At 65.7% G+C, this 111,644-nt stretch carries 111 protein-coding genes and 2 tRNA genes (1 of these 113 running past the window's edge); 47 read left to right on the forward strand and 66 right to left on the reverse strand.

The window, feature by feature from the left end:
* The 3 genes from FHS75_RS13070 to FHS75_RS13080 all read right to left on the reverse strand — a co-directional run.
* A partial coding sequence (locus FHS75_RS13070; protein ID WP_179408149.1) for a DUF3604 domain-containing protein occupies nucleotides 1–713 on the reverse strand: 713 nt, incomplete at its 3' end.
* 133 nt (nucleotides 714–846) lie between these two features.
* Nucleotides 847–2,736 carry a DUF3604 domain-containing protein gene (locus FHS75_RS13075; protein ID WP_179408150.1) on the reverse strand — a complete coding sequence of 630 codons (1,890 nt, stop codon included), beginning with the start codon at nucleotides 2,734–2,736 and terminating at the stop codon, nucleotides 847–849.
* 90 nt (nucleotides 2,737–2,826) lie between these two features.
* A complete protein-coding gene (locus FHS75_RS13080) occupies nucleotides 2,827–5,229 on the reverse strand; it encodes a TonB-dependent receptor (RefSeq protein ID WP_179408151.1) in 2,403 nt (800 codons plus the stop codon).
* A gap of 222 nt (nucleotides 5,230–5,451) precedes the next feature.
* On the opposite strand from FHS75_RS13080, the gene FHS75_RS13085 reads away from it, so the two are divergent.
* A complete protein-coding gene (locus FHS75_RS13085) occupies nucleotides 5,452–6,270 on the forward strand; it encodes a TetR/AcrR family transcriptional regulator (protein WP_179408152.1) in 819 nt (272 codons plus the stop codon).
* A 119-nt stretch (nucleotides 6,271–6,389) separates the two neighbouring features.
* On the opposite strand, the gene FHS75_RS13090 is transcribed toward FHS75_RS13085, so the two are convergent.
* The 3 genes from FHS75_RS13090 to FHS75_RS13100 form a co-directional block, all read right to left on the reverse strand.
* A complete protein-coding gene (locus FHS75_RS13090) occupies nucleotides 6,390–7,688 on the reverse strand; it encodes a cytochrome P450 (protein WP_179408153.1) in 1,299 nt (432 codons plus the stop codon).
* Nucleotides 7,688–8,062, reverse strand: a complete 375-nt coding sequence (locus FHS75_RS13095; protein ID WP_179408154.1) for an EthD domain-containing protein — start codon at nucleotides 8,060–8,062, stop codon at nucleotides 7,688–7,690. The genes FHS75_RS13090 and FHS75_RS13095 overlap by 1 nt, the downstream gene beginning before the upstream one ends.
* Nucleotides 8,063–8,140: 78 nt before the next feature.
* Nucleotides 8,141–10,237: a PQQ-dependent dehydrogenase, methanol/ethanol family gene (locus FHS75_RS13100; RefSeq protein WP_179408155.1), complete on the reverse strand. Its 2,097-nt coding sequence runs from the start codon at nucleotides 10,235–10,237 to the stop codon at nucleotides 8,141–8,143.
* Nucleotides 10,238–10,498: 261 nt separating this feature from the next.
* Here FHS75_RS13100 and FHS75_RS13105 point away from each other — a divergent pair, with 261 nt between their 5' ends.
* A complete protein-coding gene (locus FHS75_RS13105) occupies nucleotides 10,499–10,966 on the forward strand; it encodes a nuclear transport factor 2 family protein (RefSeq protein WP_179408156.1) in 468 nt (155 codons plus the stop codon).
* A 51-nt stretch (nucleotides 10,967–11,017) separates the two neighbouring features.
* Here FHS75_RS13105 and FHS75_RS13110 read toward each other — a convergent pair whose 3' ends face one another.
* Complete coding sequence (locus FHS75_RS13110; protein WP_179408157.1) at nucleotides 11,018–12,235, reverse strand: cytochrome P450; 1,218 nt, start codon at nucleotides 12,233–12,235, stop codon at nucleotides 11,018–11,020.
* Between the two features lie 191 nt (nucleotides 12,236–12,426).
* Here FHS75_RS13110 and FHS75_RS13115 point away from each other — a divergent pair, with 191 nt between their 5' ends.
* Nucleotides 12,427–12,942: a VOC family protein gene (locus tag FHS75_RS13115; protein WP_179408158.1), complete on the forward strand. Its 516-nt coding sequence runs from the start codon at nucleotides 12,427–12,429 to the stop codon at nucleotides 12,940–12,942.
* 59 nt (nucleotides 12,943–13,001) lie between these two features.
* On the opposite strand, the gene FHS75_RS13120 is transcribed toward FHS75_RS13115, so the two are convergent.
* From FHS75_RS13120 to FHS75_RS13165, 10 genes are all read right to left on the reverse strand, one after another.
* Complete coding sequence (locus FHS75_RS13120) at nucleotides 13,002–13,385, reverse strand: hypothetical protein (RefSeq protein WP_179408159.1); 384 nt, start codon at nucleotides 13,383–13,385, stop codon at nucleotides 13,002–13,004.
* A 12-nt stretch (nucleotides 13,386–13,397) separates the two neighbouring features.
* Nucleotides 13,398–14,000 (reverse strand): JAB domain-containing protein, encoded by a 603-nt coding sequence (locus FHS75_RS13125; RefSeq protein ID WP_179408160.1) that lies wholly within the window; start codon nucleotides 13,998–14,000, stop codon nucleotides 13,398–13,400.
* Nucleotides 13,958–14,449 carry a hypothetical protein gene (locus FHS75_RS13130; protein ID WP_179408161.1) on the reverse strand — a complete coding sequence of 164 codons (492 nt, stop codon included), beginning with the start codon at nucleotides 14,447–14,449 and terminating at the stop codon, nucleotides 13,958–13,960. The genes FHS75_RS13125 and FHS75_RS13130 overlap by 43 nt, the downstream gene beginning before the upstream one ends.
* 36 nt (nucleotides 14,450–14,485) lie before the next feature.
* Nucleotides 14,486–14,818: a hypothetical protein gene (locus tag FHS75_RS13135; protein ID WP_179408162.1), complete on the reverse strand. Its 333-nt coding sequence runs from the start codon at nucleotides 14,816–14,818 to the stop codon at nucleotides 14,486–14,488.
* 42 nt (nucleotides 14,819–14,860) lie between these two features.
* Nucleotides 14,861–15,400: a helix-turn-helix domain-containing protein gene (locus FHS75_RS13140; protein ID WP_179408163.1), complete on the reverse strand. Its 540-nt coding sequence runs from the start codon at nucleotides 15,398–15,400 to the stop codon at nucleotides 14,861–14,863.
* Nucleotides 15,401–15,501: 101 nt separating this feature from the next.
* The gene (locus FHS75_RS13145) at nucleotides 15,502–16,074 is read right to left on the reverse strand and encodes a nuclear transport factor 2 family protein (protein WP_179408164.1); all 573 of its coding nucleotides are present in this window, start codon (nucleotides 16,072–16,074) and stop codon (nucleotides 15,502–15,504) included.
* A gap of 16 nt (nucleotides 16,075–16,090) precedes the next feature.
* Nucleotides 16,091–17,236, reverse strand: coding sequence for an alkene reductase (locus FHS75_RS13150; RefSeq protein WP_179408165.1), 1,146 nt, complete (start codon nucleotides 17,234–17,236; stop codon nucleotides 16,091–16,093).
* Nucleotides 17,237–17,241: 5 nt separating this feature from the next.
* The gene (locus tag FHS75_RS13155; protein WP_179408166.1) at nucleotides 17,242–17,793 is read right to left on the reverse strand and encodes a nuclear transport factor 2 family protein; all 552 of its coding nucleotides are present in this window, start codon (nucleotides 17,791–17,793) and stop codon (nucleotides 17,242–17,244) included.
* A 75-nt stretch (nucleotides 17,794–17,868) separates the two neighbouring features.
* Nucleotides 17,869–18,474, reverse strand: a complete 606-nt coding sequence (locus tag FHS75_RS13160; RefSeq protein WP_179408167.1) for an SAM-dependent methyltransferase — start codon at nucleotides 18,472–18,474, stop codon at nucleotides 17,869–17,871.
* Nucleotides 18,455–19,777, reverse strand: a complete 1,323-nt coding sequence (locus FHS75_RS13165) for an APC family permease (RefSeq protein ID WP_373285033.1) — start codon at nucleotides 19,775–19,777, stop codon at nucleotides 18,455–18,457. Before FHS75_RS13165 ends, FHS75_RS13160 begins: the two co-directional genes overlap by 20 nt.
* A gap of 84 nt (nucleotides 19,778–19,861) precedes the next feature.
* Between FHS75_RS13165 and FHS75_RS13170 the strand changes: the two genes are divergently transcribed.
* Nucleotides 19,862–20,422 (forward strand): SAM-dependent methyltransferase, encoded by a 561-nt coding sequence (locus FHS75_RS13170; RefSeq protein ID WP_218845260.1) that lies wholly within the window; start codon nucleotides 19,862–19,864, stop codon nucleotides 20,420–20,422.
* Between the two features lie 10 nt (nucleotides 20,423–20,432).
* On the opposite strand, the gene FHS75_RS13175 is transcribed toward FHS75_RS13170, so the two are convergent.
* Both FHS75_RS13175 and FHS75_RS13180 read right to left on the reverse strand, forming a co-directional pair.
* Complete coding sequence (locus FHS75_RS13175; protein ID WP_179408170.1) at nucleotides 20,433–22,403, reverse strand: tetratricopeptide repeat-containing sulfotransferase family protein; 1,971 nt, start codon at nucleotides 22,401–22,403, stop codon at nucleotides 20,433–20,435.
* 82 nt (nucleotides 22,404–22,485) lie between these two features.
* Nucleotides 22,486–25,119, reverse strand: coding sequence for a TonB-dependent receptor (locus FHS75_RS13180; RefSeq protein WP_179408171.1), 2,634 nt, complete (start codon nucleotides 25,117–25,119; stop codon nucleotides 22,486–22,488).
* 422 nt (nucleotides 25,120–25,541) lie between these two features.
* On the opposite strand from FHS75_RS13180, the gene FHS75_RS13185 reads away from it, so the two are divergent.
* From FHS75_RS13185 to FHS75_RS13225, 9 genes are all read left to right on the forward strand, one after another.
* Nucleotides 25,542–27,077, forward strand: a complete 1,536-nt coding sequence (locus FHS75_RS13185) for a BCCT family transporter (RefSeq protein ID WP_218845261.1) — start codon at nucleotides 25,542–25,544, stop codon at nucleotides 27,075–27,077.
* A 52-nt stretch (nucleotides 27,078–27,129) separates the two neighbouring features.
* Complete coding sequence (locus tag FHS75_RS13190; protein WP_179408173.1) at nucleotides 27,130–28,482, forward strand: MBL fold metallo-hydrolase; 1,353 nt, start codon at nucleotides 27,130–27,132, stop codon at nucleotides 28,480–28,482.
* 226 nt (nucleotides 28,483–28,708) lie between these two features.
* Nucleotides 28,709–29,446, forward strand: a complete 738-nt coding sequence (locus tag FHS75_RS18195; protein ID WP_179408174.1) for a helix-turn-helix domain-containing protein — start codon at nucleotides 28,709–28,711, stop codon at nucleotides 29,444–29,446.
* A 538-nt stretch (nucleotides 29,447–29,984) separates the two neighbouring features.
* Nucleotides 29,985–30,953 carry an HlyD family secretion protein gene (locus tag FHS75_RS13200; RefSeq protein WP_229735608.1) on the forward strand — a complete coding sequence of 323 codons (969 nt, stop codon included), beginning with the start codon at nucleotides 29,985–29,987 and terminating at the stop codon, nucleotides 30,951–30,953.
* Entirely contained in the window at nucleotides 30,953–32,668 is a 1,716-nt protein-coding gene (locus FHS75_RS13205; RefSeq protein ID WP_179408176.1) for an ATP-binding cassette domain-containing protein, read from the forward strand. The genes FHS75_RS13200 and FHS75_RS13205 overlap by 1 nt, the downstream gene beginning before the upstream one ends.
* The gene (locus FHS75_RS13210) at nucleotides 32,665–33,789 is read left to right on the forward strand and encodes an ABC transporter permease (protein ID WP_229735609.1); all 1,125 of its coding nucleotides are present in this window, start codon (nucleotides 32,665–32,667) and stop codon (nucleotides 33,787–33,789) included. Before FHS75_RS13205 ends, FHS75_RS13210 begins: the two co-directional genes overlap by 4 nt.
* Nucleotides 33,786–34,892 carry an ABC transporter permease gene (locus FHS75_RS13215; RefSeq protein ID WP_179408177.1) on the forward strand — a complete coding sequence of 369 codons (1,107 nt, stop codon included), beginning with the start codon at nucleotides 33,786–33,788 and terminating at the stop codon, nucleotides 34,890–34,892. Before FHS75_RS13210 ends, FHS75_RS13215 begins: the two co-directional genes overlap by 4 nt.
* A 2-nt stretch (nucleotides 34,893–34,894) precedes the next feature.
* Nucleotides 34,895–36,328, forward strand: a complete 1,434-nt coding sequence (locus FHS75_RS13220) for an efflux transporter outer membrane subunit (RefSeq protein ID WP_179408178.1) — start codon at nucleotides 34,895–34,897, stop codon at nucleotides 36,326–36,328.
* Entirely contained in the window at nucleotides 36,325–36,933 is a 609-nt protein-coding gene (locus FHS75_RS13225; protein ID WP_179408179.1) for a DUF938 domain-containing protein, read from the forward strand. The genes FHS75_RS13220 and FHS75_RS13225 overlap by 4 nt, the downstream gene beginning before the upstream one ends.
* A 3-nt stretch (nucleotides 36,934–36,936) precedes the next feature.
* On the opposite strand, the gene FHS75_RS13230 is transcribed toward FHS75_RS13225, so the two are convergent.
* Nucleotides 36,937–38,262 (reverse strand): MATE family efflux transporter, encoded by a 1,326-nt coding sequence (locus FHS75_RS13230; RefSeq protein ID WP_229735610.1) that lies wholly within the window; start codon nucleotides 38,260–38,262, stop codon nucleotides 36,937–36,939.
* Here FHS75_RS13230 and FHS75_RS13235 point away from each other — a divergent pair.
* A complete protein-coding gene (locus tag FHS75_RS13235) occupies nucleotides 38,216–39,169 on the forward strand; it encodes a fructosamine kinase family protein (RefSeq protein ID WP_229735611.1) in 954 nt (317 codons plus the stop codon). The genes FHS75_RS13230 and FHS75_RS13235 overlap by 47 nt on opposite strands.
* Nucleotides 39,170–39,181: 12 nt before the next feature.
* Here FHS75_RS13235 and FHS75_RS13240 read toward each other — a convergent pair whose 3' ends face one another.
* Nucleotides 39,182–39,589, reverse strand: a complete 408-nt coding sequence (locus tag FHS75_RS13240; protein WP_179408180.1) for a baeRF12 domain-containing protein — start codon at nucleotides 39,587–39,589, stop codon at nucleotides 39,182–39,184.
* Nucleotides 39,590–39,701: 112 nt separating this feature from the next.
* Between FHS75_RS13240 and FHS75_RS13245 the strand changes: the two genes are divergently transcribed.
* Complete coding sequence (locus FHS75_RS13245; protein WP_179408181.1) at nucleotides 39,702–40,427, forward strand: EthD domain-containing protein; 726 nt, start codon at nucleotides 39,702–39,704, stop codon at nucleotides 40,425–40,427.
* A gap of 7 nt (nucleotides 40,428–40,434) precedes the next feature.
* On the opposite strand, the gene FHS75_RS13250 is transcribed toward FHS75_RS13245, so the two are convergent.
* From FHS75_RS13250 to FHS75_RS13260, 3 genes are all read right to left on the reverse strand, one after another.
* On the reverse strand, nucleotides 40,435–41,364 hold the full coding sequence (locus tag FHS75_RS13250; protein ID WP_179408182.1) for a 1-phosphofructokinase family hexose kinase: 930 nt from the start codon (nucleotides 41,362–41,364) through the stop codon (nucleotides 40,435–40,437).
* A 184-nt stretch (nucleotides 41,365–41,548) separates the two neighbouring features.
* Complete coding sequence (locus tag FHS75_RS13255) at nucleotides 41,549–41,725, reverse strand: hypothetical protein (protein WP_179408183.1); 177 nt, start codon at nucleotides 41,723–41,725, stop codon at nucleotides 41,549–41,551.
* A gap of 33 nt (nucleotides 41,726–41,758) precedes the next feature.
* Entirely contained in the window at nucleotides 41,759–43,354 is a 1,596-nt protein-coding gene (locus FHS75_RS13260; protein ID WP_179408184.1) for an isocitrate lyase, read from the reverse strand.
* A 146-nt stretch (nucleotides 43,355–43,500) separates the two neighbouring features.
* Here FHS75_RS13260 and FHS75_RS13265 point away from each other — a divergent pair, with 146 nt between their 5' ends.
* From FHS75_RS13265 to FHS75_RS13285, 5 genes are all read left to right on the forward strand, one after another.
* Nucleotides 43,501–44,895: a helix-turn-helix domain-containing protein gene (locus FHS75_RS13265; RefSeq protein ID WP_179408185.1), complete on the forward strand. Its 1,395-nt coding sequence runs from the start codon at nucleotides 43,501–43,503 to the stop codon at nucleotides 44,893–44,895.
* Between the two features lie 51 nt (nucleotides 44,896–44,946).
* On the forward strand, nucleotides 44,947–45,702 hold the full coding sequence (locus FHS75_RS13270) for a TonB family protein (protein ID WP_179408186.1): 756 nt from the start codon (nucleotides 44,947–44,949) through the stop codon (nucleotides 45,700–45,702).
* 75 nt (nucleotides 45,703–45,777) lie between these two features.
* Entirely contained in the window at nucleotides 45,778–46,818 is a 1,041-nt protein-coding gene (locus FHS75_RS13275) for a mannose-1-phosphate guanylyltransferase (RefSeq protein WP_179408422.1), read from the forward strand.
* A gap of 10 nt (nucleotides 46,819–46,828) precedes the next feature.
* On the forward strand, nucleotides 46,829–47,641 hold the full coding sequence (locus tag FHS75_RS13280) for a class I mannose-6-phosphate isomerase (protein ID WP_179408187.1): 813 nt from the start codon (nucleotides 46,829–46,831) through the stop codon (nucleotides 47,639–47,641).
* Nucleotides 47,638–48,078 (forward strand): DUF2721 domain-containing protein, encoded by a 441-nt coding sequence (locus tag FHS75_RS13285; RefSeq protein ID WP_179408188.1) that lies wholly within the window; start codon nucleotides 47,638–47,640, stop codon nucleotides 48,076–48,078. Before FHS75_RS13280 ends, FHS75_RS13285 begins: the two co-directional genes overlap by 4 nt.
* A gap of 18 nt (nucleotides 48,079–48,096) precedes the next feature.
* Here FHS75_RS13285 and FHS75_RS13290 read toward each other — a convergent pair whose 3' ends face one another.
* Entirely contained in the window at nucleotides 48,097–49,860 is a 1,764-nt protein-coding gene (locus tag FHS75_RS13290) for a fatty acyl-AMP ligase (RefSeq protein WP_179408189.1), read from the reverse strand.
* Between the two features lie 139 nt (nucleotides 49,861–49,999).
* On the opposite strand from FHS75_RS13290, the gene FHS75_RS13295 reads away from it, so the two are divergent.
* The 4 genes from FHS75_RS13295 (at nucleotide 50,000) to FHS75_RS13310 (ending at nucleotide 52,081) form a co-directional block, all read left to right on the forward strand.
* On the forward strand, nucleotides 50,000–50,545 hold the full coding sequence (locus FHS75_RS13295; RefSeq protein ID WP_179408190.1) for a regulatory protein RecX: 546 nt from the start codon (nucleotides 50,000–50,002) through the stop codon (nucleotides 50,543–50,545).
* Nucleotides 50,545–51,045, forward strand: a complete 501-nt coding sequence (locus tag FHS75_RS13300; RefSeq protein WP_179408191.1) for a DUF192 domain-containing protein — start codon at nucleotides 50,545–50,547, stop codon at nucleotides 51,043–51,045. The genes FHS75_RS13295 and FHS75_RS13300 overlap by 1 nt, the downstream gene beginning before the upstream one ends.
* 74 nt (nucleotides 51,046–51,119) lie before the next feature.
* On the forward strand, nucleotides 51,120–51,518 hold the full coding sequence (locus FHS75_RS13305) for an NADH:ubiquinone oxidoreductase subunit NDUFA12 (RefSeq protein ID WP_179408192.1): 399 nt from the start codon (nucleotides 51,120–51,122) through the stop codon (nucleotides 51,516–51,518).
* An 11-nt stretch (nucleotides 51,519–51,529) separates the two neighbouring features.
* Entirely contained in the window at nucleotides 51,530–52,081 is a 552-nt protein-coding gene (locus tag FHS75_RS13310) for a DUF2155 domain-containing protein (RefSeq protein WP_179408193.1), read from the forward strand.
* Here FHS75_RS13310 and aat read toward each other — a convergent pair.
* Nucleotides 51,970–52,692 (reverse strand): leucyl/phenylalanyl-tRNA--protein transferase, encoded by a 723-nt coding sequence (gene aat / locus FHS75_RS13315; protein WP_179408423.1) that lies wholly within the window; start codon nucleotides 52,690–52,692, stop codon nucleotides 51,970–51,972. The genes FHS75_RS13310 and aat overlap by 112 nt on opposite strands.
* A 149-nt stretch (nucleotides 52,693–52,841) precedes the next feature.
* Between aat and FHS75_RS13320 the strand changes: the two genes are divergently transcribed.
* The 4 genes from FHS75_RS13320 to nusG all read left to right on the forward strand — a co-directional run bounded on the left by FHS75_RS13320 (nucleotide 52,842) and on the right by nusG (nucleotide 55,286).
* Nucleotides 52,842–52,917 (forward strand) — tRNA-Trp (locus FHS75_RS13320).
* Nucleotides 52,918–52,942: 25 nt separating this feature from the next.
* The gene (locus FHS75_RS13325; protein WP_179408194.1) at nucleotides 52,943–54,406 is read left to right on the forward strand and encodes a hypothetical protein; all 1,464 of its coding nucleotides are present in this window, start codon (nucleotides 52,943–52,945) and stop codon (nucleotides 54,404–54,406) included.
* A gap of 117 nt (nucleotides 54,407–54,523) precedes the next feature.
* Nucleotides 54,524–54,718, forward strand: coding sequence for a preprotein translocase subunit SecE (secE, locus tag FHS75_RS13330; RefSeq protein ID WP_179408195.1), 195 nt, complete (start codon nucleotides 54,524–54,526; stop codon nucleotides 54,716–54,718).
* Between the two features lie 31 nt (nucleotides 54,719–54,749).
* A complete protein-coding gene (nusG, locus tag FHS75_RS13335; protein ID WP_179408196.1) occupies nucleotides 54,750–55,286 on the forward strand; it encodes a transcription termination/antitermination protein NusG in 537 nt (178 codons plus the stop codon).
* A gap of 19 nt (nucleotides 55,287–55,305) precedes the next feature.
* Here nusG and FHS75_RS13340 read toward each other — a convergent pair whose 3' ends face one another.
* Complete coding sequence (locus FHS75_RS13340; protein WP_179408197.1) at nucleotides 55,306–56,544, reverse strand: cation:proton antiporter; 1,239 nt, start codon at nucleotides 56,542–56,544, stop codon at nucleotides 55,306–55,308.
* A 482-nt stretch (nucleotides 56,545–57,026) separates the two neighbouring features.
* On the opposite strand from FHS75_RS13340, the gene rplK reads away from it, so the two are divergent.
* From rplK to FHS75_RS13355, 3 genes are all read left to right on the forward strand, one after another.
* A complete protein-coding gene (rplK, locus tag FHS75_RS13345) occupies nucleotides 57,027–57,458 on the forward strand; it encodes a 50S ribosomal protein L11 (RefSeq protein ID WP_179408198.1) in 432 nt (143 codons plus the stop codon).
* 4 nt (nucleotides 57,459–57,462) lie between these two features.
* Nucleotides 57,463–58,164, forward strand: a complete 702-nt coding sequence (rplA, locus tag FHS75_RS13350) for a 50S ribosomal protein L1 (RefSeq protein ID WP_179408199.1) — start codon at nucleotides 57,463–57,465, stop codon at nucleotides 58,162–58,164.
* A gap of 305 nt (nucleotides 58,165–58,469) precedes the next feature.
* Nucleotides 58,470–58,649: a hypothetical protein gene (locus FHS75_RS13355; RefSeq protein WP_179408200.1), complete on the forward strand. Its 180-nt coding sequence runs from the start codon at nucleotides 58,470–58,472 to the stop codon at nucleotides 58,647–58,649.
* A 10-nt stretch (nucleotides 58,650–58,659) separates the two neighbouring features.
* Here the strand turns inward: FHS75_RS13355 and FHS75_RS13360 are convergent, their stop codons facing one another.
* Together FHS75_RS13360 and rimO are read right to left on the reverse strand one after the other, a co-directional pair.
* Nucleotides 58,660–59,421 (reverse strand): competence/damage-inducible protein A, encoded by a 762-nt coding sequence (locus FHS75_RS13360; RefSeq protein WP_179408201.1) that lies wholly within the window; start codon nucleotides 59,419–59,421, stop codon nucleotides 58,660–58,662.
* Nucleotides 59,422–59,637: 216 nt separating this feature from the next.
* Complete coding sequence (rimO, locus tag FHS75_RS13365; protein ID WP_179408202.1) at nucleotides 59,638–61,008, reverse strand: 30S ribosomal protein S12 methylthiotransferase RimO; 1,371 nt, start codon at nucleotides 61,006–61,008, stop codon at nucleotides 59,638–59,640.
* Nucleotides 61,009–61,080: 72 nt separating this feature from the next.
* Between rimO and FHS75_RS13370 the strand changes: the two genes are divergently transcribed.
* Nucleotides 61,081–61,479 carry a DUF1761 domain-containing protein gene (locus FHS75_RS13370; protein WP_179408203.1) on the forward strand — a complete coding sequence of 133 codons (399 nt, stop codon included), beginning with the start codon at nucleotides 61,081–61,083 and terminating at the stop codon, nucleotides 61,477–61,479.
* Nucleotides 61,480–61,498: 19 nt separating this feature from the next.
* On the opposite strand, the gene FHS75_RS13375 is transcribed toward FHS75_RS13370, so the two are convergent.
* The 5 genes from FHS75_RS13375 to FHS75_RS13395 all read right to left on the reverse strand — a co-directional run bounded on the left by FHS75_RS13375 (nucleotide 61,499) and on the right by FHS75_RS13395 (nucleotide 65,674).
* A complete protein-coding gene (locus FHS75_RS13375) occupies nucleotides 61,499–62,572 on the reverse strand; it encodes a potassium channel family protein (protein WP_179408204.1) in 1,074 nt (357 codons plus the stop codon).
* Entirely contained in the window at nucleotides 62,569–63,369 is an 801-nt protein-coding gene (locus FHS75_RS13380) for a M23 family metallopeptidase (protein ID WP_229735612.1), read from the reverse strand. The genes FHS75_RS13375 and FHS75_RS13380 overlap by 4 nt, the downstream gene beginning before the upstream one ends.
* Nucleotides 63,366–64,130, reverse strand: coding sequence for a 5'/3'-nucleotidase SurE (gene surE, locus FHS75_RS13385; RefSeq protein ID WP_179408205.1), 765 nt, complete (start codon nucleotides 64,128–64,130; stop codon nucleotides 63,366–63,368). The genes FHS75_RS13380 and surE overlap by 4 nt, the downstream gene beginning before the upstream one ends.
* A complete protein-coding gene (gene serS, locus FHS75_RS13390) occupies nucleotides 64,130–65,497 on the reverse strand; it encodes a serine--tRNA ligase (RefSeq protein WP_179408206.1) in 1,368 nt (455 codons plus the stop codon). The genes surE and serS overlap by 1 nt, the downstream gene beginning before the upstream one ends.
* A 102-nt stretch (nucleotides 65,498–65,599) precedes the next feature.
* Nucleotides 65,600–65,674: transfer RNA gene (locus tag FHS75_RS13395), tRNA-Val, on the reverse strand.
* A gap of 80 nt (nucleotides 65,675–65,754) precedes the next feature.
* Here FHS75_RS13395 and FHS75_RS13400 point away from each other — a divergent pair.
* Together FHS75_RS13400 and der are read left to right on the forward strand one after the other, a co-directional pair.
* Nucleotides 65,755–66,045 carry a DUF3297 family protein gene (locus FHS75_RS13400; protein WP_179408207.1) on the forward strand — a complete coding sequence of 97 codons (291 nt, stop codon included), beginning with the start codon at nucleotides 65,755–65,757 and terminating at the stop codon, nucleotides 66,043–66,045.
* A gap of 52 nt (nucleotides 66,046–66,097) precedes the next feature.
* A complete protein-coding gene (der, locus tag FHS75_RS13405; protein ID WP_179408208.1) occupies nucleotides 66,098–67,474 on the forward strand; it encodes a ribosome biogenesis GTPase Der in 1,377 nt (458 codons plus the stop codon).
* 14 nt (nucleotides 67,475–67,488) lie between these two features.
* On the opposite strand, the gene bfr is transcribed toward der, so the two are convergent.
* The 4 genes from bfr to FHS75_RS13425 all read right to left on the reverse strand — a co-directional run bounded on the left by bfr (nucleotide 67,489) and on the right by FHS75_RS13425 (nucleotide 70,634).
* Complete coding sequence (bfr, locus tag FHS75_RS13410) at nucleotides 67,489–67,977, reverse strand: bacterioferritin (protein WP_179408209.1); 489 nt, start codon at nucleotides 67,975–67,977, stop codon at nucleotides 67,489–67,491.
* A gap of 61 nt (nucleotides 67,978–68,038) precedes the next feature.
* Nucleotides 68,039–68,233, reverse strand: coding sequence for a (2Fe-2S)-binding protein (locus tag FHS75_RS13415; RefSeq protein WP_179408210.1), 195 nt, complete (start codon nucleotides 68,231–68,233; stop codon nucleotides 68,039–68,041).
* A gap of 54 nt (nucleotides 68,234–68,287) precedes the next feature.
* Nucleotides 68,288–69,514: a DUF418 domain-containing protein gene (locus FHS75_RS13420; RefSeq protein WP_179408211.1), complete on the reverse strand. Its 1,227-nt coding sequence runs from the start codon at nucleotides 69,512–69,514 to the stop codon at nucleotides 68,288–68,290.
* A gap of 4 nt (nucleotides 69,515–69,518) precedes the next feature.
* On the reverse strand, nucleotides 69,519–70,634 hold the full coding sequence (locus tag FHS75_RS13425; protein ID WP_179408212.1) for an SPOR domain-containing protein: 1,116 nt from the start codon (nucleotides 70,632–70,634) through the stop codon (nucleotides 69,519–69,521).
* A gap of 214 nt (nucleotides 70,635–70,848) precedes the next feature.
* Here FHS75_RS13425 and FHS75_RS13430 point away from each other — a divergent pair, with 214 nt between their 5' ends.
* The 4 genes from FHS75_RS13430 (at nucleotide 70,849) to FHS75_RS13445 (ending at nucleotide 74,277) form a co-directional block, all read left to right on the forward strand.
* The gene (locus tag FHS75_RS13430; protein WP_179408213.1) at nucleotides 70,849–71,571 is read left to right on the forward strand and encodes a ParA family protein; all 723 of its coding nucleotides are present in this window, start codon (nucleotides 70,849–70,851) and stop codon (nucleotides 71,569–71,571) included.
* 13 nt (nucleotides 71,572–71,584) lie between these two features.
* Nucleotides 71,585–72,121: a hypothetical protein gene (locus FHS75_RS13435; protein ID WP_179408214.1), complete on the forward strand. Its 537-nt coding sequence runs from the start codon at nucleotides 71,585–71,587 to the stop codon at nucleotides 72,119–72,121.
* A gap of 22 nt (nucleotides 72,122–72,143) precedes the next feature.
* On the forward strand, nucleotides 72,144–73,532 hold the full coding sequence (locus tag FHS75_RS13440; protein WP_229735613.1) for an SPOR domain-containing protein: 1,389 nt from the start codon (nucleotides 72,144–72,146) through the stop codon (nucleotides 73,530–73,532).
* 226 nt (nucleotides 73,533–73,758) lie between these two features.
* Complete coding sequence (locus tag FHS75_RS13445; protein ID WP_179408215.1) at nucleotides 73,759–74,277, forward strand: c-type cytochrome; 519 nt, start codon at nucleotides 73,759–73,761, stop codon at nucleotides 74,275–74,277.
* Between the two features lie 68 nt (nucleotides 74,278–74,345).
* Here the strand turns inward: FHS75_RS13445 and hemA are convergent, their stop codons facing one another.
* From hemA to bchF, 14 genes are read right to left on the reverse strand one after another with little or no spacing between them, the layout of a single operon-like run.
* A complete protein-coding gene (hemA, locus tag FHS75_RS13450; protein ID WP_179408216.1) occupies nucleotides 74,346–75,566 on the reverse strand; it encodes a 5-aminolevulinate synthase in 1,221 nt (406 codons plus the stop codon).
* A 16-nt stretch (nucleotides 75,567–75,582) separates the two neighbouring features.
* The gene (puhE, locus tag FHS75_RS13455) at nucleotides 75,583–76,374 is read right to left on the reverse strand and encodes a putative photosynthetic complex assembly protein PuhE (protein ID WP_179408217.1); all 792 of its coding nucleotides are present in this window, start codon (nucleotides 76,372–76,374) and stop codon (nucleotides 75,583–75,585) included.
* Entirely contained in the window at nucleotides 76,368–77,432 is a 1,065-nt protein-coding gene (gene acsF / locus FHS75_RS13460) for a magnesium-protoporphyrin IX monomethyl ester (oxidative) cyclase (protein WP_179408218.1), read from the reverse strand. Before acsF ends, puhE begins: the two co-directional genes overlap by 7 nt.
* Nucleotides 77,429–77,716, reverse strand: coding sequence for a hypothetical protein (locus tag FHS75_RS13465; protein WP_179408219.1), 288 nt, complete (start codon nucleotides 77,714–77,716; stop codon nucleotides 77,429–77,431). Before FHS75_RS13465 ends, acsF begins: the two co-directional genes overlap by 4 nt.
* On the reverse strand, nucleotides 77,716–78,198 hold the full coding sequence (puhC, locus tag FHS75_RS13470) for a photosynthetic complex assembly protein PuhC (protein WP_179408220.1): 483 nt from the start codon (nucleotides 78,196–78,198) through the stop codon (nucleotides 77,716–77,718). Before puhC ends, FHS75_RS13465 begins: the two co-directional genes overlap by 1 nt.
* Entirely contained in the window at nucleotides 78,195–78,869 is a 675-nt protein-coding gene (gene puhB / locus FHS75_RS18115) for a photosynthetic complex putative assembly protein PuhB (protein ID WP_179408221.1), read from the reverse strand. The genes puhC and puhB overlap by 4 nt, the downstream gene beginning before the upstream one ends.
* Entirely contained in the window at nucleotides 78,860–79,624 is a 765-nt protein-coding gene (gene puhA, locus FHS75_RS13480) for a photosynthetic reaction center subunit H (RefSeq protein ID WP_179408222.1), read from the reverse strand. Before puhA ends, puhB begins: the two co-directional genes overlap by 10 nt.
* Nucleotides 79,625–79,646: 22 nt before the next feature.
* Complete coding sequence (locus FHS75_RS13485; protein WP_179408223.1) at nucleotides 79,647–81,068, reverse strand: BCD family MFS transporter; 1,422 nt, start codon at nucleotides 81,066–81,068, stop codon at nucleotides 79,647–79,649.
* On the reverse strand, nucleotides 81,065–81,772 hold the full coding sequence (bchM, locus tag FHS75_RS13490; RefSeq protein ID WP_179408426.1) for a magnesium protoporphyrin IX methyltransferase: 708 nt from the start codon (nucleotides 81,770–81,772) through the stop codon (nucleotides 81,065–81,067). Before bchM ends, FHS75_RS13485 begins: the two co-directional genes overlap by 4 nt.
* The gene (gene bchL / locus FHS75_RS13495; protein WP_179408224.1) at nucleotides 81,772–82,668 is read right to left on the reverse strand and encodes a ferredoxin:protochlorophyllide reductase (ATP-dependent) iron-sulfur ATP-binding protein; all 897 of its coding nucleotides are present in this window, start codon (nucleotides 82,666–82,668) and stop codon (nucleotides 81,772–81,774) included. Before bchL ends, bchM begins: the two co-directional genes overlap by 1 nt.
* A gap of 10 nt (nucleotides 82,669–82,678) precedes the next feature.
* Nucleotides 82,679–86,218, reverse strand: a complete 3,540-nt coding sequence (locus FHS75_RS13500) for a magnesium chelatase subunit H (protein WP_179408225.1) — start codon at nucleotides 86,216–86,218, stop codon at nucleotides 82,679–82,681.
* Nucleotides 86,208–87,752, reverse strand: a complete 1,545-nt coding sequence (bchB, locus tag FHS75_RS13505) for a ferredoxin:protochlorophyllide reductase (ATP-dependent) subunit B (protein WP_179408226.1) — start codon at nucleotides 87,750–87,752, stop codon at nucleotides 86,208–86,210. Before bchB ends, FHS75_RS13500 begins: the two co-directional genes overlap by 11 nt.
* 4 nt (nucleotides 87,753–87,756) lie before the next feature.
* A complete protein-coding gene (locus FHS75_RS13510) occupies nucleotides 87,757–89,037 on the reverse strand; it encodes a ferredoxin:protochlorophyllide reductase (ATP-dependent) subunit N (protein WP_179408227.1) in 1,281 nt (426 codons plus the stop codon).
* Nucleotides 89,034–89,552: a 2-vinyl bacteriochlorophyllide hydratase gene (bchF, locus tag FHS75_RS13515; RefSeq protein ID WP_179408228.1), complete on the reverse strand. Its 519-nt coding sequence runs from the start codon at nucleotides 89,550–89,552 to the stop codon at nucleotides 89,034–89,036. Before bchF ends, FHS75_RS13510 begins: the two co-directional genes overlap by 4 nt.
* Before the next feature lie 171 nt (nucleotides 89,553–89,723).
* Here bchF and FHS75_RS13520 point away from each other — a divergent pair, with 171 nt between their 5' ends.
* The 7 genes from FHS75_RS13520 to FHS75_RS13550 all read left to right on the forward strand — a co-directional run bounded on the left by FHS75_RS13520 (nucleotide 89,724) and on the right by FHS75_RS13550 (nucleotide 96,367).
* Entirely contained in the window at nucleotides 89,724–90,695 is a 972-nt protein-coding gene (locus FHS75_RS13520) for a cobalamin B12-binding domain-containing protein (protein ID WP_179408229.1), read from the forward strand.
* A gap of 14 nt (nucleotides 90,696–90,709) precedes the next feature.
* Complete coding sequence (ppsR, locus tag FHS75_RS13525) at nucleotides 90,710–92,131, forward strand: transcriptional regulator PpsR (RefSeq protein ID WP_179408230.1); 1,422 nt, start codon at nucleotides 90,710–90,712, stop codon at nucleotides 92,129–92,131.
* 67 nt (nucleotides 92,132–92,198) lie between these two features.
* Entirely contained in the window at nucleotides 92,199–93,101 is a 903-nt protein-coding gene (gene chlG, locus FHS75_RS13530) for a chlorophyll synthase ChlG (RefSeq protein WP_179408231.1), read from the forward strand.
* Nucleotides 93,101–94,426, forward strand: coding sequence for a BCD family MFS transporter (locus FHS75_RS13535; protein WP_179408232.1), 1,326 nt, complete (start codon nucleotides 93,101–93,103; stop codon nucleotides 94,424–94,426). Before chlG ends, FHS75_RS13535 begins: the two co-directional genes overlap by 1 nt.
* On the forward strand, nucleotides 94,423–95,619 hold the full coding sequence (locus FHS75_RS13540) for a geranylgeranyl diphosphate reductase (protein ID WP_179408233.1): 1,197 nt from the start codon (nucleotides 94,423–94,425) through the stop codon (nucleotides 95,617–95,619). The genes FHS75_RS13535 and FHS75_RS13540 overlap by 4 nt, the downstream gene beginning before the upstream one ends.
* The gene (locus FHS75_RS13545; RefSeq protein WP_179408234.1) at nucleotides 95,616–96,098 is read left to right on the forward strand and encodes a TspO/MBR family protein; all 483 of its coding nucleotides are present in this window, start codon (nucleotides 95,616–95,618) and stop codon (nucleotides 96,096–96,098) included. The genes FHS75_RS13540 and FHS75_RS13545 overlap by 4 nt, the downstream gene beginning before the upstream one ends.
* Before the next feature lie 50 nt (nucleotides 96,099–96,148).
* Nucleotides 96,149–96,367 (forward strand): hypothetical protein, encoded by a 219-nt coding sequence (locus FHS75_RS13550; RefSeq protein WP_179408235.1) that lies wholly within the window; start codon nucleotides 96,149–96,151, stop codon nucleotides 96,365–96,367.
* A gap of 31 nt (nucleotides 96,368–96,398) precedes the next feature.
* Here FHS75_RS13550 and pufC read toward each other — a convergent pair whose 3' ends face one another.
* From pufC to FHS75_RS13600, 10 genes are all read right to left on the reverse strand, one after another.
* Nucleotides 96,399–97,475 carry a photosynthetic reaction center cytochrome PufC gene (pufC, locus tag FHS75_RS13555; protein ID WP_179408236.1) on the reverse strand — a complete coding sequence of 359 codons (1,077 nt, stop codon included), beginning with the start codon at nucleotides 97,473–97,475 and terminating at the stop codon, nucleotides 96,399–96,401.
* On the reverse strand, nucleotides 97,472–98,446 hold the full coding sequence (pufM, locus tag FHS75_RS13560) for a photosynthetic reaction center subunit M (RefSeq protein WP_179408237.1): 975 nt from the start codon (nucleotides 98,444–98,446) through the stop codon (nucleotides 97,472–97,474). The genes pufC and pufM overlap by 4 nt, the downstream gene beginning before the upstream one ends.
* Before the next feature lie 14 nt (nucleotides 98,447–98,460).
* Nucleotides 98,461–99,285, reverse strand: a complete 825-nt coding sequence (pufL, locus tag FHS75_RS13565) for a photosynthetic reaction center subunit L (RefSeq protein ID WP_179408238.1) — start codon at nucleotides 99,283–99,285, stop codon at nucleotides 98,461–98,463.
* Between the two features lie 100 nt (nucleotides 99,286–99,385).
* Entirely contained in the window at nucleotides 99,386–99,568 is a 183-nt protein-coding gene (pufA, locus tag FHS75_RS13570) for a light-harvesting antenna LH1, alpha subunit (protein ID WP_179408239.1), read from the reverse strand.
* A 69-nt stretch (nucleotides 99,569–99,637) separates the two neighbouring features.
* Nucleotides 99,638–99,793 (reverse strand): light-harvesting antenna LH1, beta subunit, encoded by a 156-nt coding sequence (gene pufB / locus FHS75_RS13575; protein ID WP_179408240.1) that lies wholly within the window; start codon nucleotides 99,791–99,793, stop codon nucleotides 99,638–99,640.
* A 121-nt stretch (nucleotides 99,794–99,914) separates the two neighbouring features.
* The gene (gene bchZ / locus FHS75_RS13580) at nucleotides 99,915–101,360 is read right to left on the reverse strand and encodes a chlorophyllide a reductase subunit Z (protein ID WP_179408241.1); all 1,446 of its coding nucleotides are present in this window, start codon (nucleotides 101,358–101,360) and stop codon (nucleotides 99,915–99,917) included.
* Nucleotides 101,357–102,889 carry a chlorophyllide a reductase subunit Y gene (gene bchY / locus FHS75_RS13585; RefSeq protein WP_179408242.1) on the reverse strand — a complete coding sequence of 511 codons (1,533 nt, stop codon included), beginning with the start codon at nucleotides 102,887–102,889 and terminating at the stop codon, nucleotides 101,357–101,359. Before bchY ends, bchZ begins: the two co-directional genes overlap by 4 nt.
* Before the next feature lie 6 nt (nucleotides 102,890–102,895).
* Nucleotides 102,896–103,882 (reverse strand): chlorophyllide a reductase iron protein subunit X, encoded by a 987-nt coding sequence (locus FHS75_RS13590; protein ID WP_179408243.1) that lies wholly within the window; start codon nucleotides 103,880–103,882, stop codon nucleotides 102,896–102,898.
* Nucleotides 103,879–104,814, reverse strand: a complete 936-nt coding sequence (bchC, locus tag FHS75_RS13595; RefSeq protein ID WP_179408244.1) for a chlorophyll synthesis pathway protein BchC — start codon at nucleotides 104,812–104,814, stop codon at nucleotides 103,879–103,881. Before bchC ends, FHS75_RS13590 begins: the two co-directional genes overlap by 4 nt.
* Before the next feature lie 116 nt (nucleotides 104,815–104,930).
* A complete protein-coding gene (locus FHS75_RS13600) occupies nucleotides 104,931–106,049 on the reverse strand; it encodes a methyltransferase (RefSeq protein WP_179408245.1) in 1,119 nt (372 codons plus the stop codon).
* Nucleotides 106,050–106,122: 73 nt separating this feature from the next.
* On the opposite strand from FHS75_RS13600, the gene crtD reads away from it, so the two are divergent.
* Both crtD and FHS75_RS13610 read left to right on the forward strand, forming a co-directional pair.
* Nucleotides 106,123–107,679: a 1-hydroxycarotenoid 3,4-desaturase CrtD gene (gene crtD / locus FHS75_RS13605; RefSeq protein WP_179408246.1), complete on the forward strand. Its 1,557-nt coding sequence runs from the start codon at nucleotides 106,123–106,125 to the stop codon at nucleotides 107,677–107,679.
* 119 nt (nucleotides 107,680–107,798) lie between these two features.
* A complete protein-coding gene (locus FHS75_RS13610) occupies nucleotides 107,799–108,518 on the forward strand; it encodes a hydroxyneurosporene dehydrogenase (RefSeq protein ID WP_179408247.1) in 720 nt (239 codons plus the stop codon).
* Here FHS75_RS13610 and FHS75_RS13615 read toward each other — a convergent pair.
* The 4 genes in view from FHS75_RS13615 to bchI are tightly spaced (each overlapping or abutting the next) and all read right to left on the reverse strand, a layout consistent with a single transcriptional unit that may run on beyond the window.
* Complete coding sequence (locus tag FHS75_RS13615; protein WP_179408248.1) at nucleotides 108,465–108,653, reverse strand: hypothetical protein; 189 nt, start codon at nucleotides 108,651–108,653, stop codon at nucleotides 108,465–108,467. The genes FHS75_RS13610 and FHS75_RS13615 overlap by 54 nt on opposite strands.
* Nucleotides 108,650–109,552: an alpha/beta fold hydrolase BchO gene (gene bchO / locus FHS75_RS13620; protein ID WP_179408249.1), complete on the reverse strand. Its 903-nt coding sequence runs from the start codon at nucleotides 109,550–109,552 to the stop codon at nucleotides 108,650–108,652. The genes FHS75_RS13615 and bchO overlap by 4 nt, the downstream gene beginning before the upstream one ends.
* On the reverse strand, nucleotides 109,549–111,234 hold the full coding sequence (locus FHS75_RS13625) for a magnesium chelatase subunit D (protein ID WP_179408250.1): 1,686 nt from the start codon (nucleotides 111,232–111,234) through the stop codon (nucleotides 109,549–109,551). Before FHS75_RS13625 ends, bchO begins: the two co-directional genes overlap by 4 nt.
* Nucleotides 111,231–111,644, reverse strand: partial view of a magnesium chelatase ATPase subunit I gene (bchI, locus tag FHS75_RS13630; RefSeq protein ID WP_179408251.1) — the final stretch only. The gene runs 588 nt beyond the window's last position; the window shows 414 of its 1,002 coding nt (coding positions 589–1,002); its start codon lies off the right edge, out of view; its stop codon occupies nucleotides 111,231–111,233. Before bchI ends, FHS75_RS13625 begins: the two co-directional genes overlap by 4 nt.

The raw sequence follows: 111,644 nt of genomic DNA on the forward strand, positions 1-111,644 counted from the left end.
CTGTCCTGCGCGGTGAACGGCACGACCTTCGTCGTATCCTCGGCATCGCCGCGGAAGAGGACGACCCGGTGAAGGTTGTCGCCGTTGATCATCGAGGTCCATTCGTACCCGATCAGCGCGGTGAACCGGCCCGGCCGGTTGAACCGGTCCGCGCGCTCGGCAACACCCTGCCAGATGCTTCCGACTAATTCTGCCGGCACATCATAGGTCTTGTCATCAGACTGGATGGCCTTGGCAAAGTCGAGAATCAGATCACGGCGATTATCGTCGCGCAGCATTTGCGCCCACCGCTTGCCAATATCCCACCTGGAAAGGCGCGGGTCGCCCTCCAGCAGCAGCGGGTAGACGCCGAGATATTCCGAGTGATCGGTGATCGCGATGAAGTCGAGCGGCTTGCGCAGCCGGGCCGGCGAGCCGTTGTCGGCCTCGATCGTCTCGCCCATCGCGAAGCGATACGCATCCTCCGGCGAGACCGAGCGGGTGCCGTTGAGGAACGCGTCGGGCGACAGGTTCGTGTGCAGGTGCAGGTCGCCGAAGTAGAGGTTGTTCTCCAGCGGCTCCTGCAGAACGGGGGAATAGGTGGCACCGACCGCCGAGCGCGCATTGCCGGCCACGCTGGCCTGCGCCTGCCCGACCGGCTCGTGAACCCACAGCGCAATAACGATGCCGCAACTCGCCAGCATCGCAGCAGATGTCTGTCCTAGCCGGATCATTCCGCGATCTCCTCCTCGTTTCGGGCTGCCATCGTAGTGGAGCCGCCGCCGGGAGGGTGTGGCGACGGCTCCGCCAACCTGCCGGAAAATCCGGCAACAGGTGATCGATTTCGCCTGCGCCCCGTCGAAACATTCACGGGCGGTACCAGATAGGCGAGCTGTAGGCGCGGTCCTGGACCTTCATCCTGACATTCCCGGGGATTGTCAGACCGAAGAACGCCGCATCGTAGGCGGTCCATCGGGGGCGCGGTATCTCGAGTACGCGAACGTAATAGAACGCAGGCTGTGCGGGGTCGAAATCCGGATCGGACCAGAACGCCGCCAGTTCCGGATCACCGATCGAGTTTTCGTAGGTCGCATTGGCGAGGTCGACGGTATCGCCGACCGGCGGCGCCTTGCCGTCCGGGCCGACGTGTCGACCGTCGGACAGCGCGACATCGTAGATTTTCTCGTGGGTCTGGCCGTTTGCGTCGAGCCAGCCCTTGATGATCTGCACCCGGTCCAGGTTCGCAGAGTCCGGATCCCTTACCGCATGAACCAGGAAGGCTGGTGCATTACCGGATCGTCCGAGGTCGCTGCCCATGGGAACGCCCCTGGAATAGGCGTATCGAGCATAATCGGGCCGGTCGATGTCACGCTTCTCGAAATCGTAGCCGCCAAAGAACCTCAGCCGAATTCTCGAACCGGTCGTGCCGTAAACTTCACGGCGGCGCAGGGCATCGAAGATTGCTTCCCGCGTGTTCTCGGGCGCCCATACCGCCGTGAGGCCGGAAGCGCCGAGTTCCCAGCTTTGCTGCAGGATACCGTACATCGCCTCCTTCCAGCGGTCCGGTGAAGGCTCGGATTCGACGAACTTGCCGAAGAAGTTGTCCTCGGCCGTGGTCGCCAGCCCGGTGTGGCTGTCAGTGCTGCCGATCATGCCGAACTTGAAGGGGTTGGCTCCAGTAGCGCGCTCGTGCCGCAGGCCTTCGCGCAGGGCCGAGCGTGCGTATTCGTACTTCAGCATCCACGGAGCTTTCTTCCGGGTAAGCGCGATGTTCCCGGTATCCCAGGTTTCGAAATCGGCGAACTCGTCGGTCGGCGAAAGCGCGGGATGCGCCTCGCCGTCGCCCTTTACCTGCGTGACTTCGTAGACCGGCTCCCACCGGCTGCGCATCTCGGCATAGCGCGCATTCAGCGGCTGGCCGTTGAGCCGTGTCGGAGCGAACATGCGCCCGTTCGAGACGTTGCCGTTATGCGCAATCGCAAGAGCGGATATGCCCTGCTTTCCATACCCTGCAAGCGCGTTCCACAAGTCTTCCGGATCCTGGCTGTCCTGCGCCGTGAAAGGGCGGATTGCGCTTGTCTTGTCGGCCCCGTCCCTGAAGATCACGACGCGGTGGAGGTTGTCGCCGCTGATCGTCGTGGTCCACTCGTATCCGACCAGCGCGGTGAACCTGCCAGGCTGGTTGAATCGATCCGCACGCTCTGAGACTTCCGCCCAGATCGAGCGCGCCGATTCGTCCGGCGGCCGGAGAGAGGCGTCGCCCGATGTGATCGCGCGGTCGAAGGCCTGCGCCACGCCCTGCTTGTCTCCCCGCTCGAGGAATTCGGCCATCTGCCTGCCAAGGGGCCATGAGAGCAATGCCTGGTTTCCGGCGACCAGTTTCGGGAATACGCCGAGATATTCCGAGTGATCGGTGATCGCGATGAAGTCGAGCGGCCGGCGCAGTTTCGCGCTTCTCCCGCCATCGGCCTTCACGACCTCTCCAAGAGCGAACCTGTACGCGTCCTCGGGCGAAACGCTTCTGGTGCCATTGAGGAAGGCATCCGGAGACTGGTTGGTATGGAGGTGCAGGTCACCCCACAGCAGCATGTTCTCGCTTGGCTCGCGCAGGGGGGGCGAATAGGAGCGAGCCATGTCCGAGGTGCCCGTTTCGCCCCTGTCATCGTCCGTCTGCGCGGGCGCCGAGGGGGCGCCGCCGACCGACACCGAAGCTAGCAGGATCGCGCTGCCTGCTAGGAACCAATTCCTGTAATTCATCGACAACCCCCGGAGCCTGTGTCGCATGCTGGTTCACCGTCGAAAAAAGTGCGCGCCTCCGCAAGGGAAGGAGGCGCGCAGTCAGGAGGTTCAGTACTTCAGTCCGACTTCCACCCCGAAATACCTCGGTTCGCCGTACGTCTCGCGCCGGAACAGGGCGCCAACGGTCTGGCCGCCCGTGAAGTAGAGCTCGTCGGTCAGGTTCTTGCCGATGAGCCTCACGGTGTAGCGGTCGTCGATGTCGGTGAACGCGATCGAGGCGTTAAGCAGGGTCTTGGAGTCGAGATAGAAGTCGTTGTCCGGGTTGTTGAGATCGAGATTGAAGAGCGTGCGATCCGTATAGGTGAGCGAGCCGAACAGGGTCAGGTTGCCGATATCTCCTACCGGAAGTTCGTAGCTGATGCTCGCCGAACCTTGCCATTCGGGCGTGCGGGCAAGCGGTGCTTCGGCAAGGTTTCGCGCCGTCGGGGTCGGCGAATTGAACGACTTGTACTTGCCGTCCTGATATCCCAGCGTTCCGCGCAGCGTCAGACCGCGGGTGGGAGCTATCGTCAACTCGGCTTCGATGCCTTTGACGTCGACCTTGGCGGCGTTGATGAAGCGGATTTCCGTGAAGTCCGAACCATCAGGCCGGGTAAAGGGGAAGAGCAGCTGGCGCTGCGCATCGTCGTACGTCACCCAGAACCCGGCCAGATTCAACCGCACCATGCGATCGAACAGGTCTGACTTGAGACCGACTTCGAAAGAGTCTGCAGTCTCGGGGTCGTACGGGGTGAGCTGGTCCTGGATGAGCGGTACGCCGGACTGGCCGACTTCGTTGAAGCCGCCCGCCTTGTAGCCACGGGCATAAGTCACGTACGGGAAGATGTCGGGGGTCGCTTCGTAGCTCAGGCTGATCCGCCATGTCGGATCACTCCAGCTCTGTTCGTTACGGACCACGCCCTGCGGGAAGCGATCGAAGTCTCCGAAATCGAGCGAGCGGTCCAGCATCTCCCAGGTCAGGTCGGGATCGAGCGCCTGGGCGAATACGGCGGCGCGCGCCGCGAATTTTTTCTTGTCCCAGCTGTACCGACCGCCGAGGGTCAGGTTCAGTCGATCGGTGATGTCGAAGTTGCCTTCGGCAAAAACCGCAATCGACCGCGAATCCTGATTGTTGCAATTTGCCTGCGGCGTCTGCGAATTGGGACCGAACGGCCCCGGTCCGCTCACCAGGTCGAGGAACCCGAGCAGAGTGGGCGCGCAGTAGTCGATATCGTCCTTCTGGAAAAAGAAGCCCGCCACGAGGTCGAACCGGTCCGAAAAGGATGCCGCGTAGCGAAGTTCCTGCTGGAAGGTCCTCCGATTATCGTCGCGCGAAGCGCTGTAGAGCGCGATCGGAGAATATTCGCCGGCGAAATTGCCCGGCAGTCGCGATCGTTGCGACCTGTAGCCCGTGACCGAACTGATGGTTCCCGGGCCGGCATCGATGTCGATGTTCGCATAGACGCCGTCCACGTTGACGCGCATCCCCTTGTCGAGGTCTACAAGGCCAACGTTGCCGCCGAAAAGGCCTCCGCGTTCGAGCGGGTCACCGGATCCGCCGGGAAAACCGAGATTACTGTAGAGAAAACCGGGTGGCGTTGCGTTGACGACACCGGCCACCTCGCCGGAATCGCGGACGATCTCGTACTGGAGGAGCGCGCTGATCGACGGGGTCGGTTCCCAGAGCAGCTTTGCGCGTCCGTTGAAGACGTCGTCGCCGCCAAGCCCGCTTCCGTCGCCGCAACCGGTCCGGCCGGCAAGCGCCTGCGCGAAGTCGGAGGTCGAGAACGGCGTGATCGGGCCGAAGCAGGCTCCGTTCTTCACGTATCCGTCGGTCTTGCGATAGCTCCCCACCAGCCGCAGGGCGAGGTTGTCGCCGAGCGGCAGATTGGCTGCCGCCTGGAAGACCCTGGTCTTGAAGGAACCGATCTCGCCGCGCACCTGGAAGCCCAGTTCGCCGAGTTCGGGCCGCTTGCTTCGCGCGACCACGACGCCGCCGGTCGTGTTCTTGCCGAACAGGGTGCCCTGCGGACCGCGCAGTACCTCGATCTGCTCGAGGTCGAACGTGTCGAGCAACTGGGTCTGGATCGACGGCATCACGAAATCGTCGAACACGACGCCGACCGGCGCTTCATTGAAGGGAATGATCGTCGATACGCCGACGCCGCGCATGGCGAAGGCCGCAGCCTTGAAACTGGGTATCGTGGCGGACGAGAAGTTCGGCACGTAGGCGGCGAGGTCCCCGACATCGCGCGGCGCAATCTGGTCCATCGTCTGGCTCGAAATGGCCGAGACGGCAATCGGCGTCGTCTGGAGCCGCGTATCGCGACGCGTGGCGGTAACGACGATGTCCTCGATACCTGTCGATCGCACTTCGGGCTGGACCGATGCTGCCTCCTGCGCATGCAGGTTGCCCACCGGTACGGCAAGCGCGTAAACGAACGACGCCGACAGCAGATATTTCGATTTCATATGATCAACCCCTCCCTTCCCATGCACTTCCGCCAGAAACGGCGAGAGTGCCCGTGCGACCGGCGGCGGCCTGGCTCGCACGCGATATTTTCCTGGTTTCGGAGGATGTCGGAACAGACATCCCCTCCCGGCTTCGTGACCGTTTTGCGGCCCATGTAATTGCCTCGAAGCTAATTGCGTTTCATATTGAAGTCAATTGACTTGCATTGTTCGGAGATTCCGATGATCACCCAGCAGGCTCAGATCGACACCGGCTCCCCGCCGGACGGGCTCAACAGGAACCAGCTTGCGCTGATCCTTGCCGCCGAACGGGAGTTCGCGAAGGAAGGGATCGATCAGGCCTCGCTACGCCGGATCGCGACGCTGGCGGGAAACGGCAACAATAATGCCGTCCAGTATCATTTCGAGAGCCGCGAAGGTCTTGTTCTCGCCTTGCTGCGATACCGTGTCGGCCAGATGGAAGCGCGACGGCGCGAGATGCTGCATAACGCCAGGCTCAATGGAAAACTTGGCCACATTCCGACACTTGCGAGAAGTTTCTGCCTTCCGCAACTCGACCTGCAAACCGACGATGGCGACTTTCCCTACGCCAGGTTCCTCCTGCAGTTCTACGCGCTATACAAGGACAAGGAGTACCGGAAGGGCGTCGACATCATCACGTCGGAATTTCCGGCAATCGGGGAAACCCGCAGGCTTTTGATCGATGCCATGGGGTACGATCAGGAGTGGGCCCACAGGAGGATCACGGCGGGATTCACGATGTTCCTGGGCGTTCTCGTCCGCCACGCGGGCGCAATCCGTTCGGGTCTGCCGACGGAACCTGTGACCGAGATCGTGGAGGACGCCATGGAAATAGTTATCGCGGGCCTGTGCGCTCCTTCCCCGCTTCATGGGACGCAGGCGGTTGCACCAAGCGAAGACGACGGGGCATCGACGGTTGAGCGCATGACCCTTGCGGAGCTCGAGGAAGAAAACCAGGCACTCAAAGACCTTATCGGCGAACTCAGCGTCGAGCGCTCACGCCGGAAGGTCGCGCGATAGGCCCCTGTGTCTCCGATCGCGAGGCTGACGCATATGACTTAATTCTAGGGCCGGCAGCGCTCGCAATGTCCGGGAAGCGTCGCGTGAAGTTCGTCGGGAATAGTCGCGGAACGTCCGGTTCAGGCCGGGTCGAACTCGATCAGGAGCCGCTTCAGCGCCCGGTGCGAAACCGAATGCATGTGGGCGAAATCGTTCCCTTCGGCCAGGCGGATGTCGCGCATGCGATCCAGCATTGCCGAGAATCCGAACTGGAGCTCTCGCCGTGCCAGCGTCGCGCCGACGCAGTGGTGCGGCCCAGATCCGAATGCGACATGCGTGGCGGCGTTGCGCCGGGCAAGATCAAGCTCGGCGGGGCACCCGAACTGTCGCTCGTCACGGTTGGCCGCGCCGTAACGCAAGTGGATCATCGCGCCTTCGGGAATGGTCACGCCGTGCAGGTCGAACGTCCTGCCGGCGACGCGAAAAAGACCCTGGACCGGGCTTTCCAGCCGCAGGACTTCCTCAACGAAGGTCCGAAGGTGCGCGTCCCGATCCTCGCGCAGCGCAGCCTGGACCTCGGGATTGCGGCACATCAGCATGATACCGGACGACAGGGCGTTCGTCGTCGTCTCGCTTCCGCCGACGAGAAGATCGGACAGGATGTGCGTAAGCATTTCCCCGTCCTCGATCATCCCGCCATCGGGCATCGGCGAGTTGACCAGGTCGCTCAGGATCGTGTCGTCGGGATTGCTGCGCAGCCGCCTGACGATGTCCATCATGTAGTGCTGGAATTCGATCTCGAGACCGACGGCCCGGGCATCCTGCTCGTCGTCGAGCATCAGGCCGATGCGGTTGATCCACGCCTCGGTCCATTCCTTGATCCGCCACATGTCCTTCTTCGGCGCGCCGACCTGCGTGATGATGACGATGAGCGGGAAGGGCATGGCGAATTGCGCGACGAAGTCGGCCTGCCCGTCTGCGGCGAATTCATCGACGAGCTGGTAGGCCGTTTCGCGCACGAACGGCTCCATCTCCCTGACTTTCCCCGCCCTTAGCGCGCCGTCGAACACGGCGCGGAGCGGCTTGTGCCGCTCGGGCCCCAGTTGCAGGATGCTCGGCCCCGGAAGCCAGCCCTCTGTCCGGAAACGCTCTTCGGCCTGCCTTGCGCGTTCCGCCTGCGAATGGCTGCGCAACTTGTCGAAGTAGTTCTGGCAGGAATAGGTCTCGACATCGAGAAGGGCCGCGCGGATGTCCTCGTACCGCGTCAGCACGTAGAAACCGCCGACGGGATCGTAATAGACGGGCGCCTCGTCGCGCGCTGCCTGATAGGCCTCGTACGGACATTCGGAGATTTCCGGGTCCATGAAGCTCACCGGCTCGCCGTCCGGCTTCGATAGAGCAGGAGAGCCGCCCGCGGTCCGTTCGTCAGATGCGGACATCACCCCGCTCCGGGCGAACCGAGGTCGCTTTCGGTTTCGTCGACCGTGAAGAAGCGGTTGGCGCTCCGGTCGAAGAGAAATTCCTCGTCTGCGATGATCTCGGCGCTGGCTTCCGGCGTGGTGATGTGCCGCAGCGTGTCGTGGTAGATTTCCTCGTTCTCGAACCACAGTTCCATGATGATGTCGAAACCGTGATCGCCTTCGACCCCATATGTCTCGTCGACGAGCGGCGTCAGGTAGCGCCTCAGATACTTGGTTGCGCGCCCTTTCAGATACTTTTCACCGATCTTCGCATGCACGCGTTCGTAGTGGTCCCGGAATTCGGCGTGAGTCAGCTTCGGGTTCCGCTTCAGCAAGCCTACGTGCTTGATCATTTCATCGTTCTCCCATGGGCGTGACTTCAGTCGGTCGCCTTTATTGCAGCCGCGACCGCGTTTGAGACTTCACCCGGCTCACATCCGGCTTTCGGCATACTCCCTGGCTTTCATCCGGATGTAGTGCCGTGCCGCATCTAGATCTTCCTTAGAAACGTCGGGATAGGCGGGCATGCCCCGCGATACCAGCGCACCCTGCCTGACCACCGCATCGAAGGCACCCGCGTTCGCCGGGACAGGCGAAACCCTCAGGTCGGGAGCGATCCCGGCGGCCTTCAGGTCCACGCCATGGCACACGATGCACCTTCGGCCCACCACCGTCGCGCCCCTTTCGGCAAGGTCCGGATCGAGCTCGAACGTCGGATCGCTGACCGGCGCGAGTTCCTGCCGCGCAGGTGCGGGGGGCAGCTTTGCCGCGCCGTCGAGCGAAAATGTCAGAATACGACGCGGCTGCGACCGGTACTGCCAGCCGAACCGGGCGACGATGTCGCCGAACAGCGCCCCGCTCACGCCGAAGCCGGACAGGACCGTGACGTACTGCTTTCCGTCGACCGTGTAGGTAATCGGCGGGGCGAGGACGCCGGTCTGGGCATCGAAGCTCCACAGCTTCTTCCCGTTCCTGCTCGAAAACGCGTTGAAGGTGCCATCGGCGTTGCCCTGGAACAGGAGGTTGCCGGCAGTCGCCATCGTGCCGCCGTTCCAGAACCCGGGGTTCGGAATGGTCCATAGCTTCTTGCGGTTCACCACGTCGTAGGCGACGACTTCGCTGGTCCCGGCGCCCGGCTCGTTCGAGGTGAGGTCGATATTGACCGCCGGGTCGTTGGCTCCGGGCGTGAATTTCCATGCTTTCGGATCGATGCCCCGGTCATTGTAGGTTCCGGGCTGCTGCAACTCGGGCACGTAAGCGATGTTCGTGCGCGGATCGAACGACATCGGCAGCCAGTTGTGCCCGCCGTTGGGGCCGGGCCACATGACGACCGTCTTGCCGTCCTCGTAGCGGATGCCCTCGCGCTCCACCGGGCGACCGGTTTCAAGGTCGATGCGTTCCGCCCAAGTCACCTTGGTCAGCGGTTCGGCCGAGATCAGCTTTCCGTTGGTCCGGTCGATCACGTAGAAGAAGCCGTTCTTCGGCGCGGTCATCACGACCTTGCGCGGCTTGCCGTCGATCTCGAGATCGGCGAGCTGCATGTCCATCGCGCTGTTGTAGTCCCAGCTCTCGCCGGGATTGGTCTGGTAGTGCCACTTGTACTCGCCGGTATCGGCATCAAGCGCGATGATCGAGCAAAGGAAGAGGTTGTCGCCCTTTCCTTCGCTGCGCACCCGCCGGTTCCACGGCGCGCCGTTGCCCGTGCCGAGGATTATGGAGTGGGTGTCGGGGTCGTAGGTCATGGCGTTCCAGACCGTGCCGCCGCCTCCGTACTTCCACCATTCGCCCGACCATGTCTGGGCAGCCATTTCCATGGCTTCGTTCTCGAAGCCGTCCGCCGGGTTTCCGGGGACCGTGTGGAACCGCCAGAGCTGCTTGCCTGTCTTTGCGTCGAATGTCGTGACGTACCCGCGGATCGGGCCGACGTCCGCTCCGCCGTGACCGATGATGACCTTTCCGTCGAAGACACGCGGCGGGCCGGAGATGAAACGCACATCATCCTTGCCGACGGTCATCTGGCTCCAGACCTCGCTGCCGTCCCTGGTATCGAGCGCGACGAGGCGACCGTCGTGCGTGCCGACGAAGACCATCCCGTCCCAGTAGGCCAGGCCGCGAATGCCCCAGCCCTGATGCATCTTGTTGCCGGCGAGCCCGGTCGCCCCGGTGTCGTGCTCCCAGAGCATCTTGCCTGTATCGGCCTCGAACGCCCGCACCACGCTGTAACCGGTGGCGGTGTAGAGAACCCCGTCGACCGCGAGCGGGCCGCTTACCGAATTGCCCGTGGGCAGGTCATGGAACCAGGCGAGTTTCAGGTTGGCGACGTTGGCCTCGCCGATTTGCGAGAGGGGGCTGAAATGTCGCTCGTCATACGTGCGGCCGAAAGCGGCCCAGTCGTCCCCGTCCTCGGCATCGGTCAGGATCTGCGCGGGGTTCTGGCCCGGAACCGGATCGCCGGCATACGCTGCGGCCGCAGCAAGCGAGGCCAGAGCGGAGACCAGTCCGAGATATCGTATCGACTTGAACCGCAACGGCTTTCCCTCCCGTTAGATGAGCGATCAGGCAACTTGCTCGCTGGTCGCGAGGGCCTCTGTCCGGGCCCTTCCTTTCCGACAACGTTACAAGATAGCCGAGCGGTGAAAGCTGACTTTTTGGGCAGGCCTTTCAGATTCCAATTGCCGGCCTGCGGTCCGCGTGACGCATCGTATCCGATCCTGTTGAACCCCTGCCGCCTGCCGGTATTGTCCAGGCGGCAGGCGAGTCGTCTGGCGATAGAAAAACGGGAGAGATAGATGTCGAACGGCGATAGCAGGCCGACCAGGGCCGAAGACATTCAGGAGATAGTCGATCTCAGGAGCCGGTATGCCTACGGCGCGAATATTCTCGACGGGAAGTCGGGCGACCTGAAGGAATTCGCATCGCTTTTCACCGAGGATGGTACATTCGACGTGGGCATGGGGCTTGCGACCGGGCCTGCGGAGATCGAGGCGATGATGACGCAGCTGACCACGCAGTGGGAATGCGCGATGCATTACATGCTCAATCCGCTGATCGAGGTGAACGGCGACACGGCGACAGGTACGTTCACGGGCCTGTTCGCTTTCACCACCAAGGAAAATCCCAAGCCGATCTTCCTCTCGAACATCTATTCGGACGAATACGAGAGGGTCGACGGGCGGTGGCTGTTCAAGTCTGTCAGGATAAGGACAGCCTTCGCCGATCCGGTATTCCTCGAGGGATACGCAGACCACCTGGAGTGAGGGACCTCAAGTCCGCAGCCGGGTGACATTCACTGTCCGGTGGAACCCGGCTCAGTCCCACCGCAAGGGCAGCCTGTTGACGGTTGCCACGATGCCGCCTTCCATTTCCACCCGGTCGGTTTCGTCCACCCTGAAATCGGGGATGCGCGGCAGCCACTCCTCAAGAGTGATGCGAACTTCGCTTCGGGCCAGCATGGCTCCGGGGCAGCGGTGCGCGCCGTTGCCGAAGGTCGAATGCGCGCCGATCTTGCGGCGGAAATCGACATCGAGGGAGCGCTCGTACTCCCGGTCGTCGAGGCCGTGGAGGGCGTTCGGCATGATGACGAGGTCGCCGCCGCGCATGTGCACGCCATGGAAATCGAGGTCGGCCAGCACCTCGCGCCCGTTCTGAACGATGCCGAACCGGCGGAAGAACTCCTCGACCGCCGTGTGCTTTATCGACGGGTCGTCGATCAGCTGGCGGCGGTGCCCCGGATTTCGCGCAAGGAACAGCATGATGAAGCCGAGCGAGGATATGACCGTGTCGAGGCCGCCCATCAGGACCTGCGTGCCCAGCTCGATCGCCTGATGTTCCGGCAGCGGGGCGCCGTTGACCTCGCTGGTGACGAACTGGCTTATCAGGTCGTTGCCGGGGTTGCGTGTCCGCTCGCGAATGACGGGTTTCAGGTAGTCGGAGAATTTCTGCATCGTCGCTTCGGCGGAATCGGCCGATTCGGGGCGCAGCACATCGTCGACCCAGCCCTTCATCATCAGGGCGTCGTCGAGGGGCAGGTCGACCATCATCATGAAGATGTTGATCGGGAGGACTTCGGCGAATTCGCTGACGAACTCGCACTTTCCCCGTGGCGCGAGCTGTTCCACGGTCCGCACGACAAGATCGCGGATGTCCGGCTCAAGTTCGCGCACCATGCGCGGCGAGAGCCCCGCGTTGAGCAGCGCGCGGTAGGGACGGTGCTCCGGAGGGTCGAGCGTCGTCGGCAGGACCTTGATGCCATCGCCGCGCTCGCGCGGCACGATGATCGTCTTCGAGGAGAAATGCTCGAAGTCGGCGAAGATCTCGTGGATCAGCTTCCCGCGCAGCGCAATCCAGTGCCCGCCGTTGCGCGGGGTCCAGATCATGTCCGGAGCTTCGTCCTGCAGCCTTTTCCATGCGCCGTGAAAGTCCTCCCCGGCGCCCGGCGGATCGTAGAGATCGAAATCGACGACGAGATGCTCCGGGACATGGTGCGGAACCGGTGCAAGCGAAGTCGACTGGGTTACGGTTGCCATCGGAACGTCCTCTCGCTCGTTATTGCGTCGATGATAACCGAGCGGGTCAGTTTGCGACAGGGTACTTGTAGGGGTGTCGACTTCGGCTCTTCCTGCGACAGACGCATCGGCGTGGACGCGCGCCACAGTTCCCGGCAAGGTGTCGCAGCGTCCGCCAAGGCGGAGAGGCGCCTTTGGAGAGGAGCGACACGATGATTGCACCGAAGAATTTCTTTCAGTCGGCCTGGGTGGTGAGGGACCTGGACGAGGCGGTGGACCGCTGGCTCAGGACCATGCGGGTCGGACCCTTCTTCATGATGCGCGATGTCGAGGTCGAAGGGTTCCGCTATCGCGGCACTCCCGGGACCATCCGCTTCAGCGCCGCGCTGGCGCAGGCCGGATCGATGCAGATCGAGCTTATCCAGCAGGACGGAAGCGATCCGTCGGCATACCGGGACAGCATCGCCGAGGGCGAGGAAGGCTTCCACCATTTCGGCACGATCGTGCCTGACTACGAAGCCGAATTGTCGTTCTACACGTCGCAGGGAATCGCCGTTGCTGCCGACGGAATGTTCGGCGACATGCACTACGCCTACGTCGATACGCGCGACCAGATCGGGTACATGACCGAACTCGTCGAGGCCAAGGAATCCATCCTCGAACTGTTCAGGACGGTCGCCGACGCGGCGGTAGACTGGGACGGTCGCGATCCGATCAGAACGCCGTGAGGCGATAGCGCACGCGCGGGACGCGCAGGGTACCGGCAGGCGTCATTGCCGGCCGCGAGTCACCGGTCGCCCAGTATCAGGGCGTTTTCGGGAGGGGTGCGCGAACCCCGGGAAGCGGCGGGGTCGGCGGTCGTCTTCGAAATGCGGGTCGCGAGTTCCTTGCCCAATCGCGAGAACCTGTCCTGGATGCTTTCCGACGCGCCACCGTCCCAGTCGATCGATTCGAGTGAACCGACGACTATCTCGACCAGGTGGCGGGCACCGATCTTCGACTGCTTTTCGATAGCTCCGTAGAACCGGTCGGTCGGCATGACCGTCCACTGGCGGCCATCGGACAGCGGCGGTGTCGTGCCGGCAGCGAACTCGTGCTGCCCCGACCGGATGAGGCTCTCGATCTCGGCGACGAGCTCGTCCTTGTAGGTATCGTTGGCGGAATGTTTCATGACTGGCTCCGGTTACCGGGCGGATTCGTTGTCGAGGAGACCGGCTCGCCGCATGCTGCAGCATGACGCTCCGGCGACGATGATGTGATCCCTGATCTCGATGCCGAGAGCGGCAGCGAGCGCGGACAACTTTCGCGTTTCGGCGATGTCCTGCGCGCTCGGACGGCATGAGCCCGACGGATGGTTGTGCGCGAGAATTATCGCGGGGGATGCAAGCTCGATGGCGCGATGGAACAGCGTCCTGATCTTGCTCGCCACCCGACTGGCTTCGCCGGTTCCAAGGCATTCATCGGTGATGTAGGCCCCGTCGCGATCGAGGTAGAAGACAAACAGGCATTCGCGGTCGCACGCGACGAACCGGGCGCGGAGGTAGTCGAGGAACGAGGGATCGGAGATGTCGACCGGCGCCCCACGGACTTGTTCGCGCATGCCAATCTCGACGAGGGCGCGCGCTCCGGTCAGCATGTCCGCAAGTTCGTTGCCGATACCCTCCACCGACGCAATCTGCCTGGCGGAGGCGGCCATCACCTGCCGGATCGAACCGAACCGCTCGATCAGCCGCTCGGCGCACTCTAGCGCACGGCGACCTGCAAATGGGGCGAGCAGCTGCGCCAAGACCGGTACGACCCCCACGCCCGCTTTCGCTGCATGTGGCTGTGGATTCCCAGCGCCAGTATCAGCAGCTCGAAGTAGGAGGGCGTGATTATCATTATGGAATAGGCCTGGCCGGCCATGCCATGGCTCAGTTCCCGGGACAGGTGGGACGTCGCGCTTATCAGTTGAAAGGCTGCCAGCCATAGGGGGTACATCCGGTTCGCGTAGAGGCCGCAATAGACGAGGAGGCCGGCTGTCAGGACGTCGATCACCGCGTGACCCCAGTCCACCGACACCCACGTCGCGTCTCCGAAGAGAAGGTGGTTCGGGATATCGAGCAGGAACATCGCCGCGATGGCGCTTGCCGCGAGGCGTTCGGATCCCGCCCCGATCCACCACGCCAGTGCGCAGAGGAACAGGGCGAGACCGAACTGGACCTCGTCTTTCACGGCAAGAAAGAGTTCGAGCATCCGATACCCGTTCGAGTTTGCGATCCGGGCGCAGGGTCAGGCCACGCGCGCGAGGTCGCTTTCTTCCAGACCGGCCGCCGGAGTGGAACCGTCCTCGTCACCGATACCGACGACTTCGCGGACCTTGACCAGTTCGTCGTGTACGCGGAACAGGTCGCTGGCGGAATCGATTTCGGTCTGGATCGAGCGACCGAGGCGGATCATTGCCTTCTGGCCCACGTGCGGCACGTCCACTTCGTCCGACTGGCGGGCGAGGATCAGCGATTCCATGAGCTTGATCTTGGCGAGCAGGGCCTCGTCGGCCTTGGCTTCGGCTCCGCGGATATCGCGGCGAATGCGTACGTCGGCGGCGTGAATGGAAATCGACATTGTCATAGCGTCCCCGGCGGACCGGGCTCGACCGGTCGGCTCTCAAGTTTGGTTTCGAGGGGCCGGTCCGTCGCTTTCCAAAGCTTCCGTCACACCCTGGGCGACACCGAGACCGACCATGACCAGGGCAAGCATACCGAACGCCAGCCCAAGGATCGCCGCGATGCGCCAGACCGTTCCGTGCGGACCGTCGAGCACCCTCGGGACTACGGACCGGGAGGCAGACCGCTCCCACGGCGCGTAACGATCGAACGTTACCGCGTCGTGGAAGACAGCCATGTCGACCCGGGCGTCCCGGACCTTCTCTTCGCCTGTCCCGTCGCGTTCCGGCAGATCATTTTTTGTATATGCAGGTTTCCTGCACCCCTCCTCGGCGGCAGGGTTTTCGAGGGTTTCGGACCATTCCGCGATTTCGCGCAATGAATTCACGCCAAGGCGCAGCTTGATGCGCGCCACGTGCTGGTTGACCGCCGATTCGGAAATATCGAGTGCCCCGGCAATCTCCTTGATCGTCAGGCGATCCTCCAGAAGGCGGGCAATCTCCCGTTGGCGGGGGGTCAGTTGTTCCAGGTCCGGGTCCATTGTCGTCGGCACGATTTTAGCACGATTCACCTAAGACTGTTAACGGATCAATCCGGTGGCAGGTTCCTTGGCCGGTCGGCCTCTCCTTCTCGCGCGGGGTTCTAGCCGGGAAAGCGCAGGTCATGGCGTCCCAAAGCCGCGTAGGAAGGATCGGCCTTCGTGCGCGTGGCGGGATAGAGCGGCGCGTCGGGCGCCGTCGGCTCGAGCAGCGGAACGCCTGCAAAGTCCGCCATCGTCCCCTGCAGGGGTTCGACGCGGTCCCAGTCGTGCACCGAGCGGCGGTGGACGAAGCCCCACTTGCCGTCGATCGCGCGGTGATGGTCGAGGTATCGGCCGCCGCCCGTGATGTCGACGATCCCGCCGTCGCGCTCGACGCGCAATAGGACGGTCCAGTAGCTTTCGCTCCACGCCTCGTCGCCGTCCACCTCGATCAGGATGTTGGTCAGGACGTGCCGGGTCAGCACCATGGGTTCGTGCAGCCTGAACACCCAGTCGACGAAGTCCGCGCCCGTGCCCGAGAACAGCGGCGTGTGCTCGTCCGTTCCGCCCGGATGCCAGCATGACAGCGCCAGGTCCCGGTCCATGCGGTCGAGTGCGCGGCAATAGTTGTTGAGGTTCTCGGTGATCGCCTGCTTGGCGGCGAGCGTCGCTGCGTCGGAGACGGGAACGGGCATCGAAGCCTCCCTTGCCTTACCCGGTCGTCTCTACGCCGACAGGGGTAGGAGCGGCATCGACGTCCTGGCTGGGCGTGTCCTCGGTCATCTCCGCGACAGTCGGGTAGTCGGTGTACCCTTCCTTCCCCTGGGTGTAGTAGGTCGCAAGGTCGGGCCGGTTGAGCTTTGAGCCGTCGCGGTAGCGCTCGGCGAGGTCGGGATTGGCGATGAAGGCCTGTCCGAATGCGATCCCGTCGGCGCCGCCGCTCTCGATCGCTTCCGCGCCCGTCTGGCGGGTAAAGCCGGCAGTGTAGAGCACCGGCCCGTCGAACTGCGGCCTCAGGATGCCGTAGACGTCCCAGTCGACGAAGTAGTTCCCGAGCTGGAGATAGGCGATGTCGCGCTTCGAAAGCTCGCGCAGCAGGTGGCCGTAGGTCGCGGGCGCATCGTCGTCGAACACGTCGTGGAAGGTCCAGCCCGGGGCCACCTTGACTGCGACGAACTTCGGCCCGGCGACCTCGGCCATGGCATCGACGCAGGCGAGAACGAAGGCGCAGCGCTTCTCCAGCGTCCCGCCCCACTCGTCGGTGCGCAGGTTGGTGTTCTGCGAGAGAAACTGCATCGGCAGGTACCCGCTCGCGGCATGGAGCTCGACACCGTCGAGACCCGCGGCCAGCGCCCGTTCGGTGCAGGCCTTGAATTCGTCGATGGTGGAAAGGACCTCGGCGTGCGTCATCTCGCGCGGTTCGGGGTAGGGGCGCTTGGGGCGCGGGCACGATACGGTGTAGTGGCGCGCGGTCGGATCTGGCTGCACGGCGGAAGGAGCGATGGGTTGCGCACCGTCGAGCATGAGCGGATCGGAAAGCCTGCCGACATGCATCACCTGCATGAAGATCGCGCCGCCGCGTTCGTGCACTGCGTCCGCCACGCGCGCCCAGCCGGCCTGCTGCTCGTCGGTGTAGTTGCCCGGCGCGAAGAGATAGCCGTTGCCCATCGGCGAGGGCGAGGTGCCCTCGGTGATGATCAGGCCCGCACTGGCGCGCTGGCGATAGTGCTCGACGTTGAGGTCGGTCGGCACACCCCGCAGCGTCGAGCGCTGCCGGGTCATCGGGGCCATCGCGATGCGATTGCGCATCCGGATCCTGCCGAGGTCAAGCGGCTGAAAAAGGGAATCGATGGACATGGCCGTTATTGCTCCTGTGTCGGGCGGGAAGGAATTTCGGGAGGCAGGACCATACCCTGCTCGCCGATGGAAGCGCGCGGGCGCGGGCCGAGTGCGGCGGCCCTTTCGAAAAGGCCGACATCGCCCTGTTCCCAGGTAATCGTCAGGCAAAGCCGCCTGATCTTCCAGCCCGTGCCGGTACGGACGACGTCGTGCACGTAGTGCCCGCCGATCATGTGATGATGCTCGGCTCCGTCGAGGACGAGAACGTGGCGTGCCGACATCTGGCAGCGCAAGGTGGCTTCGTCGCCGTTCAGGTCGATATCGATGTTGGTCATTGAGTGCTGGGTGGCGTCGAACGGCGCAAGCGTGGAACACACGAGCGCGACCCATTCGTCGGCATCGAAGCTCTGGTTCACGCCCGACCATGCGAAGTCGGCGGCGATGCTGTCGGCGAAGATCGAACGGTAAAGCGACCAGTCGCGCAGGTCGATGCCGTAGGAATAGCCGTTGAGCAGAGCGGCGATCGCCTGCCGGTCTTCAAGGCTGCGCAGCTGCGCTTCGATCTCGCCGTTCATCCAATCCCCCCGCTCACTGCCGTTCAATGGCCGGAACGGTGACGGTTTTCAACCGTTCGATGGGGCTCGCCCGCCTTATTCGAAGCCGGGCACGAATTGTTCCGGCACGGTCCAGCGATAGACCTTGCGGCTGCCCACCTGCCGCTCTTCCTCGGGCCGCCAGTCGCTCATGCCGAAAGCATGGCTGACCACGCGCGAGCCTGTGTCCAGTTCCTCGAGCAGCTTGGGGCGCAGCCGCAGGTTGAGCGTCGGCAGCAGGTATAGCGTGACGACGCTGGCTTCGCTGAGGTCGGTCTCGAACAGGTCGGCCTGGCGGAACGTGACGAGATGGTCGACGCCCGCCTTGCGCGCGTTTCGGCGTGCCCGCTCGACGAGCTTTTCGTCGATCTCGATGCCGACTGCACGAATGCCGTGGGCCTTCGCCGCCTCGATCGGGATGCGCCCGTCGCCCGAGCCGAGATCGTAGAGCACGTCGCCTTCGCGGATTTCCGCCATGTCGAGCATCGCGTCCACCACCGGTCGCGGTGTCGCGACATAGTGGATGTCCTGATGCCCGGGGTCCTCGGGTGAGGGCAGCAATTGCCCGCAGCCCGGAAGCGCGGCGGCGGCAAGCAGGATCGGCCAGAATCTGGAAATGGGGCACCTGTATCGAGGAGGATCTTCAGCGGGCGTCCCTATCATCGGCGCGCAGGAACGGGAACAGCAGGACGCCCGACAGCATCAGGCCCGCGCTGAACAGCGCGCCGATGCCGGTGTAGGCGAGGCTGGAGTAGAGCAGGTACGTGCAACTCGCGCAGAAGATCGCGGGAACGAGCGGATAGAGCGGTACGGTGAACGGGCGCACCATGTGCGGCTGGCGCGCGCGGAACACGAACAGCGAAACGCCGACGGCCAGGAAGAAGAACCAGAAGGCGGGTGCGGTGTATTCGACCGCAAGCTGGAACCCGTCTCGCGCCATCGCCCCTGCGGCGACGAGGAGGAGTGCGATCCCCCCTTGCAGCAGGAGGGCGTTCGACGGCGAGTGGCGTTCGGCGTCCCACCGCGCCAGCCAGCCCATGCCCCTGACATCCTGCCCCAGGGCGTGGGCGGAACGCGCGCCCGTCAGGATGGTGCCGTGCGCCGATGCCAGCGCCGCTGCCGCGACCATCAGGCTGATGAGAAGCGCACCGCCGGGTCCCCATGCCGCCTGCAGGACATCCGCCGCCGGCGCATCGGAAGCGGCGAGGCCGTTTGTACCGAGGGCACGGATCAGCGCGTAGTTGACCAGGAGGTAGGCGCCCGCGATCACCGCTATGCTGCTGACGAGCACTCGCGCAATCCGCGCCGGCGGACCCTCCAGTTCGGCCGAAAGGTACGCCGCCTCGTTCCACCCTCCGTAGGTCAGCAGCACGAAGACGAGCGCGAGGCCGATCGATGAACTCTCGAGCGGTCCCGCAGCGGGAGCGGTTGCGGCAGGCTCCGCCCACAGCGCCGCCAGCACCAGCAGGCCGAGGCCGGCGATTTCGAGCGCGGTCAGCCAGCGCTGCGCCCTCGCGCCCATGCGCAGGCCGGTCCAGTGGATCGCGGTGATCGCGCTTATCGCGATCGCGGCATGAAGCGCGGCGGAGTTCGGTCCGAGCGCCAGCAGCCGCGTCGCATAGTCGCCGTATACGTAGGCAAGCAGTGCAAGCGATCCGGTCTGGATCACGAGCAGTCGCGACCACCCGTAGAGGACGGCGATGCGCTTTCCATAGGCGCGGCGCAGCAGGCTGTACTCCCCGCCTGTCGCGGGAAACGTACTCGCTAGCTCGGCATAGCATAGCGCCCCTGCGAGCGAGAGCAGCGCGCCCGCTATCCACACGCCCAGGATCGCCGGTTCGCCGGGCAGGTTCGCCGCGACGAGCGGCGGCGTGCGGAATATGCCCGCGCCCACGACGATCCCGACGACGATGGCGACGGCATCGATCCCTGCCAGCGGCTTTGCCGATGCGTTCAAGCGTATCACCATTTTCGGAACCGGTTCGATGCGCCGTCGTGGCGGCCGGGCGGCATGCTGTCAAACCGTCGATGCATGCTATACTCGTCTGCGATGCCTCAGTTCGCCCCACTGCTTCTCGGTGCGCTCGCCTTTTCGCTAGCCGCGACGCAGTCCACGCCCGTCGACAGCGGACAGTCGGCTCCACCCGACAAGCAGCCCGATGTCGTTTACGTGCCGACGCCGGAGCCGGTAGTCAGCGTGATGCTGCGCATGGCGAACCCGAAGCGCGGCGAAGTGCTCTACGATCTCGGCTCGGGCGACGGACGCATTCCGATCAAGGCTGCCAGGCGCTACGGCATTCACGCGGTGGGCATCGAGATAGATCCGGAGCTTGTCGAACAGGCGCGCGCCAATGCCGTCGAAGCGGGCGTCGACGATCGCGTGGCGTTTCGCCAGCAGGACCTGTTCGCAGTCGACCTCTCGGAAGCGGACATCGTCACGCTCTACCTGTTGCCGGAACTCAACCTCAAATTGCGCTCGAAGCTGATCGAGCAACTGAAGCCCGGGGCGCGCATCGTCAGCCATGCCTTCGACATGGGCCAGTGGGAGCCGCACGACGCCAAGCGGGTGCGCGGCAGGGTGGTCTATCTCTGGACAATTCCCGAACCCTGAGGAAAACGCGTCAAGCGAGGTCGCCCAGCGCCTCGCGCAAGTCGCCCAGCCACGGCTCGAAGGGCTTCCACGCATCCATCCCGGAGCGGTTGAGCGGCTGGCGGACCTGTTCCGAACTCGCCGTGCGCACCGCGCGCTCGGTCCGGTGGAATTCGAGGCACCGCTCCTCGAAGGGCAGGTCAAGGTAGTCGAGCATCCGGCGCACCTGCCCTTCGAGGTCGTCGAGCACGTCCTCGTGCCGGACGCGCAGCACCCGGCCCGGCAGCACGCGGTCCCAATGGCCCATCAGCTGCACGTAATCGCGATAGTACCGACCGATCTCGGTCAGGCCGTACGTGAACTCCTGCCCCTCGGCGAACAGCTGCTTGAAGCCGGAAAAGCAGCAGTCCATCGGTGCACGCCGGGCATCGATGATCCTCGCGTTGGGCAGGATCAGGTGGATGAGCCCGATGTGCCGGAAATTGTTGGGCATCTTGTCGATGAAGAACGGCGCGCCCTGCCTGTGGATGCGCGTGTTCTCGATATACTGGCGGCCCATTTCCGCCAGCTTCCCGGGCGGGAGGTCGCGCAGGATGTCCGGGTACTGCGACGCGCCCGCCTTGCGACCGCGCAGCCGGTGCGCAAGCGCGAGAATGTCGGGAAGCTCCAGCGTTCCGTCGACCTGGCTGTGCGAAGCGAGGATTTGTTCGAGCAGGGTGGAACCCGCGCGCGGCAGGCCGAGGATGAAGATCGGGTCGGGCGAGGGTTCGCCCGCGCCGGACTTCTCCTCGAACAGGTCGCGCGTGCAGACCTGGGCCTGGCGGGCCAGTTCGGCGCTCATCCGGTCGGCATCGTATCCGCTCTGCCTTCGTTTCAGGCGGTTGCCGTCCTCGTAGAAGCGAAAGCTCTGCGCGAAGTCCTTCCGGTCCTCGTAAGCCTTGGCGAGCGCGAACGAGATGTGGACCCGGTCCATGAATCCGAGGTCGCCGCGTTCGACCTGCCCGCGCATCAGTTCGAGTTCGGCATCCTCGAAGCGGTAGGTCTTGAGATTGGCGAGCGCGTACCAGGTGTCGCCGTGCGCCGGAGCGACGTCGAGCGCGGACCGGTAGGACGCTACCGCCTCGTCGCGCCGTCCCGCCGTCTTCAGCGCATGGCCGCGCGAAGTCAGCGTCGCCGGGTCGCGCGGCAGTTTTTCGAGAACCGCGTCGAACAGCTCGAACGCGCGGTCGTAGTCGCCCGTCTGCATTGCCTCGATCGCGAGGTGCGACTGGAACAGCGGATTGCCGGGGTCGCTTTCGCAGAGCCGTTCGGCTTCCTCGAGCGCGCGGGCGAATTTTTGCCGGGCGCGAAGGACCTGGATGTAATCGAGCCGCAACTGCGCATTGTCCGGTTCGAAGGACACCGCGCTTTCCAGCAGGAATTCGGCATCGTCGAGGACGCCGAGGCGCTTGCCGATCTCGGCGAGCAGGCGCATGGCCTCGGTATCGCGCGGATTGCGGCGCAAATAGTGGCGGCAGATCTCCTCGGCGCGCAGCGGGCGACCCTCGTGGAGGTGGTTCGTCACCGCGAGCAGTTCGCGTGGCATCGTGCGCAGGCGCTCTGCCTGCGCGGTCGCGGCGCGGGCTTCGCTATCCCGGCCCGTGCCGGAAAGCAGTTCTGCCTGCGCGCGCCAGCTTGCCTCGAGCGCGGGATTGTAGCGGCAGGCCGCGCCATAGGCTGCAAGCGCCTCGTCGCGCCGGCCTCGCGCACGGGCGAGGTGGCCGTGCTCCTGCCATGCGCGTCCGTATTCGGGAGAAGCCGACTTGAGCCGCGCGAGGAACCCCGCAGCCGCGTCGAAGTCCCTCAGGTAGCGGGCAGCGACGGCGGCGAGGTAGAGCGCCTCGGCATCATCGGGGGAGGAGCCGAGCAGGGCGACGGCCAGCGCTAGCGCATCGTCGAAGCGGCCTTCCTTCAGCGCGACCTGCGCGTCGCGAACCGCCGAATTGTCGCCTTGCGTCGCCATGGCCCGCCTCATGCCCGGAAATGCGAACGGCGGGCAAGGCCGATCCGCCTTGCCCGCCGCTCCCGTTCGGGTCGCGCCTCGCTCAGTACTCGAACGAGACCCGCACGCCGCCTGTCAGCGGACGGTTGGTCGTGATCCGGGCCCGGTCGTAATAGAAGCTGCCCGCGATCTGCGCGCGCTCGTCGGTCAGGTTCTCGCCGAAGACTTCGACCGACCACATGTCGCCGCGCAGCCCTGCGGTCAGCGAGAACGTCGTGTAGCCGTCGAGCTTCAGCTTGTTGATCTCGATGATGTCGGTGAACTTCGAGGACGAATGGGTCACCTGCGGCATGATGTGCGCCGTCATGTCGCCCACTTCCCACTCGTACCGCACGCGCAGGTTGCCCTGGAACTTGGGCGCGTAGGCAAGCGGCGCCCCCCTCACGACATCGTCGGTCGGGGTCAGGACGTCGGTGATCTTGGTGTCGAGCAGCGAGAACGCGCCCGCCACAGTGAGGCCGGGCATCGTGTAGGGCGCGAAGGTGAAATCGCTCTCCAGCCCGTAGATGCGCGCATCCGCCGCATTGTCCGAGAAGAACAGGTTGGTGATGCTGGGATCGAAGATCGTGGTCTGCAAACGGCTGATGTCGACGTAGAACGCACTGCCGTTGAAGCGCAGCTGGCGGTCGAACAGCTCGGTTTTCCAGCCGATTTCGTAATTCTTCACCTCGTCGGTTTCGAGTTCGAAGGGGACCGTGAAGCCGTTCGGGCCGAGCGCGCCGCCGGGACGGTTGAGCAGGCCGGGGCGGAAGCCTTCCGAGTAGGTCAGGTAGAACAGCGTGTCCTCGGTCGGAGTGACGGTAATCGTGCCCTTGAGGATCGTGCCCTTGGTGCCCGCCGAATCCGGCGCGGCGAGCGCGTTGAACACCTGCGTCGCCTGCGCTTCGGACAGGCCGGCGGCCATGATGTCCGCAACCGTGTCGCCCGCCGAGAAGGTCTGGCGAAGATCGGCGCTGCACGATCCGATGAAGGTGTACTGTCCGTCGCCGTCGTAGAGGTCGGAGATGTTCGTGCCGAACGCATCCGCATCCTGCGCCGCGCCCGAGTTGCAGAACGAGGAGTTCGCCGTACCCTCGAAATCGACGTCGATGTCGTAGTAGCGCGCGCCTACGGTCAGGGTCAGCAGGTCGGGAACGACGTCGAAGCTGGCCTCTCCGAAGATGCCGAACTGCTCGTCCGTGCGCTTTACGTCGTTGCGGAAGATCGTGCCGGTCGGGAACGGTCCCGCATCCGACCGGTAGGCGCCGGCGAACGGGAAGTTGGGTGCGAATGCGCCGAACGGATCGGCGATCGCGCTGCCCGGATAGACGTAGTCGTTGCGCTCCTTCAGGGTCAGGTCCTGGTAGAAGACGCCCGCGGTCAGGCGGATCCGTTCGGTTTGCGGCGTGTTGACGCGGAATTCCTGCGTGAACACTTCGGTGCCGCCATCGGACGTGACGTAGAGGTTCGGCGCCTGGCAGGTGCCCGACGGTGCCGCGTCGCCCGGATAGGTCACCGACCCGTCGCAGATGTAGTACGGCAGGTACTGACCGGCGAAGAGATAGTCGGTGTAGTCGACGCGCTGGTGCGTCTCGCGGTCGGTGTAGGCGCCGGTGTAGACGATATCGAGCATCGCCAGACGACCTTCGACCGTCCACGAAGTGTTCGAGAAGTCGTCCTCGAGCCGGTCGTCCTCGAAACGCTGGATTTCGAGATCGTCGAGCCCCAGTTCGGGGTCGGCGAAGAACACGCCGTCCGATTCCACGCTCTGGCGCATGTGCTGCACGGTGATCTTCCAGTCGGGCGAGACTTCATACAGCGCGCTGACGCGGAAGCCCGCGTACTGCGTGTCGTTGAAATTGTCCTGGACCAGGCCGGCATTGTCGGCGGCAAGGAAGTTGACGCCCGAAAGATCGGAGGTGCCCTGGAAACCGGCGCGCTGCGGACTGACCGGCACGCCGTTCGCGCGCACCGTCCCGGCGGCGCGGAAGCGGGCGCTTCCCGCTGCCGTGCGGGTACCAGCGACATTGTCGATGTAGCCGCCCTGGTCGTCGAGGAAGGCGACGCCGCGCAGCGCGAAGCTGTCGGTCACCGGGACGTTCAGCATGACCTCGCCCTTGTAGCTGGTCTCGCCGCCCTTGGTGAACGAGGTTTCCGCCTTTGCCTTGGCCGCGAACCCGGCAAGGCTGGGCTTGTTGGTGATGAGCCGCACGACGCCCGCCTGCGAGGACGCTCCGAACAGCGTTCCCTGCGGACCGCCGAGCACTTCGATCCGCTCGAGGTCCGCAGCATAGACGTCGAGGTTGCGTCCAGGCTGCGCGAGCGGCTGGTCGTCGAGGTACATCGCGACATTGGGGGCAAGGCCCGCGACGCCTGCGGTGGTCAGGTTCGGCGTGGTCGAGGCCAGGCCGCGGATATAGATCGTCGACTGACCGGGGCCGCTGCCGCCCGCGGTCACGCTCGGAAGCTGCTCGAGATAGTCGTTGAAGGTGTTGACGCCGAGATTGTCGAGTTCCTCCTCGCCGATGGCGTTCAGCGAGACAGGCACGTCCTGCAGGTCTTCGCTGCGCTTCGTCGCGGTGACGATGATTTCCTGAAGGCCGCCGGTGCGCGCGGGAGTCGCTTCCTGCGCCGCTGCCGGTGCGGCGATCGCCATGGCCAGCGCGCCGATGGATGCGCCGCTGCTCAGCTTCGACATGATTCTCTTTCCTCTTGTTTTTTCGAACCCAGGATTTCGAGCGCGCAGGACGGATCGCCCCGCGCGAAAACGCGGCACTGCCGGATCGCGCGACGCGCGTCCGAAACGCAAAAGTATGCCCAGTGATGAACGGATTCCCGTCCCCGCGGACGGCCCGTTAGGGGAAATGGAAAATAAAATCCATAACTTCTTATGCAAAAATGCACGAAGTATCATCGGGGCGTTGCATGAACACAACACCGGGCCTATTCGGTTTTCACGCTGTGGACTGTCGCCGGATGGCCTGCACGGGACGATACCGTTCGTTTGCAGGGTCGCTTCGGGTCTCTGACATTCGTTCCAATTTCGGAAGTAATATATAATTCAGTCCGAATTTTTATTTTAAGGAGTACTTCGTGGCTGCAAGTCAAGGCGGAGCTGGATTGAGCTCGGACACGTTCAAGCCGACCGTCTTCTTCGGGGCGATCTCGCTGATCGGGGCGCTGATCCTCTTCGCGGTTCTCGACGCGGGCGCCGCCGGACGAAGCTTCGACGCGGTGCAGGGCTATGCCACCCACAACTTCGGCTGGCTCCTCGTGCTGACCGCCAACATCCTGCTGGTACTGTGCGGGTGGCTGGCCTTTTCGCGCTGCGGAGATGTGCGCCTGGGCGGTCCCGACGCCGAACCGGACTACAGCCGGGCAACGTGGTTCGCGATGCTGTTCAGTGCAGGCATGGGCATCGGCCTGCTGTTCTACGGCGTCGCGGAACCGGTCATGCACTTTTCCAACCCGCCCACGACCGCATTCTCGACGCCGGGTGCGTTGCAGCCGCAGGGCCTTGCCGGGAACGCGCAGCACGCGATGGGACTGACCTTCCTGCACTGGGGCCTTCACGCGTGGGCGATCTACGCGATGATCGGGCTCGGCCTTGCCTACGTCGCCTACAATCGCGGGATGACGCTTTCGATCGGCAGCTTCCTGACCGCCGCGTTCCCGCGAATGCCGGCGCTTCTGGTCGATGCGATCGACGTGCTGGCGATCACCGCCACTGTCTGCGGGGTGGCCGCCTCGCTCGGTTTCGGGGCGTCGCAGATCAACGCCGGGCTCGACCTGCTGGCCGGTATCGAACAGAGCGGCGTGTCGCAGGGCATCATCATCGTGGTAATCACCGCGCTGGCCACGCTGTCTGTCGCGCTCGGGCTCGACAAGGGCATCCGTCGCCTTTCGGAAATGAACATGGGGCTGGCGGTCGCGCTGGCGCTGTTCGTGTTCATCGCGGGGCCGACGGTCTTCCTGCTCGACGCGTTCGTGCAGAACATCGGCTATTACATGCAGCGCTTCCTCTACCTTTCCACGTGGACCGAGACCTACGTGACCGAGGACTGGCAGAGCGCCTGGACGATCTTCTACTACGCCTGGTGGATCAGCTGGTCGCCGTTCGTCGGCATCTTCATCGCGCGCGTTTCCTACGGACGGACGGTGCGCGAATTCCTGGCGGGCGTTCTCCTCGTCCCGACGCTTTTCACGTTCCTGTGGATGACGGTGTTCGGCGACAGTGCGCTCTACATCGAACTGTTCGGCGACGGCGGACTTTCGGAGGCGGTAAACGCCAGCATGCCCGATGCGCTCTTCGCGTTCCTCGGGCACTACCCGTTCAGCCAGATCGCTTCAGGGCTCGCCATCGTGATCGTCGCCACGTTCTTCGTGACTTCGGCGGATTCGGGCGCGCTCGTCACCGCAATGATCGCGTCGGGCGGGCACCATCATGCCGGGTTCCTGCCGCGCGTGACCTGGGCGATCGCCATCGGGCTGCTCGCCGGGGTGCTGCTCTGGTCGGGAGGGATCGGTGCATTGCAGACCGCGGCCATCGTCACCGGCCTGCCGTTCGCGCTCGTGCTGCTTGCGCTTGCCTTCGGGTTGCTAAGGATGCTCGGCGATGCCGAGCCGGGCCTCAAGCGCACGCGGCGCGGGACCTGAGGCAAGGAACCGGGGCCGGCCCTCCGCGCTTTCCATCGAAAGGAGGCGTTCGATGTTGCTCGAGAAGATCAAGACACCCGGACTTTCGCACTTGTCATATCTCATAGGTTCCGGAGGCGAGGCGGCGGTCGTCGATCCCCGGCGCGACTGCGAAATCTACGTCGAAAAGGCGCGGTCGCAGGGGCTGCGCATCACCTACGTGTTCGAAACGCACCGCAACGAGGACCTTGTGTCGGGCGCGCCGGTGCTCGCCGCGATGACCGGCGCGAAAGTGCTGCACGGGCCCAATCCGGCAGGCGCGGTCGCCTATGCCGATACCGCGCGCGACGGCGACCGGTTCGGGATCGGGCAACTGCGGATCGAGGCGATCGAGACCCCCGGTCACACGGACGACCACCTGGCCTTCGCGATTCACGACACGGCGTACCCGCAAGGGGCGGTGGGCGTCTTCACCGGCGACGCGCTGTTCGTCGGAGACGTCGGGCGCACCGATTTCTATCCCGATCGCAAGCGCGAGGTGGCCGGAATGCTGTGGGATTCGCTGCACAGGATTCTTGCGCTAGGCGATCAGGCCATTGTCTATCCGGCGCACGGGGCAGGGTCTGTCTGCGGATCGGGCATGGCCGAGCGCGAGTTCTCGACCGTGGGCCACGAACGGCGCAACAACCCGCGCCTGCAATTCGAAAGCCGCGAGGCCTTCGTCGACTTCAAGGTAGCCGAAAACCATTACCAGCCGCCCTATTTCCGGCTGATGGAGCGCCTCAACCTCGAAGGCGGGGAAGCCGTCCCGCGCGTGATGGCGCCAGAACCGATGACGCTGGCCGCGCTGAAGGCATGCGGTGCCGATCACGTGATCGACGTGCGCGAGCCGATGGCCTACGCCTCGGGCCATCTTCCGGGCAGCATGTGCCTCCCCGTGGGCATGATCCCGGCGTTCGCTGGCTGGTTCATCGGCGAAGGGGATTCGATCGCGCTGGTCGGGTCGGACACCGGGCAGTTGCACGGCGCGGCCGAGCACCTCTCGCGGATCGCGCTCGACAACATCGTCGGCGGATACACCGGCATGGTGCCCGCAGCGGCGGCGGGAACCGCGATGTCGGCGACGCCCATGATCGGCACCGAGGAGGTCTCGCGCCGGCTGGAAGGAAACGCCGACAACTGGACGCTGCTCGACGTGCGCTCGATCGACGAACGCAAGGAAGCCGCGATCGACGGGTCGCTGCACATCTACGCGGGCGAACTCGCCCCGCGCTGGCGCGAACTCGATCCTGCTCGCCATTACACGCTGATGTGCGCAAGCGGCATGCGCGCGACGGTCGCCGCGGGATGGCTGCAGAGCCGCGGATTCACGAATATCGATGTCTATCTGGGATCGATGGGCGCGTGGTCGGCTTCGAAGAATTAGGAAATTGAACCGTCGGGGCGCTGATATCTGTCCAGCGTCAATTTATAACCCAGGTTATAATATTTGAGAAATCGGCATATTATTTTTTCATAACATTGATATTATCCATCTTTTAAGAAAATAAATGGAACCGCGAGAGCGCTCGTATATTAATGTAGATGTGGAAGACTTTTTCGGAGATATTTCAATCGACATGGATCGCGGCCTTCAAAGCTCTGCTAGCCTGGTGCCGGATCGACGCCACAATTCGGGCAACGTGCTCGATGCATTTTGCACCCGTCTGGAGGAGTTGTCGCGTGAGCGGTACGACGAGGTGCTGGAAGACTGCGTCCTGGAGAAAAAGTCGACGGACTCGGACAAGCCGATCTGGGCAGAGGCAGACGCGGCGAGCAAGATATACATCCTGTGTTCCGGCGCGGCCTACAGCTTCACCATCCTGCCGAACGGTCGACGCTATATCAGCGATGTCTTCGGACCCGGCGCGATCTGCAACTGGAGCCGGCTCGGCGTGGGCGAGTTGCCTTGCGACATCCTGCTGAAAGCCGCGACCGGATACGTCGCCATCCGGCCCGACAGACTGGCCGAAGCCTTCCGGACAAATCCGCGCCTGCACAATGCGGTGCTGCGTTTCCAGCACGCGCGCGCCCTGCGCTGCTCGCAGCGGACGCGAACGCTGGTGGTCGGTCAGTCTACCGATCGCTTCATGCACTTCCTTCTGGATCTGCGGGACGAGTTCGGCCGGCGCCATCTGGAACCCGAAGGCTCTACCATGGTCGAGACCCCGCTATCGCAGCGCGAGATCGCGGACCTGCTCGGCATAACGCCGGTCCACCTCAGCCGCACGATCCAGGCGCTGGCGTCGCAGGAGCGCCTTTCGCGAGACGGACGGTTCTTTCAGATCCGCGACACGCCAGCCGAGGTCGAGCGCCTCGAATACAAGCGCTTCTTTTCTCGCAGGGGTTGATCCACCTTCTTTTCGGGACCGTCCACCAGCCAGTAACTGCACGATCCGCTGCCCTGGCGACGCAGTTTGCATACCGTCTCGCCGCGTGAAATCAGCGAAGCCTCGTTCACGTGGGGCTGCTGTTCCAGTATCGGAATCACGAAACCCGGATCGGGCGCCGTAACGACGCGCCGTTCGATATCGCGGCTGCCTTCTCGGCGCATCAGCAATTCAAATCTTTCCATGGCGACCCACCATTGTTGAAGGAGCCGCTCCCGTGCGACTCGGCTGAATGCTTCGGCAATACTGATACGCGCCCCGGAACTTCGGCAACATCAAATGTGAACCAGTCACACGAATCGTATCGTCGATACACTCTTCCAAGTATTTCCGTTACAATGTGATCAATCCACACACTTCCGGTTCAGGTGGTGGCGGTACGAAAGCCGAAGCTCGCTGCTTGACCTGTCGAGCCCTGCGCGGGCATGGCGTGCCATCGGCAAGGGGAGTTGCGGGCGCGACGATGGATCGACGCAGGCTTTTGATCGGCTTGGCCATTGTGGCCCTTATCGTGGCGGCGCTGTTCACCAACGGCTTCGGGCTCCTGGGCGGGCGTGACGGTCCGCTGAAGCTTTATGGGAATGTCGACGTCCGGCAAGTCGATCTCGCCTTCCGGGTTCCGGGCCGGATCGAGGCCATCGGGCCCGAAGAAGGTGAGAAGGTCAGGCAGGGCGAAGTCCTTGCCGAGCTCGATGCGCGGCCCTTCGCCGATGCCGTCGCCGCTTCGAGTGGGCAACTCGATGTCGCGCAGGCAGAGCTTGCAAAGGCTCGGTCGGGCAGCCGGCCACAGGAGATCGGGCAGGCCGAGGCGCGGCTTGCCGAAGCGCGCGCTGCGCTCAACCGGGCGCGGGACGATTACAACCGGCGCTCCGACCTCGTCGAGACAGGCGCGATCAGCCGCCAGCTCTTCGACGCGACGCAGGCCCAGTACAGGGCGGCGCGCGCGCAGGTCGAACAGGCCGAGGAAGCGCTGTCGTTGGCGCGCGAAGGCGCGCGGGCAGAAGACCGGCAGGCCGCCGCCGCTCAGGTCAAGTCCGCCGCGGCGCAGCGCGAAAGCGCGCTTACCAATCTCGAGGACACCCGGCTTGTCGCGCCCAATGCGGGAACGCTTCTCACGCGCGCGCGCGAGCCGGGAGCCATCGTCCAGCCGGGCGAGACGGTGCTGACGCTCACGATCGACCGGCCGGTGCGCATCCGTGCCTACGTCGGCGCGGACGACCTGTCGCGTATTTCGCCGGGGATGAACGTGGAGGTGACGGCGGATGGCAATACCCGTACCTACAAGGGACGGATCAGCCAGATATCGCCGACGGCCGAATTCACGCCGAAGACCGTGCAGACCGAGGACCTGCGCACCGACCTCGTCTACCGGGTGAGGGTGCTCATCGGAAATCCCGACGATGCGCTGCGGCAGGGACAGCCGGTGACCATCGCCGTGCCCGGCGCGCGCCCGCCAGCCGACGATTGATGGCACGGCCCGTCGCCAGCGCGCGGGGCGTCGTCAAGCGTTTCGGCGAGGGCGCGCCGCCCGCGCTCGACGGCGTGGACCTCGTGGTCGAGACGGGGAGGATGACCGGCCTCGTCGGCCCGGACGGCGCGGGCAAGACGACATTGATGCGGATGCTGGCCGGCCTCGTCGATCCGGATGCCGGGGAAATCCGGATCGAGGGGTGCACGCCCGACGAGATGGACCGCAGCCGCATCGGCTACATGCCCCAGCGTTTCGGCCTCTACGAGGACCTTTCGGTCTCCGAGAACCTCAATCTCTATGCAGACCTGCGCGGCCTTGCCGAGAACGAGCGCGAGGAGCGTTTCGCGATGCTGCTGCGCTTCACCGACCTCGCTCGTTTCCAGCAGCGGCTGGCCGGCAACCTGTCGGGCGGGATGAAGCAGAAGCTGGGCCTTGCCTGCGCGCTGGTTCGCGAACCGGCGCTCCTGCTGCTGGACGAGCCGAGCGTCGGCGTCGATCCCGTGTCCCGCCGCGAACTGTGGGCGATGGTGCGCGAACTCGTCGGCGAAGGAATGGGCGTGCTGTGGTCGACCGCCTACCTCGACGAGGCGGAAAAGTGCGACAGCGTCTACCTGCTCAACGAGGGCGGCCTCCTGTACGACGGCCCGCCCGGCGACCTGACCGGACCGCTCGAGGGCCGGGTCTTCCGCATCGCGCTGCCCGAGAAGTCGCGACGCTCGACCCTGCGACGCGCGCTCGACGACGAGGCAGTGGCGGACGGGACCGTCCATGGCGATGCGGTCCGCCTGCTCATGCGAAAAGGCGGCGACGTGGCGACCGTCGCCAAGCCATCCGGCGCGGACGACGCGAAGCCGGTACCGGCCCGGCCCCGCTTCGAGGATGCCTTCGTCGACCTGCTCGGCGGCGGTCCGGGCGGATCGTCCGACCTTGCCGACGCCTATCGCGACATTCCGCCCGACGATACACCCGCGATCGCCGCCGACGGGCTGACCAAGCGTTTCGGCGATTTCACCGCCGCGCACGACATCCGCTTCACCGTCGGGCAGGGGCAGGTCTTCGGCCTTCTCGGACCCAACGGCGCGGGCAAGTCGACGACCTTCAAGATGCTGTGCGGCCTGCTGACTCCCACGGAAGGGTCGGGCGCTGTCGCCGGCTACGACCTGCGCCATGCACGGGCGGAAGTGCGCCAGTCGCTGGGCTACATGGCACAGAAGTTCTCGCTCTACGGCGATCTTTCGGTGCGCCAGAACCTCGACTTTTTCGCAGGGGCCTACGGGCTGGGAGGACGCCGCGCGCGCGAGGCGATCGGCCAGGCGATCGAGACCTTTCACCTCCAGCGCTACCTCGGCCAGAACGCCGGCGGGCTGCCGCTCGGCTTCAAGCAGCGCCTCGCGCTCGCCTGCGCGGTGCTGCACCAGCCGCCGGTGATCTTTCTCGACGAGCCGACCTCAGGCGTCGATCCCATCGTGCGGCGCGAATTCTGGACGCACATCAACGGCCTGGTCGAACGCGGCGTGAGCGTGCTCGTCACCACGCACTTCATGGAAGAGGCCGAGTACTGCGACCGGATCGCACTGATCTATCGCTCCGAACAGATCGCGACCGGAACCCCGGACGAGCTGAAGGCGATGGCCGGGGACGGGGACGCGACGATGGAAGACGCGTTCATCGCCCTGATCGAGGCGAGCGACGCCAGGCGAGAAGCCGCGTGAAGGCTGCGTCCTCCCTGCGCCGCCTGCGGGCGATGATGGTCAAGGAAACGCGCCAGATCCTGCGCGATCCGTCAGCGTTCCTGATTGCTTTCGTGCTGCCGATGACGCTGCTGTTCCTGATGGGTTTCGGCGTCAACCTCGATGCCAGCAAGACCCGCACCGGCCTTTCGCTGCAGGACGACGGCGCGGCCGCGCAATCGCTGGCGGGCGCCTACGCCGGATCGCGATACTTCGATATTCGCGCCGTCGGCAGCGTCCGGCAGCTTCGCGAGCGGATGGTGGCGGGCGACATCCGCGCGATCATCGTGATCCCGCCCGATTTCAGCCGCGACACGGCACGCGGCGGCGGCACGATCCAGGTCATCACCGATGGCTCGGTCCCCAACATGGCAGCCTTCATCGCCGCCTATTCCGAAGGCGTGCGCGCTACCTGGGAGGCAAGCCGTGCCGCCGATGCGGGACGCCAGCCGACGCCGCCGATCGCGCTTTCCGCCCGCTTCTGGTTCAATCCGGAACTGGCCAGCCGCAATTTCCTCGTGCCCGGTTCGATCGCCGTCGTCATGACGATGATCGGATCGCTCCTCACCGCGCTCGTCGTCGCGCGCGAGTGGGAGCGCGGGACGATGGAGGCGATCATGGCGACGCCGGTGCGGATGGGAGAGCTGCTGGTCAGCAAGGTGCTGCCCTACCTTGCCCTCGGCCTCGGCTCGATGGCTCTGTGCGCGGTCGTGGCGGTGACGGTCTTCGGCGTGCCCTTTCGCGGTTCGGTCGGGGCGCTGATCGTCATCTCGACCATCTACCTCTACCCGGCGCTGTGCCTCGGGCTATTCATTTCCGCCGCGTTCAAGAACCAGTTCGTTGCCAGCCAGGTCGCGCTGCTCACCGCATTCCTGCCGACGATGCTGCTTTCGGGCTGGATCTTCGAAATTTCCTCGATGCCCGCCTGGCTCCAGGGCCTGACCTACGCGGTGCCGGCGCGCTACCTGATCCCGCAGCTCCTCACCGTGTTCCTTGCAGGCGACGACTGGCTGCTGTTCCTGCCGAACATGGCGGTCCTGTTCGGCTTCGGATCGTTGCTCCTGTTCCTGTGCATCCGCGCGACACGGCGGAGGATCGCATGATCAACTCGCGGCTGAGGGCGATCATCGTCAAGGAGATCTGGGCGATCATCCGCGACCCGCGCGCGCGCATCCTGCTGATCGCGCCACCGGTGGTGCAGCTTTTCCTGTTCGGCTTCGCATCGACGATGGAAGTCGACAACATCCGCATCGGCGTGCTCGATCTCGACGGCGGGCGCTGGAGCCGCGAGGTGATCGAGCGGATCGGCGGCAGCCCGAACGTCGCCGAAGTGCGCCTGCTCCGCTCCGATGCCGAGATGCGCGATGCGATCGACCGGCAGGAGGTGATTGCCGCGCTGCGCTTCCCGCCGCAGTTCTCCGCCGATGTCGCGGCGGGACGCGGCGGCGTGATCGGCGGGGTGTTCGACGGCAGACGATCGAACGCGGCGCAGATCGTGTCGTCCTACGTCCAGACCATCGCGGGCGAAGTGGGAGCGACCGCGGTCCCCATGCGCGCGCCGCCGGGCGGGCAATCGATCGTGCGCAACTTCTTCAACCCCACGCTGGAGGACCAGTGGTTCGTGCTCCCGGCGCTCGTCGCCATCCTTGCATCGGTTTCGGTGCTGCCCACCGTTTCGCAGTCGGTGGCGCGCGAGCGCGAACTGGGGACGTTCGACCAGCTCATGGTCTCGCCGCTGCGCACGTACGAGATGCTGACGGGCAAGATGATCCCGCCGATGATCATCGGCTTCGTCAACGTCACCGCGTTCATGATCATCCTGCCGCTCGTATTCGGCGTTCCGCTGACCGGATCGCTGGTGCCGTTCTACCTCGCGCTCATCGTCTACCTCGCGGCGCTGAGCGGGCTGGGGATGTTGGTATCGGTGCTCAGTTCCACGCAGCAGCAGGCGTTCCTGGGCATATTCGTGGTCATCAATCCGCTGATCATCCTTTCGGGATACGCCAGCCCGGTCGACAACATGCCCGGCTGGATGCAGGGAGTGGCCGCGACGAATCCCGTCATGTGGTTCCTGAAGATTTCGGAAGGCACCTTCCTGATGGCCATGCCGGCGAGCGAGGTGCTTGCGAACACCTGGCCGATCGCGATCATCGCGGCGGTGACGATCACGCTGTCGGCGGTCCTGTTCCGGCAGCGCATGGAGTGACGATGAAGACGCGGACTGCCCTTCTTGCCCTGACACTTCTTGCCGGCTGCACGGTCGGCCCGGAGTACGAGCGTCCGGAAGTCGCCGGAGCGGTGGGCGATGACTGGCTGAGCGATGCGAACGCCGGAGCCTTCGATGCCGAACCCTGGCGGCGATTGGGCGATCCGCTGCTTGCCGAACTCGTCGAGAGGGCGGTGTCACGCAATCTCGAGATCGGGCAGGCGCGGGCGCGGCTTCGCGAGGCGAGGGCGCTGCGCGATGCCGTCGCCGGCGGTCGCTTGCCGCAGGCGGCGGCGATCGCCTCGGCAACGGGGCAGCAGCTTTCGGAGAACGGCCAGCTCCCCGTGGGTAACCTTCCGGGTTTCGACCGCGATTTCTCGCTGTTCGACGCAGGGTTCGACGCTTCGTGGGAGATCGACCTGTGGGGCGGCACGCGCCGCGCGGTCGAAGCCGCGAGCGCGCGCGTCGCCGCAGCGCAGGCGCAGGAGCGCGAAGTGCGGCTGCAGGTGATCGCCGAGGTCGTGCGTTCCTATGCCGGGATGCGCGGCGCGCAGGCCGAGGCGCAGGTGCTGCAAGAAGATGCCGAGGCGCAGGCGCGTATCGCCGACCTGGTCCGGCAACTCCATCGGTCGGGCGAAGTCGCGCGCTCTGACGGCGAAGAGGCGGCGGCGCGGGCGCGGGCGGCAGCGGCGCAGGTCCCTTCGGCCAGGGCGCGCGCGTCGGGTTCCGCCTACGCGCTTGCAGTGCTGGCCGGAGAGCCGCCCGAAGCACTGGCCGAAAGGCTGCTCGCCCCGGCGCCGATCCCGCGCCCGCCAGGCGACGTCGCGGCCGGGATACGTTCGGACATGCTGCGACGTCGGCCCGACGTGCTGGCAGCCGAGGCGGGACTGGAGGCGGCGACAGCCGACATCGGAGTGCAGACCGCGCAGCTTTTCCCGCAGTTCTCGCTGATCGGCCAGATCGGGCAACAGGCGCGCTCGCTCGACGATCTCGCCTCGACCGGCTCGACGCGCTTCACCGTGGGGCCGAGCCTGCGCTGGCCGATCTTCTCGGGCGGACGCATCCGTGCACAGATCCGCGCCGCCGACGCGCGCGCCGAGGGAGCCGCCGCGGCGTACGAACAGGCGGTGCTCCGCGCGCTTGCCGACAGCGAAGCCGCGATCGTTCGCTACGACGCTGCGGTGCGCGCGGCAGACGACCTGATCGCTGCCGAGGACCGCAGCGCCGAATCGCTCGAACTCGCGAGACAGCGCTATCGGGCGGGCGAGGATAGCCTGATCGACTACCTCGAAGTGCAGTCGCGCTACAATGCGGTCCGGCGCGCGGCGGCGCAGGCAAAGGCGGCGCAGCTCGAAGCTCATGCCGCGCTGGTCAAGGCGCTGGGCGGCGGCTGGGCCGGAGGTGCCGCCGACGACCCGCCGGAGGAACTTCCGTGACCGCCCCCGACGCACGCCGTTTCGCTCCCGCAACCCAGCGCAACCGCGACCCGATCGCGGCAATCCTGCGCGATATCCTGCCCGATACCGGCCTCGTCCTCGAAGTAGCGAGCGGGACGGGCGAGCATTGCGTCCACTTCGCGCGCGCCTTTCCTGGCCTCGATTGGCAGCCGTCCGACCCGTCGCCCGACGCGCTTCGCTCCATCGCGGCGTGGATTGCGGTCGAGGGCACGGCGAACGTGCGCCCGCCGCTGGAACTCGATGCGGCGCGGGAGCCGTGGCCGCTCGATCATGCCGACGCGATCCTTTGCATCAACATGGTCCACATCAGCCCGTGGGAGGCCACCATCGGCCTGATGCGCGGGGCTGCGGCGCTGTTGCCACCCGGCGCGCCGCTCTTTCTCTACGGCCCCTACCGGCGCGGCGACCGCCCGTTCGAGCCGAGCAATGCCGCGTTCGATGCCGACCTGAAACTGCGCGATCCTACCTGGGGCCTGCGCGAACTCGATGCGGTGACCGGGCTTGCCTCGGAGCACGGGCTGGAGCGAGAAAGCGTGATCGAAATGCCCGCCAACAACCTCTCGGTCGTCTTCAGGCGCGGCTGAGCCTCAACCGAATTCGCGACGGACAAGGCGCGGGAGCACGGCGAATTGCGCGGCGGCCCGGACAACGAAGAACGTCACGAACGCGATCCACAGGCCGGTATTGGTCAGCGGCGACCCGGCCCACAGGATGCCGACATAGACCGCGATGGCCGCCAGCATGGTCAGCAGCATCGCGCGCGTCCAGGCGGCGCCCACGAACACGCCGTCGAGCACGAACGAAAACGAGCCGACCAGCGGCAGCAGGACGACCCAGCCGACGTACTCGGCAGCGAGATTCGAGACGGCCTCGTCGGTGCTGAAGCTGCGCGCGATCGCCTCCCCCGCGACGAGGTAGGCGAGCGCCAGCACCACGCCCAGCCCGAAGCCCCAAGCCAGCGTCGACTTCAGGATCGCGGCGAACCGCTCCCGGCTGCGCGCGCCCTGCGCTTCTCCGACGAGGACCTGCGCGGCGTTCTCGAACCCGTCGAGCGCGAGCGTCGCGAGCATGAAGAGCTGGAACAGGATGCCGTTCGCCGCCAGTACGACCGCGCCCTGCTGCGCGCCGCTCCGCGCGAAGATCAGCATCGCACCCGACAGCAGCAGCGTGCGGAAGAACAGGTCGCGGTTGAGCGAGAACAGTTCGCGCATGCGCGACGCCTGCCACGTTGCGCGCTCCACCGCAGCCTCGCGCAGACCGCGCGCGGCAGGAAGGCGCAGGACGAGGAGCGCGAGCACCGCGAACTTCAGCCCCTCGGACACGAGCGTCGCCGCCGCGACACCGGCGACGCCCCAGCCGAACGACAGGACGAACAGCACGTCGAGCCCGATGTGCACGACGTTGGCCGCTACTTCTACCGCGAGGACCGTGCGCACCCGCCGCTGGCCGATCAGCCAGCCGACGAGCACCGCGTTGACCAGCCAGGCGACTCCTGCCCAGTAACGGATGCCGATGTACGTCCGCGCCTCGTCCGCCACTGCATCGCCGGCTTCGAGCAGGTCGAGACCGAAGGCGATGGCGAAGGGCTTGGCCAGCAGCAGTAGCGCGGCGATCAGGAACGAGGCGCCGAGCGCGCGGACCAGCGTCTGCGCCCGGTCCGCCTCGCTCCCCCGTCCGGCGGCCTGCGCGGTCAGCGCGATCGTGCCGGTGCGCAGGAAGTTGAACGTGTTGAGCAGCGCCAGCATGAACTTCGCGCCAAGCTCTACCGCGCCCTGCGCAGAGGCATCGCCCAGCCGCCCTATCACCCACATGTCGGCCAGTCCGAACAGCGCGGTCGCGACGTTGGTCAGCATCGCGGGAAGGGCGATGCTCCACACGAGGCGGCTGTTGCTGGTGGCGGGCGGCGGCGGCATTTCGGGCGCGTTGCAGCAATTGCTGGACCGGTCAATCGCGATGGTCGATAATACGACTCTCGGTCCGCCGGCCGAGCGCGGCAAAGACGGGGGCACCGACCGGATGCGCAAGATCGCCGAACGCGTCGGGCGGTTGCTCGGCACCGAGGGATGCCACGCCAGGCGCCTGGGCGGCGGCGATATTTCCACCGTTTACGAGGTCGAGGTACCCGGCGGCGATACCGCGGTCGCCAAGGCTTCGGAGCGCGCGCGGGCCGAAGCGGAGATGCTGCGCGCGCTGGCGGGCGCGGGCGTACCCGCGCCGGCAATCCTGGCTGTCGAGGACGATCTTCTGGTGATCGAGCGCGTTCCCGGACACACCGGCCCCGGTTCGGCGTGGGATTCGCTCGCCCAGGTCCTCGCCCGGCTGCGCGATGCGGGGGAGGGCGAGTACGGCTGGAGCGAGGACTACGCCTTCGGCCCGGTAGCGCTGCCCAACGCGGCGAATGCCGACTGGGCGCGTTTCTGGGCGGAAAACCGGCTCGCGTGCCATCTGCCGTACCTGCCCGCATCGCTGGGCAAGCGGATCGAGGCAGTCTGCGACGGGATCGGCGACCTGCTTCCCGCAAGCCCGCGGACCGCGCTGCTTCACGGCGACTTGTGGGGAGGCAACGTCATGTCGCTTGACGGCGAGATCACCGGCCTCATCGATCCGGCCAGCTATCGCGGCGATACCGAGGTCGACGTCGCGATGCTGACCATGTTCGACCGGCCGTCGACACGCTTTTTCGAGATGCTGGAAATGGAAACGGGCTGGCAGGAACGCCAGCCCGTCTACCGGCTCTTTCCCCTGATCGTCCATTTCAGGCTTTTCGGGGAGAGCTATCGAGCCCGGCTGGAGGCGGACCTCGACCGGATCGGTGTCTGAACCGCAACGGCCTCAGGCCGCCTCGATCGCCTTCAGGATGTCGTTCGCCGGCGAATTGACGAGGTCCTTGGCCATCTCCGCGACGATGACCTTTTCCGTCTCCTTGTGCCAGTGATGGCGCAGTTCGCCCAGGCTGCCCGGATCGGCGATGACCACGAGCTTCGAGATCTCGTGCTTGAGCACCTTCTGGTTGATCCATTCCGCGACCCCCGCCGCGTGGGCCAGCTCCTCGAGGTCGTCGAGCCGCGAATCGGGGGGCGAACCGTCCTGGTGACGTATCCCCGCGCTGTAGTTGGTTTCGCGAATATCCGGCTTGCCTTCCATCTGCAGCTTTGGCTCGGTCGCGGTGCCGGCGTTGCGCATCAACAGGAACTTCTCCCCGTCGAGCACGGCTACGTGGGTCTTGGCTGGCAAGATCATGCGTATCTCCTTCTCTATTGCCTGTCATAAACGAGCGAAACGCGGCATGGTGCCCGAAAAGCCGGGACACGCGGGCGAACCGCGGCGCGGCCATGGAGAGGAGACGGAACGCTTGCTCAAGCTCATCTATTGCATCCGGCGCCAGCCACACCTCAGCCTCGAGGAGTTCCAGGCGCACTGGCTGGAAACGCATGCCCGCTACGGCCGCGACAACCCCGTTATCCGGCGCTATATCCAGTATCACCGGCTGATCGACGATCCGGTCATGCAGGCGATGGAGCAGGCAGAGGGAACCGTCGTCGAGCCCTTCGACGGCGTGGCCGTATCCTGGTGGGACGACGCGGAATCGCTGAAGGCGGAAATGGCGGGGCCGCGCGTGGCCGAGGCGCTGGAGGACGAGAAGCACTTCATCGACCATTCGCGCTCGACCGCCTGCCTGGCCGAGGAACGGGTTATCTTCGAGCCGCAGGGCAACACCCCGCTCGTCCTGTTCGAATGCCTCAAGCGCCGGACGGACATCGACCATGCCGAATTCTCGAAACGCTGGCACGAGCACGGCAAGATCGGACGGCGCGCGCGCGACGCGGGCTTCTTGAAAGGCTACATCCAGAACGTGACGCTGGAAGGCAGGCAGGAGGGGCTTGAGGCGATCTCCGGCGACGACACGTTCGACGGAGTGACCACCGGCTATTTCGAGAGCGTCGCCAAGCTAAGGAAGCTGCTCGGATCGCCGCTCGTCACCAAGGACGCGTACGAGGACGAGTGCCTGTTCATGGACCACAAGCGTTGCGGGTACCTCGTCACGCGCCGTCACGTGATCCGCGACCTCATCCGCTGACCCGCACTCAGTCCCCGGCGATCTGCCGGTAGAGCCGCTCCATGTCGGCGGGCCGCGCGAGGTCGGTGCCGGGGGTAAGCACCGCCGCGGTACCGCCCGCCATGCCGAAGCGAAACGCTTCTTCGGCGTTCGACCCCGACGCGAGGCGATGGACCATCGCGGCCAGGAAACTGTCGCCTGCGCCGACTGCGCTTTTCGCCTCCACCGGGATCGCGGGCAGGTAGAGCGTGCCGTCGGGACCGGCCAGCACCGCGCCTTCGTGCCCCATCGTCACCGCGACAAGGCGCGCGCCGCCCGCGTCGACGATCGCCATTGCGGCAGCGCCCACGTCCGCGACCGTGGCGAGGGGCCTGCCGACCAGCTTTTCGAGTTCGCCCTGGCTCGGTTTGACGAGCGCGAACCCGCCGCCCGCGAGCGCCGCGCCAAGCGCCGGCCCGGAGGTGTCGAGCACGACCTCTATTCCGCGCGGGCGAAGGCGGCTTGCCAGTTGCGCGTAGAAACCGGCGGGCACGCCCGGCGGAAGCGAGCCGCTGGCGACGAGGTAATCGCATTGCACCGTCTCGAGCAGGTCGAGGCATTGCGCGCATTCGGCCTCGGTCACGACGGGGCCGGGGGGCACGAAGCGGTATTCCTTGCCGCTCGCGCGCTCGAAGACATTGGTCGCGATGCGCGTTTCGCCGGTGATCGCGATGCGGTTGCGTACCAGCTGGTGCAGGTCGAGCAGGCCGTCTAGCGCGACGCCGGTCGCGCCGCCCGAAAGGTAGAAGCAGCGCGCATGGCCCCCGAGCCGCACGAAGACGCGCGCGACGTTGATGCCGCCACCGCCCGGCGCGTGCCGCTCGGCATGGCCGCGCATCTTGTGCGTGTGGCGGACCTCGTCGACCTCGTACGACAGGTCGATCGTCGGGTTCATGGTGAGCGTCGCGATGGTCTTCATGCGCCCGGTCTAGCGAGTGACGGTGCGAAACGAAATCCGGGTGGGGGAGCGGGTCGGTGCCGCAAAATCAATCGAGAACGCGAGCAGCCCCGAACCGCATGTCGGCCAGGACGCACAAAGGCCCGCCGCGCTTCAGGGAACGCGGCGGGCCCCAGGCTTTCCTCCCCAGGAAAACTGTTGCCGGTCAGCGCCGGACGGCGCTTCCCAGGCGGTGATAGAGGTTCGAGTACTTCGACGAGATCGGATCGTCCTCGTGGGCCTTCAGGTAGAACAGCACGGCTTCCTGAAGGAGTTTGAAATCCTCGTTGGAAAGGACCGCGCGGGACCGCTGCGGCTCGCGGGGCGGTGTCGTTTCGTCCATCTAGGGTCTCCTTGGTTCCCCCGGTACCGCCGCTCAGGCGGCGGCGAACTGGTTCATCGTATTGGCGGTGCCACCGGCCTTCAGGGCTGCCTCGCCCGCGAAGTATTCCTTGTGGTCATCGCCCATGTCGGACCCTGCCATGTTCTGGTGCTTCACGCACGCGATGCTTTCGCGAATTTCCTTGCGCTGCACGTTCGCGACATAGCCGAGCATGCCCTGGTCGCCAAAGTACTCGCGGGCCAGGTTGTCGGTGGAAAGCGCCGCGGTGTGATAGGTCGGCAGTGTGATGAGGTGGTGGAAGATGCCCGCCCGCGCCGCGCCGTCGCGCTGGAAGGTGCGGATCTTCTCGTCGGCCTCGGCGGCGAGGTCGGTGCCGTCGTAGTCGACGCTCATCAGCTTCGCGCGGTCATAGGCCGAAACGTCGCGGCCGGCTTCCTGCCATGCGTCAAAGACTTGCTGTCGGAAGTTCAGCGTCCAGTTGAAGCTGGGCGAGTTGTTGTAGACCAGCTTGGCGTTGGGCACGACTTCGCGGATGCGGTCGACCATGCCGGCGATCTGCTCGACGTGCGGCTTCTCGGTCTCGATCCACAGCAGGTCCGCGCCGTTCTGGAGCGAGGTGATGCAGTCGAGCACGACGCGGTCGGCACCCGTACCGGGGCGGAACTGGTAGAGGTTGGAGGGCAGGCGCCGGGGACGCATCAGCTTGCCTTCGCGGTTGATCAGGACGTCGCCGGGGTTGCCCGCGCCCTCGATCTCCTCGCAGTCGAGGAAGGCGTTGTACTGGTCGCCAAGGTCGCCGGCCTCGCGGACATAGGCGATCTGCTTGGTGAGGCCCGCGCCCAGCGAATCGGTTCGGGCGACGATGATGCCGTCCTCGACACCGAGTTCCATGAACGCGTAACGGATGGCGCGGATCTTGGCGAGGAAGTCCTCGTGCGGGACGGTGACCTTGCCGTCCTGGTGGCCGCACTGCTTTTCGTCGGAGACCTGGTTCTCGATCTGCAGCGCGCAGGCGCCGGCCTCGATCATCTTTTTGGCAAGGAGGTAGGTCGCCTCGGCGTTGCCGAAGCCCGCGTCGATGTCGGCGATGATCGGGACGACGTGCGTCTCGTAGTTGTCGATGGCGTTCTCGAGGCGCCTTGCCTCGACTTCGTCACCGGCTTCGCGGGCCTTGTCGAGATCGCGGAACATCATCCCAAGCTCGCGCGCGTCGGCCTGCTTGAGGAAGGTGTAGAGCTCCTCGATCAGCGCCGGAACGCTGGTCTTCTCGTGCATCGACTGGTCGGGAAGCGGGCCGAACTCGGAACGCAGCGCGGCGACCATCCAGCCCGAAAGGTAAAGGTAGCGGCGCTTGGTCGAGCCGAAGTGTTTCTTGATCGAAATCATCTTCTGCTGGCCGATGAAACCGTGCCAGCAGCCCAGCGACTGGGTGTAGTTGGCCGGATCGGCATCGTAGGCGGCCATGTCCTCGCGCATGGTCTTGGCGGTGTACTTCGCGATGTCGAGGCCGGTGCGGAAGCGGTTCTGGAGGCGCATGCGCGCGACCGATTCGGGTTCGATGGCGGACCACGTTTGCTGGTTTTCGCCGATCGTGCGACCGGCATCGATGATCGTCTGCTGGTAAGTCATCACGTATTCCTTCGACTCGGGTAATTTCGTTTCACCCGGCCCACGTAGGGATCGAGTTTGTTGCGCGAAACTGCCAGCAATGTGCAGCTGTCAAAGATTACAAAAAGGCTTTGTCATGATGTAAGAATATGACATACATTGTTTGTATGGCTCAGCCGCGCGCTCTCTACGTCGGACCCCGGATCAAGCGGCTGCGCCGCGAACTCGGCCTCACGCAGGCGAGCATGGCCGACGACCTCGACATCTCCGCGTCCTACATCGCGCTGATAGAGCGTAACCAGCGCCCGCTGACCGCCGACCTGCTCGTCCGGCTGGCGCGCACCTACGACCTCGACATCGCCGATCTGGCCGACGACGACAGCGAGGAATACCGCCGCCGCATCGCCGAAGTGCTGCGCGACCCGATCTTCGGCGACATCGAGATGCCCGCGATGGAAGTCGCCGACCTCGCCGCCAGCTTTCCCGGAATTTCCGAAGCCCTGCTGCGCCTCCACGGCGCCTACGTGCGCGAACAGCACGCGCTTGCCGGGCAGGGCGAGCGCGGCGGCGACGACGGCGAGGTCGACCCCATCGCCGAGGCGCGCCGTTTCATCGCCGGTCGCAAGAACCATTTCCCCGTTCTCGATACCGATGCCGAGGAACTCGCAGCGGAGATCGCGAAGGCCGGCAGCGCGGCGGAGTGGCTGCGGCTGAAGGGCGTTCGCGTGCGTTTCCTGCCGGACGAAGTGCTGGCCGGATCGCTGCGGCGCTTCGACAGGCACAACCAGCAACTTCTCATCGCCGACAGCCTCGACGGGGCGAGCCGGTCTTTCCAGACCGCGCTCCACGTCGCCTATACCGCGATGCGCGGCCAGATCGCGGCGATCCTGAAGGAGGGCGAGTTTTCCGGCCCGACCGCCGAAAACCTCGTTCGGCGGGCGCTCGGCGGCTATGCCGCAGCCGCGATCCTGATGCCCTATGCGAAGTTCGCCGCGGCAGTGGAGCAGCGCCGCTACGACGTCGAGGCACTGGGCCGCCAGTTCGGCACGAGTTTCGAGCAGATCGGGCACCGGCTAACGACCCTGCAGCGGCCCGGCAGCGCGCGGGTGCCGTTTTTCTTCATCCGCGTGGACGAGGCGGGCAACGTCTCGAAACGGCTCGACGGCGCCGGCTTTCCGTTCGCGGCCTTTGGCGGAAGCTGCCCGCTATGGAACGTGCATGCCACTTTCCGGCGTCCCGGCGAAGTCGTGACCCAGTGGCTGGAACTGCCCGGCGGCGAGCGATTCTTCTCGATCGCGCGCACCGTTGTCGCGGGCGGCGGTCGCCACGGCAATCCCCGGCTCTATCGCTCGGTGGCGCTCGCCTGTTCGGCAGAGCACGCGCCGAGGCTGGTCTATGCGCAGGGTATCGATCCGGCGCAGGCGGATGCCACGCCCATCGGCATCGCCTGCCGCATATGCCATCGCTCGGCCTGCACCGCCCGCGCGGTGCCGCCGATCGGGCGCGAAGTCCTGCCCGAGGACTATCGCCGGGCGGCAGAGCCGTTCGCGTTCGATGAATGATCGCCCGCACGATTGCCGGGGCCTGTGCCCGTGTGCATTATCGCACGCGCAATGAGCAGGGCCGACTTCACTCCGCTGCGACGCACGAAGATTGGCGTCTTCGCGCTCGTCGTTCTCGTGCATGTCGCGATCTTCGTCGGCCTCGTCCGGGCGCTTGCCCCGGACTTCTCCAACCAGGTCGTGCGCAACGTGACCGAGGCGTTCACGGTAACGGTCACCACGCGCGAGGAACCCACGCCGACGCCCGAGCCGACACCCGAACAGGCGGTTGCGCCCGATCCCGAGCCCGAGGGAGCCGCCGCGCCGCCGGGCAAGAAGGCGGTGCCCAGGGAAGTCGTCGCGCCCGAACCGAAGATCACCCTGACCGAAAAGGCTGCGCCCAAGGTCGCCTCGACCGGGAACGCCGACAGCTCGGGCGCGCGCGACGAGGGCGACGGGACGGGAGCCGGCGGCGAGGGTGTGGGCACCGGCTCGGGCCGTTCGGGCAGCGGGCAGGGCGGCGGGGGCGGCGTGGCGCAAAAGGCGGTGAAGATGGCAGGCGACATCAATTCAGCGCGCGACTATCCCCGGGCGACGCGCGACTTGCGGGTCGGCAACTCGGTGGTCATCGCGCTGACCGTGGGGACCGACGGGCGCGTCAAGAACTGCCGTATCGTGCGGGGCAGCCCCGATCCGGAAGCCGACCGCATCACCTGCCGGCTCGCGACGCAGAGGTTCCGCTTCCGCCCGGCCGAGGATCGCGCTGGCAACCCGGTTGAATCGGTCTATGGCTGGCAGCAGCGCTGGTTCTATGGCGGCGAAAGATAGCTGAAACGAATAGGGACTAAGGCGGGCATCATGACAGGGACGACGGATACGGGCTGGATCAGCTTCGAGAGCGAGATGCCGACAACGGTGCCCGTGATCCTGTGCGGCGGCAGCGGGACGCGCCTCTGGCCGCGCAGCCGGGTGGACAAGCCCAAGCCCTTCCTGCCGCTGCTGGGCGAACGCACGCTGTTCCAGGAAACGCTGCTGCGCTGCCCGGAGGACCAGGGGTTCGGCGCTCCGCTGATCGTGACGGGCAACCAGCATCTCGAGCATGTCGAGGCGCAGATGGACGTCGCGCCCGGTGCTAAGGTGATCGTCGAGCCCGAAGGCAAGAACACCGCCGCCGCGATCGCGCTTGCCGCGCTGCGGCTTCCCGCCGATGCGGTCATGCTCGTTTGCCCGAGCGACCACCACATCGGAGACCCCGAAGCATTCGTCGAGGCCGCGCGCACCGCTTCGGAAATCGCCAGTTCGGGCTGGCTCGTCGCGTTCGGGATCGAGGCGCGCTCGCCCGAAACCGGCTTCGGCTACCTGAAACCCGCCGCGCCGATAGCCTTCGGCAAGGGTTTCCGCGTCTACGACTTCATCGAGAAGCCGAACCTCGAGAAGGCGAAGTCCTTCATCGAGGCAGGCGACTATTTCTGGAACGGGGGCATCTTCGCGTTCACGGCGGGCCTGTTCCTCGAAGAACTGGGCGAATATCGCCCCGACATGCTCGCCGCCGCGCGCAAGGCGGTCGAAGGCGGGCACGAGGACGGCCATCGCTTCCATCCCGACGCCGCCGAGTTCGCCAGGATCAGGGGAGAGTCGGTCGACTACGCGGTGATGGAAAATTCGCGCCGCGCGGCGATGGTCAAGGCGTTCATGGCATGGTCGGACATCGGCAACTGGAACGCACTCAAGGAAGCGCGGCAGGCCGAGGACAGGGCCAACGTGGTCAAGGGAGAGGCCGACCTGATCGATTGTTCGAACGTCTTCGTCGAAACCGACGGTCCGCGAGTCTCCGTGGTCGGGCTGTCCGACGTGATCGTGGTTGTCGACGGGGACGAGGTGCTCGTGACCTCTGCCGAAGGCGCGCAGAAGGTCGGCAAGCTCAAGGGCGCGGCAAACCAGTGAGCGTGCTGCGATGAGCTTCGGACTGCGCACCCGGCAGGTGGAGAAGCCCTGGGGCCGGGACGTGCTGCCCACGCCCTTCATGGCGCCCGTCGGCACCCGCATCGGCGAGATCTGGTTCGAGCCGCCGCCCGAATTGCCCGGGCTTCTCGTCAAGTACATCTTCACCAGCGACAAGCTGTCGGTGCAGGTCCACCCCTCCGACGCCGAGACGCTCGCGGCCGGAATGGGGCGGCAGGGCAAGGAGGAGTGCTGGCTGATCCTCGCCGCCGAGCAGGGCGCGGAGATCGGCATCGGCTTTCGCGAGGAACTGGACCCTGACGCCATGCGCCGCGCCGCGATCGACGGCAGCATCGAGAGCCTGATGGCCTGGCACAGCGTGACGCCGGGCGACTTCTTCTACATCCCGGCGGGCACCGTCCACGCGATCGGCGCGGGAGTGAGCCTGATCGAGGTCCAGCAGAACAGCGACATCACCTACCGGCTCTACGATTACGGCAGGCCGCGCGAACTGCATCTCGACCAGGCGGTCGCGGTGGCGAAGGGCGAGCCATACGAGTGCGGACTGCACAAGCGCGTGCCGCTGCGCGAGGAGACGACGCTGGTCGATGGGCCGCTGTTCCGGCTCGAGCAGGTGGTACGCACGCCCGGTGGGGACGTCGCCGCGCGTTTCGGCGAACGCCCGCTGCTTGCGATACCGCGCGAAGGGCCGGTGCACGTCGCGGGGCAGGAGATCGGGCCGGGCGGCTGCGCGCTTGCGGACGCCTTCTCCGACATCGAATTTTCCTCCGGCGTCTGCCTGCTCGCCCAGCCTTGCGCCGCATGATCGCGCATACGATCCAGCTTGCGCTTGCGCCGGTGTTCCTGCTCGTCGCCATCGGCAACATCCTGAACATCCTGTCGACCCGGCTGGGCCGCGTCGTCGACCGGGCAAGGACGCTGCAGGAGCTTCACAAGACGACCGAAGGCGCCGAGCACGACGTCGTCGTCGCGCAGATCAGGGCGGTGGACAGGCGCATCAAGCTTGTCACATCGGCGATCCGCCTGCTGGTGATCAGCGGCATCGCCATCGGCCTGACCGTCGCGATCCTGTTCTTCGAGCAGATGACCGAGACATCGCTCGAGGGGGTGGCGGCGGCGATCTTCCTGATCGCCATCGCGCTGCTGATGTGGGCGCTGACGCTGTTCCTGAGAGAGACCCGGATCGCCGCCGAAACGCTGCGCATCCCGCGCGCGCTGCTGGAACTCGACCGCAAGCTTTGAGTAGCAGGGATCCCCGCGTCAGGCTGCGAGTTTCAGCGGCGCGATTTCGCCTTCGAGGTAGAGCTTCTTCGCCTTCGCGCGGCTGAGCTTGCCCGAGCTGGTGCGCGGCAGCGTGCGCGGCGGGACCAGTTCGACGACGCAGTTCATGCCGGTGATCGAACGGACCTTCTCGCGGATTTCCTCGTGCAGCTTGCGGCGTTCCTCGGGATCGGAGACGCGGCAGTGGACGAGCACCGCGGGCACCTCCTCGCCGTTGTCGGTCTCAACGGCGAACGCGGCGATATCGCCCTGGTGGAAGCCGGGAAGCTGCTCCACCGCCCATTCGATGTCCTGCGGCCAGTGGTTCTTGCCGTTGATGATGATCATGTCCTTCGCGCGGCCCACGATGAACAGGTAGCCGTCGGCCATATAGCCCATGTCGCCGGTGTCGAGCCAGCCGGCGACAAGGCAGTCCGCCGTCGCTTCGGGGTCGCGGTAGTAGGAGTGCATGATGCTGTCGCCCTTGCACCAGACCTTGCCGATGCGATGGTCGCCCAGCGCGTGGCCGTCCTCGCCCCGGATTTCCACGGCCATGCCGCGAACCGGCCTGCCGCAATTGACGATGGCGCGATAGCGGGCGGGCCGCGAAAGATCGCGTGGAGTACCCGACAGGCGCTCTTCCTCGACAAGTTCGACCCGTATGCCTTCGCCCGGCGGCATGATCGTGACCGCCAGCGTCGCTTCGGCAAGGCCGTAGCTGGGCAGGAAGGCGGACGCCTTGAAACCGGCGTCGGCAAAGGCGTCGACGAAGTTCTGCATCACGTCGGGCCGGATCATGTCCGCGCCGTTGCCCGCCACCCGCCAGCGCGACAGGTCGAAGCGTTCGGAAACGCTCGACTGGCTGGAAATGCGGCGCGAGCAGATGTCGTAGCCGAAGGTCGGCGAGTAGGAGAGCGTCGTGCCGGTATTGCGGCTGATCAGGTCGAGCCAGGCGAGCGGACGGCGCGCGAAATGCTCGGTCTTCAGGTAGTCTGCCGAGACCTGGTTGGCGATCGGCGAGAGCAGGCAGCCGACAAGGCCCATGTCGTGGTACCACGGCAGCCAGGAAATGCAGCGGTCGGTCTCGACGACGCGCATGCCGTGCGAATGGCCGGCAAGGTTGTCGAGAAGAGCGCGGTGCGTCACCGCGACGCCATGCGGGAATCGGGTCGATCCGCTCGAGTACTGGAGGAAGCAGATCGCCTCGGGGTCGAGCGCGGGCAGGTCCGCCTCGGGCGCGTCGGCAGCGGCGAAATCCTGCCAGGCGAGCCCCTCGCAGCCGGGCTGGCGCTCGGCGGCGGCGATCGCCATGCCGGCGATTTCCTCGGGATAGAACAGCAGCTTCGGTTCGGCGCTCGCCATCTGGACGGCGATCTGGTCGATATAGCTTTCCTTGCCGCCGAAGCTGGTCGGCAGCGGCAGCGGCACCGGCCAGGCGCCCGCGTAGATCGCGCCGCAGAACAGCGCGGCGAATTCGGGTCCGGTCTCGGCGATCATCGCCACCCGGTCGCCCGGCGCAATTCCGCGCGCGATCAGGCGGCGGGCGCTGGCCAGCGCATCCTCGCGCAGCTCGGCGTATGTGTAGGCGCGCACGAGGTTGCCGCGGGCGTCGTGGAAATTGAGGCCGCGCCTGCCGGTGGCGGCATAGTCCAGCGCATCGGCAAATGTGGCAAAGTCAGCCAGTCGCCGGGGCAAATCGTCCGCATTGGGCGTGGGAGCGATCTGTGTACTGGCCGTCGGCACCAGCTCGGTGGTGTCGTTCATCTGTACTAACCCGTTGTTGTTAAAGTGTTTATCAGCGCGCCGAGGGGCGGTACCGGAATTGTTCGTCAGGTACATCCAACCCTCCCCCGGATTGCGCGGCCTTTCCCAATCGGGGGCGAGTGTGGCACGAATAGGGCAGATGTCCCGCCGCCGCACCCCTTCTCCACCGCTCGATGCCGCAAAGCTGGAGGAACTGGCGCTCGCCTATGTCGCGCGGTTTTCCACCACCCGCGCCAGGCTGGAGGGGTACCTCGCGCGCAAATTGCGCGAGCGCGGGTGGGCGGAGGAGGGGGCTGCCCCGGTTGCCGCGATTGCCGAACGCTTCGTCGAACTCGGCTACCTCGACGACGCTGCCTATGCCCGCGCCAGGGCGGGCAGCCTGCTGCGGCGCGGGTACGGCGCACGGCGCGTCGGGCAGGCGCTCGCGGTCGCCGGCGTGGCAGAGCAGGTGCGCGCCGAAATGGTCCCGGAAGAGGATGCCGCGCGCCAGGCGGCGCTGGTCATGGCGCGCAAGCGGCGCTTCGGACCGTTCGGGACCGAGCCGCCCGACCGCGCACGTCGCGAAAAGCAGATCGCGGCGATGCTGCGCGCCGGCCACCCCCTCGACATCGTGCGCGAATTGGTCGATGCGCCCAGCGCCGGCGCGGCGGAGGAATGGGCCGCGCAATCGTTCGGAGACCGTTGATGCGCATGGAGATACTGCCGCTTTTTGCCGCTGCCGCGCTCGCCGCCTGCTCACAGGGGACGGCCAGCGAAGGCGCTGTCGCACCATCGGCAGGCGTCGCGGAAGCGGGGCGCACGCATCCGGTGTCGGGGCTCGAGGTCATTCCACTCACCGTCCGGACCGCCGGCGGCAAGCTGCATCGATTCGACGTCGAGGTCGCCCGATCGGACTTCGAACAGGCGAAGGGCCTGATGTTCCGGACCGAGCTGGCACCCGGCGAAGGCATGCTCTTTCCCTACGATCCTCCCGAAGTCGCGAGCTTCTGGATGAAGAACACGGTCATCCCGCTCGACATCATCTTCATCGATCCGAAGGGGCGGATCATAAACATCGCGGCACAGACGGTACCCTACAGCACCGATTCCGTGGTCGCCGAAGGCAAAGCCGGCGCGGTGCTTGAGCTTGCGGGCGGGCGCGCGGCGGAACTTGGCATTGCCCCCGGCGACAAGGTTTCCTGGTAGGACGCCGCCTCCGCGCTTCCCGGGCGCCTTTCTACCCGCTTGCGCTGCGCCGTCGTCTGGGGCAAACGCGCCGCATGGGAATCTTCGGCAAGATATTCACCTGGTGGGATGGCGCGACCATCGGCACGATGCTGTGGAGCTCGCGCAATGGCGAGCACGTCGGCACCGATGCGCAGGGCAACAAGTATTATCGCTCGAAGAAGAAGACCGGCGACGGTCGCGAGCGGCGCTGGGTGATCTACGAAGGGTCGAACGATGCCAGCCGTGTCCCGTCCGAATGGCACGGGTGGCTGCACAATTCCTATGACGAGGTTCCGGAAAGCCATCTGGCGCCGCCGCGCATCTGGGAAACCGACTACACTCCTAACGCGACCGGGACGGCGATGGCCTATCGTCCGCAGGGTGCGCTCGAACGGGGCGGCCAGCGCGCCCGTGCGACGGGCGACTACGAAGCCTGGTCCCCGGACGCCTGAGGGCCGGTCCGATGAAACGGGCCGTAGCCTTCGTCCTTCCTTTCGCGCTTGCCGCCTGCGGTGGCGGTCCGCCCGAAACGCCCGACGATCAGGCGACCGAAGTCCCCGAGACGGTCGTCGCGCAGAAGGCACCGACGCCTGCGGTCGAGAGTGAATACGGCACCCCCGTCGAGGAGCGCGTGGCCACGCTCGGCCTGCTCAACAAGCGCAACAACCTGACCCAGGACATCGAGATCAAGGTCGGCGAAACGCGCCGTCTCGGTAACGTCGTGGTCAAGCTCGCCAATTGCGAACGCACGCTTCCGTGGGAGCGGCCCGAGGAAGAGGGCGCCTTCGTCCAGGTCTTCGTCCAGGAACTGACCGGCAACGGACGCGAACAGGCCTGGCGAAAGGTCTTTTCGGGCTGGCTGTTCAAGAACTCGCCGTCGCTCAATGTCGTCGAGCACCCGATCTACGATGTCTGGGTCAAGAATTGCGCGATGAACTTCCCCGGCGAGGAGGACGGATCGGCCAGTGCCCCGTCGACGAGCGAGGCGAACCCGACCGGCAGCGACGAGGGATAGTCCTCCTCCGCCAGCATCGATAGCGGCATCTGCGCGTCCTTGAGCAGATCGAGGTAGCGCTTCTGCGCGATCTCGACCGCGCCCAGCGACATCAGGTGCGGGGTGATGAACTGGCAATCGAGGAGCGTGACGTTCGCTTCGCGCAGCGCCGCCACCAGCCAGGCAAGGGCGACTTTCGACGAATCGCGCGCGCGCGAAAACATGCTCTCGCCGCAGAACACCCGGTCGAACCCGACGCCGTAGAGGCCGCCCGCCAGAACACGCTCGCCGTCGTCGTCGACGAGCCAGCATTCGATCGAGTGCGCGTGGCCCAGCCGGTGCAGGTTCTCGTAACTCGCCGCGATGCGGTGGCTGATCCAGCTTTCGCCGTCCTCGCTGGCGCGCGGGGCGGCGCAGGCTTCCATCACGTCGGAGAACGCCTCGTTGCAGGTGACGAGGAAACGGTCCTGCCGCACGACCTTGCGCAAGGAGCGCGACAAGTGAAATTCGGCAGGCGGCAGGATTGCCCTGAGGCGCGGCTCCACCCAGAAAATCTCCGGATCGTCGCGATGATCGGCCATCGGAAAGATGCCGCTGCGGTAGGCCAGAAGCAGCAGCTCTGGGTCGACGATCGGGGGCGGGGTGGAACCGTGCACGACAGGCAGCTTACCAAAACCGTCGCAAAGCGCACGCGCAAGCTGCACCGGACGTGCCGGCGGGGGCACTTTGCGCTCGCGCCTTGCCAAGCGAAGCGCCACGGTCTAGAGGCTCCGGCGCCTGCAGGAGTGTAGCTCAGTTGGTAGAGCATCGGTCTCCAAAACCGAGGGCCGCGGGTTCGAATCCTGCCACTCCTGCCAGCATTTTCCCGAAAGGCGCGATGCGATGAACCCTCCCCGCCAGTCACGCAGCGGCGGCGGGATCGAACGGCCCGTGCTGGCCTGGGCGCTGCTGCTCGCCGCGCTGTCGTGCCTGCCGTTCCTGGTGACGGCCTATCCGCAGCTTACCGACTATCCCTCGCACCTGGCGCGCTACCACGTGATGCTGAACCGCGCCGAGAACCCGTTTCTCGAGCGGTATTACGACTTCGAATGGATCGTCACCGGCAACCTTGGCGCCGATATCCTGATGGTGCCGCTCGGCACGGTGTTCGGCGTAGAGGTCGCGGGCTGGCTGATCGGCGCGCTGATCGCACCGCTGACCGCGCTCGGTATCATCTCTGTCGAATGGGTGCTGCGCAAGCGGATCGGCGTCGGCTCGCTGCTTGCATTCGTCACTATCTGGTCGCCGGCGATGGCGATGGGCTTCTACAACTTCTGCCTCTCGGTCGCGCTGGCGCTGCTCGCCTTCGCGCTGTGGGTCAGGCTCGAGGGCGTGAGCTGGCGCTGGGCGGTGTTCCTGCCCATCGGGCTCGCGGTATGGCTGTGCCACGCCTCCGGCTGGGGCGTGCTGGGCATCCTGGTGTTCGGGTACGAGTGGCACCGGCGCAAGGGCCTCGCGGCATTCATCGCGCCCTGGCCGCTGTTCCTGCCGTTCGTGCCGCTGCTGCTCACCGGCGGGGCGGAGCATGCGCTCAATTACGGACGCAGCGCGGTCGCCTACAAGATCGCGATCTGGTTCAAGGGCCTGCGCGGCGAATCGCAGGATCTCGACATCGCCACGGTGACGGTGCTGCTGCTCGCGATCCTCGCCGCGCTCTTTTCGAGGCGCATCGACGGGCGGCTCGGCTGGGCGGCGTTGGTGCTGTTCGTGCTGACCCTCGCGATGCCGCGGCACCTGGGCGGAGGCGACTACGCCGACTGGCGGCTGATCTCGGTGGCGCTGATGATCGGGTGCCTGGCGATAGACTGGCAGGTTCCGCGCTGGCTTCTGTTCGTCGTCCCCGCGCTGTTCCTCGTGCGGCTCGGCCTCACCGCGGCGGCGTGGGTCGAACAGTCGCGCCAGCTCGAGGCGGACCTTGCGGCGATCGGGTACATTCCCGAAGGCGCGCGCGTGGCGGGCGCGGTGCTGACCGACTCGCAGCGGTGGAGCACCAATCCCTTCGAGCACGCGCCGAGCTATGCCACGGTCTACCGCGACGCGCTGGTAAACTCGCACTTCGCGATCACCGGCATCCACATGCTCAGCCTGGACGAGCCCGATCCGGATTTCGTCGATCCCTCGCAAAGGCTTATCCGCGCACCTTCGCAGAAGATCGAGCTTGCGGCATTCGAGCCTGCCGCTTCGGCGGATTACCTCTGGTACTTCGGCGATCGCGAGCCGGACAGCCTGCCAGCGGGCGCGGAGGTGATTTTCCGCTCCGACCACTCGCTGCTGGCACGTCTTGCAAATTCCGGAACGGCTCGCTAAGTCCCGGCCACCTTCCGCTATAGGTAGAAGACTTCGCCCCTCCCGGACCCGTCCGGGGCGGCGATGGCCCCTACCCGGAAGTCCGAAAGAATACTGTCAGGGCGAAAGAGACTGCGCATGGCCAAGACCAATCCCGGCGAATTCCTCCGCCAGGTGCGTGCCGAAGGATCGAAGATTCACTGGCCGTCGCGTCAGGAGACGATCACGACCGCCATCTTCGTGGCGATCATGATGTTCATCCTCGCCATGTTCTTCCTCGGGGTGGACACCGTTTTCGGCGCGGTCGTGCGCTGGGCGCTGTCGCTCCTGTAATCCCCGACCGACTGGACTGAAAGAGACGCAAATGGCCCGCTGGTACATCATCCACGCCTATTCCGGCTTCGAGAACAAGGTACGCGACGCGATCCTGGCTGAAGCCGAGCGCGTCGGCCTGTCGCAGCTCGTCGAAGAGGTCGAGGTGCCGTCCGAGACCGTCACCGAGATCAAGCGCGGCAAGAAGGTCCAGACCGAGCGCAAGACCATGCCCGGCTACGTGCTGGCCAAGCTTTCTATGAACGACGATGTCTACCACCTCGTAAAGAACACGCCGAAGGTCACCGGCTTCCTGGGCAACAACAACAAGCCGCAGCCGATCAGCGAGGCGGAGGCCGCGCGCTACTTCGGCGCCGCCGAGGAAGCCGCATCGCAGCCGCGCCGCGAGATCAACATCGATTACGAGATCGGCGATTCGGTCAAGGTACTGGACGGTCCGTTCGCAAGCTTCAACGGGATCGTCGAGGAACTCGATTTCGACAAGAACCGGGTCAAGGTCTCGGTCTCGATCTTCGGCCGCGCGACGCCGGTCGAACTCGATTTCGAGCAGGTCGAACTCAGCAAATAACCGGGTTGCCGCGGGCGGCTCATTCCGCCTTCGCTTCCGTTACCCGCTCCACCGCAATGCCGGCGGTCAGGCCGTGGACCGTCGCCGACACCACGATTGTGAAGGCGACCGTGGCCCACAGCGCGCCTTCGTCGATCAGTTCGACGTGATGCCCGGCGTAGGCGAGGTAGTAGATCGAGCCGATTCCCCGAATACCGTAGAAGGAGATCACTGCGCGCTCGCGGCGTCCGAGCCCGGCGCGGGCGAGCGAGAACCAGGCGATCACCGGCCTGATCGCGAAGACGAGGGCAAGCCCGATGATCGCGTGCGACCAGTCGAGGTAGGGCAGCAGGTTCGGGATCGCGGCTCCCAGCGCGACGAGCAGGATTGCCGTCAGGGTGTGCTCCAGCGCCTCGGAAAAGCTGTGCAGCCGCTCGTGGAAGCGGTCCTGCGATTCCTCGCGGCGCAGCACCAGCCCGGCGACGAATGCCGCGATGAAGCCGTACCCCTCCAGCAGCTCGGTCGCGCCGTAGGCGAAGATGACGCCTGCAAAGGCGATGACGCCCGATTGGGTCTTGGATAGCGCATTGTGGCGCGGCCAGTCGAACAGGATCTGCCCGAGCAACCAGCCCGACACCGCACCCGCGATGCCGCCCATGACGATCCGGTAGAGCACGTCGCGAAGCGCCCATTCGACGAAGAGGTCGGTGGTCAGCACGCTCGCCGCGGCAACGAGCACGCCGAGGTGCACGAACGGGAAGGCGAGGCCGTCGTTGAGGCCCGCTTCGGTGGTCAGCGCATAGCGCACGGGGTGCTCGCCGCCTTCGAGCGGCGGCCCGACCTGCACGTCGCCCGCCAGCACCGGATCGGTAGGCGAAAGGATCGCGCCGAGCAGCAGGCTGCCCGCCAGCGTCATTCCCGCCGCCAGCCAGCCGAACAGCGCCAGCGCTACGATGGTGAGCGGCATGCCGATGAGCAGCAGCCGCAGTGTCGGCTTCCACAGCCCGTGCCCGAACAGCTTGTCGATCCTGAGCCCTGTCCCGAACAGGCCGATGATCACCGCCAGTTCCGCCGTGACTTCCCAGATCCTTGGCGAGGATACCGGGTCGATGGCTTCGGGCATGCCCGGTATCCAGGCAAACGCGACGAAGCCCGTCAGGATCAGGAGCGGCGCCGCCGCGGGTTCGCGGCCCGAAAAGAACCGCGGCCACCAGTAGGACGCGATGATGACCGCTCCCAGCGCGGCCAGCACGACGTGATACGGGTCGAATTCGAACAAGAAGGGCTCCCGCTGTGAATGGCGTAAACGCGCGGGCGGGGCGGTTGTGCCATCTCGCGCTTGGTCTGCGGGTCGTCCCGATGTTCCTGTTCTACGTTTGCCGGAGCGGCCGCGTTCTCGCCAGCTGACGAACCTCTTCGCGATGCCGGCTTTCCTACCCGATCCGGGCGTGGGATAAGCAGGGGCTTGCGACGCGACTTTTTCTTCACGACGATGTGTCAACTTTACAATTCTCGGTCAAGTATCTGATTTATAATGATAAAAGGCGACTCATCCCGGTTGACACGGTGTCGCCTTCGTCAACTTCTGTCCGGCCGCCCGAACGCTTGATTTGCGCCCCGTTTGCGGGTATGCGCGCGCCTTCCCCTGCGACAGCACCGGGAATTCCGCGCGGGAGGCACGCCTCGGCATGCCGCTTGTACCGCTAGACATGAGCCCGCGCTGCCTCGGCATGCGGGCGACAGTGAGAAAGGAGGCCATTCATGGCCAAGAAGATCGAGGGCTATATCAAGCTCCAGGTGCCTGCCGGCGCCGCCAATCCCTCGCCGCCGATCGGTCCCGCCCTGGGCCAGCGCGGCGTGAACATCATGGAATTCTGCAAGGCGTTCAACGCCGCCACGCAGGAGATGGAAAAGGGCATGCCGATCCCGACGATCATCACGGTCTTCGCCGATCGCAGCTTCACCTTCGTCACCAAGACCCCGCCCGCCAGCTTCCTCATCAAGAAGGCGGCGAAGCTCAAGTCCGGCTCGAAGGAGCCCGGCAAGGTTTCTGCCGGAACCATCAAGCGCTCGGCCCTTTCCGAGATCGCCGAGATGAAGATGAAGGACCTCAACGCGAACGACGTGGAGGCCGCGACCAAGATTATCGAGGGCTCCGCGCGCTCGATGGGCCTCGACGTGGTGGAGGGCTGATCCGATGACCAAGCAGACCAAGAAGCAGAAGCTCCTCGCCGAGAAGCTGGGCGACAACCAGCAGCACTACGGCTTCGACGAAGCGCTCGCCATGCTGCGCGAACTGGGCTCTAAGAAGTTCGACGAGACGGTCGAGGTCGCGATGAACCTCGGCGTCGATCCGCGCCACGCCGACCAGATGGTCCGCGGCATGATCACCCTGCCTTCGGGCACGGGCAAGGACGTCAAGGTCGCGGTCTTCGCGCGCGGCGACAAGGCCGAGGAAGCCAAGGCCGCCGGTGCCGACGTGGTCGGTGCCGAAGACCTGATGGAAGACATGCAGAACGGCAACCTCGACTATGGCCGCGTGATCGCGACGCCCGACATGATGGGCGTGGTCGGCCGGCTCGGCAAGGTGCTCGGTCCCAAGGGCCTGATGCCGAACCCGAAGCTGGGCACCGTGACGCCGAACGTGACCGAAGCGGTCAAGGCGGCCAAGGGCGGCCAGGTCGAATTCCGCGTCGAGAAGGCCGGTATCGTCCATTCGGGTATCGGCAAGCTCTCGTTCTCGGACGAGGCGCTGAAGGAAAACTTCAAGGCCTTCACCGACGCCATCGTCAAGGCCAAGCCGTCGGGCGCGAAGGGCAAGTACGTCCGCAAGATCGCGCTCACCTCGACCATGGGGCCGGGGCTCAAGATCGATACCGCGGACGTCGAAGGCGCCTGATCGCCGCGAAAAGACTGTCCTACATGGCGCAAGCCGTGCAAGGGGCCGGGGGAGAAATCCTCCGGCCCTTTTCGTGTGTGGTGCAGGGTGCCCGGTGACGACGACACTAATCGCCGTCAGGCGAAAACAACAGATCGAGGCAAAAGCCAGTCATTCTGCCGCTGCGGATCGAAATCGTGGCGGAGGCATTTCCGGGAAGATGGTTACTTTTAACTTATGCACTTTTTCTTAGGTAATTAACCCTAGTGAACGCTGCGGCTCGTCCAATCGCGAGGAGCCGGGGTGTATTCAACGGGGGACGCAACATGTCGAAGACGACGCAGGGAATTTTTCTGGTCGCGGTACTTTTGCTGGTACTGGCGGCCATGTTCGAAACGCCGCTGGCTGCCGGTGGCGGCGCGGTGCTGATGATGGTCGGGCTGATCTACGCCTATGTCGTGGCGAAGCGCGAAGCCGAGCGTGCGGGCGAGGATTCCGCCGCCTGACCGGACGCACTCAGATCCCGCCGGGGTAGGCGGGATTGCCTTGCGCTTCGAGCGACTTGGACAGTTGCCGGGTGCAGGCGGCCAGTGCGTCGGCCTCGGTCGAGCGGACGACGAAGTTCGCTCCGACCTTGCCCTCGCGGAAAAACGGGTAGCTGCCGATCTGGCAGTCGGGGTGCGCCTTCTCCGCCTCGCGCAGGAGGTCGGCGACTTCGCTCTCGGCGACCCAACTGCCCACCGTCTCGGACAGGAGGCGCGCGCCGCCTTCCAGTTCGCCGGTCAGCGCATCGAGCATGCCTGCGGTGATCGCGGGTACGCCCGCCATGATGAAGACGTTGGCGATCCGCATGCCCGGCGCGCCGGAATAACGGTTGGGGATGAGCTCGGCACCCTCGGGCGTGCGCGCCATGCGGAGCCGCGCCTCCGAAACGCCGCCCTTTTCCTCGTAGTACCGCTCGAGGATGGCGCGGGCGTCGGGATGGACGATAACCTCGAGGCCCAGTGCACGGGAAATCGCGTCGACGGTGATGTCGTCGTGAGTCGGGCCGATCCCGCCGGTGGTGAACAGGTAGTCGTGCTTCTCGCGAAGCGCGTTCACCGCATCGGCGATCGCATCCATGTCGTCGCCGATGACGCGCACTTCCTGCAGGCGGATGCCCTGCACCTGCAGCCAGGCGGCAATCTGGGCGATATTCTTGTCGTGTGTTCGGCCCGAGAGGATTTCGTCGCCGATGACGACGAGGGCCGCAGTGAATATCCGGGACGATTCGACCATGCGCAGCGCTTAGGACAAATGGTGCCGTTCCGCCACCGCAACGCACCGGCGGACCGCGGACAAAAAAAAGGGCCGATCCGAAGACCGGCCCGTTTGAAGTTTGGGAGAGGATGCCTGTAAGGCCTGATTGTTATGCGTCCGACCGGATCGTGCTGCAAGTGCGAAAAAGATTATCGCGGATGCAAAAAATGCAACGTACGTGCGCAAGTCGCAGAATTACAGGGGTTTTACGTATCCGAAGAGGTCGTGCGCGTCGCTGTCCTCGATGACGGCCTCGACGATATCGCCGACTTTGATCGATCCCGGAATGTTGCGGAGCAGCACGACGCCGTCGATTTCCGGGGCATCGGCGTGCGAGCGGGCGGTCGCGCCGACGTCGCCATCCTCGTCGGGTTCGCCGATTTCGTCGACAATGACGGGGAGTGTGCGCCCGACCCTGGCGCGCAGCTTTCGCTCGCTGATGGCGCCGGTCCTTTCCATGAGCCGCGCGTAGCGGTCCTCGACCACTTCGTCCGGAACCGCGCCGGGCAGGTCGTTGGCCGCAGCGCCCGCGACCGGCTCGAAACGGAAGCCACCGACGCGGTCGAGCTGCGCCTCCTCGAGCCAGTCGAGCAGGTAGCGGAAATCGTCTTCGGTCTCTCCGGGGAAACCGACCACGAAGCTGGACCGGATCGCGATGTCGGGACAGATCGCCCGCCATTCGCGCAGCCGCTCGAGCACCCTGGCTTCGTTCGCAGGGCGCTTCATCGCCTTCAGGACGCCCGGACTGGCGTGCTGGAACGGAATGTCGAGGTAGGGCGTGACCAGACCCTCGGCCATCAGGGGAATGACCTGATCGACGTGTGGATAGGGATAGACATAATGCAGCCGAACCCAAGGCGACGTGCCGTCCGCCGTGCGAAGTCCGCCGAGTTCGCGCGCGAGGTCGGTCATGTGCGCGCGCACTTCGCGGCCACGCCACTGGCGCGCTTCGTGCCGGATATCGACCCCGTAGGCCGAGGTGTCCTGGCTGATGACGAGCAATTCCTTCGTGCCGGCCGCGACAAGCTTCTCCGCCTCGCGCAGCACAGCGTCGATGCGGCGGCTGGCCAGTTTTCCGCGCAGTTGCGGAATGATGCAGAAGGCGCACGAATGATTGCAGCCCTCGGAAATCTTGAGATAGCCGTAGTGGCGGGGGGTCAGCTTGATGTCGGGCTGGGGCACGAGATCGACGTACGGTCCCTGCGACGGGGGAGCGGCCTCGTGCACCGCTTCGACGACATCCTCGTACTGGTGCGCTCCGGTGATGGCGAGGACGTCGGGAAACTTCGCGCGGATGGCGTCCGCCTCGTTGCCCATGCAGCCGGTGACGATGACGCGCCCGTTCTCGGCGATCGCTTCGCCGATGGCGGAAAGGCTTTCCTCTTTGGCCGAATCGAGGAATCCGCATGTATTGACGAGCACGACGTCGGCCCCCGCGTAGTCCGGGCTCATCGCGTAGCCGTCGGCGCGCAGGCGGGTGAGGATGCGCTCGGAATCGACGAGCGCCTTCGGACAGCCGAGGCTGACCATGCCCACGCGGCGCTGGTCGGGAATAATCGTAGCCATGGCGCGCGCCCCTAACTACGCTTTGCGGCGAAGTCACGCGCAAAGGCGCGGGGGCAGGTGAGGGCTATGGCCATGGGCGACATCGATCTTCTTGCGGTTTTCCTGGGCGCGGTCGCGTTCTTCGTCATCGGCGCGATCTGGTACGGCCCGCTCTTCGGCAAGGCCTGGCAGCGCGAAGTGGGGCTGAGCGATGCGCAAATCAAGGAGGGCAACGTTGCCGTGGTGTTCGGCCTCGCCTTCCTGTTCGAGCTGCTGATCGCGGTCATGCTCGGACACAACATCGCGCGGACCAGCCCCGCGCCGCACGTGATCATGATGATGGCGGTCGGTTTCGGCCTCGTCATCATGACGCCCGCAATAGGCATCCATTACCTGTTCCAGCGCAGGTCGGGAAAGCTGTTTGCCATAGATGCCGGCTATTTCGTAGTCGGCATGGCCGCCATGGGCGGGGTGTTCGTCGCCTTTGCCTGAGAGGCTGTGTGCAGGGCCGTCAGGCCCGGATGGTGCCGGCCTCGTCGGGAAGGTCCGAACAGGTCGGCAGGATTTCGACGATAACGTCGTTCTCCTCGAGTGACTGGGCGCGGTCTTCCCAGAAGCCCACCGCCTTGCCCTGGCGATAGATGCGCAGGCCCTTGCCGCCCGATGCCAGGTCGTCGATCGAACGACCGATTTCCTCGGGCTGGATCCTGCGCTCGACAAGCTGGACGCGGCCCGAGATCGAGGCGAGGTCGGCAAGGTAGTCCGAGATGTGCTTGCCCTCGGCGGAACCCGCCAGCAGCAGGCCGGTGAAGCGTACGGGGTTGATGACATTGTCCGCGCCTGCCTGACGGGCCAGCAATTCGTTGTCCTCGGCGCGGACGACTGCGCTGATCGGCACGGTCGGCGCAAGGTGCCGTACGGTCAGCACGATGAGGATCGAGGTATCGTCGCGCCCGGCCGACACGAGCACCGAGCGTGCGCGAGAGATGCGCACCGCGATCAGCGTCTCGTCCCGGGTCGCGTCGCCCTGGATGATGTTGCAGCCCAGCGCCTCGGCCTCGGCCAGCCTGTTCTCGTCGGGATCGAGCACGACGATGCAGTGCGGGTCGGTGCCGCGTTCGATGAGTTCGAGGACCGAGTTCGAGCCGCTGACGCCGAAGCCCAGGACCACGATATGGTCGGTCAGCCTCTCCTGGATGCGGGCCATGCGCCATTTCTCCCAGCTGCGTTTGATGATGAAGTTATAGGCGGTGCCGACGAATATGAAGAGCACCAGGATGCGGATCGGCGTCACGATGATCGCCTCGACGAGGCGGGCGCGGTCGCTCACGGGCGCGATGTCGCCGAAGCCCGTGGTCGTGATCGAGATCATCGTGAAGTATACGACGTCGAGGAAGGTGACTTCGCCGTCGTGCGCATCGATCAGTCCGCCGCGGTCCCACCAGTGGACCATGACCACCAGGAAGACGAGGCCGATCGCTGCCGACAGGCGGATCACCACGTCGGCCCAGACGGGCAGGCTCACGCGGCGGCGAAGCGGCTGGAAGCGGGGCGACTTGCGCTTGCGCGGCGGAACGCTCTTCACGGGCGGCCGGCCAGTTCGTCCATCGGATCGACCGCCGCCGCGTCCTTGCGCACTTCGAAGTGCAGTTCGTCGCCGCGGGCCTTGCCGGTGTTGCCGACCAGGCCGATCCGCTCGCCCTTTTCGACGCGTTCGCCCTTCCGCACCGTGATGCGCAGGAGAAAGCCGTATGCGGTGTGCCAGTCACCGCCATGATCGATGACGACGAGGTTGCCGAACTGGTGCTTTTCCTTGCCCGCGAAGATGACCGTGCCCGCCTCGCTCGCCCGGACCGCGGTGCCGCGGCGCGCGCGGATGTCGATTCCGTCATGATAGTTGCGCTGGCCGCGCGGGCGAAACGACCGGCGGATCGAGCCTTCGATCGGCCAGGCGAACCGCGGCTCCGGAGGCAGCACGGCCCGTGCATCCTGCGCCGGCCTGGGCGGTTCGATCAGGGTCGGGATCAGCAGGACCTGCCCGACCAGGATCGGAGCCTCCGGATCGAGGTCGTTGGCAACGACGATATCCTTCCACGGAACGCCGTAGCGGCTGGCGATGCCGAGTCCGGTCTCGCCCCGCTCCACCGTGTGGTGTTGCGTTCGCGGAATCTTCAGCGTCTCTCCGACGCGGATGACATAAGGAGGCTCGAGGCCGTTCGCTTCGGCGATGAGAACGCGCGGGACCTTCGCGCGATTGGCTATGCCGCCGAGGGTTTCGCCCGCGACGACGACGTGTTCGGTTTCCTCTTCCGGCGAAAGCGGCTCGTTCGCCGCGATCAGCAGCGGCGCCAGTGCCGGAAGCAGGATGACCGGCGGTTTCACTGCCGATAGCAATCCGTCAGGCCGGGAAGCGATTCCCGGTGCGTGAAGTCCAGCGTCAGCGGCGTCACCGACACGAAGCCGTCGGCGATTGCCTCGAGGTCGGTTTCGTGACCGGGGGTCTGCTCGATGCCGTGAAGGCCGAACCAGTAATAGTCGAAGCCGCGCGGGTCGGTGCCCTCGACGATCGAGCCGCGCGCGTAGTCGTGAAAGCCCTGCCGTACCACGCGGATGCCCTGCACCTTGTCCGGCGCGACCGGCGGGAAATTGACGTTGACGAGCGTGCGTTCGGCAAAAGGCCTCTCGATGAGCGGACGCAGCACCTTTTCGCCCCACGCTTCGGCAGCGGCGAAGGAAACCTCGTTGCCGATGCCCTCCTTCGAGTAGACCTGGCTGAGCGCGATCGACCGGATACCCGCCAGCGCACCCTCGAACGCGGCGGAAACCGTGCCCGAATAAGTGATGTCGTCGCCAAGATTCGCGCCCCGGTTCACGCCCGACAGGATCAGGTCGGGCCGCTCGGGCATGACCTTCTTGAGCGCCATCGTGACGGCGTCTGTCGGCGTGCCGGTGACCGAGAAGCGTCGCTCGGCATGGCGGCGAAGGCGAACCGGGCGGGTCAGCGTGAGCGAATGCCCGGTGCCCGACTGTTCCTCTGCCGGGGCGACGATCCAGATATCGTCCGAAAGCGTCGCCGCGATCTTCTCGAGAACGTAGATGCCCGGCGCGTTGATGCCGTCGTCGTTGGTGATGAGGATGCGCATCAGGCGGCGGGCTCCAGCTTTTCCATTCCGCCCGCGTAAGACCGCAGGGCCTCCGGAACAACCACCGAGCCGTCGGCCTGTTGCCCGTTCTCGAGGATCGCGACGAGCGTGCGCCCGACCGCCAGCCCCGATCCGTTGAGCGTGTGGACGAACTCGGTGCCCTTCTGTCCCTCGGGCCGGTACCGCGCGTTCATCCGCCGCGCCTGGTAGGCACCGCATTGCGAGATGCTCGAAATCTCGCGGAAGGCGCCCTGGCCGGGCAACCACACCTCGAGGTCGAAGGTCTTGCGCGCGGTCGCGCCCATGTCGCCCGCGCACAGCAGCATCTTGCGATAGGGCAGTTCGAGCGCCTGCAGGATCGACTCGGCGGCCGCCGTCATCCTGTCGTGCTCGGCCTCGCTTTCTCCGGGCATGCAGACCGTGACGAGCTCGACCTTGTCGAACTGGTGCTGGCGGATGAACCCGCGCGTGTCCTTGCCCGCCGCGCCCGCCTCGGAGCGGAAGCACGGGGTGAGCGCGGTCATCCGCAATGGCAAGGCTTCGGGCGACAGGATCTGCTCGCGCACCGCGTTGGTCAGCGAGACCTCGGCGGTCGGGATGAGCCAGCGGCCATCGGTGGTCCGGAAAAGGTCATCCGCGAACTTCGGCAGCTGTCCGGTGCCGAACACCGCCTCGTCGCGCACCAGCAGCGGCGGGGCGCATTCGACGTAACCATTCTCGCGCGTCTGCATGTCGAGCATGAACTGCCCGAGCGCGCGGTTGAGCCGCGCCATCTGGCCGCGCAGGAAGGTGAAGCGCGCACCCGATATCGCCGCGCCCGTCTCGAAATCGAGGCCTAGGGCGGGGCCGATGTCGGCATGCTCCTTCGGCTCGAAATCGAACTCGCGCGGCGTGCCCCAGCGCGAGACCTCGACATTCGCATCCTCGTCCGCGCCATCGGGCACTTCGGGTGCCGGCAGGTTGGGCAGCCCGGCGAGGATGTCATCGAGACTTTTCTCGGCGGAAGTTAGATACTCTTCATGAGCCGACATTTCCGCTTTGAATTGATCGACGGTGTCCTTGAGTATGGTTTGATGCGCTTCCAAGGTCATACCACCGACGAGACCATCAGGCGATGACTTCGAGAACTGCGCCTTGATCTGACCGAAATTCTTGGACTCGGCCTTGATCCGGGATTGTAGTTCCTGAGTCTTCGTCTTCGACGCACGTATAGTCTTGTCATGATCTAAAATCAGATCCGACAATGTCTTGTGATGCTCGATGGGTATCCACGATTGCAGGTTCGCAGATTCCAGCGTGACCCCACGCCGGGCAAGTGCGGCATCGAATGCTTCGGGGTCGTCTCGGATCAGGCGGATGTCGTGCATAGGGCGCGCCTATGCCCGTTCGCGCCGCGCCTTTCAACGCGCCAGTGCACGCGTTTCGCCATGAAATTGCGCTGTCTCGGGATTTCGGCGAATTTCGCGAAATGGTGGGCGCGGCAAGGATTGAACTTGCGACCCCACCCGTGTGAAGGGTGTGCTCTACCACTGAGCTACGCGCCCGCTCGCTTGAGCGAAGGCAGCGCGCTTAGGCCAAAGCGTCCCGATTGACAAGCGGGGAGTATCGCCTAAGGGCGCGTGCCATGAGCGACGACAACCAGACCGGCCCCGACGTGCCGCCCGATCACCTGGCGATCAATCCGCGCAGCAAGCATTTCGATGCCGGGAAGCTGCAGCGCGGCATCGGAATCCGCTTCAAGGGCACGGTGCGCACGAATATCGAGGAATACTGCATTTCCGAAGGCTGGGTGCGCGTCCAGGCGGGCAAGACCACCGACCGCCACGGGCAGCCGCTGACCATCAAGCTGCAGGGCCCGGTCGAGGCCTGGTACGAGGATCTCGGCGACGATCCTCCGGTCGCGCGCAAGGACTGATCCGAAACCGCGACTTGCCATTGTTCCCGGCAAGCGCCACCTCGTTCGCGCAATGTTGCCGCAAGTCATCATCATCGGCCGTCCCAATGTCGGCAAGTCGACGCTGTTCAACCGGCTTGTCGGCAAGAAGCTTGCGCTCGTCGACGACCAGCCCGGCGTCACGCGGGATCGCCGGTTCGGCGATGCGCACCTGCTGGGCCTCGATTTCCAGGCCGTCGATACCGCCGGGTGGGAGGACGACGATCCGCAATCGCTGCCGGGCCGGATGCGCGCCCAGACCGAGGCTGCGCTGACCGGCGCCGACGTCGCGCTGTTCGTGATCGACGCGCGGGCGGGGATCACGCCGCTCGACGAGGAAATCGCCCGCTGGCTGCACGGATCGCAGGTGCCGGTCATCCTGCTTGCCAACAAGGCCGAGGGCAGGGCCGGCGAAAGCGGCATCCTCGAATCCTATGCGCTCGGTCTCGGCGATCCGGTGCCGATCTCCGCGGAACACGGCGAGGGCGTCGCCGACCTGTTCGAGGCCCTGCTGCCGCATATCGAGGGGCGGGAGGCGGATAAGCCGATCGTCGATATCGACGCGGACGAGGATCGTCCCCTCGGCCCGCTCAAGCTAGCCATCGTCGGCAGGCCCAACGCCGGCAAGTCGACCCTCGTCAACCGCATGCTGGGCGAGGAGCGGCTGCTGACCGGCCCCGAAGCCGGCATCACGCGCGACTCGATCGCCATCGACTGGACCTGGCGCGACGAGAAGGCCGGCGAGGTTCGCGAGGTCCGGCTGATCGACACCGCCGGGATGCGCAAGAAGGCGCGCGTGGTCGACAAGCTGGAGCGGCTTTCGGTTGCCGATGCGCGGCGGGCGGTAGACTTCGCCGAAGTGGTCGTCCTGCTGCTCGATGCGACCAAGGGGCTGGAGCACCAGGACCTCAAGATCGCCTCGATGGTGCTCGAGGAAGGCCGGGCGCTGATGATCGCGATCAACAAGTGGGACATCGCCGAGAACCCCTCGGGCCTTTTCAACGGCATCCGGCAGGCGCTCGACGACGGGCTCGCGCAGGTTCGCGGGGTGCCGCTGCTCGCGGTGTCGGCGCGCACCGGCAAGGGTCTCGACGATATGCTGCGCGCCGGCTTCGACATTCGCGAAGCCTGGTCGAAACGCGTGCCGACGTCGGCGCTAAACCGCTGGTTCGACGATGCGCTCGCGGCAAACCCGCCGCCCGCGCCGGGAGGCAAGCGGATCAAGCTGCGCTACATCACGCAGGCCAAGACCCGCCCGCCGGGGTTCGTGCTGTTCGGAACGCGGCTCGACATGCTGCCCGAAAGCTACCGGAGATACCTCGTCAACGGCATTCGCCGCGAGCTGGGCTTCGATGCGGTGCCGATCAGGCTGACGCTCAGGAGTCCGAAGAATCCCTTCAAGCGGGACTGAACCGTCCCCGGGTCTCAGCTTTCGTGGGCTTCGACCGGGTCGCTGTTGAGCTGGATGTAGTTCTCGATCCCGACGCGCTTGATCAGGTCGAACTGCTTTTCGAGGAAATCGACGTGCTCTTCCTCGTTCTCGAGGATGCGCTCGAATATCTCGCGGCTGACGTAGTCGCGCACGTGCTCGCAGTGGGCGATGGCCTCGCGCAGGAGGGGGATCGCCTCGTGCTCGAGCTCGAGGTCGGCTTCGAGGATTTCCTTCACGTCCTCGCCGATCTTGAGCTTGCCGAGCGCCTGAAAGTTGGGGAGCCCGTCAAGGAACAGGATGCGTTCCGACAGGATGTCGGCGTGTTTCATCTCGTCGATCGATTCATGGCGCTCGAACCGTGCGAGCTTGGTGACGCCCCAGTTGTCGAGCATCCGGTAGTGCAGCCAGTACTGGTTGACGGCGGTCAGCTCGTTGAGGAGCGCCTTGTTCAGAAAGTCGATGACCTGCTTGTCGCCCTGCATTTTCGTTCTCCTGGCATTGCACTTGCCAGAGACTATGGGGTTGCAGGCTCAGGAATCCAAGTCAGTTGGGCAGGCAGGCGGGCAATTGGCGGTCGCAGCGCGCCTCTTCCAGGATGTCCTCCGCTTCTTCGAGGCACTGGCGGCACTGTGGGGGACGGCCGAGCGAGGTGTATAGCGATTCGGCATCGCCAATGTGCTGGCGCGCCGCGCTGCGCAGTTCGGATTCGGTAATCGCATTGCAGATGCAAACGTACATCGAAGCTCCTCTCGAAGCGCAATATATGGTTATGCGAATTAATCGCAATAGCGATTATCGCCTGTTTTTCAAAAACCTCCCGTCGACAAGCGACCGCCAGGCCCACTCGATCGGCCCACGGCGGTGGTACCGGAGCCAGGCGGCACTAAATGCCAGCATCGCGCCCCAGCCACATAGCACGAACGGCACGAGCGCCGCATGCCCGAACCGACCGAAAAGCCCGAGGCCCCATCCGTAGAATATCGCCGTCATCACGATGCTGGTGGCAATGTAGTTGCTGAACGCCATCCGCCCTGCCGCGATCAGCCATCGCCCCGGCGCGCCGGTTGCGATGCGCTCTGCGAAGAGCACGAGGAGCGCTGCGTAGGCGATGGCCATCAGCAGGTGCGGGAACGATAACGCATACCCGGTCAGCGTCGCCATCAGGGCGGGCGGATAGCCGAGGTCGAGCGTTCGCACCGCTGCGAGCACGGTCGGCACCCCGCCGAGAAGCAGTCCTGCTGCCGCTATCGCGACAAGCCTTCCCCGCCGACGCTCGCCGAAGAAGCCGGAAAGCTGGAGAGCGATCCCGATCAGCATGTACGGCAGGACTTCTCCCATCGATGTAAAGACCGACCGGAAGGGGTAGGACGCATCCTCGGATAGCCGGTACGCCGCCCGTTCGACGAAGCCGAGGCTAGCAGCCTCCCGGTCCTGTACGATGCCCTTGCGGCGCAGGTCGTCGACCCGCTCGTCGAGCGATGCCTGCTCGGCGGTGGCCGTACCGTCGAGGACGGCCAGTTCGGACGAAACCATTTCGATGCGCACGACTGTGCCGTACGCCTGCCACAGCGTGAAGATCGCCAGGGCGATCAGCCACAGCCTGCGCGGCATGGCGTAGAGGCAGGCAAGGGCAATGAACCCGCAGACGGCGTAGAGGAACAGGATATCGCCCCACCATAGCAGCGCAAAATGCAGGTAGCCGAACACGGCGAGCCAGGTCAGCCGCTTGACTTGCAGCCATGCCGCGTCGCGTCCCGCTTCCTCCATGCGCGTGACGAAGAGCGCCATGCTCGCGCCGAACAGGATGCTGAACAGCGCGCGCATCTTGCCTTCGAACAGCACGAGGAAGACGCCGTAGCTGATCGCGTCCGTACCGTCGAAGGAGCCGAGGAACTGCGGCGCGTACGTTGCCGCCCTTGGCCCGGCGAACCCGGCGATGTTGATCGCGAGGATTCCCAGCACGGCCACGCCCCGGATCAGGTCGAGCGATACGACCCTGTCCGGCGGACCATGTTCCAATCCGTCAGTCTTTCGTGACGAGGCAGGATATCCCGGCACGCTTCAGGCTGGCACAGGCATCGCTGGCCGCGCCTTGCGAAGCATAGCCGCTTGCCAGCAGGCGCGTGAGGTTGCCCGAGCGCTTCGTCGCCTTTTCGCGACCGGCCACCTCGCCGCGGCCCTTCACCTTGTCCCACATCCTGTCGGCATTGCCTGCCACGCCGAACGCGCCCAGCTGGATGTTCCACGGACCGGCCGGCGATGCGGCGGCGGGCTTCGGCACGGGTTTGGGCTGAGCCGGGGCGGGCTTGGGTTTCGAAGCAGGTTTGGGTGTCGCCTGGTCGAGCATGCCTGCGACTTGCGGCACACGCTCGCGCGACGCCGTCCTGGGCCGGGTGTAGTCCGCCCCCGCCGATGCGGGCGATCCGTCGCGACCCGCCTGAGCTGCCTGCGCGACTGCATCCTGCGCCGTTATTGCTGCCGAAGGGCCGCCGCCGGTCGTGCCGAGGTGCAATCCGGTGCCGGAAAGTTCGGCAGCCGCGACTTGCCTGCGCCGGTTGGCTTCGGCCTCGGCTGCCAGCTTCGTGGCCAGCGCGACGCTCTCGCGGCGCTGGTCGAGCGGCACGTGCGCGTCCATCTGGGCAAGGGCCGGCGCGGCCTGGGGCAGGCCCGATTGCTGGGCCAGGCTGACCAGGGCATAGGCACGCACCCAATCCTTTTCGACAAGGTCGCCGTTGAAGTGTGCAAGGCCGAGCAGGTAGCGGGCGCGCGGATCGCCGCGCCCCGCCGCCGCCTTCACGAAAGGCATCGCCCGCGCGCGCTCTCCCCGTTCGAACAGCAGGAGGCCGTAGTTGTCCGAGGCTTGCAGGTGCCCGCGTGCCGCTGCCTTGCCAAACAGGTCCTCCGCCTTGGCGAGATCCCGGTCCACGCCTCGTCCGAGCTTGTACGCCTGCGCCAGGTTGAACTGGGCGTCCGCGTCGCCGCGCTCGGCGGGGCCGCGCCATTGCGAGATTGCGGCCTTGTAGTCCCCGCGCGACCAGGCATCGACGCCGTCCTTCACGTCCGCGACCGCAGGAGAGGCCAGCGCCGCGCACACAACGGCCGCTGCCAGCAGGTTTATCGGTTTTGTCCAGTGCGTCATCAGTCCGCCCCCAAATCTTCGCGACCGGGCGGCAGCGTGGGCTGCCGCTGCCTAACTGGCATAGTAAACTACCTGTTAGCAAAGCCTTTATGCCCGAAATGCGGCTTGTTCGGGAACTCCCGCCGGCCGGTTTTAACCGAAAATTAGGAACGTTGCGGCATTCCCTGTCCCCGAGCGGAACTGTGTTCGGCGTAATTTTTTGGGGGGCTAGGCTTTGCGCGTTCTCGCATTGGCATCGCAGAAAGGTGGTTCGGGCAAGACGACCTTGTCGGGACATCTCGCCGTGCAGGCTCAGCGCGCCGGCGCGGGGCCGGTCGTACTGATCGACATCGATCCGCAGGGATCTCTGGCCGACTGGTGGAACGAGCGCGAGGCGGAATTGCCCGCGTTCGCGCAGACCACCGTGGCGCGGCTGGCAAACGACCTGCAGATTCTTCGCCAGCAGGGCTTCCGCCTGGCGGTGATCGATACGCCGCCTGCCATCACGATGGCGATCCAGAGCGTCATTTCGGTCGCCGAACTCATCGTCGTACCGACGCGGCCCAGCCCGCACGACCTGCGCGCCGTGGGTGCGACCGTCGATCTTTGCGAGCGCGCGGGCAAGCCGCTGATCTTCGTGGTCAATGCCGCGACGCCCAAGGCGCGCATCACTGCCGAAGCTGCCGTTGCGCTGTCGCAGCACGGCACCGTCGCACCGATCACCTTGCACCACCGCACCGATTTCGCCGCGTCGATGATCGACGGGCGCACCGTCATGGAGATCGACCCCGCTGGCAGGTCCGCGCAGGAGGTTACCTCTCTCTGGAACTACATTTCGGACCGGCTGGAGAAGAATTTCCGCCGTACGGTCTTTGCAGCGCCCAGCGCCGCACAGACAATCGCGCCCGGCGCCCATCGGCCGACCGGCGGCTTCGGTCGCCGTGTCGTAGGCTCCTGAGGCGACCGGACCGATGGGCGAAGCAAGCTCCTTTGCGTCCCTTTCGCCGGGCCTTCTGGCCCGCAAGGGTGCCGCCCGGCCGGCAATGCGCCGGCGGGTCCAGCCGCTCAACCAGTTCCACCAGTCCGCGGCCTTCGACATGGGTGAGGACCTCGGCTGGAACGACATGGGTTTCGCCGACGAGACCTACGAAAACGAACACGAAGACCCGGTCCGCGAAAGCTCCGCGGATGTCGTCAACATCGACGGCAGTGTCCAGGACGAACCGCAAGCCGAACCGCCGGAGGAAAAGCCGGTCGTGCGGCAGCAGCAGGAATCCGTGGCTGCAAGCCTTCTCAAGCATCTGCGTCCGCGGCGAAGCGCCTTTTCGCTTGGCCGCCGCGCCGCTTTCACCTTGCGCATGGACGAGGACCGGCACTTGCGGCTGCGCCTTGCGTGCACCGTGACCAACCGCAGCGCGCAGCAGCTCGTGACCGAAGCGCTCGACAGGTTCCTGCGCGAGTTGCCCGAAGTCGACGAACTCGCGGCGAAGGTCGCCAAACCGAAGTGAATTTCGAATGGGGGGTACCGAGATGACCAGCAATCGCCTGATGGCAGGACCCGTGCGAAACGCCGTCTGTACCGCGCTTGCCGCCGCGCTCGTTGCAGGCTGCACCAGCGGACTGTCGTTGCACAGCGCGACCGGCCATGCCTCGTCCGCGCCTTTGTCGGACAGCAAGGCAGACCGTGAGGTCGCCAAAATCGAAGCGGCGGTCGCAAAGACGCCCGCCGATGCCGCCGCCCGTTCGGCCCTTGCTCAGGTATACCTGCAGGCCGGTCGCTTCGATTCGGCTGCGACGACCTTTCAGGATGCCATTGATCTCGGCGCCGCCGATCCGCGCAATGCGCTGGGCATGGCGCTTGCGGACATCGGGGCGGGCAGGAACCGCCAGGCGATCGTAATCCTCGACCAGTGGCGCGATTCGATCCCGGCTAGCGATCTCGGCCTTGCCCTTGCCCTTGCAGGTCAGACAGATCGCGGCGTTGCGGTCCTTGCCGAAGCGCTTCGCGGCGGCGACAACTCGCCCAAGCTTCGCCAGAACCTCGCCTATGCCTATGCGCTCGACGGGCGCTGGCGCGAAGCGCGGCTGATGGCCGCGCAGGACGTACCCGCCGACCAGCTAGACGCGCGGATCAGTGAATGGGCGCGTTCGGGCCGGCCCGAGGACTACAACGTCCGCGTTGCCGGCCTGCTCGGCGCGCCGGTTCGTTCCGACCCGGGGCAGCCGGTGGCGCTGGCGCTTAATGTCGCGCCTGCCGCGCCGCGAATGGCGGAGGCCGCCCCTCCCGCCTTCACCGCGCCGGGCGGTGAGCTTCCGGCAGTCGGCGACGATGCTCCGGAATACGTCTTCCCCGATTTCGCGGCCGTGCCGCCGGTCCCCGAACTGGCCGAAAAGCCGCAAGCCGTGGCCGAGGCCGGGCCTGCCTCGTTCGAAGCGGCTTTCGCGGAAACCGTTCTCGCTGCCGAGCCGGGCTTCGTGTCCCGGCCGGTGGTACAGCAGCTTCCCGAACGCTCGGTCCAGCGCGATCGCGTGGCCAATACCGCGCGCCTCACCCGCGCCGCTGCCCCTGCGAAAGTGAGCAAGGCGTCCTACGCACCGGCTCGCGGCAAGGAAGAGTGCACGCATCTCGTCCAGCTCGGCTCGTTCTCCAGCGAGGCGCGCGCGCGCAAGGCATGGGACATCTTCGCCGCGAAGAACCCTGAGCTTCGCAAGTACGAAATGACGATCACGCCCGCCATTGTGCGCGGCAAGAACTACTGGCGCGTCGCGGCAGCCGGCTTCGATCGGAAGGAAGCTGCCGGCCTCTGCTCGGACGTCAAGCGTCGCGGCGGCGGCTGCATCGCTTACGCCGCGGACCGGCCGCTGCCGGGGGCGCTGCCGTCGCGCGGCGACAACGCGCCCCGCATGGCCGCGCGCTGAAGAAGCGCGAAGTATTCTCGGTCCGGGCGGGTGGTCCCTCGCTCCGGCATGAAGCCCCCTCCCTTATCCGGAGGGGGCTTTCGTTTCCGGCAACCTTGATCGCCATCGCGAGTTGGTGCCCGGTAATACGCGTCCGGACATGTGGCCGTTTGACATGTGCCGCGCCGGGGTGGATTACTCGACGCGGAGATTCATCGCGATCTCCCAAGTAGGGAAGGGGAAACAGATGATACGCTTTGGACGGAATTTGGGTCTCGTCGCCGCTACGGCGCTCCTCGCATCCTGCGGTGGGGGAGAGACCGAACCGGCTGCAACCGATACCACGACCACCGCGGAAGCGACGCCCGAACCTGCCGCTCCGGCAAGCGCCGCGGCAGAGGCTCCCGCCGCCGACAATACCGAGACGACGGATGGCACGCAGCTGGCCAACTTCACCGGTACCGCGGAAGCCGGCGAGAAGGTGTTCATCAAGTGCCAGACCTGCCATGTCGTCGAACCGGGCGTGAACCGCATCGGCCCGTCGCTGGCCGGTATCGTCGGGCGCGAGGCCGGGACAGTTCCGGAATATCAGTATTCTCCCGCCAATGCGAACAGCGGGATCACCTGGACCAGGGAAAAGCTTTTCCAGTACCTGGAAAACCCGCAGCGTATCGTCCCGGGCACGAAGATGGCCTTCGCCGGTCTGCCGAATGCGCAGGACCGGGCCGACATCATTGCATTCCTCGAAAGTCACTCGAGCCAGTAAGCGGGTTCGAGCGGACCTGAAAAAGGGGCGGTTCCGGTGTCGGAGCCGCCCCTTTTTCTTGCCTTTGGTCAGGCCGCGATCGCGCGCCTCGCCAGTTCACATTGCGACCAGATGTCGCTGAGCGCGTCGATCAGCCGGTCGATGTCGCCGTCGCTGTGCACGGGTGAGGGCGTGAGGCGTAGTCGCTCGGTCCCGCGCGGGACCGTCGGATAATTGATCGGCTGGACGTAGATGCCGTGGTTGTCCATCAGCCAGTCGCTGATCCGCTTGCACTTGTGCGCATCGCCCACCATCACCGGGATGATGTGGCTGGGATTGGGCAAGTGCGGAATGCCGAGCATGTCCAGCCTGCGGCGGACGGTCGCCACCCGGTCCTTCTGGCGGTCGCGTTCCACATTGCTGGCTTTCAGGTGACGGATCGATGCAGCGGCGCCAGCGGCGAGAGCGGGCGGCAGGGCGGTGGTGAAAATGAAGCCGCTGGCAAAGCTGCGCACGAAATCGCAAAGCTTTTCCGACGCAGCGATGTAGCCGCCCATCACACCGAAGGCCTTGCCGAGCGTGCCTTCGATCACCGTGATGCGGTCCATCAGCCCCTCGCGCTCGGCCACGCCGCCGCCACGCGGCCCGTAGAGGCCGACGGCGTGCACCTCGTCGATGTAACTCATCGCCCCGTGAGCTTCGCAGACATCGAGGATCTCGGCGATCGGGGCGATGTCGCCGTCCATCGAGTAGACGCTTTCGAAGGCGACGAGCTTGGGAACTTCGGGGCCGAACTGTGAAAGGTGCCGGTCGAGGCCCTCGGGCGAATTATGCTCCCAGATCTTGTAAGGCGCGCGCGAATGGCGAATGCCCTCGATCATCGACGCGTGGTTGAGCGCGTCGGAGAAGACCACGCAGCCCGGAATTCGGTTGGCGAGCGTCCCGAGGCCCGCCCAGTTCGAGACATAGCCCGAAGTGAACAGCAGCGCCGCTTCCTTGTGGTGGAGATCGGCGAGTTCGCGTTCGAGGAGCACATGGTGGTGGTTCGTGCCCGAGATGTTGCGCGTACCGCCCGCGCCGGCGCCGCACTCGTCGAGAACCTTGTGCATCGCATCGATCACGACCGGGTGCTGGCCCATGCCGAGATAGTCGTTGGAGCACCAGACGGTCACGTCCTGCGTGGTGTCCCCGACATAACGGGTGGCGTGCGGAAAGGCGCCGCGATGGCGCTCGATCTCGGTGAAGATACGATAGCGCCCTTCGTCCCTGACCGCGTCGAGTTCGCTCTTGAAATAGGCTTCGAAATCCATCGTCGACACCCCTCCTTTATAGTTCCGTGACTGTCCCTGCCCTGTGGGCGGGTATCGCCCAGCGCCAGAGCGCGCCGTCCCTGAACGGCAATGCGAGAAACAAGTGTTCGAGCGTCCCGAGCGCGGCGAGTGCGAACAGCAGGCTTGCGCCCGCTGCCTCCGCGCTTCCGGAAGGCGCACTCAGTGCCGCGAAGCCGAGCCACACGGACAGCGCGAGGCAGGCCGCGATCGACGCGATCAGCAAGGGACCGAGCCTGCGCGGCCCGAAATAGCTGTGCAGGTAGTCAAGGTGCGGCGGCAGGATCTCGGTGCTCATGTTGGGCACGCCGAAGAAGATGTTTATCTTCGTACTCAGCCGCAGGACGAAAAGCAGCAGGAAGATCATCGCCCCGATCTGGTTTGGCGCGGTCCAGGTGAGCGAGATCAGGACGAGCGCGGTCAGCGCCAGCGCGATCTCGTGCCATGCCAGCGCCGACGCCGCGGCGAAGAAGCGCCCCCTCGTCGAGGCGGAGCGGTCGCATCCCTCGCGCCTCGGGCCGGCCACGGCGCCCGTCAGGAAGCCGACCTCGTGCCACGCCCAGATAAGGATGGCTCCGGCAAAGGAAGCATAGACGCCCGTCAGCGTGGCCGAACCCATAGAGGCGAAGACGGCAACGAGCCCGGCAACGCCCCCGATCCCCGCAAGCATGAGGCTGTGCGGGAACGTGCCACGCTCGCGGTTGTCGATCCAGGCAATCAGCCCGGTCGCGAGAAACCACGTCGCAATCGTCGCCACGACCGGCAGGATATGGCCGCTCCAGCTTACCACGCGGGCTGCAGCCTGATCGTTTCGGGCAGAACGTTGGGCCTGGCCCGCTGGAAGTAGAGGCGCGCGAAGTTGAGGGCGGCGCCGCCCATGCCGGTCATCCGGAGCCAGGCGCCCGCGACGCCGCCCCGGGCCTTGCCCTCGTCGATCTTGCGGCTGGCGTTCAGGAGCTTGTGCATGTTCCTGCGAAAGCGCGGATCGTGGATGTCGAGTTCGACCGGGAAGACCTGACGGGTGATCTGGTTGCAGATTGAGAAGACCTTGTAGTCGTATTCGGTAGGATCGACGCCGAGCGCGGCGTGGAAAGCGGGCCGGCCGTGATCGCGCACGTACATCGTTGCGTAGACCGAAAGCAGGAAGAACCGCACCCACAGCTTGTTTAGGCCGGTCAGCAGCCGGGGATCGGAGCGCATGAGCATGGCGAAGGCCTCGCCATGCCGGAACTCGTCGTTGCACCACTCCTCGAACCAGTTGAAGATCGGGTGGAACCGGTGCTCGGGATGCTTCGCCAGGTGGCGGAAGATCGTGATGTAACGCGAATATCCGATCTTCTCCGACAGATAGACCGCGTAGAATATGAATTTCGGTTTGAAGAACGTGTACTTCTTCGTGCGCGTCAGGAAGCCCAGGTCGATGCCGATGCCCGCGTCCTTCAGCGTTTCGTTGATGAAGCCCGCATGGCGGCTTTCGTCGCGTGCGAGGAGCTTGAACAGCAGCTTGACGTCGGGATTCTTCGAGCGCCTGGCGATCTCGGCGTAAAGCACGCAGCCCGAGAATTCCGCGGTGAGCGAGCTGACGAGGAAGTCGATGAACTCGGGTCGCAGTTCGGGATCGAGGCGTTCGATCACCCCGTCGAAGCTTTCGTCGCGCTTGAAGTGGCGCTTGTTCGGATCGCTCTTCATCTCGTCCATCAGCGCGTCCCATTCGGCGCGAACAGGCGATACGTCGACGGCGTCGAGTGCGTCGAAATCGGTCGTGTAGAAGCGCGGGCTGAGGACGGTGTTCTCGCGCGCCATCGCCATCGTGTCAGGCGCGGCTTCGATTTTCGTCTGGGCGTTCATCGCAGGCTCCCGGGATTGAAACTCACTTCGTAAAGTTCGGAAAGGTCGAAGTAGGCGGCCAGCCTCGTCCATCCGCGGCGCAGCGGGCCTGCGCGCGTGACCGTGGCGGTTCGCTGGAATTCGATGGTTTCGCCGAAGCGGACCTGGACAGGCTCGCCATGCACGCGCACGCGGTCGCCAGGTCCGATCTCGATATCGCCCGCAAGCTCCACGTGCGCATGAAAGTGCGCCTCGCTCTGTTCGATCGCGATCCGGCAAGGTGTGTCGAAGGACCGGCGGGCCATCACGCGTCTCCCGCCGACAGGAAGCGAAGGAACGTCGCGCGGTTATCGGGGCCGAAGCTGCCCAGTTCGATCACGCGTCCGGTTGCGCTGTCGGTCAGCGACACGGCGCCGTTTTGCCAGAGAGTCAGCGCAAAAGGCGGCTCTGCGCCGATTTCTCGCATGCGGCGGTCGCGGGCGAGGCCGCGCATGACGCCGCGGACGAACCCGCCGCCATCGTTGTCGCCGACCAGCGTGGCCACCGCCTCGCCGCTTTTCGCATCGCTGACGAGCACCGATCCGTCGGGCTGGTCTGTGAAATTGAGAAGGCGCGTTTCGACGGGCGCGACGGCGGCCTTTGCCCTTTCGACTGCAGGCACCGCTTCACGGTCCGCGATGCCCAGGCTCACGGCGGCGGTGAGGAGGAGCGAGATCGCCACGACCGCGCCAGCCATCGCCAGCGCGGGACGTGAGACGATGTTTTCGTGATCGTGCGAATGGCTCATGCGACTGCCGTTTCCCTCGGCGCGGCGGCCGAAGCCTGGCGAGCGGGCCGGGCGGCAGGACCGTTTGCCACCCCGCTGCCGTCAGAGTGCTCGCCGACGTGAGCCGGCTGGCTGGCCATCGCGGCTGCACAGGCATGGGCAAGGATGTCGGCTACCTCCGCTGCCTCCGGAACGGCGCGGAGCATGGGTTGTGGTGCACCGATGCGGAAGGGCCTCGCGTGGGGCCACAGGACGGCATAGCCGATGCGGTGCCTGCCGGTCAGGCGCAACGCGATGTCGCCGACATCGCGACCTTGCGGACGCAGGTCGGCAGCTCCGATCAGCTTGAGCGGAAGGTTGATGCAGGTCGGAAGCGCAACTCCGATACGCAGCACGATGCGCCGGTTGGTGATCGTGTAGACCGTGGTCCTAGCGACTAGCGCCGCGAAACCCTGGATCAGGGCAATCGCGCAAAGCCCCGCAACAGCGGTCGCCAGCGCGCTCAGCGGGCTGCCGAAGACGAGCGCGAATACGACGAGGACCGCGAAATAACCGGCAATCCAGCGCGTGAACAGGGCGCTGTGGGCAAAGCACCTGCGTTCGGGCGAGCCCTGCCACAGGATCCTTTCCCCGGCCGGAAGGTCGCCGGGGAGGCCGCGAACCGGCTCGTGGTCGTGCTCCGTTACAGCCACGGTTCCTGCCTCCCGGAATTGGCATAGAGATAGCCGCCCCCGAAAAAGGCCGCGACCCGCTCTTCCTCGTACCGGGTGATCTGTCCCGCAGTTTCGGGGTAGGGCGCCCGTGCGAAATCGGCGGCGTTGACCGCATCGATCACGACTTCCCGGTCCCTGACCACCGCCATCATCATCGGTGCAAGGACGCGGCCCGTGCCGGTATCGATCTCGAGGTAGCGGACAAGGTGCTCGGCGCGATCGACCCAGAGATCGGCGACCGTTCCGGCGACGGCGCGGTCGGCACCGATCACCGGCTTGCCGCGCGGATCGTCCTTGCGGTGCGCCACGGCGATGCTGTCCTCCATCGACAGCGGAACGATGCGCGGTGCGCCGTGAGCGTCGAGATCCGGCCAGGGCGCTCGCAGCGCGAACGCGGCGGGGCCGATGCCGTCGGTCAGCGGATCGCCCGTCGGGCTGTAGGGAGCGCCCGCGAAATTCTCGCGCCGTCTTGCCGCGATGTCGACCGGCTCGCGGCCCTTGGTCGGAGCCGTCACCGAGCCCTTGTCGAAGGGCAGATCGAATGTCTTGGTTTCTGCCGTCAGCAGCGGACCTCCCGGTGATTCGAGCCTGCCGCTGAATTCGTCTTCCAGCGGATAACCCTCTCGCCGGTCCTCTCGCCTTAGGTAGAAAACCAGCGCGATGAAGAACAGCACGAACGCGTAGAACGCCAGTGCCGCGACATCGATCGAGCCGACTACGTATGCATCTCTCATTGCTCTATCCTTCCCCGCTCGTTCATGTGGGAAACTCGGTAAGCCCGAAGCGACCGGTGCTGCCATTCGCGATGCGATTGCGCCCCACCAGCGGGCCGATCACCGCCAGGGTCGCCAGCAGCAACGCGATCTCGATCAGGTAGACGGTGCCGTATCCGGTCGCGCGGTCGGCCAGGGTCGCTCCGAAACCGTCGTGGACCGCATGGCGCGAGGCGAGGTCGCGGATGATCCCGCCCAGCGCGATGCCAAGGCCGGCGCATGTCGCCTGCACCGCGCCCCACGCGCCCAGCGCGAGGCCCGCGGAGCCGTCCTCGCCGAGGTTCATCGCCTCGACCAGCGTGCCGACCGAGAACATGCCGACGCCAACGCCGATGAGGACCGCGCCCAGGACAAGGAGCGCCGCTTCGGAAAACGGGACGGCAAGGATCACGAACAGGAACGCGACCGTCCCCAGTAGCAGTCCGAAGCCCGCAACTCTCAGCGCGTCGAGCCCTCGATCGAGCCAGCGCGACGATAGCGCGAAGCCGACGAGCGCGCCCAGCGCCCAGGCTCCCGTCAGCCCGGTCGTCGCGCCGACCGACATGCCGAGTATCTCGCCGCCGAAGGGTTCGAGCAGCGCGTCCTGCATGGCGAAGGCCGCTGCGCCCATCCCGACCGCCACCAGCAGCCGAACGGTCGACCGGGCACTGGAGAACGTGCGCCAGACTTCGGCGAAGGGCGGGCGGGGCGTATCGGCGGCGGCGACCTGCGCGCTGCGCGCTTCCTGCTTCCACAGCGCGATCATGTTGAGGACCATGGTCAGGACCGCCGCCCCCTGGATCACCTGGACGAGGCGGGTCGGCGTGAATTCGGCGAGCAGCATCCCGATGGCGAACGATGCCGCCATCATCCCGGCAAGCAGCATCACGTAGAGCAATGCGACAGCGCGCGGGCGCTTTTCGGCGGGTGCAAGGTCGGTCGCCAGAGCAAGCCCTGCGGTCTGGGTGGTATGGAGGCCGGCTCCGGCGAGGAGGAATGCGAGGCAGCCGGCCACCACCCCGATGGTGAAGTCGCCGGGACGGCCCACCAGCAGCAGCGCGAAGGGCATGATGGCAAGACCGCCGAACTGCAGCAGGCTGCCGAACCAGATGTAGGGGACGCGCCGCCAGCCGAGCAGCGAGCGGTGCGTATCCGACTTGTGGCCAATGAGCGCGCGGAACGGCGCCGCGAGCAGCGGGATCGCGAGCATGAGTGCGACCAGCCATGCGGGCACGTTCAGCTCGACGATCATCACCCGGTTGAGCGTACCGTTGAGCAGCACGGTCGCCATGCCTACGCTGATCTGGAACAGCGACAGGCGAAGCAGCCGCGAAAGCGGCAGGTCGGGGCTCGCCGCATCGGCAAACGGCAGCCAGGCGCTGGCAACGCCGGTCCATCTGGAGGCAAGGCGAGCGCCTCGGATCATCCGCGACGTACCAGTTCAATGGCGTGCGACGTATAGAAGCCGCTGACAACGCGTTCGCTGCGCGCGATCTCCCAACCGGGAAGCGTTTCGAGCCGCCGCCGCAGGGCGTCCTCGGCAACCGGCACCAGCGCGGGTGAGCGATTGCCCCGCGGAAAGAATTGCCCGATGCCGTGCATGACGCCGAGCAGCGTAGTGTGCGGTGCGAAGGTGAACGCGATCGAGCGTTCGCAACGGTCGGCCAGTGCGGCGATCGTCGCCACCATCTCGTCAAGCGGGTAATGGATCAGCGAGTCCATCGCAACGATGTGATCGAACCTGCCGAGCGCGGGATCGAGCATGTCGCCCACGTGCCAGTCGATCCGGCCATGCCCGAGGAACGACGGGGTCCGCTCGCGCGCAATGGCGACGAGGCCCGCCGCGATGTCGACCGCAGTCACTTCGGCACCGCGGCAGGCGGCCTGTCCACTGAGCGCGCCGGTTCCGCACCCGGCATCGAGCAGGCTTGTGCGCCTGAGGTCCTGCGGCAACCAGTCGAGGAGCATCGTGCGCATGCGGTCGCGGCCGGCGCGAACCGTGGCGCGGATTCCGCCGACCTTGGCGTCGGAGGTCAGGTCGATCCATGCCTTGCGCGCCGTGCCGTCGAAGTAGGCGGCGAGGCGATCGCGGTGGTGATCGTAAGTGCTGCGTGGAGCCTGGCTGGCCATCATTCGAACCCCAGGAAATCGAAGATGTCTCGGTCCTTCATCGGCTGCGCCGCGAGCGGATCGACACCGTCCCACAGAAGCTGCGCAAGCCGGACATACTCCGCGCGCGCCGCGAGGACTTCGGGGCTGTCCTCCATCTCGAACAGCGTGCATTTCTTCAGGCGGCTGCGGCGGATGGCATCGAGATCGCGGAAATGGGCAAGGCGCTTCATCCCGATGGCGTCGCTGAAGCGGTCGATCTCGTCGGTCTGCGCCGAGCGGTTGGCGATCACGCCGGCGAGCCGCACGTCGTAATTGCGCGATTTCGCGCCGATCGCCGCGACGATACGGTTCATCGCGAAGATGCTGTCGAAATCGTTGGCCGCCACCACCAGCGCGCGCTCCGCATGCTGGAGCGGGGCCGCGAAGCCGCCGCACACGACATCGCCGAGGACGTCGAAGATGACGACGTCGGTGTCTTCCAGGAGGTGATGCTGTTTCAGGAGCTTCACCGTCTGGCCGACGACGTATCCGCCGCAGCCGGTTCCCGCCGGCGGGCCGCCGGCTTCCACGCACATCACGCCGTTGTAGCCTTCGAACATGTAGTCTTCGGGCCGCAGTTCCTCGGTGTGGAACTCGACGGTCTCGAGCACGTCGATCACCGTCGGCATCAGCTTCTTGGTAAGCGTGAACGTCGAGTCGTGCTTGGGATCGCAGCCGATCTGCAGGACCCTGTGGCCCAGCTTGGAAAAGGCGGCGGAGAGGTTCGACGACGTCGTCGACTTGCCGATTCCGCCCTTGCCGTAGACGGCGAAGACCTTGGCGCCCTTGATCGCGTCGCGCGGGTCGAGCTGGACCTGCACCGAACCTTCGCCATCGGGCGGGCTGTATGTCGTGTCGGCATCGAGCAGTGTCATGGGTCTCTCCTCATTCGGCCGCGACCACGCCTTCGAGGCGGTCTTCGAGGTCGTCGTTGGCCAGCCGCAGCGCGGCGAGTGTTTCTTCGTCGGGTTCCCACAGGCGGCGCTCGCAGGCTTCGAGCAGCCTGCCCGCGACGCGTGCCGAACTCTTGGGATTGAGCGACGAAAGCCGCTGGCGCATTTCGGCATCGAGCACGAAGGTGCGGCTGATCCGCTCGTAGACCCAGGGCGAGACCTGGCCCGTCGTCGCGGACCAGCCCATCGTGTTGGTGACGTGGCCCTCGATGTTACGCACGCCTTCGTAGCCGTGCTTGAGCATGCCTTCGTACCACTTGGGATTGAGCGTGCGCGTGCGGGTTTCGAGGTCGATCTGTTCGGCAAGGGTACGCACGCGCGCCTTCCCCTGCGTCGCGTCGAGGATGTAGACCGGCGCTGCCTCTCCGCGTGCGCGGGCAACCGAACGGCTGACACCGCCGAGCCCGTCAACGTACTGGTCGAGGTCGGTGATGCCGACTTCGACGCTTTCGAGGTTCTGGTAGGTGAATTCGACGTCCCTGAGCGCGCTTTGCAGCAAGGCGCGGTGCTGGACGGGCGTGCCCTTCACACCGTAGGCGAAGCCCTTGTGAGTCTCGAACGCGTTGGCGAGTTCGTCGGGATCGGCCCAGACGCCACCCTCGATCATCTGGTTCACGTTCGCGCCGTAAGCGCCCTCGGCATTCGAGAAGACGCGCAAGGCGGCGGTTTCCAGATCGCAATCGTGAAGCTGCTGGTGGGCAAGGCTGTGCTTGCGCACGAAGTTCGCGTCGCACGGCTCGTCGGCCTTCGCGGCAAGGAGCGCGGCCTCGGCGATCATGCGCGTCTGGAGCGGCAGGAGGTCGCGAAAGATGCCCGAAAGCGTCACCACCACGTCGATGCGAGGCCTCCCGAGTTCCTCGAGCGGGATGAGTTCGGCTCCGGCAAGGCGGCCGTACCCGTCGAAACGCGGGCGTGCGCCGATCAGCGTCATCGCCTGCGCGATCTGGACACCTTCGCTTTTCAGGTTGTCGGTGCCCCAGAGCACCATCGCGAGGCTTTCGGGGAACGCCGCGCCGCCGGCGACGTGGCGTGCGATGAGTCCCTCGGCCTGTTCGCGACCCTGCTGGCAGGCAAAGCGGCTCGGGAGGCGGAACGGATCGAAACCGTGGATGTTGCGGCCCGTCGGCAGCACGTCCGGGTTGGCGATGATGTCGCCGCCGGGCGCCGGAGGTACATAACCGCCGTCGAGCGCGCGGACGACCGCGCCGATCTCGTCGCAACCTGCAAGCGCTTCGCCAAATGCCTCGCAATCCGCGTCGGGATCGGCCTCTGCCAGCGCGGCAAGCCAGTCGCGCCTGGCCTCCTCTGCAGGTGGCCGGCCGAGCACGTGCAGGCCTTGCGGGATCAGCGTGCGCTCCAGTTCGTAGAGGCGGCCCGCCAGCGCATCGATGTCGCCTCCATCGATGTCGAGCGATTCGCATTGCTCGCGGATCAGGGCCGCGAGCGAGGATCGCTCCTCGCCATCCTCGGCGGTCCGCCAGCGCTCGACGCTCGCCTTGAGGTCGACGAAGCCCTGGTAGAGTCCCGCCTGCGCGAGCGGCGGGGTCAGGTAGCTGACGAGCGTGGCCGCCGAGCGGCGCTTGGCCAGCAGGCCCTCCGACGGGTTGTTCGCGGCGTAGAGATAGTAGTTCGGCAAGTCCCCGAGCAGCCGTTCGGGCCAGCATTCGCCCGACAGTCCGGCCTGCTTGCCCGGCATGAACTCGAGCGCGCCGTGCGTGCCGAAGTGAAGCACTGCGTTCGCGCCAAAGTCCTCGCGGATCCAGCGATAGAAGGCCGAGAAGGCATGCGTCGGAGCGAAATCGCCCTCGAACATCAGCCGCATCGGGTCACCCTCGTACCCGAACGCCGGCTGGATGCCGACGAAGACATTGCCGAATCTCGCTCCGAGGACATGGATGGCGCTGCCGTCGGATTGCTGGCGACCTGGAGCCGGGCCCCACTGCGCCTCGATCTGTGAAAGATGCGGTTCGCGCCGCACGTGTTCGTCAGCCGGGATGCGCGCGGCGACGTTGGCATCCGCGCCGAACCGGACGGCGTTTCCTTCCAGGATGGCCGCGCGCAGGTCCTCGACCGTTTCGGGCACCTCCACGTCGTATCCCTCGGAGGAGAGGCGGCGGAGCGTTGCGTGGAGCGATTCGTAGACTGCAAGGTGTGCGGCGGTGCCGGTCGCACCTGCATTCGGCGGGAAATTGAACAGGACGATTGCCAGCTTGCGCGCCGCGCGGTCCGACTTGCGAAGCTCTACCAGCTTGCGAACCTTGGCAGCGAGTGCGCCGGCACGTTCCGGATCGGTGCACATCGCTCGGCGCGGGCCCCCGTCCTCGCCGTCGCGACCACCGATGACGCTAGGACAGATGGCACCGTCGAGCTCGGGCAGGGCGACCATCATCGTGGTCTCGAGCGGCAGAAGTCCCTGCCGGCGGTCGCGCCATTCCTCGAGCGACTGGAACTCGATCGCATGCGCGGCGATGTACGGCACGTCGAGCGCCGTCAGCGTTTCGACCGCAGCATCGGAATCGTTGTAGGCCGGCCCGCCGACCAGCGAGAAACCGGTCAGGTTCACGATGGCGTCGACTTGCAGCTTGCCGTTCTTGACGAAGAACCTGTCGATGGCGGGCCGCGCGTCGAGACCGCTGGCGAAAGCAGGGATCACGCGCATGCCGGCCGCCTCGAACGCGGCGATCATGCCGTCGTAGTGCCCCGCATCGCGGCCAAGAAGGTAGGACCGCAGCATGAGGATGCCCACCGTGCCGCTGGTGCCGCGCCCGCGGGGCAGGAGCCGCGCGCTTTCCGAAATGCGCTGGTCGGTGCGGGGATGGTATACCCCGACCTCGGGATATTCGGCGGGCGGGTTCGCGGGCGTCATCCCCTGCCGGGTAAGCCGCTCGCCCGCAGCGTAGCGGTCGATCAGCGAACGGACCATCGCGACGACGTTCTCGTCCGATCCGGCGAGCCAGTATTGCAGGGTCAGGAAATAGGCGCGCACATCCTGTGCGGTGCCGGGGATGAAACGCAGGATCTTGGGCAGGCGGCGGAGCATGCGCATCTGCCCGGCGCCCGAACTCGCACCCGCCTTCTTCGATCCGCGCAGCTTCTTGAGGAGCGCAAGCGGACCGCGCGCGGGCGCGTCCATGCGGTAGTTGCCGAGCCGGGTGAGCTTGACGATCTCGCCCGCCGACATGATGCCGAGCATGGCATCGCATTGCTCGCGGCGAGCTTCCAGCGCCGGCAGGATCGCGCGCACGTGGTCGTCGAGGAACAGCATCGTGGCGATCACGATGTCCGCTTCCCCGATCGCCGCCCTGGTGCGGTGGAGCGCCGTCGCATCGCGGTCCCAGTCTGCGGCGGCATGCAGCGAGAGACTGATGTTGTCGCGCTCGAGCACCTCGTCGGCGCGCTCGACCGCACCCTTCAGGTGGTTGTCCAGCGTCACGATGGCGACGCGGACGCGGGGCGCGCGACTACCGGGCATAGTGCGCCTTGGCATCGTAGAGCGTGGCGAGGTCGATCCGGGCGCAGCCGTTCTCCGCCGCGAATGCCTCGGTGTTGCGGCGCGCCTTGCCGCGTACGAAGAACGGGATCTTCTTCAGCTCCTGCTCGGCATCGGCGGTCCAGAGCGTGTCGGAGTGCGGTTCGGCAGGGGCGCTCTCGGCAACGACATCGCCGAGCGAGGGTGCCGATCCGTGGAGGTGCGAGGCGCCGGCGTTATCCGAGAACTCGAAATCCTCGCGGAACATCGTGAGCAGGTGCTCCTCGAGTCCCATCACAAGCGGATGCACCCAGATATCGAAAACCACGTTCGCGCCCTCGAAGCCCATCTGCGGGCTGTGCCGTGCCGGGAAATCCTGCACGTGGACGGGCGAAGAGATCACCGCGCACGGGATGCCCTGCCGCTTGGCTATATGGCGCTCCATCTGCGTGCCCAGCACGAGTTCGGGCGCGGCGTCGGCAATCGCTGCCTCTACTTCGAGGTGGTCGTCGGTGATCAGGGCCTCGACACCGCACGCCTTGGCTTCTGCGCGGACCTCGCGGGCGAATTCGCGGTTGTAGCAGCCGAGTCCGCAGACGACGAAACCCAGTTCCTCGCGGGCGATCCTTGCCGCCGCGACCGCGTGGGTGGCGTCTCCGAAGATGAAGACTCGCTTGCCGGTGAGATACGTCGAATCGACCGATCGGCTCCACCAGGGCATGCGCGATTCGCCATCCTCGAGGGCGGCGGAGGCATCGACTCCGGCAAGGGTTGCGACCTCCTCGATGAATGCCCGCGTCGCACCGACTCCGATGGGGACTGTCCGAACCGCCGGCTGGCCGAAGGTGCGTTCGAGCCAGCGCGCGGCCTCGTCCGCGATTTCGGGGTAGAGCACGACGTTGAAATCGGCCCGGCCCATCGACCTTATGTCGTCCGGGCTTGCGCCGAGCGGGGCGACGCAGTTCACGTCGATCCCCAGCCTGTCGAGCATGGCGCGCACCTCGCGCAGGTCGTCGCGATGGCGGAAACCGAGGGCTGCGGGGCCGAGGAGGTTGGCGCGCGCGCGGCGTCCCTCGCGCGGCCCGGCAGAGACACTGCGGTCTGCCAGCGTCCGCACGATCTGGTAGAACGTCTCGGACGCGCCCCAGTTTTCCTTGCGCTGGTAGCTAGGCAATTCGAGCGGGATGACCGGGCAGGAAAGCCCCATCGCCTCGGCAAGGCCCGCCGGATCGTCCTGGATCAGCTCCGCCGTGCAGGACGATCCGACGAGCAGGGCTCCCGGCCGGAAACGTTCGATCGCGTCGCGGGCCGAATCCTGGAACAGGCTCGCGGTATCCTTGCCCAGATCGCGCGCCTGGAAAGTGGTGTAGGTGACAGGCGGGCGCTTGCCCCGCCGCTCGATCATCGTGAACAGCAGGTCGGCGTACGTATCGCCCTGCGGTGCGTGAAGGACGTAGTGGACACCCTCCATTGCCGTTGCGATGCGCATCGCGCCGACATGGGGTGGTCCTTCGTATGTCCAGACGGCCAGCTGCATCGCCCTATACCCTCAACACGTCGCGCCGCCGCAGCGGCCGGGCGAAGAGCTCTGCGAGGTCGCCCGCCTGCTCGAAGCCGTGGATGGGGGAGAAGACGAGTTCGATCGCCCACTTGGTCGACAGTCCCTCTGCCTCCAGCGGATTGGCGAGGCCGAGGCCGCAGACTGTGAGATCGGGCTTGTCCGCGCGCACCCGGTCGAGCTGGCGGTCGACGTGCTGGCCCTCGCTGATCCTCGTGCCCTCGGGAAGGAGCGCCAGCTCGCGCGCGCAATGCTCGCGATGGAGGTAGGGCGTGCCGACCTCAACCGGCACCATGCCGAGCTCGGTCGAAAGGAATCGCGCAAGCGGAATTTCAAGCTGCGAGTCGGGCAGGAACGAGATGCGCTTGCCTTCAAGCCTCTCGCGCACATGCGCGATCGCGCGCTTGGCCCTTTCGCGGCCGGGAGCGCAGACCCGGTTGCAGTGCATCTCGTCGATGCCGAATGCCGCTGCCGCCGCATGCAGCCAGTCTGCGGTACCCTCGGCGCCGAAGGGGAAGAGGGCATCGATGCGCCTCGCGCCCCGATCCTTCAGGGCGCGCGCCGTTTCGGTAAGGAAGGGCTGGGCCAGCAGGAACCTGGTCTGCGGGCCGACGGCAGGAAGGTTCCTGGCGTTGCGGGCAGGCAGCATGCCGACCCTCGAGATTCCCAGTTCGGCGAAAAGACGAAGGAACTGATCCTCGACGATGTCGGGCAACGTCCCGACGACGAGCAGCTCCTGCTCGCCGCCGGGATCGCCCACAGGCATTTCGGGGACGAGCGCCGCAAGGCAGGCGTCCTCTCCTTCGGTGAAGGTCGTCTCGATGCCGCTGCCGGAATAGTTGAGTATCCGGACCGCAGGCGAATGTCGCTCGCCAAGCCGCTGCGCGGCGTTGGCAAGATCCAGCTTGATGACTTCGGACGGGCACGATCCGACGAGGAAGAGGGTGCGGATTTCCGGACGCCTCTCGAGAACGCGGGCGACGACCCTGTCGAGCTCCTCGTGGCAATCGGCCATTCCGGCCAGGTCGCGCTCCTCGATGATCGCGGTGGCGAACCGGGGTTCGGCGAAGATCATCACGCCGGCTGCCGACTGCAGGAGGTGGGCGCACGTGCGCGACCCGACAACGAGGAAAAATGCGTCCTGCATCTTGCGATGCAGCCACACGATGCCCGTCAGGCCGCAGAAAACCTCACGCTGCCCGCGCTCGCGCAGCACCGGCGCGCAATCGGCGCCGGGCGTGGCGAGGGGCAGCACCGCGCTCATCCCGCGGCCACCGGCGGCCCCGCCTGCAGGCGGGCCATGCGAAGCTTGAGCAGGAACTGCCCGGCATTGACGACGTATGCGGCGTATCCGGCAAGCGCTACGAGCAGGCGATCCTCGACGGTGCCGATCGCGCCGAAAAGCATGACGAGGTAGGCCGTGTGCAGCGCGATGACGAGCATCGAGAACACGTCCTCCCAGAAGAACGGGCGTGCGAAGAGCCAGCGACCGAATACTTCCTTCTCCCAGATCGATCCGGTGACCATGATCGCGTAAAGCGCGAACGTCTTGGCAACGACCGAGAGATCGGCGGCGAGAGCGCCTTCGCCGGTCGCGAAGAACCGCAGGACAAGGCCGAGGCTGACAAGGAAGACCAGGAACTGGGCAGGCGCGAGGACGGCCTGAACAACGGTCCATGGCGAAGCGTCGCGGCGCCGGCGCTCTTCGCTGGTGTAAAGCGCCGTGCCGGGCGTACCGGTCCGGTCGCTGTAATATTCCTGGGCACCATCCCCGTTCATCCGAGCGCATCCTCCGCTGGCTACCCGCCAGACTACGCCCCTCTCGGGCGAAGTGTCAATCTATCCTGACGTTCAAAAAAATTGACACCTTTGGATTTGTCAGATCTCCCCAATCAGCGTACGCTTGTTCGATGGGGTGGAGTCGAAACCATTAAATAACTTCCGCCACGTTTGACGCGATCCGCGCCGCTACCAGACTGGGAGAGTCTGCAAATGGCCACGCTGTTTAATTCCCGCCAGAAAGCAAGGACGGGTCGGAATATTAATCCTCACTGGTCTTGCGGACAGCACGCCGGCGGGCCGTTGGTTCGTGAAAACGATGAGCCCGACGAAAGGTCGCTCGGCACCCTGATAGAGGCTGAGATCATTCCGCGACTGCTACTGGCGCACGGAGCCGGAAGCGGTGCCGGACGGGCATGCGCTCCGATCGTCGAACCGGACGATGGCGACGAGGCCGGGCATTCGTTCTGCGAGGAGCGGATCGAACGCTTCGCAACGCTCGCCGTGGAGATCGAAGCCGACCACCTTCTCGACGAGGTCGAAATGCTTCTCGAAGGCGGGGTCGGGATCGATTCGATTTTCGTCGACCTGCTCGCTCCCGCCGCACGCAAACTGGGAGAATTCTGGGAGGCTGACGCGTGCGACTTCGTGGATGTCACGATGGGGTTGTGGCGTCTGCAGGAGGTCATGCGCGAACTGGCGATGCGCGCGCCTCCGGTTTCGCAGGCGCTCCTGCAATCGCCGACCGCTCTCTTCGCGCCCCTGCCTGGCGAACAGCACGGGTTCGGCGCTCTCATGCTTCAGGAGGTATTTTCCAGAAATGGCTGGAACAGCGACGTTTTACTGGAGCCGAGAAAAGGCGACCTGCTCGGCGCCGTCGCGGAAACCGGCTACGATCTGCTAGGATTGACCATCAGTTGCGATTGCCCTAGCGACGCCCTTTCCGATTTGATTGCCGCAATACGCGGCGTTTCCAGGAACCCGTCGTTGCAAATCTTCGTTGGTGGCAACATGATCAACGCCCGTCCCTGCATCGCGAACGAAATAGGGGCTGACGGTACCGCACCGGACGCTCGATCGGCGGTTGTTCTGGCCGAAGCAAAAATCCTGGGGTCGAGGCCCTTCGGCCAAGTCACTTTCTGATCTCGAGGCGGCGAATGCTTTCGCGCAAGCACAGTATCGAAGGCAAGGAGCCGTTCGGCGAAGCCGCCGAGCTATTCGATGCTATCGGCGCGGATGCCGCCACCAAGCTCGCGATGGTGGCCGGCGACTTGTCGCTCATCCTCGACGAGACGGGCAAGATTGTCGACGGCACGGCGAATCTCTCCGATTTTCCCGAATTGCAGGACTGGATCGGGCGCGACTGGCTGGACACGGTTACCGTTGAAAGCCGCCCCAAGGTGATGGAAATGCTTGCTGGCGCCCGCAAGGGTCGCACGCAGCACTGGCGCCAGATAAACCATATCGGATCCGATGGGGAAGTGCCGGTCCGCTACACCCTCGTGACTTTCGGCGATGGGCAGCGCTTCATCGCTTTCGGTCGTGACATGCGCGAAATGGCCGAACTCCAGCAGCGTCTTCTGCAGGCCCAGCAATCGCTCGAGCGCGACTATCTGCGCCTGCGCCAACTTGAGACGCGGTACCGGCTGCTGTTCGAACTCTCCGCCGAGCCGGTGCTGATCGTCGATGCGGAAAACTACCGGATTCGCGAAGCCAACCCGAGTGTTCACGCGCTGCTCGGCGCCAAACCGGGATCGCTTACCGGCGACCGCCTGACAGGCCTGTTCTCGCGTTCGTCGCGCGAGCCGATCATCGCCTTCCTCGGTTCGGTCATGGCATCGAATTCGGTCTCTCCGATCGAGGTCGGACGGGCCGGTTCGGAAGGCAACCTGACGCTTACCGCAGCCGGATTCCGCCAGCACGGAAAGCAATTCCTGATAGTTCGCCTTTCGTCCGGCACCGCGCCTTCGCCGCCGGTGGCCGGAAGTACCCTGCGCGTGCTCGAAGCCATGCCCGACGCTTTCGTCCTCGCCGACTCCGAACTGAAGATCGTTACGGCGAACCTCGCGTTCGTGGAGCTCGTCGAGGCTGCCAGTGTCGACCAGATTTCGGGCCGGCAACTCGGCGACTTCATCGGCAGGCCGGGAATCGATATCGATCTCATCACCGGACAACTCGCCAAGCACGGCTTTGCGCAGAACGTGGGCACTGTAATCGGCGCGCGCGAAGGTTTCGACGGTGAGCCGGTCGAGCTCTCGGCAGTCAGGGCGGGCGATGACGATGCCTATTTCGGGTTCGTCATCAGGCCCGTGGGCCGCCGGCTGCGTGACCTTCCACCCAACCAGCAGGAATTGCCGCTCTCGGTCGAACAACTTACCGAACTCGTCGGGCGCATGTCGCTCAAGGACATTGTCCGTGAAAGTACTGACCTGATCGAGCGCCTCTGCATCGAGGCGGCACTCACCTATACTTCGAACAACCGTGCATCGGCGGCCGAGATTCTGGGTCTGAGCCGCCAGAGCCTCTATTCGAAATTGCACCGCTACGGGCTTGCCAACACCGTTTCCGAACCGGACTGAGCCCTGTCTGAAAGGAAGAGTGTCAAAACAAATTGACGCTCGCGACTGACAGGCATAGCGTCACCCTATGGCGCGTTCGGTTGTATCCCCTCACCAGGCATCGCCTCCGGCGCCGCGCGACGTCGTCGAACTCCTGAAGCCGATCACCTGGTTCCCGCCTATGTGGGCGTTCATGTGCGGCGCTGTCTCTTCGGGACAGCCGCTGCTGGCGGGCTGGACCCTTGTCATCGCCGGGATCGTGCTCGCCGGCCCCATGGTTTGCGGGACGAGCCAGGCGGTCAACGACTGGTTCGACCGGCATGTCGATGCCATCAACGAACCCGACCGCCCGATCCCCTCCGGCCGGATCGCAGGGCGCTGGGGATTGCGGATCGCGCAGGCCGGCACGCTGCTGTCGCTTTGCTTCTCGGCCCTGATGGGAGGGTGGGTCTTTGCCGCGACGGTGCTCGCGCTGGCGGCTGCCTGGGCCTACAGCGCTCCGCCCTTCCGCTTCAAGTCGAGCGGCTGGACAGGACCCGCAGTGGTCGCCCTGACCTATGAGGGCCTGAGCTGGTTCACCGGAGCCAGCGTGATGCTGGGCGGCCTGCCCGGAACCGATATCCTCCTGATCCTCGCGCTGTACAGCCTTGGCGCACACGGGATCATGACCCTGAACGACTTCAAGGCGGTCGAAGGAGACCGCGCGACCGGCCTGCGTTCGTTGCCGGTAACACTTGGCGTGGCCCGCGCCGCGAGCGTCGCCTGCGTCGGGATGGCACTGGCCCAGGTCGCGGTCATCGTGCTGTTGTGGCTTTGGGGCCTTGCGGTGTCCGCGATCGCGGTCGCGCTCCTTCTCGCGGCGCAGGCGGCCCTGATGCCGCAATTGCTGCGCGATCCTGCCCGCAATGCCCCCTGGTACAGCGCTACCGGCGTCACGCTTTACGTGCTCGGAATGCTGGCCGCTGCACTTGGCCTCGGGGGGTATTTGTGATGGCCGGAGGATTTGGCTGGCTGGCGATAGTCAGGCTCGGCCTCGTGCAGGCCTCGATCGGCGCGATCGTGATGCTGACGACTTCGGTTTTCAACCGGGTCATGGTGGTCGAGTACGCGGCAGCTGCGGCGATCCCTGCGGGACTGATCGCATGGCATTACGCCGTACAGCTTTCGCGCCCGCTCTGGGGCCACGGGTCCGATCGCGGGAGGCGGCGCACCCCCTGGGTGCTGACGGGCATGGCCTTGCTCGGGTTGGGAACCCTGCTGGCGGTCGATGCGACGGTCATGATTGCCGGAAGTCCCGTACTGGCTATCGGCCTTGCAATACTGGCCTTCGCGATGATCGGTGCGGGCGTGGGTGCGGCGGGCACCACGGTGCTTGCCATGCTGGCTTCGGGCGTGGCGCCGGCGCGGCGAGCGGCGGCGGCAGCGGTTACCTGGATCATGATGATCGCTGGTATCGTGGTGGCTGCCGGCATTGCCGGGCAATTGCTCGATCCCTTTTCTGAAAGGCGGCTTGCGCTGGTTGCAGCGGGCGTGATCGTTTGCGCGCTTGCGGTTTCGTCGCTGGCGATATTCCGGCTCGAACGCGGCATGACCGCGGACCTTGCCCAAGAGAGCCGTCCGTCGACCGGCTTTGTCGAGGCGATCCGCGAGATCCTGGGCGAGCGCGAAGCGGCGCGGTTCACCGTTTTCGTCTTCGTATCGATGCTCGCCTACAGCATGCAGGACCTGATCCTCGAACCGTTTGCCGGGCTTGTCTTCGCCAAGACGCCCGGCGAATCGACGAGCCTATCGGGCATCCAGCATGCCGGGGTCCTGATCGGCATGATCGCCAGCGGCATCGGCGGGAGCGCGTTCTTCGGTCGGCGGCTGGACGAGTTGCGTGTCTGGATCGTGACGGGTTGCCTCGGGTCGGCGCTTTCGCTGGCAGGGCTGGCGATGGCCGCGATGGTCGGGCTTGGCTGGCCTCTCGTCCCGAACGTGTTCGCGCTGGGCCTGTGCAACGGCATATTCGCGGTCGCGGCGATCGGTTCGATGATGAGCCTCGCCGGGAAAGGCGACCGATCGGGAGAAGGCGTCAGGATGGGCGTCTGGGGCGCGGCGCAGGCCGTCGCCTTCGGGTTGGGCGGCCTGCTGGGCGCTCTTGGCGTCGATGCGCTGCGCGCCACGATCGGCCACGATGGCCGTGCTTTCCAGGCCGTGTTCTCGTTCGAGGCGGGCCTGTTCGTCGTCGCGGCCATCCTTGCACGGATCGCCACCTCACAAGCTGGACCGTCGACCGTGGACTCAGCTTCGACAGGAAGGCTGGTGAAGATATGACGCAAAATGAATACGATGTCGTCGTCGTTGGGGGCGGTCCGGCGGGAGCGACCGCGGCATGCGATCTCGCGCGATCCGGCCGGTCTGTCCTGCTGCTCGACCGAGCCGGCAGGATCAAGCCGTGCGGCGGCGCCGTGCCCCCGCGCCTGCTCGAGGAGTTCGAGGTTCCGCAGTCGCTGCTCGTTGCCAAGGCCCGTTCGGCCCGGATGATTGCTCCGTCCGATCGCAAGGTCGACATGCCGGTGGGCGAGATCGGCTACGTTGGCATGGTCGATCGCGACGAATTCGACGAGTGGCTGCGCGAACGGGCGGCGCGGGCAGGGGCCAGCCGCCAGGTCGGCACTTACGACCATGTCGAGCGTGACGGTGACGGGCGTGCCGTCGTCTGCTTTCGCGCCGCGCGCGGTGGCGAATTGCAACGGGTTCGCACGCGGCTGGTGATCGGTGCGGACGGCGCACGTTCGACCGTCGCGCGCGAACACATCCCCAATGCCGAACGCGTCCCGTGCGTCTTCGCGTACCATGAGGTTATCCGTTCGCCCGCGACGACGCCGCAGGGCTTCGACGGGTCAAGATGTGACGTGTTCTACCAGGGCAAGCTGTCGCCCGACTTCTATGGCTGGGTCTTCCCGCACGGCGAAACGTCGAGCGTCGGCGTGGGAAGTGCGAACAAGGGTTTTTCCCTGCGCGGCGCGGTGCTGCGGATGCGGGACGACCTCGGCCTGTCCCGATGCGAAACCGTGCGGCGAGAGGGGGCCCCGATACCGCTCAAACCGTTGCGGCGCTGGGACAACGGACGTGACGTGATCGTCACTGGCGATGCTGCCGGCATCGTGGCCCCTGCTTCCGGAGAGGGCATCTACTACGCCATGACCGGCGGGCGGATCGCGGCGCGTGCTGCGGATGCCTTCCTTGCAAGCGGCAATCCCGCCGCGCTGAAGCAGGCGCGGCGCGAATTCATGCGGGCACATGGCAAGGTCTTCTGGATCCTGCGGATGATGCAGCATTTCTGGTATTCCAGCGACAAGCGGCGCGAACGCTTCGTCGAGATGTGCGCCGATCCCGACGTCCAGCACCTCACCTGGCAGGCTTACATGAACAAGCGCCTCGTGAGGGCAAAGCCGATTGCCCACCTCCGGATCTTCTTCAAGGACTGCGCGCACCTCTTGGGCCTCCGTTCGGTTTCGCAATGAGCCGCAGCTGGATCCTGCCCGTCATCGTCGCCGCCATTGCCGCGATCGTGATCGCCGTTCTCGGCGGGACGATCACCCAGCTCGGCCCGTGGTACGAGGGCCTGAGCAAGCCGGAATGGACGCCGCCCAGGCCCGCGTTTCCGCTGGTATGGACGATCATCTTCATGCTTGCGGCATTCGCGGGCGTCACCGCATGGCGCGCGGCACCGAACACGCGAGTGGCCGACACGGTCGTGGGCCTCTTCGCGCTGAACGGCTTTCTCAATATCCTGTGGAGCTTCCTGTTCTTCCGGTTGCAGCGGCCCGACTGGGCGTTCGCGGAACTCGTTTTCCTGTGGGTCTCGATCGCCGTGCTCGTCGCGTACTGCGGGCGCTATTCGCGGTTTGCGGGACTGCTGCTGGTGCCCTACCTGGCATGGGTGTCGGTCGCCGGAGCGCTCAACTGGCAGGTGGTGCAACTCAACGGGCCATTCGGCTGAGGTTCCGGGTGGAGGCACTGTTTCGAAGCGGGCACGCGGCCGACATCGTCATGACAGTCCTGATCCTGGAAGCGGTATGGCTCATCCTGCGGGGATGGCGCGCCATTGATGTCGTGCTCCTGATACTGCCGGCGGTACTTATCGTCGCCAGCCTCAGGGCCGCGCTCGTCGGCGCTTCCTGGCCGTGGATCGCGCTTCCCCTGGCGCTGTCGTTCCCGGTCCACGTGGCCGACCTTCTGCGCCGCAGGCGGGATACGCCCGCGGCCTGAAGCTTGGGCAATTGCCGGTCGCTTGCCGGGCTTATTCTTCCTCGACCGGCACCTCCGGTACCGCCGAGGGCGTCACGAGCGGTGCAAGCGACATGTCCTCGCCGATCGGGCCGTTGCGAAGCGCCGGATAGGATTGAAGCATCGGGAATCCGCCGAGCGGCTTGTTCTGCGCGCGGTGACATGTCGTGCAGTTGACCTTGAACGGGTCTCCTGCCTCGCCCAGCCGGTTCTTCGGGAAGATCGGGGCGAGCGGCGTGATGTAGTCGAGGTTGATATCGCGCACCATGCGAACGCCGTACCAGGCGGTTTCACGCGGCGGATTGCTGGCCGCCCACGACTGGAACGACTGCGAGTTGTGGCAGTAGGTGCAATTGACGCCCAGTGCTTGCGAAACATGCATCATGATCGCGTAGCTCGGCTCCGATTCCATCACCGACAGCGTATTGGCCGCAGAGGGATGGGCGGTCTTGGACACGACGCGGATCTCCTGGGCGTCGGGCGGGACTCCGCCGAGCAGGTACCGTGCGACTGCCGCCGTCGGCAGCGAGGAGTATGCGGAGTTGGATACCGGCCGGTTCTGGCCGTTGCGGTTGCCCACGATGCCCGGCGTCTGGTCCACGGGCAATGTCCAGTGCTCGTCGGGTACGTTCTTCCCGCGATGGCAGGTCCAGCACGTGACGCCGGTCTGCTGGACGTGGTTGTCCCAGTTCTGGTTGATCGCGCGTGTCATCTGCAGCATCCGGCGCGCGACGATCTTGGTATAGACCTCGTCCGAGGCCATGTTCGCCGGATTGTGGCAATAGTTGCATCCCTCTTCGGGAGAGACCCATTCGGTCAGCGCGGCCATCGTGTAGTTGAACTGGTCGACCGAAACGTCGCTCAGTACCGTCACGTTCTCGTACGCATCGCCGGCGCGTGGTCCTTCCGTGTCGGGCATCTCGTATGGCGGGGCGGGCACGTCCTCGGCGGCTTCGCCGGATTTCACGATGACCGTGTTCATGCCGGTACCGCGATACCCGTTCTGGGTCGAGGTCTTGCGATCGAGCTCGCAGGCACCAAGCGTCAGCGGCAGCGCAGCCGCCATGGCTATGAGGATGACAGGCTTCATTGTCCGGGGCTCCCCAGCAGCGAGGGATCGGCGACCCCTGTATCGGGATAAGACGGAGCGTAGCCGTGCTGCTGCGCCCACAGGTACCAGTTATCCACCACCGTGCCGGTCAGCAGGATGCCGATCCCGCCGGTCAGCGTGGTCAGGACGGCGAACCACCAGGCCCACCGATGGATCGATTCCATCGTGGCGTTGAAGCCCATCGTCCAACGCCAGAACAGCGCCGCGCGTTCCGATGCCGTGCCGCGGTCGGTGATCTGCTCGATCTCGCGCTCGCCGCCGTAGCGTCCGACCGCAAGGATCGTCGCGCCGTGCATGGCGAAAAGCAGCGTCGAGCCGTAGAGGAACGCGATCGAGAGGCAGTGGAACGGGTTGTAGAACAGGTTGCCGTACCGAATCGAGAACGCTGCGGTCCAGTCGAGGTGCGGGAAGATGCCGAACGGCACGCTCTCTGCCCAGCTGCCCATGAACAGCGGACGGATGAAGCCGAGCACCAGATACAGCCAGATCGCGGCAAGGAATGCCCAGGCTACGTGCGTTCCCATGCCGAGCGCCCGCGCCCGCCGGTAGGTTCGCACCCACCAGAGCAGGATCGAGGTGGTCAGGCAGAAACCCGCGATGATCCACCAGCCACCTTCGGCCAGCGGGACGAATGGCTGGAAGCCGTACTCGGGCCCCGGCGGCTCGAGCGCTAGCCAGGGAAGCTGGCGGACGAACTGGATCGGATCCCAGCCGACCGATGCCCACATGTTGAGGCCGATGATCTCGATCGCCAGGAACCCGAAGATCAGCGATGCGATGCCGGTCCAGCCAAGGTAGATCGGCCCGATCTGGGCCTGGCCGAGCCGGCCGAGCAGGGTGCTGTGGCTCGTTCCCTGGATGCGCTCGTCGCTGCCGGGGTACATGGCCACGCCCAGTTCGGGCGCTCCGCGGAGCGGGACCTGCGTGAAGATGTTCTGATAGCGCGCCATATCTTCCGTCTCCTTCAGGACCAGATCGGCAGGTCGAGCCACCAGGTCCACCATTCGGGCCAGCCGCGCGTCCACAGGGGGCCGCTGATGATGATGCAGACCGCGCTCCAGAATCCGGCGTTGAGCGCCAGGAGCAGGCCGAGCCGGTGGATGCCCAGCGTGCCGACCGAATAGCCGATCAGGTCGCGGAAGAAGGTGTCCTCGTACTCGGGCGTCTTGACCTTTTCGCCCTTCGGCGGATTGACGGCCGAAAGCACGAGCGAGCCGTGCAGGGCGAGTGCGAGCGTGGTGGTAAAGAAGAACGATACCGCCAGCATGTGTGCCGGATTGTAGTGGAAATGCAGGTACTGGTATCCGGTGTTCGACACCCAGTCGAGGTGGCTGAAGATGCCGTACGGAAACCCGAAGTGCCAGCCTCCCAGAAGGATCGGGCGGATCACGACAAGCGAGAAATAGGCGAAGATAGCCACGCCGAAGGCAACCGGCACGTGGTAGCCGATGCCAAGTTTCCTGCAGATCTCGACCTCGCGCAGCGCCCAACTGGTAAAGGCGATCAGCGCGCAGATCGTTATGATCTGCCAGAAGCCACCTTCGTTGAGCGGCGCCAGCGACAGGCCGTAGCTGAGGTCGGGCGGCGCGATCGAGATGAGCCAGGGGTTCCAGGTGGGGCCTTGCGATGCGGCGTAGAAGATGAGCGCCGTGCCGAGCGCTGCCGAGATCGCGGTGACCACACCGAAGAAGCCGACGTAGAAAGGTCCGACCCAGAAATCGAACAGGTCGCCACCGATCAGCGTACCGCCACGCACGCGATATTTCCGCTCGAAACTCAGGAGCGCCATAGTTCTATCCTCCCCCGGTCGCCGCGCGACGGGATCATGGTCGATTGAAACCTCGGGAGGCGGGTGCCGGAGCGCCCGCCTCTCGCACTGTCACGAGGCGTCAGGTCCCTTCGGGGACCGCGACTACGACGTTCTGCGTCGCCCGCGCGTTCGGGCCGTCAAGCCAGTTGAACGTATCGGTGCTCAGCAGGATGAAGTGGATCAGGAGCGCGAGGACGAAGAGGAAGATGAACAATGCCACCAGTGCCCTGCGCGGATCGAAAATTAGCCAGAGTCTCCACATGATACTAATCCTTCTGCAAATTTGACTGCACTGCGAAGGCCGATATCGGGCTTCGCGGCGGTCCGCTCGTCAGAGCCAGGGCCTCCAGATCCACACGAGGATGTGTGCGATAATCGCAACGGCGGTGAAGCCGATGAAGCTGCTAACGAACAGCTTGTGAAATTCCTTTGCCTCTTCGGGCGTGAGGTAGGTCCTCAGGCCGAAGCGATCGTCGGGATCACTCATAGCTCAATCTCCATTCTGGTCGGGATGTGCGAGAGGCGGGTAAAGACCTCCCTCGGTATCCTCGCGGCATTGCCGCGGGGATGGCGTAGCCCGCTCGGGGCGAACATGGGGCGCGACGCGATCATGCGTGCTGCCCGTCAAGCAGGGATTCGGCGAAGCGGTCTGCCGACACGCGGTCCTCGCCGGCGCGGCGCGCCGCGCGTTCCGCAGCATCGCGCAACCGCTTGGCCGCCGATATGCGGATCAGGACCGGCTGGGCCTCGACAAGCACATCGAATTTCGCTTTTGCGTCAGCGTCCCACGGCAGCTCGCGGTGCGAGCGGGCGGGGGTGGGATCGACCTGGTCGAGCTGCGTGGAAAGCGGCAGGATGTGGAAGAGCGCGTCGAACAGCGCATTGCATACTTCCTGTACGAGGTAGGTCGCGCCGCTGTAACCCATGAATGGCGTCCCGGTGTGCCGCCGGATCGCGGCGCCGGGGAAGCTGGCGGGAATATAGACGCCGCGGGCGCCGCATTCGGCCATGTACATTCGCTCGTTGTAGCTGCCGAACACCACGAGCGGCGGATTTGCCCTGATCGCTTCTCGCACGGCCGCATTGTCGGGCTTGACCCCGGCCGATCGGCTGAATGCGAAGGAGCAGGGCAGGCCCATGTCCACTGCGAGGAAATTGCGGATGCCGCGCGCGTAGGTTTCGTTGGCGACGATACCGAAGCTGGCGGTCGCGAAGAAATCCTGCGTCACCGAACGCCACAGGTCCCATAGCGGCTTGATCGTCGTGTGCTTTTCGCGGGCAATGAAGGGTTCGGGATCGAGGCCCAGTTCGGCGCCGAGCGCCCTCAGGAACCTGGTTGTGCTGTCAAGCCCGACGGGTGCCTGGAAATACGGACGGTCCATCAGCTCGCACAGGTTCCGTCCGAACTCGCGGTAGAGGCAGACGTTAGCCTGCGCGTCGGCAAGCCGCCGGATATCTGCAAGGTGGCTGCCCAGCGGGAAGGCCATGTTTACTTCCGCGCCGATGCCCTCGACGAGACGCCTGATCTCGGCGAGGTCGCTCGCCATGTTGAACATCCCGTAGGCAGGCCCGACGATGTTGACCTTCGGCTTTTCCCCTTCCTTCACCGGCTTGCTGGCAGGTACCGATTTCGGCCCGAACTCGGTCCACAGCCAGCTCAGCGCACGGTCGGCGCTCTGCCACTGGTCCTCGTCGATCGTGCGCGGCAGGAAACGCTTGATGTTCGTGCCCTCGGGCGTGACCCCGCCACCGATCATCTCGGCGATAGAGCCGGTGACGACGACCGCCGGCAATTCGGGATCGAGCGTCTTCCATGCGCGCTTCATCGCGCCTTCGGTGCCGGTCTTGCCCAGTTCCTCCTCGCCGAGGCCGGTGACGACGATGGGCAGTTCGTGAGGCGGCAATCCATCGGTGTAGTGCAGCACCGAAGTGACCGGCAGGTTCTCGCAGCCGACCGGGCCGTCGATGATGACCTGCAGGCCCTTAACCGCGGTGAAGACGTAGACCGCCCCCCAGTATCCGCCCGCGCGATCGTGATCGAGGACCAGCGTCATGAGCCCATCGCTTCCGAGGCCTTGCGGGCCGCCTCGTTGAGCGCGGCGTACTTCTTCTTGAACCTGGGCCGGTCCTCGGGAACGTCCTCCCAGATCCCTGCGCCGTAGCCCGAGCCGACATCGTCGAAGAAGGAACGCATCCGGTCGAAGCGGCCCTTGTTGCCGATCGCCGCGTTGATCACTTGCGCGAGGCTGCCTGCGCCGGCCGGCCCCATGAGCGGGCGGGCTGATATGAGGTTGGTGAAATAGAGCGCCGGGATCGCGTTCTGCTTGGCATGCTGGACGACCGGGGTCGTACCGATAGCGAGGTCCGGCCGGTGTTCGTCGACGGCGGCGATGTCCTGCTCAAGGCTCGCGCGGTAATTGACCCGGATGCCCTTCGCCTCGAGCCACGCGCGGTCGGGATCGGACCAGGCGGTGCGTGGGCAGGCGGTGCCGACGTAGGGTACATCCGCGCCGCTTTCGATCAGCAGGCGCGCAACGAGAAGTTCGGAGCCTTCGTAGCCGCTCACCGTGATGCGGCCGCGAACGGGATTGGCGGCGAGCGCGCCCCGGATCGCGCCGACGAACCGGTTCTTGGCATCGTCCACTCGCTGCCGTCCGATTCCGCATGCATCCCCGATGGCATCGAGCCACGCCGCCGTTCCTTCGGCACCCACGGGTGCAGACCCCACGACCTTTCGCCCGGCCGCCTCGAACTCGCGGACGCTGGCGGTATAGAACGGATGGATCGCGGCGACGGCGGCGCAATCGAGCGCGCCATACATTTCGCGCCACTCGCGCGTGGGAACGACGGGGCCGGCCGCAAGGCCGAGCGGTTCGAGCATCTGCCCGATGCCGACAGGATCGGCGGGAAACATCTCGCCCAGGAGAGTGATTGTCGGCCGGTCCGAGCGATCGCGCGGTGCGGCAACCGGTCCGTGCTCGGCCTCCTCGCGCGCATAGGACAGCATGGCGCCGGCAAGAACGTCCTTCGCCTCGGCGTGGGTCGGAATGCCGAAGCCGGGGACATCGATCCCGATGATCCGCACGCCGTTGATCTGCTTGCGCAGCAGGCGCAGCGGAACGCCGCTCGCTGTCGGTACGCACAGGTTGGTAACGACGATGGCGTCGTATTTCTCGGGATCGGCCAGGTTCTCGACCGCTTCCTTGATGTCCTCGAACAGCTTGCCGGTCACGAGGGTTTCGGAATTGAACGGGACGTAGCCGACGCTGCGGCGCGCGCCGTAGAAATGCGAAGTGAACGTAAGGCCGTAGACGCAGCAGGCGGACCCGGAGAGAACCGTCGCGGTGCGTCGCATCCTGAGGCCGACGCGCAGGCTGCCGAAGGCGGGGCACATGCTCTGCGGCTGATCATGCGGCCCATGCGGATAGTCCGCGGCATAGCGGTCTAGAATCTCGCTCTTGCCCGCCTTGCGCGCGGCTTCGCGCATGGTTTCGGCACCGCCGTGGCAACCGCCGCCACCGTCGACGGGATCGAGATCGATCCGGTCGGGCTCGCGGGCAAGGTCGTGTGCCAGGTCGGTCATAGCGCCTCAGGCCTCGTCATAGATGACCTCCAGCGATGGCTTGGGCGCATAGCTGCCGCCGCGCATGTCGGCCTGCGTCGCGGGGACGAGTTCGACGTTGCCGCCGGTGTCCTCGGGCGAGAACAGGCCGAGCAATCCGTCCTGCTCGAGCGGACGAGGCTGGCGCGGAGGCGCGGAGGCGACATTGGTCGCCAGTTCCTCGAAAAGGCTGCCCCAAGGGCCGCCGGGCTTTCCGATGATCTGGTAATTGGCCGATTTGCGGCGGATGTCCTCGTCGGCAGGGATCGCGCAGAGCACCGGGATATCCACCGCGCTGGCGAAGCCTTGCGCTTCTCCGGTTCCGTCGTCCTTGTTCACGATCATGCCGGCGACGCCGACGTTGCCGCCCATCTTGCGGAAATACTCGACCGCCTTGCAGACGTTGTTGGCGACGTACAGCGACTGGAGGTCGTTCGATCCGACGACGATGACCTTCTGGCACATGTCGCGCGCGATCGGCAGGCCGAAGCCCCCGCATACGACATCGCCCAGAAAATCGAGCAGGACGTAGTCGAAGCCCCATTCGTGGAAGCCGAGGTTTTCCATCAGCTCGAAACCGTGGATGATGCCGCGCCCGCCGCAGCCCCGTCCGACTTCGGGGCCGCCCAGTTCCATCGCGAAAACGCCGTCGCGCTGGAAGCAGACGTCCTCGATGGAGACGCTTTCGCCGGCAGCCTTCTTCCTCGACGATGTCTCGATGATCGTCGGGCAACTCTTGCCGCCGAACAGCAGGCTGGTCGTGTCCGACTTGGGATCGCAGCCGATCAGCAGGACGCGCTTGCCCTGCTGCGCCATCATGTAGCTGAGATTGGAAAGCGCGAAACTCTTGCCCGACCCGCCCTTGCCGTAGATCGCGATGATCTGCGTTTCCTTCCGCACCTCGCCGGTATGGACGGGGTCCGGCTCTATCGCAGCTTCGTCCCGCAGGGCCGTATCTGTTTCGAGCATCGTCATGCGCACTTGCTCCAGTCGAGGACCATCTTGAGACAGTCGGTGTCGAGGAAGGCCTCGGGGTAGGCGGTCACAGCCTCGCTGGCGGGCCTGATGTCGGTAACGAGGCCTTCGAGATCGAGCGCGCCGCTTGCGACGAGTGCGCTGACCGCGACCAGATCTTCGGGGCGCCATTCGGCAGCAACGCGGAAACGCGCCTCGGCCTGGAAGGCGGGGGCGAAGGCAAAGCTGGGGCGCTCGGCATAGAAGCCGGCAAGGACAAGCTCGCCGCCGTGGGCAAGCCGCCCGATCAGGGTGTCGAGACCGTCGGCATAGCCGCTGACGTCGTAGATCGTCTGGTAATCGGTCCGGCAGTCGTCCTTGGGCGCGATCGCCTCGTAACCGACGGCGCCGGTGCGACGGTTGGCCTTGTTGTCCCAGACGACCGGCGCGTCCCCGCCCATCGCGATGGTGAGCCGGGCGAGCAGGCGGCCGAGCGCGCCGTGCCCCACGATCAGTTGCGGCGGAGGCCCGCCGGCGAGTGCGTGGTATGCGGTAGCGGCGAGCGCGAAAAGGACTCCGCGAACGCCAAGCGACTCGTCGATTGCAAAGGCGCGTCCCGCCGGTACGACGACACGTTGCGCGGTCCCCCCGAAAAGTCCGCGCGCATCGGTGTAGCAGGTCGCGCCGGGAACGTAGACCCACTCGCCCAGGCGCTCGCGGGCATCCGGGCCGGCGTCGACCACGCGTCCTACCGATTCATAACCGGGTACGAGCGGGTATCCCATGCCCGGAAAGCGCGGCATCTCGCCGCTCCAGAGCAATTTCTCGGTTCCTGTGCTGATGCCGCTCCAGCGGATGTCGACGAGCAGGTCGGTCGGACCGAGCGGCGTCAGGGATAGCTGCCTCAAAGCCAGCTTCCTCGGCGCCTCCAATATGACCGCGAGCGCGTCCATATCCGGTGATCCCCTTTCCGACCGGCACTCCGGCCAATTGGTATCTTGTCGATACTCCCAAGCCGGCACCTTAGAGGATTGCCTGTCAGTGTCAATTTATCACGACAAACAAAGTGTCATGTAAAACATACAATGCCGGAGGTTATCACCGGCTGGGCGACCGAAAGCCCCTTCCAGTTCGCGAAGCCCGCGCGCGTGGCCATGCTGCCGATCTCGGCGGGATTGCGGGGGCGACCCGATCCCATTGCCCAGAGGTAGAGGCCGAAGTAGCCGTCGCTCATCGGCCCGGTCCCGCGAACCCCCGACATCGGCTCGGCGACGACAAGCCGTCCCCCAGGCGGCAGCGCTCGGCGAATCGCGGCAAGCAGGCGAAGGCAGGGCTCGTCGTCGTGGTCATGAAGGATGCGCACAAGCGAGATGCAGTCATATCCCGCCGGCAGCGGATCGCGGAAGAAATCGCCCGTGTGAATCGCGACTCGACGATCGAGGCCGGCCGACTTGATTGCCGGCCCGGCACCTTCGGCGACGTGCGGAAGATCGAAGATGCCAAGTTCGAGCGATGGCGAGCTGGCGGCGATGGCGCGAATGAACGCCCCGTGCCCGCCGCCGACGTCCAGCAGGGCATGATGCCTGCCGAAATCGTAGGCGTCGGCGATCTGCCCGGCGACCATCTCCTGACTCGCGGCCATCAGCGCCGAGTAGGCGGCGGCGCCGTCATGGTCCTGCGCGGGATAGTTCCAGTATTCCGACAGACTGGTTCCGCAGCGACGATCGGCACGCAACAGGTCGAGCGGCTCGGCCAGGTCGCGGTAGAGCAAGCGATGGTGGCGGATCATCGCCTGTGCGCCCATATTTCCGCGAAGAGCCGCTCCATGCTGCCCCAGCATCCACCGCCCGGGAGACACTTCCTCGGCAAGATCGAGTGCTGCTGCGGCGCGCACGAGGCGCGATGCCGCAGCTTCGCCGAGGCCGGTCTCGCGCGCGATGGAAGTGAGGTCCTGCGGATGCTCCGCGAGAAGATCGAGCAACCCGCTCTCGACCGTCGCGAGAAGCGCCTGCGAATAGGCAAAGCCGGCGACGAGATCGAAAAGATCGCCTGCGCGCTTCCTGGCGATGCGCCTGACGATCGGCGTCCGAGAAGCCCAGCGCTGGAAACTGCGGCTTGCGAGGACGCGGTTGCGCCAGGCTACCCAGCGCGCTCTCAGGGCATGCGGATCGTGTGTCGAAGAAGGCATTTGCGATGGCATATGTCCAAAGGACTGGACGCATGATATGTAAAGGTCAATTGCTCCATTCCGGGAGAGCCCATTGTCTTCTCGCGTAGCGATCGTCGGTGCAGGGATCGGCGGCTTGACCGCCGCGGCCCTGCTCGCCGCGCGGGGCTGCCATGTCAGCGTTTTCGAGAAGGAAAACCATGTCGGCGGCAAGGCGCGGCGCATCGAGGTCGATGGCGCCGCGATAGATGCCGGGCCGACCGTCTTCACGCTGCGCGATGTCTTCGAGGACATTTTCGATGCCTGCGGCGCAGACATCGCTTCCGAACTTTCGCTCAGGCCTGCCGAGATAATCGCGCGCCATGCCTGGGACGACCAAGGCTCGCTCGACCTCTTTGCGGATTGCGAACGCAGCGAGGAGGCGATCTGCGAGTTTGCGGGGGGGCGCGCCGCCTCAGGATTCCGGAGCTTCCGGAAGGAGGCGGCGCGCATCCACCGTATTCTCGATCACAGCATGATGCGGGCCGGCAAGGTCTCGTGGCCGGGTCCGCTGATGTGGCGGATCGGGCTGTGGCGCGTGGGCGACCTGATCGCGATCCGCCCCTACGAGAGCATGTGGAAGGTCCTTGGCGAACATTTCGAGGACCAGCGCCTGCGTCAATTGTTCGGGCGCTATGCCACCTATTGCGGATCGTCGCCGTTCGCGACCCCGGCGACGCTGATGCTGATCGCGCATGTCGAAGCACAGGGGGTCTGGATCGTCGAGGGCGGGATGAGCGCCCTTGCCGATGCCTTGCGGGCGCTGGCCGAACGACACGGGGCGACGATCCGGACGGGATGCGGCGCAAGCGCCATCGAAACGCGAGGGGGCAGGGCATCGGGACTGGTCCTCGAAACCGGCGAGCGCATCGCGGCGGATGCCGTTGTCGCAAACGCCGATCCGGCGGCGCTCGCATCGGGGAGGTTCGGCACCGAGGCGATGCGCGCCGTGTCCGCTCCGGCGCCGCGAAGCCGATCGCTTTCGGCATGCGTGTGGCTGGCGCATACCCGGACCAGCGGCTTTCCATTGCAGCGGCACAACGTCTTTTTCTCGCGCGATTACCCGGCCGAATTCCGCGACATCGCCGCGGGACGACCGCCCGCCGATCCAAGCGTCTACGTCTGCGCGCAGGATCGCGAGGGAACGACGGGCGAGCCCGACGGGCGTGAGCGCCTTCAGATTATCGTCAACGCGCCGGCCAACGGCGACACCCATGATTACACGGACGAGGAGAGGGAGCGATGCACGCAGGCCATGAGGCGCAGCCTGGCGCACTGCGGACTGGAACTGGAGCAGGCGCTGCCGCATTCGCTGCTGACTCCGAACGAATTCGAGACGTTTTTGCCCTCGACGGGCGGAGCGATCTATGGACGGGCCTCGCACGGCTGGGCGGCGTCCTTCCTCCGGCAGGGCACGCGGACGCGGATCCCTGGGCTCTATTGCGCGGGTGGAAGCACCCACCCCGGAGCGGGCGTGCCGATGGCGGCCTTGTCAGGACGACTGGCAGCCCGCACGGTAGTGAAGGACCTTGCTTCGATGCGCCGGTCGCACCGGGTGGTTATGCCTGGTGGTACGTCGATGCGATCTCGGACGACGGCCGGTACGGGCTAACCATAATCGCCTTTCTCGGCAGCGTCTTTTCGCCCTATTACAAGCGCGGCGGACGCGGCGACCCCATCGATCATGCATCGCTGAACGTTGCTCTCTACGGTCCGGGCGCGCGCTGGACGATGACCGAGCGACCCCGGAACACGGTGTCGCGCGAACCCCGCAGCCTCGCCATCGGACCCAGCAGCGTCCGCTGGGACGGAAATGCGCTGGAAATAGTTGTCGAGGAGCGAGACAAGCGGGTGGGCGTTCCCTGGCAGCGGCGTGTGGCCGGACGGATACGCCTTTATCCCGAGGTCATGAACGACGTTGCTTTCGCGCTCGACCGGCGTGCGCGCCACTGCTGGCACTGTCTTGCCCCGCGCGCCCGTATCGAGGTGGAGATGCAGGCGCCTGCGATAAGCTGGAAAGGCGGCGCCTACTGGGACTCGAACAGCGGCAGCGAGGGCCTCGAGGATGGATTTCGCGTCTGGCACTGGTCGCGCTCGCATACGCGGAAAGGTGCTCTGGTCTGCTACGAGGGAATCCGCAGGGACGGCTCGCCGTTCGCCAGCGCGTTGCGATTCGATGCAACGGGTACGCCGCAGCAGGCCGACCTTCCGCTCGTGGCGCCGCTTCCCGCAACGTTGTGGCAGATGGAGCGCAAGACGCGCGCGGATCGCGGCCATTCGCGCGTTATCAGGACGTGGGAAGATGCGCCCTTCTATGCCCGCTCGACGCTGGCATCGCGTCTCTATGGTGAAGACGTGGTGGCGGTGCAGGAAAGCCTCGATCTGGACCGCTTCGCCTCACCGGTCGTCCAGTTCATGCTCCCCTACCGCATGCCCCGCGCGCCCGGCTGACCCGCGATCCTTCTTTTCCTTGTCCCTGCGGATCTCGCGGTTGATCGACCATAGCTGGTAGAACCCGAAGCCGAGCGCTACGGTCCCGGTAAAGACGATTTCGACCCAACCGAAGTGTTCGCTGAACGAGCTCATACCGGTTCCTCCGATGGCGCTTCCCGAGCCGGAAGCTGCACGAATTCGTTGATGAGCCGCGCTGCCGTTGCAGGTTCCTCTTCGTGGGCGAGGTGACCGAGCTTCGGCAGCACCTCGAGCCTGCAATCGGGCAACAGCTTCGCCGCCTGTTCGACCGAGGAAAGCGGAACCGCGCTGTCGCCGCGCGAGTGGACGAGAAGCACCCGGTTGCCGATTCCGGGCAGCGCCCGTTCCAGCGAGGCGAGGTCCCACCGCGCCATCATCTCCAGCGCTCCGCCGCAGTGGCGACTGTTGCCGAACAGCGCCTCGTAACAACGCAGGCCCTGCGTATCGATCCGCGAATTCGTCGCCTTCTTCAGGAACCGAGCGGTCTCGCCGGGAACGCGCGCCATGTGCGCGAAGATGCCGGGCACAAAGGGATTGACGAAGAGCATCTTCGCCATAGTCGGAAAGATCCGCGCAGCGAGGCCCTCGAAGGGCATGATCGCGGAGTTGAACCCGACAATCGGCGCTTCGGTCAACTTTTCATGCGCCATCTGCAGTGCGATTGCCGTGCCTGCCGAATGACCCGCGATCAGCACCGGTTTTCGATCGAGCGCGGCAAGAAGGTCCGAAATCGCCTTCGCCATCCCCATCAGCGTAAGTCCGCCCGAGGGTCGCCCGCGCGTGAAGCCGTGACCGGGAAGGTCCGGCGCGATGACCGCGAACCGGTCGGCCAGCGCCGGCATCACGCCGCGCCAGCTGTGCGCGGAAGCGCCGGTACCATGAAGCAGGAGCAAGGGCGGACCATTGCCCGTTTCCTGAATGAGCCAGCGAACGCCCGCAGCATCTACGAACCGGGTGGCTTCGCGGTGCGGCCAGATGCGCCCTTCAATGTCCCAGGCGAGCGGCGCGCTCATGCGGCGATCCGCGACTGGGCATCGAGCACGGCGCGTTCGATCGCACCCGAATCGGCAAGTGGCAGCGGCAGGTAGCGGGCGCGCATCGACACGGCGAGCTGCTCCGCATCGGGGCGCGGTCGGGGCGAAATGTCGATGAGGATGGCTGAGTGGCCGGCCGCCGCGATAGCCTTTGCCGCAGCATCTGCATCCTCGCGCGCCCTGGTGCGACCGCCGGTGCCGTCGCGCGAAACGTTGGCGCTGCCATCGGTCAGGAACACCAGGAAGGGCGTGCGGCCCTTCGCTTGCTCCGCTTCGGCCAGCAAGCAGGCATTGGAGATTCCGCTGGCAAGCGGCGTGCCGCCGCCTCCGGGCAGGGCCGCAAGGGCCCGGCGAGCACGTGTCAGCGAGCGCGTTGGCGGCAGGAGTATTTCTGCCCCGGCCCCGCGAAAGGCGATCAGCGCCACTTCGGTACGCTTTACGTATGCCTGCGCCAGAAGCCGCTCGACCGCCCCCTTCGCTTCGGCAAGCCGCGCCATCGCCGCGGAGCCGGAGGCATCGACGCAGAAGATGGTGACGGCGGCGGCGCGCTCCTCGAAGCGGCGGACACGCACGTCCTCCTTGCGCACGACGATGGTCGAGCGATCGGCGAAGGCGGGATCGCTGCGACGGATAGGCTGCCAGGGTACGGCTGCCCGCAAGGTATCGACGAGGGCAAGGCGCGCGCCGCCGCGCGGCAGGCCGGGACGCGCACCGAGCGGCTTTCCCCGCAGCCTGGATCGCGTCCGCCGTCCCCCGCCACCGCCCCTGGCGCGCGATTGCATAAGTCCGGACGCGAGCCGTTCCAGCAGGTCGGCCGGGATCGAGGATGTCGCGGCGTCGAGCACGATATCTTCGAGCGTGTGTTCGACCTGGTCGGAGGCCTGCTCTCGCGCATCGTTGTCGGGCGCTTCCTTATCCGCAGGAGGCGCTTGTTCGGGTTGCGGCGGCATTTGCGTGGCGCGCGGCCCCAGAACGAGCCGGGCCGCGGCGGCAAGATCGTCGGCTTCGACCGTCCGGCGTCCGCAGGCCGCTGCATGGGTTCGCGCCGCGGCCATCGCAAAGAGCAGCGCGCGAACCGAGTCCACGCCCAGCGCTTCCGCCGTGCCAGCGAGCGCCGAAAGGCCTTCGTCGTCGACAGGGCCGACATGTTCGGGCGCGATCGCTTCGCGAGGCATGGACCGGGGCATCTCGCAAGTCTTTGCAGTCGTCAGGTCGCAATGGAGTGCCACCCTTTCGAGGAGCGAAGCCGGCGGGCGCTCGTCCTCCGAAGCGCCATCGTCGAAAAGGATGACGGCCGGCCCCCGGTGGTTCCCGTCGAGCGACTGCGCGATCCGGCCTGCCAGCGCTTCGCCTGCCCGTTCCGCCATCGGGATCGCCATGATCCCGCCTGCCGCTTCGACCAGCAGCCCGGTCTGGCGCACGGCCTTTCCCGCTGCCAGGCTGGCCGCGACATCGATCCCGCCAAGCAGTCGCTCGTCGTCGATGTGCGGCGGAAGCCGTCGCCAAGGAGTGTCCGGGTCGAGCAGGGCGCGAAATTCCTCGACGAGCATGTCGCGCAGGGGGCCACCGCCGCGAAGGCAGGCGCCGCCAAGCTGCACGGGAGCAAGCGCCAGCAAGTGCAGGGCGAGCCGCGCATCCGCCGCAGGCCCGCCGCCGGTCATTCGAAAAGCTCTTCCATCGCCCGCTCGATCCGGGCGGTCGAGCCCGTTTCATCGAGGACGTCGCGGCGCAGGCGGTGGCGCAGCGCCATCGGCGCGACTTCCAGCAGGTGTTCGCGCCGCACCGCTTTCGCCCCCTTCAGCGCGGCAAGTGCGCGGGCCGCCCGCATCAGCGTAAGCTCCCCGCGCAGGCCGTCGGCGCGAACCGCCGCGCACAGTTCGGCTGCGTCGTGGAGAACGTCGTCCGGCACATCCATGTCGGGCAGCTTCTTCTGGCCGCGCGCGATCTGTCGCAGGACTTTCTGCTCGGCCGCGTCCCACTGCCCGGCGAAACCTTCGGGATCGCGTTCCTGCGCCGAACAGCGGCGCATGATCTCGACACGATCGGGGATCGATTCGGGCGTGCGGACTTC

Origin of the sequence: Novosphingobium marinum (genome assembly GCF_013408095.1) — a bacterium.
Classification (GTDB): domain Bacteria; phylum Pseudomonadota; class Alphaproteobacteria; order Sphingomonadales; family Sphingomonadaceae; genus Novosphingobium; species Novosphingobium marinum.

Coding starts and splice junctions, on each gene's coding strand:
- FHS75_RS13075 (WP_179408150.1), bottom strand. CDS start 2,736: ATGAATTACAGGAATTGGTTCCTAGCAGGCAGCGCGATCCTGCTAGCT.
- FHS75_RS13080 (WP_179408151.1), bottom strand. CDS start 5,229: ATGAAATCGAAATATCTGCTGTCGGCGTCGTTCGTTTACGCGCTTGCC.
- FHS75_RS13085 (WP_179408152.1), top strand. CDS start 5,452: ATGATCACCCAGCAGGCTCAGATCGACACCGGCTCCCCGCCGGACGGG.
- FHS75_RS13090 (WP_179408153.1), bottom strand. CDS start 7,688: ATGTCCGCATCTGACGAACGGACCGCGGGCGGCTCTCCTGCTCTATCG.
- FHS75_RS13095 (WP_179408154.1), bottom strand. CDS start 8,062: ATGATCAAGCACGTAGGCTTGCTGAAGCGGAACCCGAAGCTGACTCAC.
- FHS75_RS13105 (WP_179408156.1), top strand. CDS start 10,499: ATGTCGAACGGCGATAGCAGGCCGACCAGGGCCGAAGACATTCAGGAG.
- FHS75_RS13110 (WP_179408157.1), bottom strand. CDS start 12,235: ATGGCAACCGTAACCCAGTCGACTTCGCTTGCACCGGTTCCGCACCAT.
- FHS75_RS13115 (WP_179408158.1), top strand. CDS start 12,427: ATGATTGCACCGAAGAATTTCTTTCAGTCGGCCTGGGTGGTGAGGGAC.
- FHS75_RS13120 (WP_179408159.1), bottom strand. CDS start 13,385: ATGAAACATTCCGCCAACGATACCTACAAGGACGAGCTCGTCGCCGAG.
- FHS75_RS13130 (WP_179408161.1), bottom strand. CDS start 14,449: ATGCTCGAACTCTTTCTTGCCGTGAAAGACGAGGTCCAGTTCGGTCTC.
- FHS75_RS13135 (WP_179408162.1), bottom strand. CDS start 14,818: ATGTCGATTTCCATTCACGCCGCCGACGTACGCATTCGCCGCGATATC.
- FHS75_RS13140 (WP_179408163.1), bottom strand. CDS start 15,400: ATGGACCCGGACCTGGAACAACTGACCCCCCGCCAACGGGAGATTGCC.
- FHS75_RS13145 (WP_179408164.1), bottom strand. CDS start 16,074: ATGCCCGTTCCCGTCTCCGACGCAGCGACGCTCGCCGCCAAGCAGGCG.
- FHS75_RS13150 (WP_179408165.1), bottom strand. CDS start 17,236: ATGTCCATCGATTCCCTTTTTCAGCCGCTTGACCTCGGCAGGATCCGG.
- FHS75_RS13155 (WP_179408166.1), bottom strand. CDS start 17,793: ATGAACGGCGAGATCGAAGCGCAGCTGCGCAGCCTTGAAGACCGGCAG.
- FHS75_RS13160 (WP_179408167.1), bottom strand. CDS start 18,474: ATGATAGGGACGCCCGCTGAAGATCCTCCTCGATACAGGTGCCCCATT.
- FHS75_RS13170 (WP_218845260.1), top strand. CDS start 19,862: ATGCCTCAGTTCGCCCCACTGCTTCTCGGTGCGCTCGCCTTTTCGCTA.
- FHS75_RS13175 (WP_179408170.1), bottom strand. CDS start 22,403: ATGGCGACGCAAGGCGACAATTCGGCGGTTCGCGACGCGCAGGTCGCG.
- FHS75_RS13180 (WP_179408171.1), bottom strand. CDS start 25,119: ATGTCGAAGCTGAGCAGCGGCGCATCCATCGGCGCGCTGGCCATGGCG.
- FHS75_RS13190 (WP_179408173.1), top strand. CDS start 27,130: ATGTTGCTCGAGAAGATCAAGACACCCGGACTTTCGCACTTGTCATAT.
- FHS75_RS13205 (WP_179408176.1), top strand. CDS start 30,953: ATGGCACGGCCCGTCGCCAGCGCGCGGGGCGTCGTCAAGCGTTTCGGC.
- FHS75_RS13215 (WP_179408177.1), top strand. CDS start 33,786: ATGATCAACTCGCGGCTGAGGGCGATCATCGTCAAGGAGATCTGGGCG.
- FHS75_RS13220 (WP_179408178.1), top strand. CDS start 34,895: ATGAAGACGCGGACTGCCCTTCTTGCCCTGACACTTCTTGCCGGCTGC.
- FHS75_RS13235 (WP_229735611.1), top strand. CDS start 38,216: ATGCTCCACACGAGGCGGCTGTTGCTGGTGGCGGGCGGCGGCGGCATT.
- FHS75_RS13230 (WP_229735610.1), bottom strand. CDS start 38,262: ATGCCGCCGCCGCCCGCCACCAGCAACAGCCGCCTCGTGTGGAGCATC.
- FHS75_RS13240 (WP_179408180.1), bottom strand. CDS start 39,589: ATGATCTTGCCAGCCAAGACCCACGTAGCCGTGCTCGACGGGGAGAAG.
- FHS75_RS13250 (WP_179408182.1), bottom strand. CDS start 41,364: ATGAAGACCATCGCGACGCTCACCATGAACCCGACGATCGACCTGTCG.
- FHS75_RS13255 (WP_179408183.1), bottom strand. CDS start 41,725: ATGGACGAAACGACACCGCCCCGCGAGCCGCAGCGGTCCCGCGCGGTC.
- FHS75_RS13260 (WP_179408184.1), bottom strand. CDS start 43,354: ATGACTTACCAGCAGACGATCATCGATGCCGGTCGCACGATCGGCGAA.
- FHS75_RS13265 (WP_179408185.1), top strand. CDS start 43,501: ATGGCTCAGCCGCGCGCTCTCTACGTCGGACCCCGGATCAAGCGGCTG.
- FHS75_RS13270 (WP_179408186.1), top strand. CDS start 44,947: ATGAGCAGGGCCGACTTCACTCCGCTGCGACGCACGAAGATTGGCGTC.
- FHS75_RS13275 (WP_179408422.1), top strand. CDS start 45,778: ATGCCGACAACGGTGCCCGTGATCCTGTGCGGCGGCAGCGGGACGCGC.
- FHS75_RS13280 (WP_179408187.1), top strand. CDS start 46,829: ATGAGCTTCGGACTGCGCACCCGGCAGGTGGAGAAGCCCTGGGGCCGG.
- FHS75_RS13285 (WP_179408188.1), top strand. CDS start 47,638: ATGATCGCGCATACGATCCAGCTTGCGCTTGCGCCGGTGTTCCTGCTC.
- FHS75_RS13290 (WP_179408189.1), bottom strand. CDS start 49,860: ATGAACGACACCACCGAGCTGGTGCCGACGGCCAGTACACAGATCGCT.
- FHS75_RS13295 (WP_179408190.1), top strand. CDS start 50,000: ATGTCCCGCCGCCGCACCCCTTCTCCACCGCTCGATGCCGCAAAGCTG.
- FHS75_RS13300 (WP_179408191.1), top strand. CDS start 50,545: ATGCGCATGGAGATACTGCCGCTTTTTGCCGCTGCCGCGCTCGCCGCC.
- FHS75_RS13305 (WP_179408192.1), top strand. CDS start 51,120: ATGGGAATCTTCGGCAAGATATTCACCTGGTGGGATGGCGCGACCATC.
- FHS75_RS13310 (WP_179408193.1), top strand. CDS start 51,530: ATGAAACGGGCCGTAGCCTTCGTCCTTCCTTTCGCGCTTGCCGCCTGC.
- FHS75_RS13325 (WP_179408194.1), top strand. CDS start 52,943: ATGAACCCTCCCCGCCAGTCACGCAGCGGCGGCGGGATCGAACGGCCC.
- secE (WP_179408195.1), top strand. CDS start 54,524: ATGGCCAAGACCAATCCCGGCGAATTCCTCCGCCAGGTGCGTGCCGAA.
- nusG (WP_179408196.1), top strand. CDS start 54,750: ATGGCCCGCTGGTACATCATCCACGCCTATTCCGGCTTCGAGAACAAG.
- rplK (WP_179408198.1), top strand. CDS start 57,027: ATGGCCAAGAAGATCGAGGGCTATATCAAGCTCCAGGTGCCTGCCGGC.
- rplA (WP_179408199.1), top strand. CDS start 57,463: ATGACCAAGCAGACCAAGAAGCAGAAGCTCCTCGCCGAGAAGCTGGGC.
- FHS75_RS13355 (WP_179408200.1), top strand. CDS start 58,470: ATGTCGAAGACGACGCAGGGAATTTTTCTGGTCGCGGTACTTTTGCTG.
- FHS75_RS13360 (WP_179408201.1), bottom strand. CDS start 59,421: ATGGTCGAATCGTCCCGGATATTCACTGCGGCCCTCGTCGTCATCGGC.
- rimO (WP_179408202.1), bottom strand. CDS start 61,008: ATGGCTACGATTATTCCCGACCAGCGCCGCGTGGGCATGGTCAGCCTC.
- FHS75_RS13370 (WP_179408203.1), top strand. CDS start 61,081: ATGGGCGACATCGATCTTCTTGCGGTTTTCCTGGGCGCGGTCGCGTTC.
- surE (WP_179408205.1), bottom strand. CDS start 64,130: ATGCGCATCCTCATCACCAACGACGACGGCATCAACGCGCCGGGCATC.
- serS (WP_179408206.1), bottom strand. CDS start 65,497: ATGCACGACATCCGCCTGATCCGAGACGACCCCGAAGCATTCGATGCC.
- FHS75_RS13400 (WP_179408207.1), top strand. CDS start 65,755: ATGAGCGACGACAACCAGACCGGCCCCGACGTGCCGCCCGATCACCTG.
- der (WP_179408208.1), top strand. CDS start 66,098: ATGTTGCCGCAAGTCATCATCATCGGCCGTCCCAATGTCGGCAAGTCG.
- bfr (WP_179408209.1), bottom strand. CDS start 67,977: ATGCAGGGCGACAAGCAGGTCATCGACTTTCTGAACAAGGCGCTCCTC.
- FHS75_RS13415 (WP_179408210.1), bottom strand. CDS start 68,233: ATGTACGTTTGCATCTGCAATGCGATTACCGAATCCGAACTGCGCAGC.
- FHS75_RS13425 (WP_179408212.1), bottom strand. CDS start 70,634: ATGACGCACTGGACAAAACCGATAAACCTGCTGGCAGCGGCCGTTGTG.
- FHS75_RS13435 (WP_179408214.1), top strand. CDS start 71,585: ATGGGCGAAGCAAGCTCCTTTGCGTCCCTTTCGCCGGGCCTTCTGGCC.
- FHS75_RS13440 (WP_229735613.1), top strand. CDS start 72,144: ATGACCAGCAATCGCCTGATGGCAGGACCCGTGCGAAACGCCGTCTGT.
- FHS75_RS13445 (WP_179408215.1), top strand. CDS start 73,759: ATGATACGCTTTGGACGGAATTTGGGTCTCGTCGCCGCTACGGCGCTC.
- hemA (WP_179408216.1), bottom strand. CDS start 75,566: ATGGATTTCGAAGCCTATTTCAAGAGCGAACTCGACGCGGTCAGGGAC.
- acsF (WP_179408218.1), bottom strand. CDS start 77,432: ATGAACGCCCAGACGAAAATCGAAGCCGCGCCTGACACGATGGCGATG.
- FHS75_RS13465 (WP_179408219.1), bottom strand. CDS start 77,716: ATGGCCCGCCGGTCCTTCGACACACCTTGCCGGATCGCGATCGAACAG.
- puhC (WP_179408220.1), bottom strand. CDS start 78,198: ATGAGCCATTCGCACGATCACGAAAACATCGTCTCACGTCCCGCGCTG.
- puhA (WP_179408222.1), bottom strand. CDS start 79,624: ATGAGAGATGCATACGTAGTCGGCTCGATCGATGTCGCGGCACTGGCG.
- FHS75_RS13485 (WP_179408223.1), bottom strand. CDS start 81,068: ATGATCCGAGGCGCTCGCCTTGCCTCCAGATGGACCGGCGTTGCCAGC.
- bchM (WP_179408426.1), bottom strand. CDS start 81,772: ATGGCCAGCCAGGCTCCACGCAGCACTTACGATCACCACCGCGATCGC.
- bchL (WP_179408224.1), bottom strand. CDS start 82,668: ATGACACTGCTCGATGCCGACACGACATACAGCCCGCCCGATGGCGAA.
- FHS75_RS13500 (WP_179408225.1), bottom strand. CDS start 86,218: ATGCCCGGTAGTCGCGCGCCCCGCGTCCGCGTCGCCATCGTGACGCTG.
- bchB (WP_179408226.1), bottom strand. CDS start 87,752: ATGCAGCTGGCCGTCTGGACATACGAAGGACCACCCCATGTCGGCGCG.
- FHS75_RS13510 (WP_179408227.1), bottom strand. CDS start 89,037: ATGAGCGCGGTGCTGCCCCTCGCCACGCCCGGCGCCGATTGCGCGCCG.
- bchF (WP_179408228.1), bottom strand. CDS start 89,552: ATGAACGGGGATGGTGCCCAGGAATATTACAGCGACCGGACCGGTACG.
- ppsR (WP_179408230.1), top strand. CDS start 90,710: ATGCTTTCGCGCAAGCACAGTATCGAAGGCAAGGAGCCGTTCGGCGAA.
- chlG (WP_179408231.1), top strand. CDS start 92,199: ATGGCGCGTTCGGTTGTATCCCCTCACCAGGCATCGCCTCCGGCGCCG.
- FHS75_RS13535 (WP_179408232.1), top strand. CDS start 93,101: ATGGCCGGAGGATTTGGCTGGCTGGCGATAGTCAGGCTCGGCCTCGTG.
- FHS75_RS13540 (WP_179408233.1), top strand. CDS start 94,423: ATGACGCAAAATGAATACGATGTCGTCGTCGTTGGGGGCGGTCCGGCG.
- FHS75_RS13545 (WP_179408234.1), top strand. CDS start 95,616: ATGAGCCGCAGCTGGATCCTGCCCGTCATCGTCGCCGCCATTGCCGCG.
- FHS75_RS13550 (WP_179408235.1), top strand. CDS start 96,149: ATGACAGTCCTGATCCTGGAAGCGGTATGGCTCATCCTGCGGGGATGG.
- pufC (WP_179408236.1), bottom strand. CDS start 97,475: ATGAAGCCTGTCATCCTCATAGCCATGGCGGCTGCGCTGCCGCTGACG.
- pufM (WP_179408237.1), bottom strand. CDS start 98,446: ATGGCGCGCTATCAGAACATCTTCACGCAGGTCCCGCTCCGCGGAGCG.
- pufL (WP_179408238.1), bottom strand. CDS start 99,285: ATGGCGCTCCTGAGTTTCGAGCGGAAATATCGCGTGCGTGGCGGTACG.
- pufA (WP_179408239.1), bottom strand. CDS start 99,568: ATGTGGAGACTCTGGCTAATTTTCGATCCGCGCAGGGCACTGGTGGCA.
- pufB (WP_179408240.1), bottom strand. CDS start 99,793: ATGAGTGATCCCGACGATCGCTTCGGCCTGAGGACCTACCTCACGCCC.
- bchZ (WP_179408241.1), bottom strand. CDS start 101,360: ATGACGCTGGTCCTCGATCACGATCGCGCGGGCGGATACTGGGGGGCG.
- bchY (WP_179408242.1), bottom strand. CDS start 102,889: ATGACCGACCTGGCACACGACCTTGCCCGCGAGCCCGACCGGATCGAT.
- FHS75_RS13590 (WP_179408243.1), bottom strand. CDS start 103,882: ATGACGATGCTCGAAACAGATACGGCCCTGCGGGACGAAGCTGCGATA.
- bchC (WP_179408244.1), bottom strand. CDS start 104,814: ATGGACGCGCTCGCGGTCATATTGGAGGCGCCGAGGAAGCTGGCTTTG.
- FHS75_RS13600 (WP_179408245.1), bottom strand. CDS start 106,049: ATGCCTTCTTCGACACACGATCCGCATGCCCTGAGAGCGCGCTGGGTA.
- FHS75_RS13610 (WP_179408247.1), top strand. CDS start 107,799: ATGACCGAGCGACCCCGGAACACGGTGTCGCGCGAACCCCGCAGCCTC.
- FHS75_RS13615 (WP_179408248.1), bottom strand. CDS start 108,653: ATGAGCTCGTTCAGCGAACACTTCGGTTGGGTCGAAATCGTCTTTACC.
- bchO (WP_179408249.1), bottom strand. CDS start 109,552: ATGAGCGCGCCGCTCGCCTGGGACATTGAAGGGCGCATCTGGCCGCAC.
- FHS75_RS13625 (WP_179408250.1), bottom strand. CDS start 111,234: ATGACCGGCGGCGGGCCTGCGGCGGATGCGCGGCTCGCCCTGCACTTG.